This is a genomic window from Bacillus sp. FSL K6-3149 (assembly GCF_038630515.1).
Taxonomy (GTDB): Bacteria; Bacillota; Bacilli; order Bacillales; family Bacillaceae; genus Bacillus; species Bacillus pumilus.
This window is the reverse complement of record NZ_CP152034.1, coordinates 3053742-3168323: the sequence shown is the minus strand read 5'-3', so window position 1 is coordinate 3168323 and position 114582 is coordinate 3053742. Positions and strand designations below refer to the sequence as shown.

Annotated in this window: 132 protein-coding genes, 2 pseudogenes, 1 riboswitch and 1 other annotated feature (2 of these 136 running past the window's edge); of the genes and pseudogenes, 110 read left to right on the top strand and 24 right to left on the bottom strand. The window is 42.0% G+C overall.

The features are described from left to right. Positions 1-101 carry the final stretch of a patatin-like phospholipase family protein gene (locus tag MHB83_RS16065; RefSeq protein ID WP_003215585.1) on the top strand. The gene continues 775 nt to the left of window position 1, outside the view, so 101 of the gene's 876 nt are visible here — the last part of the coding sequence; its start codon lies off the left edge, out of view; its stop codon occupies positions 99-101. Here the strand turns inward: MHB83_RS16065 and MHB83_RS16060 are convergent. Beyond that, positions 98-493, bottom strand: coding sequence for an SA1362 family protein (locus MHB83_RS16060; RefSeq protein ID WP_003215754.1), 396 nt, complete (start codon positions 491-493; stop codon positions 98-100). The two genes, MHB83_RS16065 and MHB83_RS16060, sit on opposite strands and share 4 nt — an antisense overlap. A gap of 38 nt (positions 494-531) precedes the next feature. Beyond that, a complete protein-coding gene (locus tag MHB83_RS16055) occupies positions 532-1488 on the bottom strand; it encodes a DUF1385 domain-containing protein (RefSeq protein ID WP_012010545.1) in 957 nt (318 codons plus the stop codon). Between the two features lie 222 nt (positions 1489-1710). On the opposite strand from MHB83_RS16055, the gene MHB83_RS16050 reads away from it, so the two are divergent. The 29 genes from MHB83_RS16050 to MHB83_RS15910 all read left to right on the top strand — a co-directional run bounded on the left by MHB83_RS16050 (position 1711) and on the right by MHB83_RS15910 (position 27039). Continuing rightward, positions 1711-2238 (top strand): YqhR family membrane protein, encoded by a 528-nt coding sequence (locus tag MHB83_RS16050; protein WP_212045922.1) that lies wholly within the window; start codon positions 1711-1713, stop codon positions 2236-2238. 108 nt (positions 2239-2346) lie between these two features. After that, a complete protein-coding gene (aroQ, locus tag MHB83_RS16045) occupies positions 2347-2790 on the top strand; it encodes a type II 3-dehydroquinate dehydratase (protein WP_003215787.1) in 444 nt (147 codons plus the stop codon). After that, entirely contained in the window at positions 2784-3848 is a 1065-nt protein-coding gene (locus MHB83_RS16040; protein ID WP_342496847.1) for a Xaa-Pro peptidase family protein, read from the top strand. Before aroQ ends, MHB83_RS16040 begins: the two co-directional genes overlap by 7 nt. A gap of 25 nt (positions 3849-3873) precedes the next feature. Continuing rightward, positions 3874-4431, top strand: a complete 558-nt coding sequence (gene efp / locus MHB83_RS16035; RefSeq protein WP_003215497.1) for an elongation factor P — start codon at positions 3874-3876, stop codon at positions 4429-4431. A gap of 177 nt (positions 4432-4608) precedes the next feature. Further along, positions 4609-4890 carry a YqhV family protein gene (locus tag MHB83_RS16030; protein WP_050943774.1) on the top strand — a complete coding sequence of 94 codons (282 nt, stop codon included), beginning with the start codon at positions 4609-4611 and terminating at the stop codon, positions 4888-4890. Between the two features lie 66 nt (positions 4891-4956). Beyond that, positions 4957-5880: a stage III sporulation protein AA gene (gene spoIIIAA / locus MHB83_RS16025; RefSeq protein ID WP_342496471.1), complete on the top strand. Its 924-nt coding sequence runs from the start codon at positions 4957-4959 to the stop codon at positions 5878-5880. Then, positions 5874-6389: a stage III sporulation protein SpoIIIAB gene (gene spoIIIAB, locus MHB83_RS16020; protein ID WP_342496470.1), complete on the top strand. Its 516-nt coding sequence runs from the start codon at positions 5874-5876 to the stop codon at positions 6387-6389. The genes spoIIIAA and spoIIIAB overlap by 7 nt, the downstream gene beginning before the upstream one ends. A gap of 19 nt (positions 6390-6408) precedes the next feature. Then, positions 6409-6615, top strand: a complete 207-nt coding sequence (gene spoIIIAC / locus MHB83_RS16015; protein ID WP_003153142.1) for a stage III sporulation protein AC — start codon at positions 6409-6411, stop codon at positions 6613-6615. After that, positions 6612-7025, top strand: a complete 414-nt coding sequence (gene spoIIIAD / locus MHB83_RS16010) for a stage III sporulation protein AD (RefSeq protein ID WP_095117840.1) — start codon at positions 6612-6614, stop codon at positions 7023-7025. The genes spoIIIAC and spoIIIAD overlap by 4 nt, the downstream gene beginning before the upstream one ends. Before the next feature lie 19 nt (positions 7026-7044). Continuing rightward, entirely contained in the window at positions 7045-8238 is a 1194-nt protein-coding gene (gene spoIIIAE, locus MHB83_RS16005; protein ID WP_003215689.1) for a stage III sporulation protein AE, read from the top strand. Between the two features lie 14 nt (positions 8239-8252). Then, positions 8253-8885 (top strand): stage III sporulation protein AF, encoded by a 633-nt coding sequence (spoIIIAF, locus tag MHB83_RS16000; protein ID WP_106035387.1) that lies wholly within the window; start codon positions 8253-8255, stop codon positions 8883-8885. Beyond that, positions 8878-9549: a stage III sporulation protein AG gene (spoIIIAG, locus tag MHB83_RS15995; protein WP_003215656.1), complete on the top strand. Its 672-nt coding sequence runs from the start codon at positions 8878-8880 to the stop codon at positions 9547-9549. The genes spoIIIAF and spoIIIAG overlap by 8 nt, the downstream gene beginning before the upstream one ends. Beyond that, on the top strand, positions 9549-10181 hold the full coding sequence (locus MHB83_RS15990) for a SpoIIIAH-like family protein (RefSeq protein WP_003216063.1): 633 nt from the start codon (positions 9549-9551) through the stop codon (positions 10179-10181). Before spoIIIAG ends, MHB83_RS15990 begins: the two co-directional genes overlap by 1 nt. 196 nt (positions 10182-10377) lie before the next feature. Continuing rightward, positions 10378-10854, top strand: a complete 477-nt coding sequence (gene accB, locus MHB83_RS15985; RefSeq protein WP_003215926.1) for an acetyl-CoA carboxylase biotin carboxyl carrier protein — start codon at positions 10378-10380, stop codon at positions 10852-10854. Between the two features lie 11 nt (positions 10855-10865). Beyond that, complete coding sequence (gene accC / locus MHB83_RS15980) at positions 10866-12215, top strand: acetyl-CoA carboxylase biotin carboxylase subunit (protein ID WP_106039244.1); 1350 nt, start codon at positions 10866-10868, stop codon at positions 12213-12215. 25 nt (positions 12216-12240) lie between these two features. Beyond that, the gene (locus MHB83_RS15975) at positions 12241-12648 is read left to right on the top strand and encodes an Asp23/Gls24 family envelope stress response protein (RefSeq protein ID WP_034620383.1); all 408 of its coding nucleotides are present in this window, start codon (positions 12241-12243) and stop codon (positions 12646-12648) included. A gap of 211 nt (positions 12649-12859) precedes the next feature. Next, positions 12860-13255, top strand: coding sequence for a transcription antitermination factor NusB (gene nusB, locus MHB83_RS15970; protein ID WP_003216031.1), 396 nt, complete (start codon positions 12860-12862; stop codon positions 13253-13255). Positions 13256-13266: 11 nt separating this feature from the next. Next, entirely contained in the window at positions 13267-14118 is an 852-nt protein-coding gene (folD, locus tag MHB83_RS15965; protein ID WP_003215670.1) for a bifunctional methylenetetrahydrofolate dehydrogenase/methenyltetrahydrofolate cyclohydrolase FolD, read from the top strand. Between the two features lie 70 nt (positions 14119-14188). Then, complete coding sequence (gene xseA / locus MHB83_RS15960; RefSeq protein WP_003215822.1) at positions 14189-15535, top strand: exodeoxyribonuclease VII large subunit; 1347 nt, start codon at positions 14189-14191, stop codon at positions 15533-15535. After that, the gene (locus MHB83_RS15955; RefSeq protein WP_003215880.1) at positions 15532-15792 is read left to right on the top strand and encodes an exodeoxyribonuclease VII small subunit; all 261 of its coding nucleotides are present in this window, start codon (positions 15532-15534) and stop codon (positions 15790-15792) included. The genes xseA and MHB83_RS15955 overlap by 4 nt, the downstream gene beginning before the upstream one ends. Beyond that, on the top strand, positions 15782-16672 hold the full coding sequence (locus MHB83_RS15950; protein ID WP_003215768.1) for a polyprenyl synthetase family protein: 891 nt from the start codon (positions 15782-15784) through the stop codon (positions 16670-16672). The genes MHB83_RS15955 and MHB83_RS15950 overlap by 11 nt, the downstream gene beginning before the upstream one ends. A 150-nt stretch (positions 16673-16822) precedes the next feature. Further along, positions 16823-18724, top strand: a complete 1902-nt coding sequence (dxs, locus tag MHB83_RS15945) for a 1-deoxy-D-xylulose-5-phosphate synthase (RefSeq protein ID WP_106029158.1) — start codon at positions 16823-16825, stop codon at positions 18722-18724. Beyond that, the gene (locus tag MHB83_RS15940) at positions 18721-19575 is read left to right on the top strand and encodes a TlyA family RNA methyltransferase (RefSeq protein WP_050943777.1); all 855 of its coding nucleotides are present in this window, start codon (positions 18721-18723) and stop codon (positions 19573-19575) included. The genes dxs and MHB83_RS15940 overlap by 4 nt, the downstream gene beginning before the upstream one ends. 159 nt (positions 19576-19734) lie before the next feature. Continuing rightward, positions 19735-20184 (top strand): transcriptional regulator ArgR, encoded by a 450-nt coding sequence (argR, locus tag MHB83_RS15935; RefSeq protein WP_003215836.1) that lies wholly within the window; start codon positions 19735-19737, stop codon positions 20182-20184. A 33-nt stretch (positions 20185-20217) separates the two neighbouring features. Next, positions 20218-21954, top strand: coding sequence for a DNA repair protein RecN (gene recN, locus MHB83_RS15930; protein ID WP_137054990.1), 1737 nt, complete (start codon positions 20218-20220; stop codon positions 21952-21954). Positions 21955-22152: 198 nt separating this feature from the next. Beyond that, positions 22153-23430: a SpoIVB peptidase gene (gene spoIVB / locus MHB83_RS15925; RefSeq protein ID WP_106033130.1), complete on the top strand. Its 1278-nt coding sequence runs from the start codon at positions 22153-22155 to the stop codon at positions 23428-23430. 285 nt (positions 23431-23715) lie between these two features. Further along, complete coding sequence (spo0A, locus tag MHB83_RS15920; protein ID WP_003215740.1) at positions 23716-24519, top strand: sporulation transcription factor Spo0A; 804 nt, start codon at positions 23716-23718, stop codon at positions 24517-24519. Between the two features lie 456 nt (positions 24520-24975). Next, complete coding sequence (locus tag MHB83_RS15915; RefSeq protein ID WP_003215741.1) at positions 24976-26076, top strand: Rap family tetratricopeptide repeat protein; 1101 nt, start codon at positions 24976-24978, stop codon at positions 26074-26076. 225 nt (positions 26077-26301) lie between these two features. Then, positions 26302-27039, top strand: coding sequence for a glycerophosphodiester phosphodiesterase (locus tag MHB83_RS15910; RefSeq protein WP_137054993.1), 738 nt, complete (start codon positions 26302-26304; stop codon positions 27037-27039). A 34-nt stretch (positions 27040-27073) separates the two neighbouring features. On the opposite strand, the gene MHB83_RS15905 is transcribed toward MHB83_RS15910, so the two are convergent. After that, the gene (locus MHB83_RS15905) at positions 27074-27310 is read right to left on the bottom strand and encodes a DUF2627 domain-containing protein (RefSeq protein ID WP_050943781.1); all 237 of its coding nucleotides are present in this window, start codon (positions 27308-27310) and stop codon (positions 27074-27076) included. 149 nt (positions 27311-27459) lie between these two features. Here MHB83_RS15905 and MHB83_RS15900 point away from each other — a divergent pair, with 149 nt between their 5' ends. The 9 genes from MHB83_RS15900 (at position 27460) to MHB83_RS15860 (ending at position 37881) form a co-directional block, all read left to right on the top strand. Further along, positions 27460-29532 (top strand): sigma-54-dependent Fis family transcriptional regulator, encoded by a 2073-nt coding sequence (locus MHB83_RS15900; RefSeq protein ID WP_050943782.1) that lies wholly within the window; start codon positions 27460-27462, stop codon positions 29530-29532. A 126-nt stretch (positions 29533-29658) separates the two neighbouring features. Beyond that, on the top strand, positions 29659-30552 hold the full coding sequence (gene yqiS, locus MHB83_RS15895; protein WP_003215681.1) for a phosphate butyryltransferase: 894 nt from the start codon (positions 29659-29661) through the stop codon (positions 30550-30552). A gap of 25 nt (positions 30553-30577) precedes the next feature. Then, the gene (gene bcd / locus MHB83_RS15890) at positions 30578-31672 is read left to right on the top strand and encodes a branched-chain amino acid dehydrogenase (protein WP_003215658.1); all 1095 of its coding nucleotides are present in this window, start codon (positions 30578-30580) and stop codon (positions 31670-31672) included. Positions 31673-31699: 27 nt separating this feature from the next. Next, a complete protein-coding gene (gene buk, locus MHB83_RS15885) occupies positions 31700-32827 on the top strand; it encodes a butyrate kinase (RefSeq protein ID WP_253622444.1) in 1128 nt (375 codons plus the stop codon). Further along, positions 32817-34241: a dihydrolipoyl dehydrogenase gene (gene lpdA, locus MHB83_RS15880; protein WP_137054994.1), complete on the top strand. Its 1425-nt coding sequence runs from the start codon at positions 32817-32819 to the stop codon at positions 34239-34241. The genes buk and lpdA overlap by 11 nt, the downstream gene beginning before the upstream one ends. A gap of 17 nt (positions 34242-34258) precedes the next feature. Next, the gene (locus MHB83_RS15875) at positions 34259-35251 is read left to right on the top strand and encodes a thiamine pyrophosphate-dependent dehydrogenase E1 component subunit alpha (protein WP_137054995.1); all 993 of its coding nucleotides are present in this window, start codon (positions 34259-34261) and stop codon (positions 35249-35251) included. A gap of 12 nt (positions 35252-35263) precedes the next feature. Continuing rightward, positions 35264-36247 (top strand): alpha-ketoacid dehydrogenase subunit beta, encoded by a 984-nt coding sequence (locus MHB83_RS15870; RefSeq protein ID WP_003215848.1) that lies wholly within the window; start codon positions 35264-35266, stop codon positions 36245-36247. An 18-nt stretch (positions 36248-36265) separates the two neighbouring features. Then, positions 36266-37522 (top strand): dihydrolipoamide acetyltransferase family protein, encoded by a 1257-nt coding sequence (locus tag MHB83_RS15865; protein WP_342496469.1) that lies wholly within the window; start codon positions 36266-36268, stop codon positions 37520-37522. Positions 37523-37587: 65 nt separating this feature from the next. Then, a complete protein-coding gene (locus MHB83_RS15860) occupies positions 37588-37881 on the top strand; it encodes a YesK-like family protein (protein ID WP_050943788.1) in 294 nt (97 codons plus the stop codon). Positions 37882-37896: 15 nt separating this feature from the next. On the opposite strand, the gene MHB83_RS15855 is transcribed toward MHB83_RS15860, so the two are convergent. Next, the gene (locus MHB83_RS15855; RefSeq protein ID WP_342496468.1) at positions 37897-38790 is read right to left on the bottom strand and encodes a YegS/Rv2252/BmrU family lipid kinase; all 894 of its coding nucleotides are present in this window, start codon (positions 38788-38790) and stop codon (positions 37897-37899) included. Between the two features lie 170 nt (positions 38791-38960). Between MHB83_RS15855 and MHB83_RS15850 the strand changes: the two genes are divergently transcribed. From MHB83_RS15850 to MHB83_RS15825, 6 genes are all read left to right on the top strand, one after another. Beyond that, a complete protein-coding gene (locus MHB83_RS15850; RefSeq protein ID WP_003215907.1) occupies positions 38961-39398 on the top strand; it encodes a BrxA/BrxB family bacilliredoxin in 438 nt (145 codons plus the stop codon). 195 nt (positions 39399-39593) lie between these two features. Further along, positions 39594-40358: a transporter substrate-binding domain-containing protein gene (locus tag MHB83_RS15845; protein WP_012010505.1), complete on the top strand. Its 765-nt coding sequence runs from the start codon at positions 39594-39596 to the stop codon at positions 40356-40358. A gap of 126 nt (positions 40359-40484) precedes the next feature. Then, the gene (locus MHB83_RS15840) at positions 40485-41141 is read left to right on the top strand and encodes an amino acid ABC transporter permease (RefSeq protein WP_003215691.1); all 657 of its coding nucleotides are present in this window, start codon (positions 40485-40487) and stop codon (positions 41139-41141) included. Further along, positions 41134-41856, top strand: a complete 723-nt coding sequence (locus MHB83_RS15835) for an amino acid ABC transporter ATP-binding protein (protein ID WP_342496467.1) — start codon at positions 41134-41136, stop codon at positions 41854-41856. The genes MHB83_RS15840 and MHB83_RS15835 overlap by 8 nt, the downstream gene beginning before the upstream one ends. Before the next feature lie 120 nt (positions 41857-41976). Then, on the top strand, positions 41977-42930 hold the full coding sequence (locus MHB83_RS15830; protein WP_003216109.1) for an aromatic acid exporter family protein: 954 nt from the start codon (positions 41977-41979) through the stop codon (positions 42928-42930). Positions 42931-42982: 52 nt separating this feature from the next. After that, positions 42983-43492, top strand: coding sequence for a L,D-transpeptidase (locus MHB83_RS15825; protein WP_003215693.1), 510 nt, complete (start codon positions 42983-42985; stop codon positions 43490-43492). Between the two features lie 38 nt (positions 43493-43530). On the opposite strand, the gene MHB83_RS15820 is transcribed toward MHB83_RS15825, so the two are convergent. Beyond that, a complete protein-coding gene (locus MHB83_RS15820; RefSeq protein WP_229200406.1) occupies positions 43531-43587 on the bottom strand; it encodes a hypothetical protein in 57 nt (18 codons plus the stop codon). A 138-nt stretch (positions 43588-43725) separates the two neighbouring features. Here MHB83_RS15820 and mce point away from each other — a divergent pair, with 138 nt between their 5' ends. The 4 genes from mce to MHB83_RS15800 are packed head-to-tail and all read left to right on the top strand — an operon-like array spanning position 43726 to position 47221. After that, a complete protein-coding gene (gene mce / locus MHB83_RS15815) occupies positions 43726-44148 on the top strand; it encodes a methylmalonyl-CoA epimerase (RefSeq protein WP_050943791.1) in 423 nt (140 codons plus the stop codon). Beyond that, positions 44135-45604: an acyl-CoA carboxylase subunit beta gene (locus MHB83_RS15810; RefSeq protein ID WP_342496466.1), complete on the top strand. Its 1470-nt coding sequence runs from the start codon at positions 44135-44137 to the stop codon at positions 45602-45604. Before mce ends, MHB83_RS15810 begins: the two co-directional genes overlap by 14 nt. A 16-nt stretch (positions 45605-45620) precedes the next feature. Next, the gene (locus MHB83_RS15805) at positions 45621-46742 is read left to right on the top strand and encodes a M20/M25/M40 family metallo-hydrolase (protein ID WP_050943793.1); all 1122 of its coding nucleotides are present in this window, start codon (positions 45621-45623) and stop codon (positions 46740-46742) included. A 14-nt stretch (positions 46743-46756) separates the two neighbouring features. Further along, positions 46757-47221 (top strand): chemotaxis protein CheW, encoded by a 465-nt coding sequence (locus tag MHB83_RS15800; RefSeq protein WP_003215942.1) that lies wholly within the window; start codon positions 46757-46759, stop codon positions 47219-47221. Positions 47222-47257: 36 nt separating this feature from the next. Here MHB83_RS15800 and MHB83_RS15795 read toward each other — a convergent pair whose 3' ends face one another. Both MHB83_RS15795 and MHB83_RS15790 read right to left on the bottom strand, forming a co-directional pair. Continuing rightward, complete coding sequence (locus MHB83_RS15795) at positions 47258-48040, bottom strand: membrane protein insertase YidC (protein WP_249118275.1); 783 nt, start codon at positions 48038-48040, stop codon at positions 47258-47260. 66 nt (positions 48041-48106) lie between these two features. Beyond that, positions 48107-48388, bottom strand: a complete 282-nt coding sequence (locus tag MHB83_RS15790; RefSeq protein ID WP_003215677.1) for a hypothetical protein — start codon at positions 48386-48388, stop codon at positions 48107-48109. Between the two features lie 97 nt (positions 48389-48485). Between MHB83_RS15790 and MHB83_RS15785 the strand changes: the two genes are divergently transcribed. The 9 genes from MHB83_RS15785 (at position 48486) to MHB83_RS15745 (ending at position 57446) form a co-directional block, all read left to right on the top strand. Then, the gene (locus tag MHB83_RS15785; protein WP_342496465.1) at positions 48486-49742 is read left to right on the top strand and encodes a DNA polymerase IV; all 1257 of its coding nucleotides are present in this window, start codon (positions 48486-48488) and stop codon (positions 49740-49742) included. Positions 49743-49840: 98 nt separating this feature from the next. After that, a complete protein-coding gene (gndA, locus tag MHB83_RS15780) occupies positions 49841-51250 on the top strand; it encodes an NADP-dependent phosphogluconate dehydrogenase (protein WP_003215871.1) in 1410 nt (469 codons plus the stop codon). A 119-nt stretch (positions 51251-51369) separates the two neighbouring features. Next, complete coding sequence (locus MHB83_RS15775) at positions 51370-52218, top strand: GRP family sugar transporter (RefSeq protein WP_199852778.1); 849 nt, start codon at positions 51370-51372, stop codon at positions 52216-52218. A gap of 12 nt (positions 52219-52230) precedes the next feature. Continuing rightward, the gene (locus tag MHB83_RS15770; protein WP_003215568.1) at positions 52231-53016 is read left to right on the top strand and encodes an SDR family oxidoreductase; all 786 of its coding nucleotides are present in this window, start codon (positions 52231-52233) and stop codon (positions 53014-53016) included. Positions 53017-53160: 144 nt separating this feature from the next. Then, complete coding sequence (locus MHB83_RS15765; RefSeq protein ID WP_003215713.1) at positions 53161-53472, top strand: PTS sugar transporter subunit IIB; 312 nt, start codon at positions 53161-53163, stop codon at positions 53470-53472. 3 nt (positions 53473-53475) lie between these two features. Next, entirely contained in the window at positions 53476-53808 is a 333-nt protein-coding gene (locus MHB83_RS15760) for a PTS lactose/cellobiose transporter subunit IIA (RefSeq protein ID WP_012010488.1), read from the top strand. Positions 53809-53833: 25 nt separating this feature from the next. Beyond that, positions 53834-55180 (top strand): PTS cellobiose transporter subunit IIC, encoded by a 1347-nt coding sequence (celB, locus tag MHB83_RS15755; protein ID WP_050943798.1) that lies wholly within the window; start codon positions 53834-53836, stop codon positions 55178-55180. Next, on the top strand, positions 55170-56570 hold the full coding sequence (locus MHB83_RS15750) for a glycoside hydrolase family 1 protein (protein ID WP_310426644.1): 1401 nt from the start codon (positions 55170-55172) through the stop codon (positions 56568-56570). The genes celB and MHB83_RS15750 overlap by 11 nt, the downstream gene beginning before the upstream one ends. Positions 56571-56723: 153 nt before the next feature. Continuing rightward, the gene (locus MHB83_RS15745) at positions 56724-57446 is read left to right on the top strand and encodes a GntR family transcriptional regulator (RefSeq protein ID WP_137055001.1); all 723 of its coding nucleotides are present in this window, start codon (positions 56724-56726) and stop codon (positions 57444-57446) included. 46 nt (positions 57447-57492) lie between these two features. Here the strand turns inward: MHB83_RS15745 and zwf are convergent, their stop codons facing one another. Then, entirely contained in the window at positions 57493-58968 is a 1476-nt protein-coding gene (zwf, locus tag MHB83_RS15740) for a glucose-6-phosphate dehydrogenase (RefSeq protein WP_003216112.1), read from the bottom strand. Between the two features lie 221 nt (positions 58969-59189). Between zwf and rnz the strand changes: the two genes are divergently transcribed. Both rnz and MHB83_RS15730 read left to right on the top strand, forming a co-directional pair. Then, the gene (rnz, locus tag MHB83_RS15735) at positions 59190-60119 is read left to right on the top strand and encodes a ribonuclease Z (protein WP_003216125.1); all 930 of its coding nucleotides are present in this window, start codon (positions 59190-59192) and stop codon (positions 60117-60119) included. Between the two features lie 139 nt (positions 60120-60258). After that, positions 60259-61566, top strand: coding sequence for an aminotransferase class I/II-fold pyridoxal phosphate-dependent enzyme (locus MHB83_RS15730; protein WP_050943801.1), 1308 nt, complete (start codon positions 60259-60261; stop codon positions 61564-61566). Between the two features lie 44 nt (positions 61567-61610). Here MHB83_RS15730 and MHB83_RS15725 read toward each other — a convergent pair whose 3' ends face one another. Continuing rightward, positions 61611-62375: an alpha/beta hydrolase gene (locus tag MHB83_RS15725; protein WP_284907026.1), complete on the bottom strand. Its 765-nt coding sequence runs from the start codon at positions 62373-62375 to the stop codon at positions 61611-61613. Positions 62376-62494: 119 nt separating this feature from the next. Further along, the gene (gene namA, locus MHB83_RS15720; RefSeq protein ID WP_310024690.1) at positions 62495-63511 is read right to left on the bottom strand and encodes an NADPH dehydrogenase NamA; all 1017 of its coding nucleotides are present in this window, start codon (positions 63509-63511) and stop codon (positions 62495-62497) included. Positions 63512-63651: 140 nt separating this feature from the next. Here namA and MHB83_RS15715 point away from each other — a divergent pair, with 140 nt between their 5' ends. Beyond that, positions 63652-65265, top strand: coding sequence for a M20/M25/M40 family metallo-hydrolase (locus tag MHB83_RS15715; RefSeq protein WP_212045933.1), 1614 nt, complete (start codon positions 63652-63654; stop codon positions 65263-65265). A gap of 157 nt (positions 65266-65422) precedes the next feature. Here MHB83_RS15715 and MHB83_RS15710 read toward each other — a convergent pair whose 3' ends face one another. Next, positions 65423-65695, bottom strand: coding sequence for an antimicrobial peptide LCI (locus MHB83_RS15710; RefSeq protein WP_342496464.1), 273 nt, complete (start codon positions 65693-65695; stop codon positions 65423-65425). Between the two features lie 152 nt (positions 65696-65847). Further along, entirely contained in the window at positions 65848-66675 is an 828-nt protein-coding gene (gene proC / locus MHB83_RS15705) for a pyrroline-5-carboxylate reductase (RefSeq protein WP_058014745.1), read from the bottom strand. 41 nt (positions 66676-66716) lie between these two features. Continuing rightward, positions 66717-66928 (bottom strand) — a binding site (T-box leader). Positions 66929-67097: 169 nt separating this feature from the next. On the opposite strand from proC, the gene MHB83_RS15700 reads away from it, so the two are divergent. Continuing rightward, a complete protein-coding gene (locus MHB83_RS15700) occupies positions 67098-68048 on the top strand; it encodes an MBL fold metallo-hydrolase (protein WP_342496463.1) in 951 nt (316 codons plus the stop codon). A gap of 12 nt (positions 68049-68060) precedes the next feature. Beyond that, positions 68061-68837 carry an SDR family oxidoreductase gene (locus MHB83_RS15695; RefSeq protein WP_340866311.1) on the top strand — a complete coding sequence of 259 codons (777 nt, stop codon included), beginning with the start codon at positions 68061-68063 and terminating at the stop codon, positions 68835-68837. 65 nt (positions 68838-68902) lie between these two features. On the opposite strand, the gene MHB83_RS15690 is transcribed toward MHB83_RS15695, so the two are convergent. Further along, complete coding sequence (locus MHB83_RS15690; RefSeq protein ID WP_342496462.1) at positions 68903-70231, bottom strand: CoA-disulfide reductase; 1329 nt, start codon at positions 70229-70231, stop codon at positions 68903-68905. Between the two features lie 187 nt (positions 70232-70418). Here MHB83_RS15690 and coaA point away from each other — a divergent pair, with 187 nt between their 5' ends. After that, entirely contained in the window at positions 70419-71378 is a 960-nt protein-coding gene (gene coaA, locus MHB83_RS15685; RefSeq protein ID WP_034620396.1) for a type I pantothenate kinase, read from the top strand. 30 nt (positions 71379-71408) lie between these two features. On the opposite strand, the gene MHB83_RS15680 is transcribed toward coaA, so the two are convergent. The 4 genes from MHB83_RS15680 to MHB83_RS15665 all read right to left on the bottom strand — a co-directional run bounded on the left by MHB83_RS15680 (position 71409) and on the right by MHB83_RS15665 (position 75025). Beyond that, positions 71409-72644, bottom strand: a complete 1236-nt coding sequence (locus tag MHB83_RS15680) for an MFS transporter (RefSeq protein ID WP_003215590.1) — start codon at positions 72642-72644, stop codon at positions 71409-71411. A 188-nt stretch (positions 72645-72832) separates the two neighbouring features. Beyond that, complete coding sequence (locus tag MHB83_RS15675) at positions 72833-73177, bottom strand: YolD-like family protein (protein ID WP_003215746.1); 345 nt, start codon at positions 73175-73177, stop codon at positions 72833-72835. A 15-nt stretch (positions 73178-73192) separates the two neighbouring features. After that, positions 73193-74425: a DNA polymerase IV gene (locus MHB83_RS15670; RefSeq protein WP_050943809.1), complete on the bottom strand. Its 1233-nt coding sequence runs from the start codon at positions 74423-74425 to the stop codon at positions 73193-73195. A gap of 150 nt (positions 74426-74575) precedes the next feature. Then, positions 74576-75025 (bottom strand): YfmQ family protein, encoded by a 450-nt coding sequence (locus MHB83_RS15665; RefSeq protein ID WP_050943810.1) that lies wholly within the window; start codon positions 75023-75025, stop codon positions 74576-74578. Positions 75026-75302: 277 nt separating this feature from the next. On the opposite strand from MHB83_RS15665, the gene MHB83_RS15660 reads away from it, so the two are divergent. Next, positions 75303-75782: a GNAT family N-acetyltransferase gene (locus MHB83_RS15660; protein ID WP_034620502.1), complete on the top strand. Its 480-nt coding sequence runs from the start codon at positions 75303-75305 to the stop codon at positions 75780-75782. Next, entirely contained in the window at positions 75779-76753 is a 975-nt protein-coding gene (locus MHB83_RS15655) for a GNAT family N-acetyltransferase (protein WP_339205677.1), read from the top strand. Before MHB83_RS15660 ends, MHB83_RS15655 begins: the two co-directional genes overlap by 4 nt. 17 nt (positions 76754-76770) lie before the next feature. Here the strand turns inward: MHB83_RS15655 and MHB83_RS15650 are convergent, their stop codons facing one another. After that, positions 76771-77478, bottom strand: coding sequence for an expansin EXLX1 family cellulose-binding protein (locus MHB83_RS15650; RefSeq protein WP_310426156.1), 708 nt, complete (start codon positions 77476-77478; stop codon positions 76771-76773). Between the two features lie 212 nt (positions 77479-77690). On the opposite strand from MHB83_RS15650, the gene MHB83_RS15645 reads away from it, so the two are divergent. The 3 genes from MHB83_RS15645 (at position 77691) to MHB83_RS15635 (ending at position 79837) form a co-directional block, all read left to right on the top strand. Further along, a complete protein-coding gene (locus MHB83_RS15645; RefSeq protein WP_342496461.1) occupies positions 77691-78017 on the top strand; it encodes an iron-sulfur cluster biosynthesis family protein in 327 nt (108 codons plus the stop codon). 12 nt (positions 78018-78029) lie between these two features. Then, the gene (locus MHB83_RS15640) at positions 78030-78269 is read left to right on the top strand and encodes a YqkC family protein (RefSeq protein WP_003215790.1); all 240 of its coding nucleotides are present in this window, start codon (positions 78030-78032) and stop codon (positions 78267-78269) included. 305 nt (positions 78270-78574) lie between these two features. Next, a complete protein-coding gene (locus MHB83_RS15635; RefSeq protein WP_003215654.1) occupies positions 78575-79837 on the top strand; it encodes a tetratricopeptide repeat protein in 1263 nt (420 codons plus the stop codon). A gap of 26 nt (positions 79838-79863) precedes the next feature. On the opposite strand, the gene MHB83_RS15630 is transcribed toward MHB83_RS15635, so the two are convergent. Further along, positions 79864-80796 carry an alpha/beta hydrolase gene (locus MHB83_RS15630; protein WP_342496460.1) on the bottom strand — a complete coding sequence of 311 codons (933 nt, stop codon included), beginning with the start codon at positions 80794-80796 and terminating at the stop codon, positions 79864-79866. Positions 80797-80921: 125 nt separating this feature from the next. Here MHB83_RS15630 and MHB83_RS15625 point away from each other — a divergent pair, with 125 nt between their 5' ends. Together MHB83_RS15625 and MHB83_RS15620 are read left to right on the top strand one after the other, a co-directional pair. After that, positions 80922-81143 carry a YqkE family protein gene (locus MHB83_RS15625; protein WP_003215614.1) on the top strand — a complete coding sequence of 74 codons (222 nt, stop codon included), beginning with the start codon at positions 80922-80924 and terminating at the stop codon, positions 81141-81143. Then, positions 81106-81621 (top strand): antimicrobial peptide LCI, encoded by a 516-nt coding sequence (locus MHB83_RS15620; protein ID WP_342496459.1) that lies wholly within the window; start codon positions 81106-81108, stop codon positions 81619-81621. The genes MHB83_RS15625 and MHB83_RS15620 overlap by 38 nt, the downstream gene beginning before the upstream one ends. Before the next feature lie 80 nt (positions 81622-81701). Here the strand turns inward: MHB83_RS15620 and MHB83_RS15615 are convergent, their stop codons facing one another. After that, complete coding sequence (locus MHB83_RS15615; protein ID WP_342496458.1) at positions 81702-82625, bottom strand: aldo/keto reductase; 924 nt, start codon at positions 82623-82625, stop codon at positions 81702-81704. A gap of 167 nt (positions 82626-82792) precedes the next feature. Between MHB83_RS15615 and MHB83_RS15610 the strand changes: the two genes are divergently transcribed. The 23 genes from MHB83_RS15610 to lysA all read left to right on the top strand — a co-directional run bounded on the left by MHB83_RS15610 (position 82793) and on the right by lysA (position 100758). Continuing rightward, a complete protein-coding gene (locus MHB83_RS15610; protein WP_003215785.1) occupies positions 82793-83350 on the top strand; it encodes an NUDIX hydrolase in 558 nt (185 codons plus the stop codon). After that, complete coding sequence (locus MHB83_RS15605; protein ID WP_339160080.1) at positions 83347-84528, top strand: TIGR00375 family protein; 1182 nt, start codon at positions 83347-83349, stop codon at positions 84526-84528. Before MHB83_RS15610 ends, MHB83_RS15605 begins: the two co-directional genes overlap by 4 nt. Then, positions 84515-84967, top strand: a complete 453-nt coding sequence (locus MHB83_RS15600; RefSeq protein ID WP_106028737.1) for a GNAT family N-acetyltransferase — start codon at positions 84515-84517, stop codon at positions 84965-84967. Before MHB83_RS15605 ends, MHB83_RS15600 begins: the two co-directional genes overlap by 14 nt. A 68-nt stretch (positions 84968-85035) precedes the next feature. Beyond that, complete coding sequence (locus tag MHB83_RS15595; protein WP_003215884.1) at positions 85036-85257, top strand: hypothetical protein; 222 nt, start codon at positions 85036-85038, stop codon at positions 85255-85257. 109 nt (positions 85258-85366) lie between these two features. Continuing rightward, entirely contained in the window at positions 85367-86497 is a 1131-nt protein-coding gene (locus MHB83_RS15590) for a S8 family peptidase (RefSeq protein WP_137055020.1), read from the top strand. 116 nt (positions 86498-86613) lie between these two features. Beyond that, a complete protein-coding gene (gene spoIIM, locus MHB83_RS15585) occupies positions 86614-87261 on the top strand; it encodes a stage II sporulation protein M (RefSeq protein WP_034661156.1) in 648 nt (215 codons plus the stop codon). A gap of 118 nt (positions 87262-87379) precedes the next feature. Beyond that, a complete protein-coding gene (fur, locus tag MHB83_RS15580; RefSeq protein ID WP_003215577.1) occupies positions 87380-87832 on the top strand; it encodes a ferric iron uptake transcriptional regulator in 453 nt (150 codons plus the stop codon). Positions 87833-87950: 118 nt separating this feature from the next. After that, the gene (locus MHB83_RS15575; RefSeq protein ID WP_003215798.1) at positions 87951-88178 is read left to right on the top strand and encodes a YqzK family protein; all 228 of its coding nucleotides are present in this window, start codon (positions 87951-87953) and stop codon (positions 88176-88178) included. 6 nt (positions 88179-88184) lie between these two features. After that, positions 88185-89075: a site-specific tyrosine recombinase XerD gene (gene xerD, locus MHB83_RS15570; RefSeq protein ID WP_003215982.1), complete on the top strand. Its 891-nt coding sequence runs from the start codon at positions 88185-88187 to the stop codon at positions 89073-89075. A gap of 151 nt (positions 89076-89226) precedes the next feature. Further along, entirely contained in the window at positions 89227-90411 is a 1185-nt protein-coding gene (deoB, locus tag MHB83_RS15565; protein ID WP_003215717.1) for a phosphopentomutase, read from the top strand. A 13-nt stretch (positions 90412-90424) separates the two neighbouring features. Beyond that, positions 90425-91237, top strand: coding sequence for a purine-nucleoside phosphorylase (locus MHB83_RS15560; RefSeq protein ID WP_050943816.1), 813 nt, complete (start codon positions 90425-90427; stop codon positions 91235-91237). A 124-nt stretch (positions 91238-91361) separates the two neighbouring features. Beyond that, on the top strand, positions 91362-92549 hold the full coding sequence (locus MHB83_RS15555) for a D-alanyl-D-alanine carboxypeptidase family protein (protein ID WP_342496457.1): 1188 nt from the start codon (positions 91362-91364) through the stop codon (positions 92547-92549). A 162-nt stretch (positions 92550-92711) separates the two neighbouring features. Continuing rightward, a complete protein-coding gene (spoIIAA, locus tag MHB83_RS15550; RefSeq protein WP_044141066.1) occupies positions 92712-93065 on the top strand; it encodes an anti-sigma F factor antagonist in 354 nt (117 codons plus the stop codon). Further along, positions 93062-93502 carry an anti-sigma F factor gene (gene spoIIAB, locus MHB83_RS15545; RefSeq protein WP_012010447.1) on the top strand — a complete coding sequence of 147 codons (441 nt, stop codon included), beginning with the start codon at positions 93062-93064 and terminating at the stop codon, positions 93500-93502. Before spoIIAA ends, spoIIAB begins: the two co-directional genes overlap by 4 nt. 13 nt (positions 93503-93515) lie before the next feature. Next, the gene (sigF, locus tag MHB83_RS15540; protein WP_342496456.1) at positions 93516-94283 is read left to right on the top strand and encodes an RNA polymerase sporulation sigma factor SigF; all 768 of its coding nucleotides are present in this window, start codon (positions 93516-93518) and stop codon (positions 94281-94283) included. Between the two features lie 114 nt (positions 94284-94397). Continuing rightward, positions 94398-95018, top strand: a complete 621-nt coding sequence (locus MHB83_RS15535; protein ID WP_003215534.1) for a stage V sporulation protein AA — start codon at positions 94398-94400, stop codon at positions 95016-95018. Then, positions 95008-95424, top strand: coding sequence for a stage V sporulation protein AB (locus MHB83_RS15530; protein ID WP_044141069.1), 417 nt, complete (start codon positions 95008-95010; stop codon positions 95422-95424). Before MHB83_RS15535 ends, MHB83_RS15530 begins: the two co-directional genes overlap by 11 nt. Positions 95425-95443: 19 nt before the next feature. Then, a complete protein-coding gene (gene spoVAC, locus MHB83_RS15525; RefSeq protein WP_003215687.1) occupies positions 95444-95896 on the top strand; it encodes a stage V sporulation protein AC in 453 nt (150 codons plus the stop codon). Positions 95897-95908: 12 nt separating this feature from the next. Then, positions 95909-96925: a stage V sporulation protein AD gene (gene spoVAD / locus MHB83_RS15520; protein ID WP_003215736.1), complete on the top strand. Its 1017-nt coding sequence runs from the start codon at positions 95909-95911 to the stop codon at positions 96923-96925. Next, positions 96925-97275, top strand: a complete 351-nt coding sequence (gene spoVAE / locus MHB83_RS15515) for a stage V sporulation protein AE (RefSeq protein ID WP_003215479.1) — start codon at positions 96925-96927, stop codon at positions 97273-97275. The genes spoVAD and spoVAE overlap by 1 nt, the downstream gene beginning before the upstream one ends. Before the next feature lie 6 nt (positions 97276-97281). Next, on the top strand, positions 97282-97890 hold the full coding sequence (locus MHB83_RS15510) for a stage V sporulation protein AE (RefSeq protein WP_309216891.1): 609 nt from the start codon (positions 97282-97284) through the stop codon (positions 97888-97890). Then, positions 97835-99316, top strand: a complete 1482-nt coding sequence (locus MHB83_RS15505) for a spore germination protein (RefSeq protein ID WP_106918382.1) — start codon at positions 97835-97837, stop codon at positions 99314-99316. Before MHB83_RS15510 ends, MHB83_RS15505 begins: the two co-directional genes overlap by 56 nt. A gap of 116 nt (positions 99317-99432) precedes the next feature. Next, positions 99433-100758, top strand: coding sequence for a diaminopimelate decarboxylase (lysA, locus tag MHB83_RS15500; protein WP_268458455.1), 1326 nt, complete (start codon positions 99433-99435; stop codon positions 100756-100758). Positions 100759-100796: 38 nt separating this feature from the next. On the opposite strand, the gene MHB83_RS15495 is transcribed toward lysA, so the two are convergent. Then, the gene (locus tag MHB83_RS15495; RefSeq protein ID WP_003215933.1) at positions 100797-101681 is read right to left on the bottom strand and encodes a DUF1002 domain-containing protein; all 885 of its coding nucleotides are present in this window, start codon (positions 101679-101681) and stop codon (positions 100797-100799) included. A gap of 321 nt (positions 101682-102002) precedes the next feature. Here MHB83_RS15495 and MHB83_RS15490 point away from each other — a divergent pair, with 321 nt between their 5' ends. Continuing rightward, positions 102003-102440 carry a peptidylprolyl isomerase gene (locus MHB83_RS15490; RefSeq protein WP_003215505.1) on the top strand — a complete coding sequence of 146 codons (438 nt, stop codon included), beginning with the start codon at positions 102003-102005 and terminating at the stop codon, positions 102438-102440. Between the two features lie 36 nt (positions 102441-102476). On the opposite strand, the gene MHB83_RS15485 is transcribed toward MHB83_RS15490, so the two are convergent. After that, a complete protein-coding gene (locus MHB83_RS15485; RefSeq protein ID WP_342496455.1) occupies positions 102477-103733 on the bottom strand; it encodes an MFS transporter in 1257 nt (418 codons plus the stop codon). A 250-nt stretch (positions 103734-103983) separates the two neighbouring features. Here MHB83_RS15485 and MHB83_RS15480 point away from each other — a divergent pair, with 250 nt between their 5' ends. From MHB83_RS15480 to MHB83_RS15450, 7 genes and pseudogenes are all read left to right on the top strand, one after another. After that, a complete protein-coding gene (locus MHB83_RS15480; RefSeq protein WP_342496454.1) occupies positions 103984-104565 on the top strand; it encodes a TetR/AcrR family transcriptional regulator in 582 nt (193 codons plus the stop codon). Positions 104566-104774: 209 nt separating this feature from the next. Continuing rightward, on the top strand, positions 104775-105008 hold the full coding sequence (locus tag MHB83_RS15475; protein ID WP_003215556.1) for a DUF2164 domain-containing protein: 234 nt from the start codon (positions 104775-104777) through the stop codon (positions 105006-105008). 224 nt (positions 105009-105232) lie between these two features. Beyond that, positions 105233-105577 carry a hypothetical protein gene (locus MHB83_RS15470; protein ID WP_003215701.1) on the top strand — a complete coding sequence of 115 codons (345 nt, stop codon included), beginning with the start codon at positions 105233-105235 and terminating at the stop codon, positions 105575-105577. 105 nt (positions 105578-105682) lie between these two features. Then, a riboswitch (FMN riboswitch) is annotated at positions 105683-105824 on the top strand. A 254-nt stretch (positions 105825-106078) separates the two neighbouring features. Continuing rightward, a complete protein-coding gene (gene ribE, locus MHB83_RS15465; RefSeq protein WP_342496453.1) occupies positions 106079-106729 on the top strand; it encodes a riboflavin synthase in 651 nt (216 codons plus the stop codon). An 11-nt stretch (positions 106730-106740) separates the two neighbouring features. After that, positions 106741-107319 (top strand): annotated as a pseudogene (ribB, locus tag MHB83_RS15460) (3,4-dihydroxy-2-butanone-4-phosphate synthase); the annotation flags it as partial. 75 nt (positions 107320-107394) lie between these two features. Further along, entirely contained in the window at positions 107395-107859 is a 465-nt protein-coding gene (gene ribE, locus MHB83_RS15455; protein WP_012010433.1) for a 6,7-dimethyl-8-ribityllumazine synthase, read from the top strand. Positions 107860-107972: 113 nt separating this feature from the next. Continuing rightward, entirely contained in the window at positions 107973-108326 is a 354-nt protein-coding gene (locus tag MHB83_RS15450) for a GNAT family N-acetyltransferase (protein WP_106028745.1), read from the top strand. A 24-nt stretch (positions 108327-108350) separates the two neighbouring features. Here the strand turns inward: MHB83_RS15450 and MHB83_RS15445 are convergent, their stop codons facing one another. Both MHB83_RS15445 and MHB83_RS15440 read right to left on the bottom strand, forming a co-directional pair. After that, entirely contained in the window at positions 108351-108875 is a 525-nt protein-coding gene (locus MHB83_RS15445) for a DUF309 domain-containing protein (protein WP_342496452.1), read from the bottom strand. A gap of 87 nt (positions 108876-108962) precedes the next feature. Beyond that, positions 108963-109046, bottom strand: a pseudogene (locus MHB83_RS15440) (YjcZ family sporulation protein); the annotation flags it as partial. Between the two features lie 216 nt (positions 109047-109262). On the opposite strand from MHB83_RS15440, the gene MHB83_RS15435 reads away from it, so the two are divergent. The 8 genes from MHB83_RS15435 to MHB83_RS15400 form a co-directional block, all read left to right on the top strand. Next, on the top strand, positions 109263-110021 hold the full coding sequence (locus MHB83_RS15435; RefSeq protein WP_050943826.1) for a segregation/condensation protein A: 759 nt from the start codon (positions 109263-109265) through the stop codon (positions 110019-110021). Then, positions 110011-110604, top strand: coding sequence for an SMC-Scp complex subunit ScpB (gene scpB / locus MHB83_RS15430; RefSeq protein WP_034661126.1), 594 nt, complete (start codon positions 110011-110013; stop codon positions 110602-110604). Before MHB83_RS15435 ends, scpB begins: the two co-directional genes overlap by 11 nt. Before the next feature lie 113 nt (positions 110605-110717). Next, on the top strand, positions 110718-111197 hold the full coding sequence (locus tag MHB83_RS15425) for a YpuI family protein (RefSeq protein ID WP_003215803.1): 480 nt from the start codon (positions 110718-110720) through the stop codon (positions 111195-111197). A gap of 113 nt (positions 111198-111310) precedes the next feature. Next, positions 111311-112462 carry a D-alanyl-D-alanine carboxypeptidase family protein gene (locus MHB83_RS15420; protein WP_342496451.1) on the top strand — a complete coding sequence of 384 codons (1152 nt, stop codon included), beginning with the start codon at positions 111311-111313 and terminating at the stop codon, positions 112460-112462. Further along, positions 112450-113037 (top strand): nucleoside recognition domain-containing protein, encoded by a 588-nt coding sequence (locus MHB83_RS15415; RefSeq protein WP_003215919.1) that lies wholly within the window; start codon positions 112450-112452, stop codon positions 113035-113037. The genes MHB83_RS15420 and MHB83_RS15415 overlap by 13 nt, the downstream gene beginning before the upstream one ends. Before the next feature lie 4 nt (positions 113038-113041). Beyond that, positions 113042-113578, top strand: coding sequence for a spore maturation protein (locus MHB83_RS15410; RefSeq protein WP_003216139.1), 537 nt, complete (start codon positions 113042-113044; stop codon positions 113576-113578). A 137-nt stretch (positions 113579-113715) separates the two neighbouring features. Further along, on the top strand, positions 113716-114450 hold the full coding sequence (gene rluB, locus MHB83_RS15405) for a 23S rRNA pseudouridine(2605) synthase RluB (RefSeq protein ID WP_034620508.1): 735 nt from the start codon (positions 113716-113718) through the stop codon (positions 114448-114450). Positions 114451-114540: 90 nt separating this feature from the next. Then, a protein-coding gene (locus MHB83_RS15400) for a thiol-disulfide oxidoreductase ResA (RefSeq protein ID WP_003215793.1) crosses the window boundary here: on the top strand, positions 114541-114582 show its beginning. It continues 489 nt past the right edge of the window; only the first 42 of its 531 coding nucleotides appear in the window; the start codon lies at positions 114541-114543; its stop codon lies off the right edge, out of view.

The following is a 114582-nucleotide window of genomic DNA, read 5'->3' as shown; positions in this document are numbered from 1 at the left end:
TCATTGCCACTGATTTTCAGCTGATGACAGAAAAGAAAAAGGCGCTCGTCGATCTAGGCAGACAGAAGGCCGAGCAATTTTTAAAAAGCTGGACATTTTAAAACAAAGCGCGATTCTTCTTTTTGTTTTTCTTGCCTTCAATCACAGTTAACTGTGTTTGGCTTTTCTTTTTGAGAAGGACGGGCTTAGACTTGTGGTCAGTCGGCACGCTTCGCAAATGAGTGACCCGATTTTTCATCTGGCTTTTCGTTTTTGGTTTAGGCTGCTGGTAGCGACGTTTTGATTGTTTGACTGCTTTACGATAAAGATTGCCTTCTGTTCCAGTTCTTCGATTCATCAGCCATCTAAATAGGAAAAACATAACCGCTCCAATGATCACAACTGATAGCAGCATTGTAAAAAGTCTGCCTGGATTCGTTGTGAGTAAATACACAAATCCCAAAACACCTAAAGCGAAAATAATGGTAAAAGCAGGATGTACTCGGCGATTCATAACTGTCCACCTCCGAAGGAATTTACCGGATTTATAAGTTAGATCACTTGATGAGCAGAATCTGACGCTTGTTTCAGAGACGCTTCCTCTAAACGAAGAAGTTCATTAAAACTTGCAATGGCTACCTCGACTTGATCGTCAGAGGGTTCTTTTGTTGTGAGCAATTGCAGCCAAAGGCCAGGATAGCCAAGCACTTTCAGCACAGGCACTTCTCGGAGTTTGTTCGTAAGCTGAAGCACTTCAAATGAAATGCCGAGAACAACCGGAATGAGCGCCAAGCGATTCAGAACTCTCACCCATAAAGGATCTGTCGGTACGAGTAAATAGACGAACATTCCGACAATGACAGTGAATAAAATAAAGCTGCTACCGCATCGATAATGAAGTCGTGATTGTTTTTGGACATTTTCCACTGTGATGTCAAGATTCTGTTCATAGCAGTTTATGACTTTATGTTCTGCGCCATGATATTGAAATACCCTTTTAATTAAAGGGGTCATGGAAATAAAGTAAATATAGCCTAATAACAGGACCAGTTTAAAGAATGTTTCCACTGCGATTTGTGCGAAATTCCCTGAAAAGACAGGCCGCACAAGTTCAGCTAAAAAGACAGGTACTAGGGTAAAGACAAATTTACTAAAGAGAAGAGAGAGAACTCCGATCACAGCAATGCCGAAAATCATAGATAATTTCGAGCTTTTTTGTTCTTTTTCAAGAGTATGATCTTCTGAAGGATCTAAGTCATAGCGCTCGCTGGAGAAGTTCAAGTGCTTACTGCCATTTGCGCTTGCTTCAACAAGTGCAGCAACACCCCTGACAAAGGGGATTTTCTTGAGAAAGGCGGTTCGTTTATTGGAGGTCCGGGGAAGCTTTAAAAACTCAATGGACTGATCCTTACGCCGAATCGCTGTCACATAGTTCTTTTTACCTCCGAACATGACACCTTCGACAACTGCCTGCCCTCCATATGCTGGAGGTTTTGTTTGATTGGACATATTTCATCAACCTGCCTGTTTCCTGTAATTTACATGCATTTCCTTATACCTTTATTGTACAGGAAATGAGGGGAAATCACTAGCGCACAGGTCGATTATCTACTAGAATTCTATCTACCTCTTTTTAGCCAGTATACCCTGTTATAAAAATTTTACACTCACGGATGGAAATCCTTTTTTTTATGACATTTTGGACATACTACTTGCTGGAGGTGTTCACAAATGAAACGTGATGAAAAGAAAAACCAAGAAGAGAACAATCAGTCTGTACAAACGTCATCGCTATTGGCAAGAGCAGCTGCGACAGGCTTTGTTGGCGGTGTTTTTTGGGGCTTTATCGGGTTTCTGACCCATATGTTTCATTTCTCAGAGGTGAGTCCCAATATGCTCCTTCAGCCTTTTGTGCTCGGAGAGTGGAAAAAGGGCGGACTTGGTACTTTTATCAGCATTGTGCTTTTAGGGGTTTTATCGATCGGAGCAGCCTTTATTTATTATGGGCTTTTGAAACGGATCAAAGGCTATTGGATGGGGCTGATATATGGCGCGCTTTTATGGCTGCTCGTTTTTTACGTATTTAATCCCATTTTCCCAGATGTAAAGCAAGTCCAGGATTTGCAGCAAAGCACCATCGTCACGACATTTTGCCTATATATTTTATACGGTATGTTTGTCGGATACAGTATTTCGTTTGAATATAATGAATTAACGAGTCAAAAGCTTGCGAGGGCACTCGGGAAAAAGACAGAATAAAGTGTAAATCACCTATTCATATGATAAAATATTTTTGGAAACGAAAGGTTTCTAAGGAAAAAGAAACAGATCTCGATATAGATTGAATTAGGGTGAAGGAGTGGTTGTATGCCTCATTTTCTTGTACTGAATGGGCCCAATTTAAATAGGCTTGGCAAAAGAGAGCCGGCTGTTTACGGAAGTAAGACGCTGACAGATTTAGAGACAGATTTGTTCCAGTTTGCAGAAAGAGCCAATATCCAGTTAACGTTCTTTCAATCAAATCACGAAGGAGATTTGATTGATGCGCTCCACGAAGCAGAAGACCAGTACGATGGAGTCGTGTTTAACCCGGGGGCTTTTACACACTACAGCTATGCCCTGAGAGATGCCATTGCAAGTATTTCTTTATCCGTCGTTGAAGTACATATCTCAAACGTTCATAAGAGAGAGGAATTCCGCCATCATTCTGTACTTGCTCCAGTATGCCAAGGGCAAATCGTTGGTCTTGGTTTAGAAGGGTATAAATTGGCGATTCGTTATTTAGTGAGTGAAGGGGGAGCAGTATCATGAAACTCGAAAAGTTAAGAACACTTTTATCTGAATTAGAGATCGATGGTCTAGTCATTACGAGCAGCTTTAATTTACAGTACATGACCAGCTTTACTGGCTCAGCCGGTCTCGCCGTTGTTTCAAAGGACCGGGCAGCTTTTATCACGGATTTCCGTTATACAGAGCAAGCGAAGGACCAAGTAAAAGGCTTCGACATTATTGAACATAAAGGAAACAACGTAGAAACCGCAGCTCAAACGGCAAAGGAATTTGGGATCAAACGCCTTGGGTTTGAACAAAACCATATGACATTTGCCACTTACCAGCAGTATGCAGGTAAAGCAGGTGATATTGAGCTTGTTCCGGTCTCAGAATCAGTTGAAAAGTTGCGCTTGATTAAGTCTAGTGAAGAGATTAAGATATTAGAGGAAGCTGCGAAGATTGCAGATCACGCCTTTGATCATATTCTCACTTACATCAAGCCGGGCTTGACGGAAATTGCTGTCATGAACGAGCTTGAATTTTTCATGAGAAAAGAAGGCGCTGAAGGATCTTCATTCGATATGATTGTCGCCTCAGGTGTTCGTTCAAGCCTGCCGCACGGAAGAGCGAGTGAAAAGGTGATTGAATCTGGTGATTTAGTCACACTCGATTTCGGTGCTTACTATAAAGGGTATTGCTCTGATATGACAAGAACGATCGCTGTTGGCACACCGAGCGATAAGCTAAAGGAAATTTATCATATCGTATTAGAAGCAGAAAACGCTGGTGTGGATAGAATCAAGCCTGGCTTAACAGGAAAAGAAGCTGATCGCATCACACGTGACATCATTGAAAAGTATGGCTATGGTCAATACTTCGGGCATTCAACTGGCCACGGGCTAGGGATGGAAGTGCATGAAGCGCCAGGCCTTTCCTCACGATCAGAGGTCGTCTTAGAAAAAGGAATGGTCGTGACAGTTGAGCCGGGAATTTACTTACCGGATGTCGGCGGCGTGAGAATTGAGGATGATATTGTCCTGACAGCTGACGGCAATAAACGATTGACCCACTCACCGAAAGAACTTATCATATTATGATGGTGAAATGTAGGAGGATGACAAAATGATTTCAGTAAACGATTTTCGTACAGGCCTGACAATTGAAGTGGACGGCGGTATTTGGCGTGTAGTGGATTTCCAACACGTAAAGCCAGGGAAAGGCGCAGCGTTTGTTCGTTCGAAACTGCGTAACCTGCGTACTGGTGCCATTCAAGAAAAAACATTCCGTGCAGGCGAAAAAGTAGCGAAAGCTCAAATCGAAACAAAAACAATGCAATACTTGTATGCAAATGGCGACCAGCATGTCTTCATGGATACAAGTTCTTATGAGCAGCTTGAACTAAGTGAAACACAAATTAAAGATGAGCTGAAATATTTGCTAGAAAATATGTCGGTTCATATTGTGATGTACGGTGCTGAAACACTTGGAGTAGAACTTCCAAACACGGTAGAACTAGAAGTAGTAGAAACAGAGCCTGGTATTAAAGGCGACACAACATCAGGCGGATCAAAACCTGCAAAAACAGAAACTGGTTTAATCGTCAACGTTCCTTTCTTTGTGAACCAAGGAGATAAACTAGTCATTAATACATCAGACGGTTCATACGTGTCAAGAGCGTAATAAATGAAGAAAGACTGTAAACCTCGTGTTTACAGTCTTTTTTTATTGTAAAACATGTAAGACTCCCCAAAAGGCAGGCCTTCTCTCAATTCTCTCATTCATCTCTTTTCCTTCCTGAAAAACAAGACTACTTCCAGCTAGACAAGCATATAGTGTAAAAAAAGCTGGAGGTTCTATATGAAACAATTTCTCCCAGGTCTACATCCATCAGTCGCTGCGATGGCAGGCATGAGGTTTTTATCGGCAGCGATTGAACTGACGGCCGCCATCCTCATTTTAGTCACAAATGACGTTCGAAAAGCGGTTGTCATCAATAGTATATTGGCGATCATTGGGCCGCTCATTTTTATTATCACGATGACGATTGGAATCTATCAAATCGCAGGGCAGTTATCCTATGCCAAGCTCGTCTTTATTTTCATTGGTGTCGTATTTATTCTTGTTGGGATCTATAAGTAAAACGGCTTGGCATAATTAACGTCTCCCATCATACATTTTAGAGAAGAAAAAAAGGAGGGGAATTCGTTGCGGAGTTTGTTGGATATTCTCCCGCACTCGATTGGACAAGAACTTAGACTGCTAAAAGAAGCAGAATGGGATCAAATAGAAGAAATCCGCATTCGCACGGATCGTCCTATTGAATTAATGCAAAGAGGAAAACCGCGCTTTCTTTCTTATCACACAACAGGAGAAGATGCGTCTCAGCTATTAGGCAGGCTGAGCAATTATAGTATGTACACACTTGAAGAAGAGCTAAAGCAAGGCTACATCACCATTTCAGGCGGACACCGGGTGGGACTTGCAGGAAAGGTAGTCGTTGAAAACGGCATTGTCAAAGGATTAAGAGATATCTCTTCATTTAATATCCGCATCGCAAAAGAAAAAGTCGGGATTGCGCTTCCCTTTCTTCCCTATTTATATGACGAGCACTGGTGCAATACACTGATCATCGGTCCACCGCAAACAGGGAAAACGACATTGTTGCGGGATATAGCAAGACTGGCTAGTACAGGCACAAAAGCAATTCCTCCTAAAAAAACAGGCATTATAGATGAGCGTTCAGAAATCGCTGGGTGTATAAGAGGGGTGCCGCAGCACCAGTTTGGACACCGGGTTGACGTGCTCGATGCATGTCCAAAGGCTGAGGGCTTGATGATGATGATTCGGTCTATGAGTCCAGAGGTCATGATCGTCGATGAAATCGGAAAACGCGAGGATGTGCAGGCACTTTTAGAAGCGATTCATGCTGGGGTCACCATTATCGTTTCCGTTCATGGCTATTCACTTGAAAATGTGTATAAACGTCCATCATTGAAGCCGTTATGGGAGCTTCGAGTGTTTGAACGTTATGTTGAATTAAATCGCAAGGACGGTCCCGGCACGATCGGGCGGATATATGACCAAGGCGGACAAGAGATGAAATGGAGGCGGGGAGTGGACGTATGTTAAAGCTCATTGGCGCTATCTTGATTATCGCGGCTACGACTTGGGGAGGGTTCGAGTTTGCCAAAAGATATAGCGACCGGCCGAAACAAATTCGGCAGCTCCGGTTTGCGCTCCAGTCTCTTGAAGCTGAAATTATGTATGGTCAAACACCGCTAGCGCGTGCAGCAGAGCAAATTGCGTCGCAAGTAGGTCCTCCTGTGAATCGGTTATTTGAACAATTTGCAGAAAAGCTGAAAGTCGGAACCTTTTCCGCACGGCATGCATGGAATGAGAGTCTTGAGGATGTTTGGAAAAAAACCGTCTTAAAAAAAGGCGAATATGAGGCACTGAAGCACTTTGGAGAAACACTTGGCCAGCATGATGTCACGTCTCAGCAAAAATATATCAAGCTTGCTTTAGGTCATTTGGAATCGGAGGAGAAGGAAGCTGAAATCGCCCAAGCCAAAAATGAAAAAATGGTCAGAAGCCTCGGATTTTTAAGCGGATTACTACTGATTCTTTTATTGATGTGAGAGGAAGGGAGTCGAGAGCATGGGCGTTGATGTAAACGTCATTTTTCAAATTGCGGGAGTAGGCATCGTTGTGGCATTCCTCCATACGATTTTAGATCAAATGGGGAAAAAGGAGTACGCTCAGTGGGTCACGCTGCTTGGGTTTATCTACATTTTGTTTATGGTGGCAACCATTGTAGATGATTTGTTTAAAAAGATTAAAGCCGTATTTCTATTTCAAGGATAGGGGAGGGCTTACAAATCGACATCATACAAATTGTTGGACTTGGTTTAATCGCTACTTTTTTAGCATTAATCGTCAAAGAACAAAAGCCAACCTTCGCCTTTATGCTTGTTGTATTTACAGGGTGTGTGATCTTTCTTTATTTAATAGATCAAATCTATGCCATTATCTCGATGATAGAAAAAATTGCGGCAAGTGCCGGCGTCAATATGAAGTATGTTGAAACCATTTTAAAAATTATCGGCATTGCCTATATTGCGGAATTCGGCGCCCAGCTGACAAAAGATGCTGGACAAGGCGCCATTGCATCAAAAATAGAGCTTGGCGGCAAAATTCTCATCTTGGTCATGGCAGTCCCCATTTTAACAGTCATCATTGAGACCATCTTAGGTATGATCCCGTCCATGACTTAATTGAAAAGAGGTGATGACAATGAAACGGGTGACAGCTGTTATGGGACTGATGCTTTTCTTCTGGCTGTTCGCTCCGCACGCAGGTGCAGAAGAAAAAGAGCCGTTATCAAATGAAGCACCAGCAGCAGAAGAAGTGGCAACTGGACAGGCTGATGCACTTGAGCTTCATTCCATTAGTGACTTTTGGGAAACCATATTGGACGAGTATGGCGGCTTTCTGCCAGAAAGCCAAAAAGGAACAGTGAAGGAAATGATTGATGGTGATAAAGAGCTGTCTCCCCAGACATGGCTGAAAGCCTTTGTTCATTATCTTTTTCACGAGGTCATCGCAAACGGAAAGCTCCTTGGTACACTGATTTTACTCACCATCTTTTGTTCGCTTTTACAGCTTTTGCAGAATGCATTTGAACAAAGCACTGTCAGTAAAGTCGCATACGCACTTGTTTATATGGTGCTGATCATTATTGCACTCAACAGCTTTCATGTGGCGATTTCTTATGCAACAGAAGCGATTCAAACGATGACCAGTTTTATTCTTGCTCTTATTCCTCTGTTATTAGCACTGATTGCTTCATCAGGCGGGCTTGTCTCAGCCGGATTCTTTCATCCTGTTATTTTATTTTTAATGAATACGAGCGGCGTTTTTATTCAATATGTCGTTCTTCCGCTTATTTTTTTATCAGCGATATTGAGCATTGTCAGTACGCTGACTGAACAATACAAGGTTACCCAGCTTGCCCAGCTGTTAAGAAATGTGGCGATAGGCGGGTTAGCCGTTTTTTTAACTGTCTTTCTTGGCGTCATTTCTGTGCAAGGTGCATCTGCTGCGGTTACGGATGGTATCGCACTTCGTACAGCCAAATTTATTACCGGAAATTTCATCCCCGTCCTTGGCAGAATGTTTACAGATGCGACGGATACCGTCATCAGTGCCTCTGTATTACTTAAAAATACGGTCGGACTTGTTGGCGTTGCTATTCTCATTTCAATTGCCGCTTTCCCTGCGATCAAAGTGCTCTCCCTAGCCCTTATATATAAGCTTGCCGCAGCCATTCTTCAGCCATTAGGAGGCGGACCGATTATCAGCTGCCTTGATGTCATTTCAAAAAGTGTGCTTTATATCTTTGCTGCACTTGCTGTCGTGTCGCTCATGTTCTTTTTAAGCATTACCGTCATTATCACTGCTGGCAACCTGACCATGATGATGAAGTAAGGAGGGGACACCTTTTGAGTTTTCTCACGGAATGGATCACAAGTATTATTCTCTTTATCTTATTTGCGATTGTCATTGATCTGCTGCTTCCCAATTCAAGCATGCAAAAATATGCCAAAATGGTCGTCAGCCTCCTGTTGATTGTGGTGATGCTCAATCCGATTTTTGCTTTATTTCGGGCAGACCCTGACCAAATTTTCTCAGAATTGATGAAGGGGAAGGAAGAAGCACAGTCAGAAGAAATAAAAAATCAGATGAATTTAGAAAAAAAAGAAATACAAGCCTCTCAGCGTGCATATATTTTAAAGCAAATGGCTGTCCAACTAGAAAAAAGCGCAAAGGAGCCACTGGAGAAGGAGAGCTATGAAATGAAACACGTAGAAGTGCTGGCAGATGAAGAGCACCTGGATCAGAATATGGAGGCGGATCAATTTCGCATCAAAGCAGTTCTTTCCCCGCTCACAGGTGATGCTGTAGAAACGGTGGCAAAGGTGGACATTGATCTCTCCAGGCAAAAGGAGGAAAGCGCTGGATCTTCTAGCAAAGAGATCAAGAGGGTGAAAGAGACGCTTGCTGATGTTTGGAATACGAGTCCTGAGCACATTGCGCTGAACATTGAGGGAGGTGACGCAGCAGATCATGAATAACAAGGACTGGAAACAAAAGCTGAAATCATTCTTGCAGCCGCCTGAAAAAGGTGAAGGGAAACCAAAATTAACGAAGCACCATTACTTGCTGCTTGTATTCATCATCGGCGTATCTTTCATGTTAGTCAGTCAGATCTTGTCACCGCCATCAAGCAAAGAACAAGCTGCTGTTCCTACTTCTAAAAAAACAACCTCACAAGAGCAGGAGGTATTCAAGCCGGCATCGTCAAGTAAATCAAAGAATTCGATTGAAGATGTGGAGCAAGAATACGAAAATCAGCTGAAAGAAATTTTAGAGACCATTATTGGCGTTGAGGATGTATCGATTGTGGTCAATGTAGACGCCACTTCTTTAAAAGTGTTTGAAAAAAATAAATCCAATAAAAGCACAACGACCGAAGAAACAGATAAAGAAGGCGGCGTGCGAAGTGTCACCGATCAAACAAAAGAAGAAGAAATCGTCATCATCAAAAATGGCAATGAAGAAACGCCAGTCGTGGTGCAAACGAAAAAACCAGATATTCGAGGTGTTCTCGTTGTTGCTCAAGGAGTAGACAACGTTCAAATAAAGAAAACCATCATTGAAGCGGTTACACGAGTGCTTGATGTACCGAGCCATAGAGTGGCTGTTGCCCCTAAAAAAATCAAGGAGGATTCGGAATGATGTTAAAAAAACAAACGGTTTGGCTATTAACGATGCTAAGTTTAGTTGTCGTCTTAAGTGTGTACTATATCATGTCTCCACAAGGTGAAAATGCAGTGACAGTAGAAGAGATGAAATCAAAAGGAACGGAAGAGAAGAAGACTGAACCAGAAAAAGGGATGGACAAAGGAACGGAAAAAGGCGCTGATGAGAAGTCCACTGACAAAGAAACAAATGGTAAACAAGAGGATATCGAAACAAGCGGTGAAGAAGGAAAGGCTGTGTCAGAGCAAACAGACGATGAGCTTTTTACAACATACAGATTAGAGCTTGAAGATAAACGAAGCAAACAGCGTGAAGAGTTCAACGAAATCGTATCCAGTGATGATGCAACAGCACAAGAAAAAAGCGAAGCGTATGACCAAATGACAGCGCTTAGTGAAGCAGAAGGAACGGAGCGTCAGCTCGAAACCTTAATTAAAACAAAAGGTTATAAAGATGCGCTAGTGAGTGCAGAGGGAGATAAAGTGAGCATCACAGTTCGTTCTGACAAAAAGTCAAAGTCCCAAGCGGCCGATATTATTGATATGGTCACAAAAGAAATGAGAGGTCTTGATAACGTAGCGGTCACTTTTGAGCCCTCCAATGAATAAAAAATGAACAGGCGCCCTTTGCCGTAAAGGGCGTTTTTTGATGCGGTTTGGCGCCCTCTCCAAGGTGCTCTCGCAAAGCGCTTCGCCACAATAGTAGTTGAATTCAATGAAATCCTCCTGTAAGATGGTTATAGTATGTACTTTTAGTACTAGCCTATAAAGAAAAAGATAAATCCATACATAGGGGTGCAAATCCATGTTAAAAATTGAAGAAATTCATGAACTGATTAAATTAATTGACGAATCAACAATTGATGAATTTACGTACGAAAACGAAGGTGCAAAAATCAAACTGAAGAAAAATAAAGAAGTCGTTCAGCAAGTAGCGGCACCAGTGGCTCCTGTCCAAGCAGCTCCAGCTCAACAAGCTCCTAAAGCACAAGCTCCAGCTCAGACCGAAGCCCCTGCACAAGAGGCAGCTGCGTCTGAAAATCTGCATAAAATCACATCCCCAATGGTTGGCACATTTTATGCTTCATCTTCACCAGAAGCAGATCCATATGTGACATCAGGTTCTAAGGTGAAGGAAAACACAGTTGTGTGCATCGTAGAAGCGATGAAACTGTTTAATGAAATCGAAGCAGAAGTAAAAGGTGAAATCGTCGAAGTATTAGCTGAGAACGGTCAGCTTGTAGAATTCGGACAACCCCTCTTTCTAGTGAAAGCAGAGTAAGGAGTACGATCATGATTAAAAAGCTATTAATTGCAAACAGAGGAGAAATCGCAGTTAGAATTATCCGCGCTTGTAAAGAGCTTGGAATTGAAACAGTTGCGGTATTTTCTGAAGCGGATCGCGATGCGCTTCATGTTCAAATGGCTGATGAAGCATATTGCATCGGACCGACTGCTTCAAAAGATAGTTATTTAAATGTCACGAATATTGTTAGTGTAGCCAAATTAACAGGGACAGATGCCATCCATCCAGGATACGGCTTCCTTGCTGAAAATGCAGACTTCGCAGAGCTTTGCGAGGAATGCAATGTCATCTTTGTTGGGCCAACTGCGTCAGCGATTTCCAAAATGGGAACGAAAGATGTCGCAAGGGAAACAATGAAAGATGCTGGCGTTCCAATTGTTCCTGGTTCTCAAGGAATTGTAAAAGATCTTGATGATGCTGTTTCAACAGCAGCAAGTATTGGGTATCCTGTGATTATAAAAGCAACTGCCGGCGGCGGTGGTAAAGGAATCCGTGTAGCTCGTACCGAAGAAGAGCTTATTAACGGTGTCACCATCACGCAGCAGGAAGCAGCGCAAAACTTTGGTAACCCTGGCGTCTATTTAGAAAAGTTCATTGAAGACTTTAGACACGTGGAAATCCAAGTGCTTGCAGATCAGCATGGCCATACCATTCATTTAGGAGAGCGTGATTGCTCGATTCAAAGAAGAATGCAAAAGCTTCTTGAAGAAACGCCATCACCAGCGCTGAATGCAGACATCCGTGAGCAAATGGGTGAAGCAGCCGTAAAAGCTGCAGAAGCTGTTGAATACACTGGTGCTGGAACAGTCGAATTCATTTATGATTATAATGAAGAGAAGTTCTACTTCATGGAAATGAATACCCGTATTCAAGTAGAGCATCCTGTAACAGAAATGGTCACAGGTGTTGACTTGATCAAAGAACAAATTAAAGTCGCATCAGGTGAGAAGCTTTCTCTTACACAAGAGGATGTCGTATATGAAGGATGGGCAATCGAATGCCGTATTAATGCAGAGAACCCAGAGAAAAACTTCATGCCTTCAGCTGGTGAAATTAAAATGTATCTTCCGCCAGGCGGTCTAGGAGTACGTGTTGATTCTGCCGCTTATCCGGGCTATGTGATTCCGCCATATTACGATAGTATGATTGCAAAGGTGATCACATATGGTAAGACGAGAGAAGAAGCGATTGCGAGAATGAAACGCTCGCTTCAAGAATTCGTCATTGAAGGAGTCTACACAACGATCCCATTCCATCTAAGATTGCTTGAGCATGAAACATTTGTGAGTGGTAATTTTAATACGAAGTTTTTAGAAACATACCAAATCATGAAATAATCACAGCTTTCGGAGGTGAATGATCGTGTCAGAAAACAATTTGCTTGAAATGAACCTTGATGAAGATCAATTGGGAAAAGTGCAAATTGCACCAGAAGTGATTGAGGTCATTGCTGGGATCGCCGCTTCAGAAGTCGAAGGCATTGCCGAAATGCGCGGCAATTTCGCTGCTGATGTAGCAGAACGCTTTGGTAAGAAAAATCACCGTAAAGGTGTGAAAGTAGATGTCTCTGATGAAGGCATCACAATCGATGTATATTGTGTGGTTGAATTTGGCCTATCCATTCCAAAGGTATCCACTGCTGTACAAGAAAATATCCGTCAAACTCTTTTGAACATGACTGCTTTAACGATTAATGAAATCAATATTCATGTCGTTGGTATTCAATTTGATACTAAAGCATCTGAGGCTGAAGTAGATCAAGAAATGTAAAAAAAGAGTTCAAGTGAAACCAAGGAGGCATTGCCTCTTTGGTTTTTTAAAGCCCATTTTTGGGTCATTTCCGAATAATAAAGATCTCACACGTTGATTGATTCGTTTTTCGTCACAGCTCGCATGGATCTTGGTGCGACCACGGTCAAAATATGTTATGATCTCTGTATGGCTTAACGACAAGCGGATAAAGTGGTTAAAGGAGTAAATAATGAAAAGAAGAACTGCAAGAGAAAAGGCGCTACAAACATTATTTCAAATTGATGTGAGCAATATTGATCCGAAAGAGGCCATTACACATGCGCTGGATGAACAAGAATCAGATCCTTTTTTCGAGGAGCTGGTTTTCGGTGTGCTTGAACAAAAGGACAAGCTCGATGACATGATTTCACAGCATCTAGTGAATTGGAAACTCGATCGTATTGCAAACGTAGACAGAGCCATTTTAAGGCTGTCTGTGTACGAGATGGTGTATCAAGAAGATATCCCGGTTAGTGTCTCAATGAATGAAGCGATTGAACTGGCCAAATTATTCGGTGACGATAAAGCATCGAAATTTGTAAATGGAGTACTTTCAAACATTAAAAACGACCTAAAGCAGCAATAGGAGGAATCGACATGACAGCAACAATCATCGATGGGAAAGAAACAGCAAAAGAAAAGCGTGAGCAATTAGCAAAAGAAGTAGAAGAGCTAAAACAAAAAGGTGTCACACCTGGTCTTGCCGTTATTCTAATCGGTGATGATCCGGCTTCACTTTCTTACGTACGCGGGAAGAAAAAAGCAGCAGAAGCAATGGGGATGCATTTCCAGCTAGATCATTTAGATGCTTCTTTAACAGAAGAAGCATTGCTTCAGCTGATTGATCAGTACAATGCGAACGATCAATTCCACGGGATTCTTGTTCAGCTTCCACTGCCAAAACATATTTCTGAAAAAGCCGTGATTGAACGTATTTCACCTGAAAAAGATGTTGATGGTTTCCATCCATTGAATATCGGGAAAATGCTCCTTGGGGAAGACACATTCCTTCCATGCACACCAGCAGGCATTGTTGAATTACTAAATAAAACGGGCGTCAGTCTTTCTGGAAAAGAAGTCGTTGTTGTCGGACGTAGCAATATTGTCGGTAAACCAGTAGGACAATTACTGTTAAACGAAAACGCAACGGTTACTTATTGCCATTCAAGAACAGCGAATATTTCAGAACATACGTTGAAAGCGGATATTTTAGTTGTTGCCGTCGGTCGAGCAAACTTTATTAAAGCTGACCAAATTAAAGAAGGCGCTATTGTGATCGATGTAGGCGTCAATCGTTTGGATAATGGAAAGCTTGTTGGAGATGTTGATTTTGAAGAGGCAAAAGAAAAAGCTTCTTATATCACACCAGTCCCTGGCGGAGTCGGTCCAATGACGATTACGATGCTTGCACATAATACGGTTAAATCAGCAAAACGTACATTAGCATAAGCTTTATCCATTCATCCACCTGCATGCTGCTGGTGGATGAATGTGCGTTTTTGAAGAGGAGGAATACGTCATGAGTGAAAAAGCCTTTGTGACGGTCACAGCCCTTACAAAATACATAAAAAGAAAATTTGATGTTGATCCGCATTTAGAAGATATTTGGATCAAAGGTGAGCTATCCAATGTCAAGATTCATTCAAGAGGACATGTGTACTTCACCTTAAAAGACGAAAACGCACGCATGCAAGCTGTCATGTTTCAGCGCTCTGCGGCGAAGCTGCCTTTTTCACCTAAGAGTGGAATGAAGGTGTTTGTACGCGGCGGAATTCAAGTCTATGAACCAAGCGGCAACTATCAATTATATGCAAAAGAAATGCAGCCTGATGGTGTTGGTGCTCTTCATCTCGCTTATGAAGAGCTGAAGAAAAAGCTAGCAAGTGAAGGCTTATTTGATGCGCGCTATAAAAAGCCAATCCCTGAATATCCAGAGGTTGTTGGTGTCATTACGTCTCCAACAGGAGCGGCTGTTCGAGATGTCATTACGACCATTAATCGGCGCTATCAGCAGGCGAAAATCATTGTGCTTCCGGCGCTCGTTCAAGGTGAGCATGCGACCCGTTCCATCGTAGAGCGGATTAAGGAAGCGAATGAAAAACAGCTCTGTGATGTCTTGATTGTCGGAAGAGGAGGCGGTTCGATTGAAGAGCTTTGGGCTTTTAATGAAGAAGCTGTCGCAAGAGCCATCTTCGCATCAGACATTCCAATCATATCTGCAGTTGGACACGAAACAGACTTTACGATCAGTGATTTCACTGCAGATATGAGAGCACCCACACCAACAGGAGCAGCCGAACTTGCTGTTCCAAGCACGACCGATTTAATTGAACGAATCAAATCAATCGATATACGGCTAACAAGAGCGGTAAAGAATCGAACCTCACAAGCGAAGGATCGTCTTGTGGCGCTGCAATCCTCTTATGCCTTCCGTTTTCCAAAACGATTACAGGAGCAAAAAGAGCAGCAATTCGATTTGGTATTTGACCGTTTTCAAAAACAGCTATCGAGGCAAATTGAGCTAAAACGCAGTCAGCTAGACCGCCAGACATACAGGCTGAAGCCGCTTCACCCTAAAGAGCAGCTGCTTCAAGCGAAAAAACGCCACGCCAATGAAACAGAACAGCTCATTCGCAGTATGAATGTGCAAATGAAAACAATTCATTCGCAGTTCCAATCGGTTCTTGGTAAACTAAATGCATTAAATCCACTTCAAGTGATGGAAAGAGGCTATAGCTTAGCCTATAAAGAAGATGAACTAATAAAAAGTGTGAACCAAGTAGAGACGCAGGATCAGCTGACCATCACGATGAAGGATGGACGTCTGATTTGTGAGGTTATTGAGAAGGAGGGGCAATCAACATGACAGAATCCAATAAACAAAAAGAAGAACAAATGACATTTGAAGAGGCGATGAAAGGTCTTGAGGAGATTGTGGGAAAGCTCGAAGAAGGAGATGTACCACTTGAGCAGGCCATTCATTATTTCCAAGAAGGGATGACACTTTCGAAGCTTTGTCATGAAAAATTACAGCATGTTGAAAAGCAAATGGATTTCATTTTAAAAGAGGACGGTGAGCTAGCTCCCTTCTCAGTGAAGGAGGCCGATGCTGGTGACAAGTAATTTAAATGAATTTTTAACAACACGAAAACAGACCATTGAAGATTATTTATTTACATATGTTCAGGAATTGACGATTCCTGAAGACCTGAAATCTTCTATGCTCTATTCTCTTAAAGCGGGCGGGAAAAGGCTTCGACCTGTTCTCGTTCTTGCTCTTCTAAATGCCTACGGTAAAAACGAAGAAGACGGTATACCTGTCGGCTGTGCGGTTGAGATGATTCATACGTATTCATTGATACATGACGACCTTCCTTGCATGGACGACGATGACCTTCGCAGAGGAAAACCGACAAATCATAAAGTGTACGGAGAAGCAACAGCGGTTCTCGCAGGTGATGCCCTTTTAACAGAAAGCTTCCGCCTGATTACATCTCAGCTGTCTAGCAGCGTCTCTGCTGACAAAAAGCTCAGAATTGTGGATGAGCTTGTAAAGTCAGCAGGTGCTCTAGGAATGGTTGGCGGTCAATTTGACGACATGGAAGCAGAGCAAAAGCAAGTATCGCTTGCTGAACTAGAATCCATTCACGCCCGTAAAACAGGAAAACTCCTTACGTTCAGCGTCGCAGCAGGTGCAATGCTGGCAGGAGCATCAGATGACGATATCGAAAAGCTAAGGGAATTCAGCTATCATATTGGCATTGCGTTTCAAATCCGTGATGATATTTTAGATCTCGAAGGAAGCGAAGAAAAAATCGGAAAACGGGTCGGCTCTGATACAGCAAATGAAAAGTCGACATATCCTTCTTTATTAACGCTTTCAGGAGCAAAAGAAAAGCTGCATGAGCACATCACACGTGCAAAAGAAATTGTCTCAAATCTTCAATTAGAGCAGCAATTGTTGCATGATTTATGTGATCTAATTGCCTCAAGAGATCATTAAAAACAGCCTAGATTTGAGGGTCCTCGAGCAATTGTGGTAAACTGTAAACAGTTTATTATGATGAGACAACTCTTATTCCCTATTGGTTTTCAAAGGAATGAGGCATTATAGATGTATATAGAAATTTTGTTGAAAGCGAGTTGATCCTAATTGGATCTTTTATCAATAAAAAATCCAACGTTTCTAAAAGGAATGTCAAATGCAGAATTAGAGGAGCTTAGCGCTGACATTCGCATGTTTTTAATTGAGTCCTTAGCTAACTCTGGTGGGCATATCGGTCCGAACCTAGGAGTCGTTGAACTGACTGTTGCGCTCCATAAAGTATTTGACAGCCCAAAAGACAAATTCCTCTGGGATGTTGGACATCAGTCGTACGTTCATAAGCTGTTAACGGGAAGAGGTGCGGAGTTTGATACACTTCGTCAATATAAAGGGCTTTGCGGTTTTCCTAAACGAAATGAAAGCGAGCATGATGTGTGGGAGACGGGTCACAGTTCAACCTCGTTATCTGGCGCGATGGGTATGGCGGCAGCGCGTGATATCAAAGGGACAGATGAATATATCCTGCCGATTATCGGAGACGGTGCACTAACCGGAGGTATGGCGCTAGAAGCTTTGAATCATATCGGTGATGAAAAGAAAGATATGATTGTGATCTTAAATGACAATGAAATGAGTATTGCACCAAACGTCGGTGCGATTCACACAATGCTTGGCAGATTACGTACAGCTGGCAAATACCAATGGGTAAAAGACGAACTTGAATATTTATTCAAGCGCATTCCAGCTGTAGGTGGAAAGCTTGCTGCCACAGCAGAGCGTATCAAAGACAGCCTCAAATATCTACTTGTATCTGGCATGTTCTTTGAGGAAATGGGATTTACCTACTTAGGTCCTGTCGATGGACATTCGTATGAAGATCTTTTTGAAAATCTTGAATATGCAAAGAAAACAAAAGGTCCGGTTCTTCTGCATGTCATCACGAAAAAAGGAAAAGGCTATCAGCCGGCAGAATCCGATAAAATCGGGACTTGGCACGGTACAGGTCCATACAAAATTGATACAGGTGATTTTGTAAAACCGGCAGCAGCAGCTCCTTCTTGGAGTGGTCTCGTTAGTGAAACGGTCAGAAAGCTGGCGCGGGAAGATGAGCGGATTGTTGCGATCACGCCTGCGATGCCTGTTGGTTCAAAGCTTGAAGGCTTTGCGAAGGAATTTCCAGAGCGGATGTTTGATGTAGGAATTGCCGAGCAGCATGCAGCCACAATGGCAGCTGGGCTTGCGACGCAGGACATGAAGCCATTTTTAGCGATTTATTCAACGTTCCTGCAAAGAGCCTATGACCAAGTACTACACGATATTTGCCGTCAGAACCTTAATGTATTTATTGGCATTGACCGTGCGGGACTTGTCGGTGCAGATGGAGAAACCCATCAAGGTGTGTTTGATATTGCCTTTATGCGTCATATGCCGAATATGGTGCTCATGATGCCAAAAGATGAAAATGAAGGACAGCACATGGTCAATACAGCCATTCAGTATGATGACGGTCCTATTGCTATGCGCTTCCCGCGCGGTAATGGGCTAGGTGTCAAAATGGATGAACAGCTGAAAACCATTCCGATTGGGTCCTGGGAGGTTCTTCGTCCAGGGAAGGATGCTGTGATTTTAACATTTGGTACGACAATTAAAATGGCGCTCCAAGCTGCAGAAGAACTTCAAAAAGAAGGGAAATCGGTTCGTGTTGTCAATGCTCGTTTTATTAAGCCTCTTGATGAAGCGATGTTAAATGACATTTTTTCTGAAGGTATTCCAATTTTAACGATTGAAGAAGCTGTGCTCCAAGGCGGATTTGGCAGCAGCGTCTTAGAATATATACACGATAAGAAAGCATCTCATATAAAAGTAGAACGTATGGGCATTCCAGATGAATTTATTGAGCATGGAAGTGTTGATGCCCTGCTTGAAGAAATTGGTTTGACGAAAGCACAGGTTGCTGACACTTTACGTGACCTGCTTCCCGCAGCACCAAGAAAAGGAATTGGATCATGACATCAAAGAAAGAACGACTTGACGTTTTATTAGTCGAACAAGGACTAATGGAAACGAGAGAGAAAGCAAAGCGTGCCATTATGGCAGGGATCGTTTACTCAAATGAAAACCGTTTGGATAAACCAGGAGAGAAAATCGCTCGTGATACACCGCTCACTGTGAAAGGGAACCCTCTGAAATATGTGAGCCGCGGCGGATTAAAGCTGGAAAAAGCGCTAAAAGAATTCGACTTAACCGTTGAAGGGAAATTGCTAATTGATATTGGTTCATCAACAGGTGGATTTACAGATTGTGCGCTTCAAAATGGAGCAGTCAAATCATATGCTGTTGATGTTGGCTACAATCAGCTTGCGTGGAAATTAAGGCAGGATGACAGGGTAATCGTCATGGAGCGCACCAATTTCCGTCATTCCGTCCCAGCAGATTTTACTGAAGGATTGCCAGAAGTAGCGTCAATTGATGTCTCTTTTATTTCACTTAAACTCATCCTTCCGGCTTTAAAGCACATTCTTGTCCCGGGCGGAGACTGTATTGCACTCGTCAAGCCTCAATTTGAAGCAGGCAGAGAGCTTGTTGGGAAAAAAGGCATCGTGCGAGATCCATCGGTCCACCTTGGTGTACTCGAAGAGGTGAATGAATTTGCTGCACAAGAAGGCTATGATGTGAAGGATGTATCATTTTCGCCTATTACTGGCGGAGACGGGAATATTGAGTTCCTTCTCCATTTAGTGCTTCATCCCGATCAAGAAGAGAATGCGGCGCTTCAGGTTTCAGAGCTTGAAAAGATCGTCAAGGAAGCCCATTCTGTATTGAAAGAAAAGAAAAACAGTCCTGAGCCGGCTGACACATGAGATTGAAACAAAAGGAATAATAGCTCGCTATTATTCCTTTTTACATGGTCAAAAGATGAGAGTTGACCGTTTCTCACGTAACGCTTGTTTTTTGAACTGTGGTTCATATAACATAGAACGTAAAGACAAACTGAGATCAAACGCCTAGGGGGGTCAAAAATGAATAAAGGTCAAAGGCATATTAAGATTAGAGAAATCATCGCGAGCCAAGAGATTGAAACACAAGATGAACTAGTCGATATTTTAAAATCCGATGGATATAACATTACACAAGCGACCGTTTCAAGAGATATTAAAGAATTGCATTTAGTGAAAGTGCCAACGAACAATGGAACATATAAATACAGCCTTCCAGCGGATCAGCGGTTTAATCCGCTGTCTAAACTAAAGCGATCCTTAATGGATGCATTTATTAAAATGGATGCTGCCAGTCATTTAATCGTCCTCAAAACCATGCCGGGTAATGCACAGGCGATTGGGGCTTTAATGGATAATTTAGATTGGGAAGAAATCATGGGAACCATTTGCGGAGATGACACCATTTTGATCATTTGCCGCACTCCAGATGATACGGAAACAGTTTCAAGCAAAATTTTAGAGCTTCTATAAAGAATCAGGTTTACAAAAAGAGGTGTCAAATGAGTGTTAGCAGAACTAACCATTAAAAACTTTGCAATCATTGAAGAGTTAACAGTTTCATTTGAAAAAGGACTCACAGTCCTAACAGGGGAAACAGGTGCAGGGAAATCCATCATGATTGATGCTGTCTCACTTCTTGTGGGAGGTAGAGGGTCGTCTGAATTTGTTCGTTATGGTGAGAAAAAGGCTGAGCTGGAGGGGCTTTTTCTTGTGCCAGCAGCTGACCACCCTGTATTTGCTTTATGCGAAGAGCATGGAATTGACGCAACGGATGAAATGATGATTCTTCGCCGTGATATGAACAATAACGGGAAAAGCATATGCCGCATCAATGGCAAGCTCGTTACAATCTCACTTTTACGCGAAGTAGGACGCCTTTTGCTCGATATACATGGACAGCACGATAACCAGTTATTGATGGAGGATGAAAATCATCTGCATTTACTCGATCAATTTGGAGCAGAAGAAATTGCACCTGCTCTGTCACAATATCAAGAAGCATATGAGCAATATACAAAGACAGCCCAAAAGCTAAAACAGCTCTCTGAGAATGAGCAGGAAATGGTGCACCGGTTAGATTTACTGCAATTTCAGCTAGAAGAGATTGAAGCGGCACAATTAGAGCCGGGAGAAGATGAGAAGCTTCAAGAAGAGCGCCATCAGATCAGCAACTACGAAAAAATCTTTTCCTCACTCCAAAACGCCTATAACGCCTTGCGCAATGAGCAGGGGGGACTTGATTGGGTTGGCATGTCATCAAGCGAGCTCGAGCAGGTTTCTGAGATCAACGACGATCTGAAAAAGCTATCAGAACAAGTGTCGAACTCTTACTATTTATTAGAGGATTCGACGTTCCAAATGCGAAGCATGCTGGATCAATTAGAGTTCGACCCAGCACGTCTTGATTTTATTGAGTCTAGGCTGAATGAAATGAAGCAGTTAAAACGAAAGTACGGGACAACGGTTGAGGAAATTTTGGAGTATGCGGCGAAGATTGAAGAAGAAATCGATCAAATTCAAAATCGAGACAGTCACCTGCAGACGCTTAAAAACAAACTGGATGCAATGAGCCGTGACGCCCTGCTTGAAGCACTTAACGTTTCGGAGCTTCGTAAAAAATGGGCCAAAAAGCTAGCGAAGCAAATTCAAACAGAACTAAAGGATTTGTATATGGAAAAATCAACGTTTGATACATCCTTTTCCATTCGGTATGCGCCTTTTAGCAGCACGGATAATCCGCTGCTAGATGGAAAGCCCGTCCAGCTTGGAAAAAACGGAATCGACCAAGCTCAATTTGTGATTTCTACTAATCCTGGCGAACCGATGAAATCTTTATCAAAAGTTGCCTCGGGTGGAGAAATTTCACGTGTTATGCTCGCCGTGAAAAGTATCTTCTCGGCCAAACAAGAAGTCACTTCCATTATTTTCGATGAGGTCGATACGGGCGTAAGCGGCAGAGTTGCACAGGCGATTGCCGAAAAAATTTACAAAGTGGCGGCTGGCTCACAAGTGCTCTGCATTACGCACCTCCCGCAAGTAGCAGCAATGGCTGACACGCACCTCTTCATTTCTAAACGCTCTAAAGCAGGCAGAACACTGACAAGCGTCAAACCATTAAGTCATGAAGAAAAAGTGAGTGAAATTGGCAGGATGATTGCGGGTGTGGAAGTCACTGAACTGACAAAACAGCACGCAAAAGAATTGCTGCATCAAGCAAATGATGTCAAAACAACAGGGTAGCTGAAAAACCAGCTGCCTTTTTTATATTGTGTCAAAATCGCTGTATATACCCACGAAATCGTCTTTTTCTTTTATCAATTTATCCAATCATTTTCTATAGCTGCCGGTTATAAATCAAAGCGAAGAAGGCAAAAGTAAAGATGTAGCCAAAACATGAGTGTTCTGGTGTGGGTAAGGAGCGAGGAGAGTGAAAAATGAATGCCCGAAAAGATGAGAAAAGCCATTGGTGTAATTCTCCTTGTTTCTTTAATAAGTACAGGGTTTATGAGCATAGTGAAGGAATACATCAGCATTCCAACAAATGTTGCTGTATTTGAAAAACAGAAGCACTCAATTGACACATCAATAGAAGCGTCAGCCAATGCTTCTTCACAAGCCTTTAGTCTTTCAGAGAAAAAGAATCAGCTTGAAGTAACAGGACAAAAGGCGGGAAAAGCCGAAATTGTTTATGATTTTAAAGGATTTCCTATTAAGAAAACAAAAGTCGACGTTCTCCCTGAATTAAAAGTCGTTCCTGGAGGACAATCCATTGGCGTCAAGCTCCACTCTGTAGGAGTTCTCGTTGTAGGTTTTCATCAAATCACAACAGCAGACGGCAAAAAATCACCAGGCGAAGCCGCAGGCATTCAATCAGGGGATATGATCATTGAAATCAATGGTCAAAAGATGGAGAAAATGAATGACCTCACCCCATTTATCCAAAAAGCAGGGAAAACAGGTGAAACGCTTCGTTTACTCATAAAAAGAGACCATAAAACCTTTCAAACAACATTAACACCCGCAAAAGATGCAAGTGAAGGCACCTATCGAATTGGTCTTTACATTCGAGATTCCGCAGCAGGGATCGGCACGATGACCTTCTTTGAACCATCTTCTAAAAAATATGGTGCCCTAGGGCATGTCATTTCTGACATGGATACAAAAAAACCAATTGTTGTCGACAATGGTGAAATTGTCAGATCAACCGTAACATCGATTGAAAAAGGCACAGGAGGCAATCCTGGAGAAAAATTGGCAAGATTCTCTTCCGAACGAAAAACGATAGGGGATATATCCCGCAACAGCCCATTTGGTATCTTTGGTACGTTAACCGAAAAGCTTGAAAATCATGTATCAGACAAACCGCTTCCAGTCGCTTTATCAAATGAAGTAAAAGAAGGTCCAGCAGAAATTTTAACCGTTGTGGATCATGATAAAGTGGAGAAGTTTAATATTAAAATCGTCAGCACGACTCCGCAGAAATTCCCGGCAACAAAAGGGATGGTATTGAAGGTAACAGATGAGCGTCTTTTAAGTAAAACGGGTGGTATCGTCCAAGGTATGAGCGGAAGCCCTATCATCCAAAACGGAAAAGTCATCGGGGCAGTCACACACGTTTTCGTCAATGACCCGACAAGTGGCTACGGCGTACACATTGAATGGATGTTGTCAGAAGCAGGCATCGATCTTTATCAAAAAAACAAAAAAGCAAGCTGATCATCAAACTGCCGCGAATCTTCCGGCAGTTTTTTTCTTCCCTTTCTTTCTCTGCCATCATGTTATAAAATAAGGAAAAAGAGATTTTTCGACAAAATGGAAAATGGTATGTTGTCAAATTGCAATAATCGTCGATTCGTTAAGAAAAACGTAGAAAAAGCTAGATAATGCTCTATTATTCGGAAAATTAAAGTTTTTTAAAGGGGATAGCATGCTTTTGTCGAATTGAACACTCAGAAGAGAAATGCAAAAGACTAAAGGAATCGACATTGGGGAGGAAAGAACGTGGAGAAAATTAAAGTGTGTGTAGCTGATGACAATCGAGAGCTTGTTGGCCTTTTGACAGAGTATATTGAGGGACAGGAAGATATGGAAGTACTTGGCGTGGCGTATAATGGTCAGGAATGTCTAACATTATTTAAAGATAAAGAGCCCGACGTTCTCCTCTTAGATATTATCATGCCTCATTTAGACGGTCTTGCTGTACTGGAACGCCTCCGTGAAAACAATGACATGACCAAACAGCCAAGTGTGATTATGCTAACGGCGTTTGGACAAGAAGATGTCACGAAAAAAGCAGTTGATCTAGGCGCATCTTATTTCATCTTAAAGCCATTTGATATGGAAAACCTAGTCGGTCATATTCGTCAAGTCAGTGGAAACGGCACACAAGTCACCCATCGATCTTCATCTATCCAAAACAGTGTCCTTCGAAACAAACCTGAACCGAAACGCAGAAACTTAGATGCGAGCATTACAACGATTATTCATGAGATTGGCGTCCCGGCTCATATTAAAGGTTACTTATACTTAAGAGAAGCCATTTCGATGGTGTACAATGACATCGAGCTTCTCGGAAGCATCACAAAAGTGTTGTATCCAGACATCGCGAAGAAATTTAACACGACCGCGAGCAGAGTAGAACGAGCGATTCGTCATGCGATTGAAGTGGCTTGGAGCAGAGGAAACATTGATTCCATTTCCTCACTCTTTGGTTATACAGTCAGCATGTCTAAAGCAAAACCAACCAATTCTGAATTTATCGCAATGGTGGCTGATCGTCTGCGCTTAGAGCATAGAGCAAGCTAGTTCATTTTCATAAAAAAACGTTTCTTCAAAGAGACGTTTTTTTATTTTGAAAAATATTGTCAAAAATTGGTTGTATTGATACAATCATCTTATTGTCTCCTTTAAACAACTCAGCTTGATTTATTTTCAGAATAAAATGAACAATAAAGCATGAAAGAAATGGGTATGACATAAATTAGTGGTAATCAGCTACGCCAATCAATTGTTTGGTCTTCAAAATAGAAGAAGGAAACGCTCATTCTTAAGAAAAAGGATGAGAGGAAAAGGTCTGATGAATTTGGTAAATAAAGCAAATGAGATCGAAAGTTCTATTTCTATTGACCTGATTGGTTGGCGTTTTAAAGTCACTGGCTTCTTAGAGATTGTGCCATTTGAACTGAATATTCCCATTGTCGAATTTAATAATTTTCACATTCTTTTACTATGCTATAATAATGAAAAGAAGAGGGTGAGGTTATGGGAAAGCTGAAAATCCACTCTGCTGAGGTAGCGAACGAAATTAGCAAGTGGACGAGGGTCATTTCTCAAAATGACCTAGAAAAATCTGCTATCTATAAAGAGAAAATTCAGAATTTGCTAAAAAATACAGATGAAGACCGCGAAGTTCTCCTGTATTATCAGCTTGTGAATGGCCGACATGAAATGTTACTTGGAAATATTGAAAAAGCCAATCACATTATGAAGAGTGTCGGAACGCTTGATGAGAAAGCAGATGACATTATTAATTTTTATTTTTACTTTTACAAAGGCCAATATGCTGCATATGTGAAAAAGTATGATGAAGCCATCAGCTTTTACAAAATTGCAGAACAGCGTCTAAAGCGTGTGAATGAGGACCTTGAAGTAGGGACTTTTCACCATAAGGTTGCTTCAATCTATTACGAACTGAAACAAAATTTCATATCCATTAATCATATTAAAAAAGCCATCGATACGTTCAAAGCGCATGAAGAATATACAGCGCAGGCGATTGACAGCTTGATTTTACATGCAAGTAATTGTATCGATTTGATCCAATTTGACGAAGCGGAGGAAAAATACCAAGAAGCACTTGAGAAAAGTAAACGCATTAACAATGAAGTGCTGATTGGGAAATGCTATCATAATTTAGCCGTTCTTTATTATGCGAAGCATGATTACGAAAAAAGCGCACAATATGCCAAAAAAGGGATGGGCATTCAAATGCACCGTGACAATAGCCATTATTACATCCAATCTTTATACGTTCTCGCAAATGCCCTGGTTCATCTAGGAGATCAAGTGGCGAAAGAATATATTAAAGAGGGCATTCAGTATAGCTGTGATATCCAAAATAATGAATATATAGTAAAATTTGAAATTTTAGATTTAATGTGCGAAAATAGTGGAGCAGCAGACGTATTCTCTGAAAAATTAGACTACATAGAAAAAAATAGATTATATGTGGAGCTTGAGGATTTGTCTGAACAAATATCGAAATACTTCAAGGAACGAAATGACTATCAAAACGCCATTCGTTTTCTTGAAAAGAAATTCGATGCACAAATACTTCAAAAGAAAGTGGAGGTTATCTTATGAAAAAGTTGTTGTTAGGTTTAACCGTCGTTACAGCAGTCGCAGTTGTTTCTTCCCTTTTTGCTCTTGACGCAGAGACGACAGAGCAAGCCATCAGAGCGATTACGTGATCGAATTTATACAGAACCTCTTCGTACGAATCAGAAGAGGTTTTTTTATGTGCTTAAACTGGAAAAACAAAAAGAGACACGTCATAATGAAAGGAAGCATCATACTTAGAGGTGACCTATGACGAAAATTTTTGCACACAGAGGTTTTAAAGGAATCTACCCTGAAAATACCATGATAGCCTTTGAGCATGCACTCCATTCTGGAGCTGACGGAATTGAGCTGGATGTTCAGCTGACGAAAGATGGCAGGCTTGCTGTCATTCACGATGAGAAGCTGAACAGAACAACGAATATGAAAGGCTTAGTGAAAGACTATACATATGAAGAGTTAAAAGCAGGAGATGCGAGTCATTCTTTTTATGAAGAAACCGGTGCTGTATCCATTCCTCTTTTGGAGGAAGTATTGGAGCTCGTGACGCAGCAATCATCACTCATCATCAATATTGAACTGAAAAACTCTATTTATCGATATCCTGGTATTGAAGAGAAGGTAAAGGAGCAAATTGAACACTTTCAAATAGAAGATCGTGTACTTGTCTCATCGTTTCATCACGGCAGTTTAGCTCTTTTTCACAAGCTGATGCCGCACGTTGAGCTTGCTGTTCTCACAATGGATGTCATTCATCAGCCAGAGATGTACATAAAAACAGTACCTGCAAGAGGTTATCACCCGAATATAAAGGGCGCAGGGGTAACAAAAGAAGTCGTATCGGCTCTCCATGCCGCCCAGCAAGTGATCAGACCATTTACAGTAAACAGTGAAAAGCAAATGAAAAGCATGTTTTCCTTAGGTGTCGACGGAATTTTCACTGATTTCCCTGATAGAGCCGTCAAAATAAGAGAAGAAATGAAATAAAGACCTGCGATCAACAGCGGGTCTTTTTTCATGTTTATCTCTGTTTAAAGCGGGTGGTCACTTTATTTCGTTTGCGGTCTCTGTATAAAATAAAGCCAGCGACTACGTAAAGACCTCCCCCTAAAAAAAACAACCCTGCAATTCCTTGCAGCCATAAAAATGGAAATGGTGCAATGATGATACCGAAAACAGTGTCACGCAAAAGCTTAATTCCAAGTGCAGCAAGCGCCCCAGGTATTAAAATAATCACTAATGCAAGTATTCTCCCCATCAAATGTCCCCTTAAACGTCATTTACTTCCATTGTCTAATTCAAAAAATATTTTGTCAAGAAAGGAAAACGTGGTAATATAAGAGTTGTGCAATTTTTTGCAACGGAAAAATATGGTGTGCAAATTTTTTCATATAAAGGGGTAACGGGATGCAGAGAGTCTTGATTGTCGGTGCAGGACAGGGTGGATCAGCTTTGCTTGAAACATTGCTGAAAACAAATATGATTCAAATCGTTGCAATCGCCGACCTTGATCTTGAGGCACCGGGGATGGTAGAAGCGAAAAAGAATGGAATTGATACGACAACGGATTGGAAAGAATACATAAAAGATGACATTGATATCATCATTGAAACAACGGGCAGTTCAGCTGTGCTGAAAGAACTGATGGAAGAAAAAGCAGAGCAGTCTGTCATTGTTCCAAGTTCGATGGCATACGTCATATCAGAATTAATGTCAGAAAAGCATCAGCTTATACAAATATTAAAGGAACAAACCTATAAACATGACCGCATTTTTAATGCAACGAACGATGGCATGATTTTTATTAATATGGATGAAGAAGTCGTTCTGTTTAATCGATCGGCTGCCAAAATGGTTGGACGTTCGCAAAAAGATGCGATTGGCCGGCACATACGTGAAGTGATCCCAAATACAAAACTCCCCGATATTTTAAGGTCGAGGGAGCCAGAATTTCATCAAAAACAATTTCTGAATCAGCAAATACAAATTGTCACAACGCGTTTACCGATTATTGATGACGCAGGAAGAATGCTAGGCGCTCTATCCATTTTTAAAGATATTACAGATGCAGTGGAGCTTGCGGAAGAAGTCACAAACCTGAAAGAAGTGCGCACAATGCTTGAGGCCATCATTCAATCATCAGATGAAGCGATATCCGTCGTAGATGAGCAAGGGAAAGGAATTTTAATCAACCGAGCTTACACGAAAATGACGGGGTTAACAGACAAAGAGGTTGTGGGCAAACCAGCAGGTGCGGATATTTCTGAAGGGGAAAGCATGCATTTGAAGGTGCTTGAAACAAGAAGGCCGGTTCGAGGCGTCAGAATGAAAGTCGGACCTAATAAGAAGGATGTGATCGTCAACGTAGCGCCAGTGATCGTTGATGGTATTTTAAAAGGCAGCGTCGGCGTCATTCATGACGTATCAGAAATTCAATCACTCACGAATGAATTAAATAAAGCAAGACAGCTCATACGGACACTTGAAGCAAAGTACACTTTTGAAGACATTATTGGAGAAAGTGAGCAAATGCTTGTGGCGCTTGAGCAGGCAAAGCTAGGGGCTAAAACCCCAGCCACCATTTTACTTAGGGGAGAATCAGGTACTGGGAAAGAGCTATTTGCACACGCTATACACAATGAAAGTGACCGGAAATATAATCGCTTTGTAAGAGTCAACTGTGCTGCCTTATCAGAAACTCTTTTAGAGTCAGAGCTTTTTGGCTATGAGGAAGGCGCATTTTCTGGTGCGAGGCGCGGCGGGAAGAAAGGGCTGTTTGAAGAAGCGAATCACGGCAGCATCTTTTTAGATGAAATTGGTGAAATGACGCCAAGTACACAAGCGAAATTATTACGCGTGATGCAGGAGAAAGAAATTGTTAGAGTAGGCGGAACAAAAGCGATACCAGTTGATGTGCGTGTGATTACCGCAACAAATGTCAATATTGAAAAAGCGATGGCAGAAGGGAAGTTCAGAGAGGACTTATATTATCGGATGAACAGATATCCGATTTCGATTCCGCCACTAAGGCAGCGACTTGAAGATATTGACTCCTTAAGTAAACGCCTTATTCAGAAAATCAATTTAGACTATGGTCGAAATGTGAGCGGCTTAACGGAAGGGGCGCTCGATAGACTTCGATCCTACAGCTGGCCTGGGAACGTAAGAGAACTGGAAAATGTCCTTGGACGAGCCATGATCTTTTTGAATCCGCAAGAAGAATGGATCGATGAAGATCATATTTCCTTCATGGAATCAGAAGAGCAGGAAGAAAAAGAGCAGCAGGAACTGGCTGTCAGTCAATTTGAGGGAGAGACCCTTTCGGATGCTGTTGAAGCGTTTGAAGCGCAGCTCATTAAACAAACCCTTGAAAAGCATCAATTCAACCGCACGAAAACAGCGAAAACGTTAGGGATTAGCATTCGGAATCTTTACTATAAAATGGATAAATATCAACTTGCAAAAGATAGCATGCAATAAAATGCACGTTACCTGCAAAAAGCTGCATGTATTTCATGCGAAATGCCTTATTTCGCTGCGTTTCAAGCTGGCATAGAACTTGCATATAAAAACCATGAACCCGAGCATAAGGAAAGGTGGGCATATATGAAGCTTGACGATCTGATTATGAAAGCCGCCCAGTTGCAGAATAAAACTGCTGCTGTGGCTCATGCAGAAGACGAAGAAGTGCTTCATGCCATCAAGATGGCAATTGAACGAAAGGTCGCTCGCTTCCTGCTGGTTGGGAACAAGCGCAACCTGAAGGAGCTGGTGAAACAGCATGAGATCAATGAAGACTGGATAGATATTATTCATTCGGATTCTCCTGAAGAATCAGCCAAAATTGCCGTGCAGGCAGTGAGTGAGAAGCATGCAGATATATTGATGAAGGGGCATGTCACGACAGCCGTTCTATTAAAAGCGGTGCTGAATAAAGAGTACGGGCTGCGGACGGCGAGTGTACTATCACATGTCGCGGCATTCGAAGTGCCGGGCTTTGATCGGTTTATTTATGTCACAGATTCTGGGATGAACATCGCGCCCGATTTAAACATGTTCAAAGAGATTACGATCAATGCTGTTCAAGTAGCGCAAGCTGTTGGAAATGACATGCCAAAGGTGGCCGTGTTATCTGCGGTAGAGGTCGTGAACCCGGCAATGGATTCCACTTTGACAGCGGCAAGCCTGGCGCAAATGAATAAGCGAGGTCAAATTTCTGGCTGCCTCATTGACGGGCCTCTGGCATTAGACAATGCCATTTCTCAAACAGCAGCTTCTCATAAAAATATTACGAGTGATGTCGCCGGTCATGCAGATATTTTGCTTGTGCCAACGATTGAAGCAGGGAACATTCTTTATAAATCTCTCATCTACTTTGCACATGCAAAGGTGGGAGCTGTGGTGGCAGGAGCGAAGGCACCGATTGCTTTAACAAGCCGGTCGGATACAGCCGAAAGTAAGCTTTATTCAATTGCACTTGCCATCTGTACATCAAATTAAGCGAAAGTTATAGGAGGAATAAACAATGGAACTTTTTAAATATATGGAACGATACGATTATGAGCAGCTTGTATTTTGTCAGGATGAACAATCTGGCTTAAAAGCGATTATTGCCATTCATGATACAACACTTGGCCCAGCACTAGGCGGGACAAGAATGTGGACGTATGAAAACGAAGAAGCAGCAATCGAAGATGCACTTCGTCTAGCAAGAGGCATGACTTATAAAAACGCAGCAGCAGGCCTGAATCTTGGCGGCGGGAAAACAGTCATCATCGGTGACCCGAGAAAAGATAAAAATGAAGAAATGTTCCGTGCGTTTGGACGCTACATACAAGGATTAAATGGCCGCTATATCACAGCGGAGGATGTCGGTACAACGGTAGAAGACATGGATCTGATTCATGAAGAAACAGACTTTGTGACAGGTATTTCTCCTGCATTTGGTTCATCCGGAAACCCGTCTCCTGTTACGGCTTACGGTGTATATAAAGGGATGAAAGCTGCTGCCAAAGCTGCATTTGGAACCGACTCACTAGAAGGAAAAACGATTGCAGTCCAAGGTGTTGGGAATGTCGCCTACAATTTGTGTAAACATCTGCACGAAGAAGGCGCACAGCTAATTGTCACAGATATCAACAAAGACTCTGTAAAACGAGCTGTAGAAGACTTTGGCGCAAAAGCTGTAGACCCTGACGATATTTATGATCAAGCATGTGATATTTATGCCCCTTGTGCACTTGGTGCAACGATTAATGATGTAACGATTCCTAAGCTGAAAGCAAAGGTCATCGCAGGTGCAGCGAATAACCAGCTGAGAGAAACGCATCACGGCGATCTGATTCATGAAATGGGTATTGTGTATGCACCTGATTATGTGATCAATGCAGGCGGTGTGATTAACGTTGCTGATGAGCTTTATGGCTATAATGCAGATCGTGCGATGAAAAAGGTAGAAGGTATTTACCAAAATATTGAACGCGTGATTGAAATTTCAAACCGTGATGCCATTCCAACTTATAAAGCGGCAGACCGATTGGCGGAGGAGCGAATTGAAAGAATGCGCAAATCAAGAAGTCAATTCCTGCAAAATGGCCAACATATTTTAAGTCGTCGCTAATTTGAAGAATGAGTTGAAACGGAGGTTTTGTTTTTGCTGACAAAAGAATGGCGTATTCTCACAATTAATCCTGGCTCTACTTCAACAAAAATTGGTGTGTTTCACAATGAACGATCTATTTTTGAAACGACACTCAGACATACAGATGAGGAATTAAAGCAATTCACTCATATCATTGATCAGTTTTCATTTCGTCAAGAAACAATCCTGAAGACGCTGCATGAACAAGGAATGAACATCTCAAAGTTTGATGCAGTTTGTGCGCGCGGCGGTCTTCTTCGTCCGATTGAAGGTGGCACATATGAAGTCAATGAGCAAATGGTGCAAGACTTGAAAGAAGGATATGCTGGCCAGCATGCATCAAATCTGGGCGGTATCATTGCACGAGAAATTGCACTTGGTTTGAACATCCCAGCTTTTATTGTCGATCCAGTTGTAGTGGATGAGCTAAAACCAATTGCTCGTATTTCAGGGCTGCCAACGATTGAAAGAAAAAGCATCTTCCATGCATTAAATCAAAAAGCAGTCGCAAGAAAAACAGCTGCATCCTTTGGGAAGCGCTATGAAGATTTGAATATGATTATTACACATATGGGCGGCGGCATCACCATTGGTGTCCATGAAAAAGGTAAAGTCATTGATGTCAATAACGGACTGCATGGCGAAGGACCTTTTAGCCCAGAGCGAGCGGGGACCCTGCCAACAGGTGACCTCGTCAATCTTTGCTTTTCTGGTCAGTACAGCCAAGAGGAAATGCTGAAACGCATTATTGGTGAAGGTGGTCTTGCGGGCTACCTTGGTACGACAGATGCTGTGAAAGTTGAGCGCATGATTGAAGCAGGCGATGAACGGGCGGCGCTGATTTATGAAGCGATGTGCTATCAAATTGCCAAGGAAATCGGTGCGGCTAGTGCTGTCTTAAAAGGCGCAGTTGACGTTATTGTGTTAACAGGCGGACTTGCGTACAGCAAACAAATTACATCAAGTATTAGAGGTCACATTGACTGGATTTCAGATGTTGTCGTGTATCCAGGCGAAAATGAACTGCAATCCTTAGCAGAAGGTGCACTTCGTATTTTAAAAGAAGAAGAATCTCCGAAAGAATACCCAAATGATCAACGGATGAAGAAAGGAGTGACTAGTCATGGCAACTGAATATGACCTCGTCATTCTTGGTGGGGGCACAGGCGGCTATGTAGCGGCCATTCGTGCCTCACAGCTTGGATTGAAAACAGCAGTTGTAGAAAAAGAAAAGCTTGGCGGAACATGTCTGCATAAAGGATGCATTCCGTCTAAAGCGCTGCTTAGAAGTGCTGAAGTCTATCAAACCGTCCAACGTGCTGCTGATTTTGGCGTTGAGGCAAATGGCATCGCCTTGCAGTTTGCCAATGTACAGAAAAGAAAAGCAGAGATTGTAGAGAAACTAGCAGGCGGCGTCAAACATTTAATGAAACAAGGGAAAATTGATGTTTATGAAGGGATCGGCCGTATTCTTGGCCCATCTATCTTTTCGCCAATGCCAGGAACCATCTCCGTAGAAATGGCAAATGGAGATGAAAATGAAATGCTTATTCCAAAGCAGGTCATCATTGCGACAGGTTCAAGACCGCGTGTGCTGCCTGGACTTGAAGCAGATGGGACGCATATTCTTACATCAGATGATGCACTTGAACTGCCAGAGCTTCCGCAGTCGATGCTCATTGTCGGCGGCGGGGTGATCGGAATCGAGTGGGCTTCCATGCTCAATGATTTCGGTGTGAAAGTGACTGTGATTGAATTTGCAGACCGCATATTGCCAACAGAGGATCATGACATTTCTAAAGAAATGGAAAAGCTTTTATCTAAAAAAGGCATCACCTTTGTGACAAATGCGAAAGTACTGCCAGATACCGTTAAAAAGCTGGAGAATCTCGTGACGATTCAAGCAGAAAAGGATGGAGACATTCAGACGTTTGAAGCGGAAAAACTTCTTCTATCAGTCGGCAGAGTACCAAATATTGAAGGCATTGGTCTTGAAAACACGGAGATCCAAACAGAAAAACAAGGCATTGTCGTGAATGAACATTATCAAACGAAAGAATCGCATATTTATGCAATAGGAGATGTCATTGGTGGGCTTCAGCTGGCACATGTGGCTTCACACGAAGGCATGATTGCTGTGGAGCATATGGCTGGTCAAGATCCAAAGCCGCTCGATGAAACGCTCGTTTCTAAATGTGTATACTCTCACCCGGAAACCGCGAGTGTTGGACTCACTGAACAGGCGGCAAAAGAGCAAGGCTTCGAGGTCAAAATGGGGAAATTCCCATTTATGGCGATCGGGAAAGCACTTGTGTACGGGGAGTCAGATGGATTCGTCAAAATCATTGCTGATCAAAAGACAGATGATATTTTAGGGATTCATATGATTGGTCCTCATGTCACAGATATGATATCTGAAGCTGGATTAGCCAAAGTACTTGATGCAACGCCGTGGGAAGTCGGGCAAACAATTCACCCGCACCCAACCTTATCAGAGGCGATTGGCGAGGCTGCCCTTGCTGTTGACGGGAAAGCGATCCATTTTTAATCAAGGAGGGAAATAAGATGAGTAACATGCGTCATCATGAATTAGGATTATCTGATGAACAAGCAATTGAAATATATAGAACAATGCTTCTAGCAAGAAAAATTGATGAACGGATGTGGCTTTTAAACCGTTCAGGTAAAATTCCATTCGTCATTTCTTGTCAAGGGCAGGAAGCGCAGCAAGTCGGTGCTGCTTTCGCTCTCAATAGAGAAGAGGATTACGTCTTACCTTACTACCGTGATATGGGGGTTGTCCTCGCATTTGGAATGACAGCAAAAGATTTAATGATGTCAGGTTTCGCAAAACAAGACGATCCAAACTCAGGCGGAAGACAGATGCCAGGGCATTTTGGACAGAAATCAAATCGAATTGTGACAGGATCTTCACCTGTTACAACGCAGGTTCCTCATGCAGTGGGGATTGCACTTGCTGGACGACTAGATCAGAAAAACTTTGTCAGCTTTGTCACGTTCGGTGAGGGCTCTTCAAACCAAGGTGATTTCCACGAAGGCGCTAACTTTGCTGCTGTGCATAAGCTGCCTGTTATTTTCATGTGTGAAAACAATAAGTACGCGATTTCCGTGCCGTATGACAAACAAGTAGCATGTGAACGCATTTCAGATCGTGCGATTGGGTACGGAATGCCTGGTGTAACCGTTGATGGCAATGATCCGCTTGAAGTATATGCCGCTGTCAAAGAAGCGAGAGACCGTGCAGCAAGAGGCGAAGGACCAACGTTGATTGAAACGATCTCTTACCGTTTAACTGCGCATTCAAGTGATGACGATGATTCAAGCTATCGAGAAAAAGAAGAAGTGCTCGAAGCGAGAAAGAAAGATCCGCTCATCCAATATGAAACGTATTTAACCGAAGGAAACGTCATGACTTCAGAAATGAAAGAAGAGATGACAAAAGAAATCATGCAAATCGTAAACGAAGCTACTGATGAAGCGGAAAACGCTGCTTATGCTGATGCTGAAAGCGCACTTCGTTACGTGTATGCGGAGTAAGGGGGAAGAAAAATGCCTGTTATGTCATATATAGACGCCATTACACTGGCGATGAAAGAAGAAATGGAGCGAGATCCGAAAGTGTTTGTGCTCGGAGAGGATGTCGGGAAAAAGGGCGGCGTATTTAAAGCGACAGCGGGTCTCTATGAGCAATTCGGAGAAGCGCGCGTCATGGATACACCTCTTGCAGAATCAGCTATTGCTGGTGTAGGGATTGGAGCAGCGATGTATGGAATGCGCCCAATTGCTGAGATGCAATTTGCGGATTTTATCATGCCTGCTATTAACCAAATCATTTCAGAGGCTGCGAAAATTAGATACCGCTCAAATAACGATTGGAGCTGTCCAATGGTCATCCGCGCACCTTATGGGGGCGGAGTTCACGGGGCGCTTTATCATTCACAATCAGTTGAAGCGATTTTTGCCAACCAGCCTGGTTTGAAGATTGTCATGCCTTCTACGCCTTATGATGTAAAAGGTCTTTTAAAAGCTGCGGTGCGTGATCCAGATCCTGTATTGTTCTTTGAACACAAACGTGCCTACCGTCTCATTAAAGGAGAAGTACCTGAAGAGGATTACACACTCCCTATTGGAAAAGCAGATGTGAAACGTGAAGGTGATGATATCACGGTCATTACATATGGCCTCTGCGTCCATTTTGCATTGCAAGCAGCAGACCGCCTTGCAAAAGACGGCATTTCTGCGCATATTCTCGATTTGAGAACAGTGTACCCGCTTGATCAGGAAGCCATTATTGAAGCGGCATCAAAAACAGGCAAAGTGCTTCTTTTAACGGAAGATACAAAAGAGGGCAGCATCATGAGTGAGGTAGCGGCGATCATATCAGAGCATTGCTTATTTGATTTAGACGCACCAATCAAACGTCTAGCCGGACCAGAAATCCCGGCAATGCCTTATGCACCGACGATGGAAAAATTCTTCATGGTCAACCCAGATAAGGTTGAAGCTGAAATGAGAGAGCTAGCGGCGTTTTAAGAAAGAGGAGGGTTTCAAGTGGCAATTGAACAAATGAAAATGCCTCAGTTAGGTGAAAGTGTAACAGAAGGAACCATCAGCAAATGGCTCGTTTCACCTGGCGATCATGTGAATAAATACGATCCTATTGCGGAAGTTATGACGGATAAAGTGAACGCAGAAGTCCCGTCATCTTTTACAGGAACGATTACAAAGCTATCGGCTGAAGAAGGCGATACACTGCAAGTAGGAGAAGTGTTCTGTGAAATTGAAGTAGAAGGTAGCTCACAGCAGAGTGCGAAAGAAGAAGCGGCACCTGAGCAAAGTGAAGCACCTGAAGCAGATCAAACAAGAGAGAATCAAAGTCAAAAGAAACGCTACTCTCCAGCAGTCCTTCGGTTAGCAGATGAGCACAGCATTGATTTAGCGGCAGTGCAAGGAACGGGAGCAGGCGGACGAATCACAAGAAAAGATTTACTTCAGCTCATTGAAAACGGCGGCATGCAAGAGAAGACAGCACCTGGCAATGAACAGGCGGTCAAGCCAGAGCCTGTGCAGCCATCAAAACCAAAAGCGGCGCCTTCCATCTCTACAATGCCTGGTGATGTTGAAGTGCCAGTCACGCCAATCAGACAGGCGATTGCGGCAAATATGCTGAGAAGCAAACATGAAATTCCGCATGCATGGACGATGATGGAAGTTGATGTGACAAACCTTGTGACTAGAAGAAATCAGCTCAAGGACCAATTTAAAGCAAAAGAAGGCTTTAATTTGACGTTCTTTGCGTTCTTTGTCAAAGCAGTGGCTCAGGGCTTAAAGGAATTCCCAGAAATGAACAGCATGTGGGCTGGAGATAAAATTGTGCAAAAGAAAGCGATCAATGTCTCGATTGCTGTTGCGACTGATGACGCTCTTTTTGTTCCAGTGATTAAGGATGCAGATGAAAAAACGATTAAAGGCATCGCCAAGGAAATTCATGAGCTTGCTTCCAAGGTGAGACAAGGTACGCTGAAGCAAAGTGACATGGAAGGCGGCACCTTTACTGTAAACAACACGGGATCATTTGGTTCTGTACAATCTATGGGAATCATCAATTATCCGCAAGCGGCGATTTTACAAGTAGAATCGATCGTGAAGCGTCCGGTGATTGTAAATGGTATGATTGCAGCAAGAGACATGGTCAACCTTTGTCTCTCATTAGATCACAGAGTTCTTGATGGTCTTGTATGCGGCAGATTCCTTCAACGGATTAAACAAATCCTTGAAGGCATTGATGAGCAAACATCTGTTTACTAAAACAAGAATGTCCCCCTCCCGCTAAGGAGAGGGGGATTTCCACATGATGAGAAAGGAGCGATGGTATGTCTGGACTAGACTTTTTTGCGTTTTTAACGATTGGACTCATGTTTATCACGGCAATTGCGTTTGCTTTTCTTCGATATATTTCTAAATCACGCAATCATCCTGAAAGATTACTACTGATCATATCAATCGTTTCAATTATTCAAGTTTTGTATTGCTTGCTGATTGTCGGTGGATTTAAAGGAGCAGCGAATAGCCTCTTAGGAATTTCTCTTCTTGCCGGGACGCTGCTTGGCTATGCACTTGAATATTTATACAGACGCTATATCAAAAAAACGCCCGAAAAAGAATGATCTCGGGCGTTTTCTTTATTCTGCTGGAACAATAAAGGTCAAATGTTGTTTTAACACTTCTAAAAAAGCAGGGGCTGTCATGTACACTTCGCCATCTGTATCAGCATCCATTTCCTCTTTTGTGTGAATCTGAATATTGGATGCTTGAATGAGAGACAGATCGCCGGTGAAATCCTCCAGCTCTTCCCGGTTCATAGAAAAGATTTCTTTTAGAGCAGAGAAGCTCGTATTTCTGCAAATTAAGATTTCTGCTTTACCATCATCAATCGCTGCACTCGGCAAATCAATTTTATTTGTCCCGATGAAATGTCCATTCATGACAAGAACGATGACAGCGTCCTCTTCCCAGCTTTCCTCCTCTGTTTCAATTCGTACGTGAAAAGGATCTGTTTGCTGTAAGGTGCGCAGGGCACTTGTGAAGTAGCTAATTTTGCCGAGTACAGCTTTTTCCTTGTCATTAATATTGTTGGATGTGTCTGCAATCAGCCCGATGCCCCAAAAGTTTAACAAGTATCGATCTCCTGCCTTGATTAAGTCGACCTTTTTTTCTACGCCGTTTACAATCATTTGAGCGGCTTTCTGCATTTGTTGCGGAATACCAAGCGTTCTAGAAAAGTCATTGCATGTCCCGCCTGGTAAAATCGCTACAGCTGGCCTTTTTTCTAAACCACCGATGCCATTCATACATTCATGCACAGTTCCATCTCCACCTAATATGATAAGCAATTCTATCGTCTCATCAATTGTACGACAGAATTCATAAGCATCATTTGCCTGCTTTGTTGGTTTAAGAATGAGTTCATCAATATGTAGAGAAAGAAGAGGTACTGTTTGTCCGAGAACTTTTTCCATGTTTTTTTGTCCAGCATTTCCATTATAAATGAGCATCGCTTTTTTGAATTGTGCCATCACGCAGTTCTCCCTTTCATCTCTTTATCATCACTTTTCCCCAATTTCGCGGCGTATAAACGATGTTCAGAAAAAGTGGGGAATGAGAAGACAACACATTTGCCCGCAGGCGTTTTCCTTGATATGATGTTGTTAAAATGGTTTTGGCATGCTAAAGGAGTGGACGGACAATGAATATTGATTTTAATTTATTTATGAATGATATTGTGAAACAAGCGAGAGAAGAGATCAAACAGGCTGGCTATAATGAGCTTACATCAGCTGAAGAAGTGGATGAAGCCCTGTCTAAAGAAGGCACGGCACTTGTGATGGTGAATTCAGTATGCGGATGTGCTGGCGGTATTGCAAGACCAGCTGCAGGCTATTCTGTTCATTACGATAAGCGACCAGATCAATTGCTGACAGTGTTTGCTGGACAAGACAAAGAGGCAACCGCAAGAGCCCGTGAATATTTTGAAGGCTTCCCGCCATCTTCACCATCCTTTGCATTATTAAAAGATGGAAAGATCATTAAAATGGTCGAACGTCATGAAATTGAAGGGCACGAACCAATGGAAGTCGTGTCAAAGCTTCAAGCTGCATTCGATGAGCATTGCAAAGAAATTTAACATGTGACGTTTGAATGATGACATATAAAGCAGTCCGGTCTTTAGATCGGTCTGCTTTTTGTTATATAAGACCATTGAATCAAAATAATTTTAGCGAAATACTATTGCATCTTAAAAAGAAAGTGTTTAAAATACATTATAGTGAATAAATATTCAAAACAATACATGATTTTAAATACTAGGAGGCACTATCTTATGAAAAAATGGTTATTATTACTTATGACAGCTGGTCTTGCAGCTGCACTCGCAGCTTGCGGAACTTCTTCTAATAATTCAAACGCATCAGGAGATGACAAAACACTCGTTATGGCGACATCAGCAGATTATCCGCCATTTGAATCAAAAGACGGAGATAAAATTGTCGGTTTTGATGTTGATCTTGCAACAGCACTAGCGAAAAAGAACGGCTACAAGCTAGAAATTCAAGATATGGATTTCGCAAGCCTTGTATCCGCCCTTAAAACAAACAAAGCTGATATTGTCCTAGCAGGCATGACCCCTACAGAAAAACGCAAAAAACAATTAGATTTCTCTGATGTTTATTACAATGCAAAAAACTTAGTTGTCTCAAAGAAATCTAGCGGAATGAAAACAGAGAAAGACTTAAAAGATAAAACAGTCGGCGTTCAATTAGGTTCAATCCAGCAGGATGAAGCAAACGGTTTGCAAAAGAAATATAACTTAAAAGTGGAAGACCGTAATAAAATCTCAGATATCATTCAAGAAATCAAAGCAGGTCGTTTTGATGCAGCCATTATTGAAGATAAAGTAGCTGCTGGTTATTTGAAAAAAGAAAAAGACTTCCAAGCATTTGGATTGAATAGTTCAAATGAAGGTTCAGCCATTGCATTCAAGAAAAATAGCGACTTAACAGCTAAATTTAATAAATCATTAAAAGAAATGCAAGACAATGGCGAACTTGATAAATTAATTAAAAAATGGTTTGCTGATGAAAAATAAGTCAGGAAAAGGATCAGCGTCATTCACGAAAATTCAGTAGAAAGCGCTGAAAAGTTCAACTCATGTTGAACTTTTTTCCTGTTTTATTTTTTGATTTCGTATGAAGGCATAAAAAAGGAGACTGTCATGTTAGATTTTAAAGATGTAATACCTCAGATGCCCTTTATTTTAGAAGGGCTTAAGGTCACACTTTCTATTGTAGTGGTATCACTTTTTCTTGGATTTATTTTAGGGATTTTATTAACGCTTTGCAAAATTAGTGTATTTAAGCCGCTCATTTGGCTTGCAGATTTTTATACATCCATCTTCCGAGGCACACCGCTTGTGCTTCAATTGCTCATTATTTATTTCGGTCTGCCTCAGCTTCTTGGGTTTCAAATCGATCAATACTGGGCTGCTGTAGCGGCATTTTCACTAAACTCTGCGGCTTACGTATCTGAAATTATTCGCGCTGGTATTAATGCCATTGATAAAGGTCAAAAAGAAGCAGCCGTTGCTTTAGGCATCCCTTATGCTAAAATGATGAAGGACTTATTGCTTCCGCAGGCATTTAAAAATATTTCACCTGCACTTGTGAACGAAACGATTACACTGACAAAAGAATCTGCTATTGTGACAGTCATTGGACTGGGAGATGTCATGAGACGAGCCTATCAAGCAGGTGCCGTCACGTATAATTATCTTGAACCGCTTATTTTTGCGGGTCTCATCTATTATGTCATCGTGCTTGTTCTCACCTTTGTCGGCAAATCGGTGGAAAGGAAGTTAAAATCAAATGATTAAAATAGAGAAACTCACAAAATCTTTTGGAAAAAATGAAGTATTAAAAGGGATCGACACCACCATTAAAGAAGGGGAAGTTGTCGCAGTCATTGGACCATCTGGTTCAGGAAAATCGACGTTTCTTCGCTGCATCAACTTACTCGAAAAGCCGACTTCTGGTGTCATTACGATTCAGGATACCGAAATCACAAACCCAAAAACCAATGCACTCAAAGTGCGTGAGAACATCGGAATGGTGTTTCAGCATTTTCACCTGTTCCCGCATAAAACGGTGCTGGAAAATATCACATATGCGCCAATGAATGTGAAGAATCAATCGAAGGAAGACAGCATCAAACAAGCTGAAGATCTGCTGAAAAAGGTAGGACTTTTAGAGAAAAAAGATGATTTTCCGAACCGCTTGTCAGGTGGTCAAAAGCAGCGTGTCGCAATTGCACGTGCGCTTGCAATGACACCAGACATCATGCTGTTTGACGAGCCAACGTCTGCACTAGATCCAGAAATGGTCAAGGAAGTGCTAGAGGTCATGAAAGAGCTGGCTCAATCTGGTATGACACTTGTGATCGTCACACATGAAATGGGCTTTGCAAAAGAAGTGGCTGACCGCGTGATCTTTATGGACGATGGGAAAATTGTAGAGGATGCAAACCCTGTGCAATTCTTTGAATCACCGTCATCACAGCGCGCGAAAGACTTCTTACAAAAAATATTATAAAGAAAAAAGAGAGGGAGACTTAACATCTCCTTCTTTTTTTGATTATAATGGGGAAAGTAAAAAAGTTCATCATTTCACAATAAGTGAATAGAAACAAGACAGAAAAGAGTGACTCATATCATGTTTAAAATCGGCTACCGAACGCTGAAAACAGCATTAGGAACAGCGATCGCCATTTATATTGCGCAACTGCTTGGCCTTCAAAATTATTCCGCTGCCGGGATTATTACGATTCTGTGTATTCAGGTGACAAAGAAACGGTCGCTTCTTGCATCAGGCGCCCGCTTTGCCGCATGCAGTCTTGCCATTTTATTTTCTTATCTATTTTTCGATCTGATTGGGTATCATCCTTTTGTGATTGGTCTGATGCTGCTTGTCTTTATTCCGACAACCGTATTGCTCCGCATTAAAGAAGGAATTGTCACAAGTTCAGTCATCATCCTCCATTTATACATGTCGGGCGGGATTACCCTTCACCTCATCTGGAATGAGCTGCTGCTGATTACGATTGGTGTTGGCGTGGCACTTATCATGAACCTGTATATGCCAAGTGTCGATAAAAAGCTCAAACGCTACAGCGAACAGATTGAAGACAACTTTGCAAAAATTTTTGAAGAAATCGAGCAATACTTAATGACAGGGAAACAAGACTGGACAGGCAAAGAAATACCAGAGACACATCAATTGATTAAAGAAGCGAAAGCTCTCGCATATCGTGATGTTGAAAACCATGTCTTAAGACATGAAAACCTGTATTATCATTATTTCAATATGAGGCAAAAGCAGTTCGAAATCATCGAGCGTGTGCTTCCGAAGATCACGTCCATTTCCATTACAACAGAGCATGGACAAATCATTGCAGAATACATTAGAGACTTACGCGAACATATTCACCCAGGGAACACGGCGCATAAGTTTTTAAGACGCCTCATTGATATGAAAGAAGAGTTCGATAAGCTACCGCTGCCGCAAACAAGAGAAGAGTTTGAGGCAAGAGCTGCACTGTTTCATTTCCTCGGAGAAATGGAACAATATTTAGTATTGAAAAGCTATTTTAAAGGGATGAAAGAATAGAGACGCATGAGTTCCTCCTTCATTGGTCAATCTAATGAAAAAGGAGGAGCCTATGCGTCTTTTATTTTACACCGTATTGACCATGTCCCTTTCACCTATCTGGCCGCTCGGACAAAACCCGCTTCCAGGAGACCCTTATGTCATTATTAATAAACAAACAAATGAACTTGCCTATATTGATCAAGGACAAATCCAAAAAATATATCCTGCTTCTACAGGGAAAACGTCCGATTTAACGCCAGAAGGGGAATTTACCATTATGATCAAAGCGAAAGATCCCTATTACAGAAAAAAGAATATCGAAGGCGGTGCGAAGAATAACCCTCTTGGCAGAAGATGGATTGGATTTGATGCACGAGGAACAGATGGTAGAACATACGGAATTCATGGGACGAGTGACGAAACATCGATAGGGAAATTTATCACGGCAGGCTGTGTGAGACTGCATAATCAAGATGTAGAGCTTCTATTTGACCAGCTTCCGGTTGGGACAAAAGTGTGGATTACAACATCAACCGATTCATTTGAAAAGCTTGCCAAAGACAAACAGGCCATTCGTTGATTGAACGAATCACCTGCTTGTCTGCTTTTATTGAAACCTTATAAAAAGGTTGCGGCTCCTGCTAAAAGTGAAGATATTAGCAGCAGGCTAATCATGAGCAATACCATGAATTTCATCATTTTCTGAGACATATCGCACCCCTATAACCGAAGATTTTTTGCGACGAACGCACCTTTCTTTATTCTAGCTCGTTTTTTCAAATGCGACAAGTGATCAACAAAGGAAGTGAACGGATGAATCAAATCGACCATATTGCCATTGCGGTCTTTTCTATAAAAAACACATCTCGAATTCTTCAACAGCTGTTTAACTGGCATTTTTCAGACATACAAGAGATTCCTGAGCAGGAGATTAAAGCGTCCTTCGCTTCACTTGATCATGTGCACATTGAATTAATTGAACCGATGTCCGGTAGCAGCAAACTACATACCTTTTTAACAAAAAGAGGAGAGGGACTCCATCATATTGCGCTAAAGTCAGGTGACATACAGGCGGACCTTAACTGTCTTGATCATCTTGGCGTGGAGCTTCTCCAACAATCAGCACAGATAGGCGCGAGCGGGAAGCGGATTGCTTTTATTTCACCGAAAGAAACGTCCGGTGTGTTATTCGAATTGTGCGAGCCCTTGAAAGGAGAGGAACATGGCAATGAATGAATCGTTCAATGACTTGGCTAAATGGCGCGAAAAAGCATTCATGGGCGGCGGCGTGAAACGTGCAGCTGCGCACCGGAACAAAGGAAAACTAACGGTTCGTCAGCGGCTGCATGAACTTCTTGACGGGGGCAGTTTCATGGAAATTCAAGGATTTGCAACAGGCCGCATGTCAGAGCATGTCGGTGATGGCGTCGTCACTGGAACTGGACTCATTCATGGAAAGCCGGTATGTGTTTATGCACAAGATGCAACAGTGCATGGAGGGTCTTTAGGCGAAATACATGCCAAAAAAATTGCTTCTCTAATGGATCTCGCAGCTAAAAATCAGATGCCGGTCATCGGTCTAAAAGACTCAGGTGGTGCGAGAATTCAAGAGGGTGTGGTATCATTAGAAGGATACGGACAGATTTTTAAACGGAATGTGCTGTACTCAGGTCAAATCCCGCAAATATCCGTTATTTTAGGCTCTTGTGCTGGAGGAGCAGTCTATTCTCCTGCCTTGACTGATTTTGTGTTCATGACAGAACAGACAGCTCATATGTTTTTAACAGGTCCGAAAGTCATAGAAAAGGCAACAGGAGAAACGGTCTGTCCTGACCGTCTTGGCGGTGCAAGTGTTCAGCATCAGACAAGCGGGAATGTGCACTATACTGGCAAAGATGAGAAAGACGTGTTAAAAGCGGTTCGAACACTTTTAACGTACATACCAACGAAACAACAGACTGTCATGGACGCTGAAACGAGTAAGCAAGACGCAGCTGATCCAGGCAACATCTTGCCGAAGGATCCATCACACACCTATGATGTCAAACAAGTGGTGACAGCGATCATCGATTCAGGCTCATTCTTTGAGACACAACCTTGTTTCTCAAAAAATATCGTCACAGGGTTTGCCAGATTACAAGGGGCTTCAATTGGTATAGTTGCCAATCAGCCAAAGGTGCTGGCAGGAAGCCTTGACCTTGATGCTGCCGATAAAGCGGCCAGGTTTATTCGATTTTGCGATGCGTTTCATATTCCGCTCTTAACACTTGTAGACGTCCCCGGCTTTTTACCAGGTGAGAAAGCCGAGCATGCGGGAATTATCCGTCACGGCGCAAAGCTTTTATATGCGTACGCTGAAGCGACCGTTCCAAAAATCACGGTGATTTTAAGAAAGGCGTATGGCGGTGCGTATGTCGCAATGAATAGCAAGGGATTAGGCGCTGACTTTGTTTATGCATGGCCAGCGGCAGAAATTGATGTCATGGGGAAAACGTTCGCTGACGAAATCGTTCATCCTGCTTCGCGCAAGGTTGAAACGGAGCCAAGTGTATTCAAAGCGGCTCAGGCAGGGCTGATAGACGATATTTTCATGCCGTCTGAAACGAGAGAACGATTGATTCGCTCATTTGATTTGCTTCGCAGGAAGGAAGAAGATAGACCGTTAAAAAAGCATGGCAACATGCCGCTATAAGAGGAGGAGCATCATCATGATCAATGAAAAACGTTTACTAGACGAATTTTTAGAACTAGTTCAGATTGATTCGGAAACAAAACACGAAGAGAAAATTGTGGAAGTCTTAAAAGAAAAATTCTCGCAGCTTGGACTAAAAGTGGTGGAAGACGACTCAAAAGCGAAAACAGGCCACGGTGCAGGCAACCTCATCTGTACACTGGAAGGCACTCAAGAGGCTGATACCATCTATTTCACGTCTCATATGGACACAGTTGTTCCGGGCAATGGCGTAAAACCAGTCATTGAAGACGGCTATGTGAAAACAGATGGAACAACCATTCTTGGTGCTGACGATAAGACAGGACTTGCGGCAATGTTTGAAGCGATCCGTGTGCTGAAAGAGAAGAATTTACCGCATGGAACGATTGAATTTGTCATCACAGCAGGTGAGGAATCAGGACTTGTCGGAGCAAAAGCGTTAGATCCGAAGTTGATGACAGCGGCATACGGCTATGCCCTTGATTCAGATGGCAAGGTCGGAACCATTATCGTTGCAGCGCCAACACAGGCAAAAGTACGCGCAACCATTTACGGGAAAACAGCTCATGCAGGTGTCGCGCCTGAAAAAGGTGTGTCTGCGATTACCATTGCATCAAAAGCCATTGCCAGTATGCCGCTTGGCCGAATTGATGAAGAAACAACGGCGAATATCGGTCGTTTTGAAGGCGGAACGCAAACGAATATTGTGTGCGATCAAGTCGATATCCTTGCGGAAGCACGCTCTTTAGAACCTGCAAAAATGGAAGCCCAAGTAGCGAAGATGAAAGAAGCCTTTGAAAAAACCGCTAAAGAAATGGGCGGAAGTGCCGATGTACACATTGACATCATGTATCCAGGCTTCAAATTCTCTCACGGCGATCAAGTCGTAGAAGTGGCGAAAAAAGCGGCTGCGAAAATTGGCCGTCCATCAGAACTACAGACGAGCGGCGGAGGCAGTGATGCAAACGTCATTGCAGGAAACGGCGTCCCAACTGTCAACCTAGCTGTTGGATATGAAGATATTCATACGAAAAATGAGAAAATGCCGATTGAAGAATTAGTCAAAACAGCTGAAATGGTTCTCGCCATTATCGAAGAAACGACAAATCCATCGTAAAGGCAGGAGACTCTGTGAGCACGCAAAAAATCATTATTTTCCAAGTGGGGCAAGAGGATTTTGGCATCAGTGTAGAGCATATTCGTTCGATTGAGAAGGTCCCTTATTTACAAGAAGTATCGAACCTTCCTAAAGAAATAAAAGGACTCATGTCTTTAAGAGGAGAGGTCATTCCTGTCAGTGACACAGGCGTGATGCTTCACGGAAAGCCTCTTGATGTGAACGAACAATCCAAGGTGTTGCTATTTGAATTAAACGGACAAATGGTAGGCTGTCTTGTCTCGGATGCAAAAGATATTATTGATATCGAGCTAAGCGAGATCAAGCCATTTCATATGAACACGAAAGCCTCTGAATATTTTTTCGGCGTTGTGGAGAGAGAGAACAAGATGATTTTACAAGTGGACCCGAATAAGTTCCTTGGGAGAATTGAGGACCTCGATCAACTTCCAGAACGGTTAAAAGAAGAATTGGCATAAAGATAATCCCCTTATCAAATGATAAGGGGATTATTTTTATTCAGCAGCTGGGCTAGCTTGGTCGTTTGCCTCAGCTTTTTTTGATTTTGATTTTTGGTACATGACATTTAAAATAATCGTTTGGATTGTGAGTAATAATCCGCTTGTCATCCAGTATAAAGGAAGGGCAGCGGGTGCATTGATTGAAATAAACAGCATCATGATTGGGAAAATCATGCCCATCACTTTGGCTTGCTTCAGCGCAGCCTCTGTCTGGGTGCCTGATTGCTTCGCAAACCTTTGCGTAACATAAAATTGCAAGAAATACATAGCGCCTGCAAAGATCGCGACCAATAGATCGGTTTGTCCTAAGTTAAACCATAGGAACGAATGTGTTGCGATCTCAGGTGTTGAGCGGATCGCTGAGTAAAAGCCAAGAACAATTGGAATTTGAATCAGCATAGGCAGACAGCCCATTGCCAGCGGGTTCACATTGTTCTCTTTGTATACTTTCATCATTTCCATTTGTAGTTCTTTTTGTTTTTCAGGTTCTTTCGTTTTCTTCAATTTGCTTTGAATTTCGTCAATTTGAGGCTTCACTAGTGCCATTTTCTCCTGCATGACTCTTTGCTTCTTAAATTGGTTCGCAAAAAGAGGGAAAATTAGCAGACGGACGATCAAGGTCACGAACATAATCGATAAACCATAATCATCATGGAAGAAGTTCGCAAGCCAAATGATCAGCTCAGAAAAAGGCTGGACAAAATAATGATGGAAAAACCCATCAGAGCTCGTATTCGTTTGCCCACTCGCTGCAAAAGCAGGTGAGGCAATCATCATTAAACATAAAGTCGTACAAATCGTTAATAAACGTTTCAATTCGTTTCCTCCTCATTTTTAAAAAAATTAATTAGAGAGAGGAAGCGAATGGTCTTCATCATCGTTTGATGATCGTTTCATTCGAATGACTTTACTAATCCAAGTTGTAATGCGATCATATATGATAAACAGAAAGTCTGTTCGATTCAATAAAGATGCGTCCAACTCTTCCAAACGATGTCCACCGAGGTGTTCGTTCATACGGCAGTCTTTTAATAAAAAAGCAATGCCGATGGCCGTCAGCGCTGGAAGAATAATCGTAAAGAATTCAACAAGGAAAAAGACTTCATTGAATGTATCAATAATCATGATTATCACATCCATTTCATTACTCACAGTGTACTATACACCATATGAAATGTCTATTGGAACAAACATCAAGTCGATAGATTTAGGAGGCAGGCAAATGGCTGATTCTCAAAGGAAGGGTCGAATCATTTTTCATATTGATATGAATAGTTTTTATGCATCAGTCGAGATGGCGTATGATCCTTCTTTGAGAGGGAAACCATTAGCCATTAGCGGAAATGCGAAAGAGCGTAAAGGGATTGTGGTCACGTGCAGCTACGAGGCAAGAGCGCTAGGTGTAAAGCCCCCGATGCCGTTATGGGAAGCGAAGCGGCTTTGTCCGGGGCTGATTGTCCGTACACCAAACTTTGACCGGTACCGAAGCTCCTCACAAGAGATGTTTACGATACTAAGAGAATACAGCGATTTAGTCGAACCCGTATCCATTGACGAGGGCTATATTGATTTAACGCATACGCCATATGCCGAGCATGCGGTGAAAACGGCTCATGATATTCAAACGAGGCTTGTAGAGGAGCTCATGCTTCCTTCAAGTATTGGCATTGCACCGAATAAATTTTTAGCGAAAATGGCGTCTAATTGGAAAAAACCAATGGGCATCACCATTTTGCGTAAACGAGATGTACCCCAAATGCTATGGCCGCTGCCAGCGGGTGACATGCACGGAGTTGGACAAAAAACGGCTGATAAATTGAAAACGATTGGCATTCATACCATTAAAGACTTAGCGAAAGCAAATGAGTATACACTAAAGGAATTACTGGGTATCAATGGACCGAGATTAAAGCAAAAGGCGAATGGTGAACATGACGGCATCGTGGACCCAGAAAGGATATACGAATTTAAATCCGTCGGTAATTCATCAACCCTTCCTCATGATTCTGACGATCCAGATGAACTTGTCGCGTTAATTGATAAGCTGTCACAATCTGTGAGTGCAAGGTTAAGGAGAAAAGAAGTGATGGCCAATCGGCTGCTCATCATGATTCGGTACGCAAGCTGGAAAAATATCACGCGAAGTGTCACCCTCACGAATCCGACCGATCGGAAGGAAGACTTATTTGAGGCAGCAAGGCAGTTATTCCTTAAACATTGGAATGATCAGCCTGTGAGACTCTTAGGTGTGACGGGGACAGACCTTGTAGAACGAAAAGCAGCCATTAAACAGCTTGATTTATTTTCCTATACAGAAGATGCAAAAGAAGAGCCTCTTCAAACCGTTTTAGAAGGACTGAAAGAAAAGTATGGAAAATCACTCGTTCAAAGAGGGATGACCATCAAGGAAAAAGAGAGCAAAACAAGTGGAACAAGTTTTAATAAAGACTTTTTTCAGGACGAAAAAGGAAATGACTAGCCTGAAAACTTGATAAAAGAGGTGGTGTTGTGGTAATTTCAAAGGGTACATCATTTCAGCAGTAATCAATATAGTGTGTTAGAAGGGACGTCAGAATTATGTCAAAACAACAAATCGGTGTGGTTGGACTAGCCGTTATGGGGAAAAACCTTGCCCTTAATATTGAAAGCCGCGGGTTCTCCGTGTCCGTTTATAACAGATCTAGCAGCAAAACGGAAGAATTTCTTCAAGAATCAAAAGGGAAAAACGTTGTAGGCACATACAGCATCGAAGAATTTGTTCAGTCGCTTGAAACACCGCGTAAAATTCTTTTAATGGTAAAAGCTGGTGCAGCAACGGATGCAACCATTCAATCATTACTTCCTCACCTAGAAAAAGGTGACATCTTAATTGATGGTGGAAATACATATTACAAGGATACGCAAAGACGTAATCAAGAGCTTGCGGAAAGTGGTATCCACTTCATTGGTACAGGTGTTTCTGGCGGTGAAGAAGGTGCACTAAAAGGTCCATCGATCATGCCAGGCGGTCAAAAAGAAGCGCATGAGCTAGTGAAACCAATTTTAGAAGCGATCTCTGCGAAAGTAGATGGCGAGCCATGTACAACGTATATCGGCCCAGATGGAGCAGGACATTATGTCAAAATGGTCCATAACGGCATCGAGTACGGAGACATGCAATTGATTTCTGAATCATACTTTATCTTGAAGCATGTGGCTGGATTGTCAGCAGAGGAGCTTCATGAAGTATTCTCAGAATGGAATAAAGGCGAGCTTGATAGCTATTTAATCGAAATTACAGCTGATATTTTCACAAAAGTGGATGAAGAAACAAACCAGCCGCTTGTGGATGTCATCTTAGATAAAGCTGGGCAAAAAGGAACTGGAAAATGGACGAGCCAAAGTTCTCTTGATCTAGGTGTTCCGCTTCCAATCATTACTGAGTCTGTTTTCGCGCGCTACATTTCAGCAATGAAAGATGAGCGTGTTGAAGCAAGCCAATTAATTGAAGGTCCTAAGCCAGCGCAATCAGCAGAGAATAAACAAGAGCTGATCGAAGCGGTTAGAAAAGCCCTATTCATGAGTAAAATCTGCTCATATGCACAAGGTTTTGCGCAAATGAAAGCAGCATCTGATGAGTATAACTGGGATTTAAAATACGGTGAAATTGCAATGATCTTCCGTGGTGGATGTATCATTCGTGCAGCCTTCTTACAACAAATTAAAGAAGCATATGACCGTAACCCAGAACTGAAAAACCTATTGCTTGATCCTTACTTTAAGGATATTGCTCAAAGCTATCAATCATCTCTTCGTAAAGTCATTTCACTTGCAGTGGAGCAAGGAGTTCCTGTTCCTTCATTGTCAAGTGCACTTGCTTACTTCGATAGCTATCGCACAGCCGTCCTGCCAGCGAACTTAATTCAAGCGCAGCGTGACTATTTCGGTGCACATACGTATGAGCGCACAGATAAAGAAGGCATCTTCCATACAGAATGGATGAAATAAATATAGAACGACTGAAAAACCTTACCCTTTGGTAAGGTTTTTTTGTGTTTACATCTTTTCGGCTAAAAATGCGAAAAAGAGGGATGCTATGTAAAAAAGAAAAGAAAGTAGGGGTCGAAGTGGGCATTTTATATGCACTTCTCCCAGCGATATTTTGGGGAAGTATTGTTCTCATCAGTGTCAAACTTGGCGGGAATGCATACCAGCAAACCCTCGGTATAACGCTTGGCGCATTTCTCTTTTCAATTGCAGCCTTCTTTATCAAAATGCCAGAGCTGACACCGCTTATTTTTGCGGTTTCTGTCATTTCAGGCATCTTTTGGAGCATTGGACAAATGAATCAGCTTTCAAGTGTTGCGTTTCTCGGAGTCTCGAAGGCGGTTCCTTTATCAACGGGCATGCAGCTTGTGAGCACTACTTTATTTGGCGTCTTAGTCTTCAAAGAATGGCAAACGATGACGGTCATACTCATTGGTTCTTGTGCCATTTTACTGATTATTGCAGGTGTTGTGCTGACATCGCTCGGTCAAAAAAAGAATGGCGGCGGGAACGGTGGAGGCAATTTCAAAAAAGGAATCATGATTCTGCTCATCTCAACCGTTGGCTATGTCGGATATGTTGTTATTTTGAGATGGTTTCATATTGATGGCTGGTCTGCCCTCGTTCCGCAATCGGTCGGCATGCTGCTTTCATCCTTGGCGATTAGTCTCAAGCAGCACCCGTTTAGTAAATATACGTTTAGAAATATCATTGCCGGCCTTGTTTGGTCGACAGGAAATCTCGGACTTCTTTTGGCTATTCCGCTCATTGGTGTCGCCGTAAGTTTTTCGATGTCGCAGACAGGGATCGTTATCTCGACATTAGGCGGCATTTACTTATTAAAAGAGAAAGCATCCAGAACAAGCTTTGTCATTGCAGGCTGCTTGATGATCATTGCAGGCGGCGTGCTGCTAGGTTTTACAAAATAGGAGGGTAAACGAATGTATCCAGATTTAGAAGGGAAAACAGTCCTGATTACAGGAGCTGGTACAGGAATAGGTCAAGCGATGGCGCGCCGGTTTGGACAAGAAAAAGCCAATGTGGTGATCAATTATTTCTCAGATCAAGAAAGTCCAGATGAGACCATTGCGGATATTCAAAAAAATGGCGGACAGGCTGTGAAAATCAAGGGAGATGTCTCAAAGGAAGAGGATATGCAGGCGATGATTGATAAAGCCGTTGATACATTTGGCAGTCTTGATGTCATGATCAATAACGCAGGCATTGAAAATGAAGTGCCTTCTACCGAAATGACGCTAGATAATTGGAACAAAGTCATGTCGACCAATTTAACAGGTATGTTTCTCGGCTGCCGCGATGCACTGAAGTATATGACAGATCACGGAATAGAAGGATCAATCATCAATATGTCGTCTGTTCACCAGCAAATCCCTTGGCCTCATTTCGTGCATTATGCAGCAAGTAAAGGGGGCGCCAAGCTGCTGACAGAAACACTGGCACTAGAATATGCCCCTAAAAAAATTCGTGTAAACAGTATTGCACCAGGCGCCATCGATACCCCGATCAATGCGGAAAAATTCGATGATCCCGCATTGAAAAAAGGTGTGATCGAGCTGATCCCCATTGGTTATATTGGAAAGCCTGAAGAAGTGGCAGCATGTGCTGTCTGGCTGGCGTCAAAAGAGGCAAGCTACGTCACAGGCTTGACACTCTATGTGGACGGCGGCATGACAAAATATCCTGGCTTCCAAGCAGGAAAAGGATAAGAAGAAACAAAAAGAGCGTACACACACATACGCTCTTTTTTTATATAAAATACAGACAAATAGATCTAAATGTCTAGACATTTAAAAATAAAAATATATAATATTAACTGGAAGCGCTTTTATTACAACAATGGGGTGAGAGAAATGAAACGTATTTTATTAGCATGCAGTTCAGGAATGTCTACGAGTTTACTAGTTACAAAGATGAAGGCTCATGCCGACTCAATAGGGGACGAGGCAGAAATTTGGGCAGTTGGGCAAGATCAAGCGAGAAAAGAAATGGCGAATGCGGATGTTGTGTTAATTGGACCGCAAATGAGCTTTTTAAAAGGGGATCTTCAAAAAGAAGCAACAAAATACGGGATTGCAGTAGAGGTCATCGATATGCAGGCGTACGGGCTTGCCGATGGACAAAAAGCGTATGAACAAGCCGTTACATTGATGGAGGAATCGTAAAGAATGGAAAAGAAAACACTTGAAGGGCTCACGGAGGAACAAGTCAGTTTTCAATTGATCTTACACAGCGGTAATGCACGCAGCAAATTGCTTCAATCTCTTAAACAATTTCGAGAAGGTCAAGAAGATGAGGCATTTGGTCTTATGAAAGAAGCAGAAGAAGATTTACGTCATGCACATGGCATCCATTTTCAACTCGTGCAGCAAGAGGCAGGCGGGGAGAAAACGCCTTTCTCCTTATTGCTCATGCATGCCGAAGACCACTTAATGTCGACTATGACGATCAAGGAGCTTGTGGGAGAGCTCCTGCCGATTTTCCAATCACTTAAACAATAAAGGGTGTAAACAAGGGGGGAAACCAATGTTTGATAAAATAAGTGCTATTTTGGTTCCAATTGCTGGGAGACTGAACAACAACCGCTATTTAGGTGTATTACGGGATGCCTTTATGCTTGCGTTCCCGCTTACTATTTTTGGTTCCATTATGGTTGTGCTAATGAATTTGCCATTTTTAGATAAAATCATGAGTCAAACCGCACTGGAAGGCGTCCAGTCTGCACTGAATATCGCGCCAAGTGCGACCATCAGCATTATGAGTGTGTTTGTTGTATTTGGGATTGGCTACTATTTATCGAAAAGCTATGATGTGGAAGCAGTATTTGGCGGAGTGATTGCTTTAGCCTCTTTCCTACTTCTGACACCATTTTTACTAGAACAAGAAGGCGGTGCATCTATTGCAGGCGTGATTCCAGTCGATCGTTTAGGAGCAAAGGGGATGTTCCTTGGCATGATCACAGGCTTTTTGTCTGCTGAAATTTATCGTTATTTTGTCCAAAAGAAATTTGTCATCAATATGCCGCAGGGGGTTCCGCCAGCTGTTGCTAAGTCTTTTGCTGCACTGATCCCGGCTACTTTGACACTCACAACCTTTTTACTGATCAATATCATCATTACACAAGGCTTCAAAACAAATATGCATGACCTGATTTATCATGCGATTCAGGCACCGCTTGTCGGACTTGGAAGCGGTATCATTCCGACCTTGATCGCTGTTTTCTTTATACAAATTCTTTGGTTCTTTGGGCTTCACGGCCAAATTATTATCAACTCTGTCATGGACCCCATTTGGAATACGTTGTCCATTCAAAACCTAGAGAGCTATACAAAAACTGGTGAGGTTCCAAATATCATCAGCAAGCAGTTTATCGAAATTTATACGGTTGGCATGGGCGGAACCGGTATGACGCTAGCAGTTGTGTTTACGATTTTAATTTTCCTGAAAAGTAAGCAATTAAAACAGGTAGCAAAGCTCGGCCTAGGACCAGGATTATTTAACGTCAATGAACCGATTATCTTCGGTTTACCGATTGTCATGAACCCGCTTATTCTCATTCCATGGATTTTGGCGCCAATGGTTATTACATGTATTTCTTATTTTGCGATGGCATCAGGCATTGTACCACCGCCGACTGGCGTGAATATTCCCTGGACCGTTCCGATCTTTATAAGCGGAATCATGGCAACCAATTCACTGGCGGGTGGTCTGCTTCAGCTGTTTAATCTGATGATCGTGTTTGTCATTTGGTTCCCGTTCCTGAAGTTTATTGACCGTATGAATGTGAAAAATGAAAAAATAACCACAACGGAAAAAACGAAGACAACCAACATCAAAGGTGAAGGAGACTCAATACATGTCGATGGAAAATAACAAGCAATCATATACATTCCCAGAAGGTTTCTGGTGGGGATCTTCTGCCTCTGCCACGCAAACAGAAGGCAGCGTCCCTGGTGATGGAAAAGGACCGAATATTTGGGATCATTGGTTTGAGCAAGAGCCGACTCGTTTTTTTGATGGCGTAGGACCGAACGTGACATCTCAATTTTACCGAAAATATAAAGAGGATATTCGTCTGATGAAAGAAATTGGGCACAATTCATTCCGGTTGTCCATTTCATGGTCACGTCTTTTGCCTGAAGGGACAGGTGCGGTCAATGAAGAAGCAGTATCTTTTTACAATGATGTGATCAATGAACTGATTGCACATGATATTGAGCCGTTTGTGAACCTGTACCATTTCGATATGCCAATGGCGCTGCAGGAAAAAGGCGGCTGGGTCAACAGACAGGTAGTAGATGATTATGTGAGCTATGCAGAATTGTGCTTTCAATTATTTGGCGACCGGGTGAAAAAATGGTTTACCCATAATGAACCGATCGTGCCTGTAGAGGGCGGGTATATGTATAGCTTCCATTATCCAAACGAAGTCGATTTCCAAAAGGCTGTGCAGGTCGGTTATCATGAACTTCTATCAAATGCAAAGGCGATTGCGGCTTATAAAAAGCTGAAGCAAGGCGGTAAGATTGGCATCATCCTCAATCTTACCCCATCTTATCCGAGAAGCCAGAATCCGCGCGATGTAGAAGCAGCTGAGATGGCGGATGCTTTCTTTAACCGGTCATTCCTAGATCCTGCGGTGAAGGGACATTTCCCAGAGAAACTAGTAGAGGTCTTAAAGAAAGAAGGCTTTATGCCGAGTATGGAAGAAGGAGACCTTGAACTCATTCGAGAGAATACCGTCGACCTCCTTGGAATCAACTATTATCAGCCAAGAAGAGTGAAGGCGAAAGAGCATATGCCGCATCCAAATGCCCCATTTATGCCAAATCATTATTTTGATGCGTTTGACATGCCGGGAAGAAAAATGAATGTGTATCGCGGGTGGGAAATCTATGAAAAAGGCATTTATGATATATTGAAAAAAGTCCAAACAGACTATGATAATATTGAATGCTTTATTTCTGAAAATGGAATGGGTGTCGAGGGAGAAGAGCGGTTTAAGGATGAAGAAGGAATGATTCATGACGATTACCGCATTGACTTTATCTCTGAGCATCTTAAATGGGTGCATCAAGCCATTCAAGAAGGAAGTAATGTAAAAGGCTATCATCTGTGGACGTTTATGGATAACTGGTCATGGTCGAATGCCTATAAGAATCGCTATGGATTTGTCTCAGTTGATCTTCAAGAAGACGGAAAACGTACAATTAAGAAAAGCGGATACTGGTTTCAATCGGTATCAGAAAATAACGGTTTTTAATCAAGATACTTGCTCTTTCCTTGAAAAGGGCAAGTATTTTTCTTATGTGATGGTAAGTGGATGAAACAAAAATGGCTGGTACCTTTTAAGCTCACTAGGCTTAGTGTAGAATGAGAGGAAGCTATGAAAAAACAAGTCAGTTGGTGGTGTGAGATGAAAAAGTACGAACTCATTTCAGAAGAAATCAGAAAACGAATAGGAACAGCATATTATCCAGAAGATCAACCCATTCCAGATGAAAACTCGCTTGCCGCTGAATTTCAATGCAGCCGAATGACGATGAAGCGTGCGCTCGATCTTCTCGTAGCAGAAGGTCTGCTCTTTAGAAAAAGAGGTCACGGTACATTTATTGTGAAGGCAGCGCTCAATCAAGGGGCTATTAATGTATCAGGACATGAAAATAAAGGGTTCACAAAAGTCATGGCGGATAAAAACGTCACGACTCAAATCATTCACTTTGATGTCCATTTTCCAAGCAAAGAGGTGGCAGCCCACCTATCCATAGACTCCACCACACCCATTTATGACATCATCCGTCTCCGTCTTGTGGACGAGGAGCCATACGTATTAGAAAAAACGTTTATGCCCGTCAATCTTATTAAGGGAATAGATGAAGAGGTTCTATTGGGATCAATCTATGGCTACATATCAAATGATTTGAATTTAAAAGTGGCAGGAGCGCATAAGAAAATTAGAGCGGCTAAATCAGATGAGCTTGACCAGCAATATTTAGGCTGTGACCCAACGGATCCTGTGCTAGAGGTCGAACAGGTTGCTTATTTAAACACAGGCCGGCCGTTTGAGTACTCCTTTAGTCATCACCGCTATGATAAGTTCGACTTTTCAACAGTTGAACTTACGAAAACAGGACGTTAAAAAAAGAGCAGAACCCCCAAGGGAGACTGCTCTTTTTTATATCATTTTATATATTCCACCAATGATACCCATCTTTTTCTAGAAGCTGATCGGCTTCTTTCGGTCCCATAGAACCAGCAGGATAATTTGGTTTTAATGTTTTGTTTTCTGCCCATTTCTCAGAAATCGGATCCACAAAGTTCCAAGAAAGCGCCACTTCATCCCAGTGAGCAAAGTTCGTAGCATCGCCTAGCAAGCAGTCATGAATCAGCTTTTCATAGGCTTCTGGTGTGTTCATGATGTCGTTATAGTTTGTTTGGTAGTCGAGCTTAATCGGCTTTGCAAATGTACCGCCATCAAGCTTGCGAGCGTTCAGGTGAAGGGTAATGCCTTCATCTGGTTGAATGTGAATGACGAGTAAGTTTGGATGCATGGAATTTCCGTTACCATAGTACAGGTTCATTGGAATGTCTTTAAATTGAACAACAATTTGAGTAGATTTCTTTTCTAAACGTTTTCCAGTACGAATGTAAAATGGCACGCCGGCCCATCTAAAGTTATCAATGAGCAGCTTCCCTGCAACGAATGTTTCCGTGTTTGAGTTCGGGTCAACATTTTGCTCTTCAAGATACGAAGGAACCATGCCGCCATCAACCGTACCAGCATCATACTGTCCGCGGACAAAGAATTGATCGACCTCATCTTTAGAGAAAGGACGAAGAGCGCGTAATGCTTTCCGTTTTTCACTGCGGATTTCCTCGGTATTCAGCTTAATTGGCGGCTCCATTGCTAAAAGTGCAACCATTTGAAGCATATGGTTTTGGACCATGTCTCTTAGTGCACCTGAACTTTCGTAATAGCGGGCCCGGTCTTCAACCCCTAATGATTCACTAGATGTAATTTGAATGTTTGAGATATATCGGTTTGTCCAAAGTGGTTCAAAGATGGCATTTGCAAAACGGATAACCTCAATGTTTTGAACCATTTGTTTACCGAGATAGTGGTCAATACGATAAATTTGATCTTCAGAGAATGCATCTCGAATTTCTTCATTTAACTTTTTCGCACTTGGCAAGTCATGGCCAAATGGTTTTTCGATGACAAGTCTTGACCAGCCAGTTGTTTTTGATACACCTTCACTTTTTAGGAACTTTGCAATCGTTCCGAAGAATTCCGGTGCCATCGCTAAATAGAACATCCGGTTGTTTGGGATACTGTACGTATCTTCAAGGCCTGCTAGAAGTGTGTTAAGCGATTGATAGGAAGCAGGGCTTGATACGTCAAAGTCGTGATAATAAAAATGTGAACTGAATTCCTCTATTTTCGCTTCTGCATCATCAGAAGAAACAGATTCTTTCACCACAGCTCTTAGATCCTCATGAGACCACGGACGGCGTCCAACACCGACCACGGCGAATTGATCGCCAAGTTTTCCGCTATGATAAAGTCTATGTATAGAAGGGTAGAGCTTGCGTTTGGCAAGATCTCCTGTTGCGCCAAAAATGACAATGACTGCTTTTGGATTGTTAGTTTCTGTATTCACGAAAAGTACCTCACTTTATTCGTAGCATTGTTGTAATAACCGAGAATGTATGTACATTTTCTTTATTTTAAAGGTTCATTGTTCGTAAAGCAAACATTTGATTCGACTTTTTCTGCTCTCGTTTGACTTTTTTCGAAAATTCCGCTGAATTCACATTTACCTTGTCTTCATGTATTCTATATGAATGAAGATATTGTATACCGGCTTTAGGAGGAAAAGTAATGGAACTGCTCTTTTTAGGAACTGGTGCAGGCATTCCTGCGAAAACTAGAAACGTCACTTGCACTGCGCTAAAGCTTTTAGAAGAAAGAAAAGCAGTGTGGCTTTTTGATTGCGGAGAAGCGACGCAGCATCAAATATTACATACAACGATTAAACCGAGAAAAATTGAGAAAATATTTATCACTCATATGCATGGTGATCATGTATACGGTCTCCCAGGACTGCTCGGCAGCAGATCCTTCCAAGGCGGAGAGGATGAACTAACGATCTATGGACCAAAGGGTATCAAAGCGTTTGTGAGCGCAGCACTTTCAGCTACACAAACGCATTTGACATATCCGCTGCATATTATAGAGATAGATGAAGGGATCGTATTTGAAGATGATACCTTTCAAGTAGAAGCAAGACGAGTATCTCACGGTATTCCAGCTTACGGCTATCGGGTAGTGGAAAAAGATGTACCAGGTGCATTAAAAGCCGAAGACCTAAAAGAAATCGGTGTAAAACCTGGACCTTTGTATCAGAAGTTAAAAAATGGGGAAACCGTGACACTCGAAGATGGAAGAATCATTGATGGAACCGATTATTTGGAACCCCCTAAAAAAGGGAGAATCGTTGCATTTTCAGGAGATACCCGTTTATGCGAGAATATAACAAGGCTTGCCAAGGATGCGGATGTGTTAGTCCATGAAGCAACATTCGGTAAAGAAGATGCTGATCTAGCCTACAATTATTATCACAGCACAACAGAACAAGCAGCGAAAACAGCGCAGGAAGCAGGCGCAAAAAGATTAATTTTGACCCATATTAGTGCACGTTACCAAGGAGAAGAGGCACTAAAACAACTATTGAAAGAGGCCCGCGATATATTCCCGCTGACAGAAGCTGCGCAGGATTTCTCTTCTTTTTCCATTGACCGCACCCTGTAAAAATTGGATGAATCGTCAAAAAAAGTTGTGTGATTTTTTTGATATTTATAATGACTCTCTTTTTCAGGTAGTGGTAAAATGGTGAAGAAAAAACAAATGACGAATGAAACTATGAAGAATACGGGAGGCACAATCAAAGATGAGCGGTTTTACAGCGTTAAGTGAAGCAGAATTAAATGACCTATATGCAGCACTACAAAATGAATACGAAACGTATAAAAGTAAAAACTTACACTTAGACATGTCAAGAGGAAAACCTTCACCAAAACAGCTCGATTTGTCTATGGGCATGCTCGATGTTGTGACATCAAAGGATGCGATGACGGCTGAAGATGGCACAGATGTGCGTAACTATGGCGGTTTGACAGGGCTTCCTGAAACGAAGACATTTTTTGCAGATGTACTCAATCTGAAGCCAGAACAAATCATCATCGGCGGTAATTCCAGCCTTAATATGATGCATGATACCATTGCCCGTGCCATGACCCACGGCGTATATGACAGCAAAACACCTTGGGGAAAGCTGCCAAAGGTAAAATTCCTTGCACCAAGCCCAGGATATGACCGTCACTTTTCCATTTGTGAGCTATTTAACATAGAGATGATCACGGTAGATATGAAGGCTGATGGACCTGATATGGATCAGGTCGAAAAATTGGTCGCAGAAGATGAAGCGATTAAAGGCATTTGGTGTGTACCAAAATATAGCAACCCAGATGGCATTACGTATTCAGATGAGGTGGTTGACCGCCTTGCTTCGATGAAAACAAAAGCAGACGACTTCCGCATTTTTTGGGATGATGCATACGCAGTTCATCACCTAACTGATACGCCTGATACGTTAAAAGATATTTTTCAAGCAGTAGAGGAAGCAGGGCACCCAAATCGTGTGTTTATGTTTGCGTCTACTTCTAAAATTACATTCCCAGGCTCAGGTATTGCACTCATGGCATCTAGCCCGGATAATGTGAGCTTTACTCAAAAACAATTATCGATTCAAACGATTGGACCAGACAAAATCAATCAATTAAGACACCTTCGTTTCTTCAAGAATCCAGAAGGCTTGAAGGAACATATGAGAAAACATGCTGCGATCATTAAGCCAAAGTTTGACCTCGTTCTTTCCATTCTTGATGAAACACTTGGCGGGAAGGACATTGCAGAATGGCACAAGCCAAATGGCGGATATTTTATTAGTTTAAATACGCTTGATCATTGTGCAAAAGCTGTTGTGCAAAAGGCAAAAGAAGCTGGTGTGACCATGACAGGTGCAGGCGCGACTTATCCTTATGGAAAAGACCCGCTTGATCGTAACATTCGCATTGCGCCAACGTTCCCATCACTTGAAGAACTAGAGCAAGCGATTGACATCTTTACATTATGTGTTCAGCTTGTCAGCATTGAAAAGCTGCTGTCTAAAAAAAGCCAGTCAGCCCCAACGGCATAAAGAAAAAACTCCTTGACGCAAAACTAGTCAAGGAGTTTTTGTTTTTAATTGGCTGTTTGATAATAGGAAACAGGTTGTTTGGCTGCGCACCATACATCATAGATTGCAAGCTGCACAATATGCGGTTCATCATGATGAATATAGTGCGAGCTGTTCTGCGCTTGAATCCATCCGCTTTGGGATGACAACGACAGCATCCGTTTATGAAGTCTGAGCCAAGCCTCGTGCGCTGGATGAAACAGCCGGCTCTTACCTGATGAAATGACAAGAAGCGGCATCATCCCATAATGGGTTTGTTCCTCTTTTATTGTGCTGAGCATTTGCTGAAAGTCCTCATGCGTACATTCTGCTGTAAATTGCGCCATATATGAAGAGCGTTCTTCCTTTGATAAAAGCGGCAGGATGACCTGTTCTTGCTCCTCACTTGCCGGGTCTAACAGCACCATGCCAATGACCTCATCTCCTCTGCGGCTTGCCCATAACCGGCTGACAAGAGAGCCAAATGAGTGAGCCACAATGAGAAAGGGCGGCTGAATATTGGCTTCTTCTAGCAGTGCATCTAAATCATCTGCAAGATCATGCAATGTTCTTCCTTCACTACTGTCACTGCTTTTTCCATTTCCTAATCGATCATATAAGAAAACCCCAAGCTCAGGATCAATATCACGGGCCATATTCGACCACGTATCACCCGAAATGCCGTAGCCTGCTTCAAAGATAATGGTGGCTTGCCTTTTGCCTTGACGATGTTTTGTATAAAAATGATGTCCATCTATATGATACATTCTTTCAATCATTGCCGAATTCATTCTTCCATCTCCTCTAAGTGGTTCTTTAGCTAAAAGACGGCACAAAAGGCAGATATGTTTCTCTTAAAAACAAAAAAGATGCCTATTTCAAAAAATAGACACCTTTTTCCTATGCATTTTTACCAAGCGCGGTCATATTGACGCGGGCCTTCGATGGATGTACGAAGCTCTTGGGCAGCTGTTTTTGGAAAGTATGGATCCCGTAAAAATTCTCTGCCTATAAAAATTAAGTCTGCACGCTGATTTCGTAAAATCTCCTCTGCCTGTACACCAGATGTGATCAGACCGACAGCACCTGTTTGGATACCGGCACCTGCTTTGATTTTTTCTGCGAAGGTGACTTGGTAGCCAGGGAATGTGCTGATTTTTGCCTGTACGACAGCGCCTGAGCTGACATCGATTAAGTCGACACCTTGTTCCTTCAGCCATGTAGCAATGCCAATGTAATCGGCAATATCAAGTCCTTTTGTCGTGTAGTCAGAGGCAGACACACGGACAAATAATGGTCCGTTCCATACTTCATTGACTGCATCGACGACTTCTCTTAAGAAACGATAACGGTTCTCTGGTGAACCGCCATAATCATCTGTTCGGTGATTTGCCAGCGGTGAAAGAAATTCATTAATCAAATAGCCATGCGCCCCATGAATTTCAATGATGTCAAAGCCGGCTTTTTTTGCCCGGACAGCTGCATCCTGAAACGCCTGAACGGTATCTTTGATTTGATCGACAGACATCTGGGTAGGGATTTTAGACTGTTCATCAAATGGAAGGCTAGATGGTGCCAGGATGTCACCATCTAGTTCAGCTTTACGTCCTGCATGAGCCAGCTGGATGGCTGTCTTGGTTCCGTATGCTTTGATTTGTTCGTTTAATGAAGCGAAGCCTTCAATGTGCTCATCACTCCAAATCCCGAGGTCTTGATCACTGATTCTTCCCTCGGGGGAAACGGCACTTGCCTCCACCATGATCAGGCCAGCTTGACCTTGGGCACGGGAAATATAATGTGTAAAGTGGAAAGGCTGTAATTTCCCATCACGATCATAGGATGAATACATACACATCGGGGACATTACGATGCGGTTTTTCAGCGTAACACCTTTTAATGTCCAAGGTGAAAAGAGCTTTGTTTCCAAATACCTTCGCCTCCTCATAGAATTGTATAGCCGATTATAACAGCCATTCAAACTTTCGTCATAAAAGGTGCTCAAAGAATATAGCTTTTATACACGTTTTTGTATAATGGAGAAATAGAGAAAGCAAAGGGGGAGAACGAATGAAATGGCAAACAGAGAGTGAACGAAAGGAACTGCTCACAGCTCTTATGCAGTATGAAAGCATATCGGGTACAACTGGGGAAGTGGCGTTAGCTGAATATTTATATTATTTACTGAGGGAGCGGCCTTATTACAAGCAGAACCCTGATCATTTGGCTTTGCATCCGATGAAAGATGGCCGGTATTATTTAACGGCGCTTGTAAAGCGCAGTTCGCTTTCTCGTACCGTTTTGCTGCTTAGTCATTTCGATGTCGTCGATACAGAAGATTACGGTGAATTTCAAAACATGGCATGCAAGCCAGAGGAGTTAATGGCGTCATTTTCTCAAAAAAGTGCGCTTCTCCCAAAAAGAGCAAGAGAAGATCTAGCTTCAGGTGACTGGTTATTTGGAAGAGGTGCCATGGATATGAAGGCAGGTCTTACTGTACAGCTGTCCATGCTGGAAAGAGCGATGGCAGAGACATTTGATGGAAATGTCCTACTCGTCACAGTCCCGGATGAAGAAGTGAATTCTCAAGGAATGCTTGAAGCTGTTCCAAAACTAAAGGAGCTTAAGGAAAAGCATGACCTTGACTATACCGCGTGCTTAAACAGTGAGCCTATGTTTGAAAAGTATCCAGGTGATGAACATTATTATATGTATACAGGCAGTATAGGGAAGGTGCTGGCCGGATTTTTCTGCAAAGGAATTGAAACGCATGTAGGAGAGCCGTTCTCAGGCTTAAATGCGAATTTTATGGTATCTGCATTAAATCGGCTGTTAGAGCTGAATAGTGATTATTGTGAGGAAGTAGATGGTGAAGTCACGCCGCCCCCAACCAACTTAATGCAAAAAGATCTAAAAGAAGCCTATTCCGTTCAAACACCTCACACAGCTGTTTCTTTATTTAATGTGCTGATGATGAATCGTTCAAGTGAAGAACTGCACGGACTTCTTTATGACACGGCGAAACAAGCAGCAGACCAAATCGAAGCTGATATTAAACAAAAAACAGCAGAATTTCAGCGCTTTAAACCTTTTACACCGATTGATACGAGGATTACCGTTCTCACGTATCATGAGCTGTATCAAAAAGCTGCTGAACGCTCAGGTAAACAGGAGGTTGAACGCATTGTAAACTATGCGTTCGCCAATCGAGGTGAGCTTGGAGATCGTGATTTTTCAACCAAAATCGTCTCTGAGCTGACGACGCTTTGTAAGGAAGATGGGCCGCTCATTGTTCTATTTTATAGTCCACCATTTTATCCAGCGGTTTCCTCAACGGAAGATCCGCATATCCAAGCAACCTTAAAGAGGATTCAAATAGAGGCAAAGAAGAGTTATGGACTTGAAATAGAAGAAGTGAAATATTTCCCGGGATTATCTGATTTAAGTTACTTACAGCTCGAAAAACAGGAAGTAGGTCATTACACGACCAATATGCCGCTTTACCAAAAAGGCTATTCTTTACCAGAAGGAGAAAAGGGAGCACTTTACGTTCCAGTTATTAACGTGGGTCCATTAGGAAAGGACCCGCACAAATGGACAGAGCGGCTGCACATCCCGTTCTCATTCGGCATTTTGCCAGAATTACTAGAATCAGCGATTCATGCTTTGTTAGAGAAAAAGTAAGTCTTGTTTATGTATGAGATCTCTAGAGCCTTTGAAAGCTTATGTGCTTTTGAGTCGAGGATGTAGAGTAAATGAAGGTTAATGAGGAAAGAAGAAGTGGAGAGAATGTTTCATTACTTTAAAATAGATAAAGGGAGCCATAGGCTCCCAATTAGGATTATACTCGTCTACCCTCATAATGAGCTGTCCAAGTTCCATCAGAATTTTTAGTGATGCCTTTTAGATACCATTTAATCCCATCTTGTTCGAACGAATTGGCAAAAATACCAGTATTGTTGGTAATATCCCATGTGTAAAGTTGAGCTTTAAAATCACTTGTAACGTTGACATCCTCTGCGTTAGAATGTGCACTTGTAGCAAATGCAGGTGCTGCGGAAAAAAGTAAAGCGAGTGACAATGCGGATCCAGTAAGAACCTTAACTAATTTCATTTAAAACACTCCTCTTCCTCATTTTGTGGTACATATAAGTAATTCTACATAAGGTAATATATTCCTTGTTAATATTTGTTAATTATTTGTGAAAAATCACTCATTAGATAAAAATAAAAAGCACCTGTCATCAAAACAGGTACTTTTCTCTATCATTTATACGTGCTTGCTGAAAACATTTCGTTTAATTCTGCTGCACGTTTTGTTGCGGTTTTGACACAATCGACAACGGCTTCTTCAAATTGATAGGCAGCAAGTGTGTTCAGGCCGGCTTCTGTCGTTCCGCCTTCACTTGTGATTTCTTTGCGCAGTTCAGCAGGTTCTTTACCGCTGCTTTGAAGCATGTTTGCGGCGCCCGCAATCATTTGGCAGATGAGCAGCTTCGCTGTTGCTTGGTCCATCCCAAGTTCCGAAGCGCCTCGCTCCATTCCTTCAATCAAATGATAAATGAAGGCTGGACCGCTTCCTGCAATAGCTGTAACAGCATTTAGCTGTGATTCATCTAATACCGTCACATGACCGATCGTTTCAAACAGCTCGATTGCTTTATTCTTTTGATCCTCTGTCACTTCTTGACTGACAGAAATGCCTGTTGCTGATTGCTGAATGGCGGCTGATGTATTTGGCATCGCGCGAACCACCGCAGTCTTCTCGCCAGCATAGTGTTGGATCGTTTCAATTGAGATGCCTGCTAAAATCGAAATGATCAGCTGCCCTTGTAAATGAGGCCGAACTTCAGATATCCCGCTTTCAGCATCTTTCGGTTTTAAAGCAAATACGAGAATATCCGCTTCTTCATAAATAAAAGAACGAGAGAAATCCGTTTTGACCCCATAACGCACCTTTAATTCTTCTAGACGTTTTTCATTCGTTTTGTTTGTGACAATAATATCTTCGTTTGACATGATGCCGCTTTTTAATAAACCTTTCATCATCGACTCTGCCATTGAGCCTGCACCAATAAATCCAATTTTACTCATAAGCCGCTCCTCCTTGTAGAAAATGAAAAAACCTCTCGCCTGAAAAGGACGAAAGGTTTTTCGCGGTACCACCCTCAATTAGCATGCAAATATGCATACTCAGCTCTAGTCCCTTAACGCGGGAAACGTTTAGGTTTGCCTAACAGCTCAAAGGGCAGGTTCAGCAAATAAGAGGATGGTGAGGTCTTACAGCCGGTGGACCTCACTCTCTTGCATCATTATTTTGCTTACTAATCCTTGTCATCACGCATTTTATATTTGTTGTTCATTATGCAACGATGGACAAGTTTGTGTCAATAGGGACAGATAAAAAAATTGACCGCCTAAACCGCATGACAGTCTGCCCTTTGCAGGATACAATGAATAAAGAAGACGAAGTGACAATGAATCATGAGTCAAAAAGCAGGAGATGACATAAAAAAGTGAAAGAAGACATCATTCAATTATCTATCCCGACCCCTTTTGCTGTTGGGGATGTACATGCATATATTTTAAAAGGAGAAGCTGTGACTTTAGTGGACTGCGGGCCGATGACAGAAGAGGCGGAGCACGCCTTTGTCACGCAATTACATGAGCATCGTTTATCAATTGACGATATTGATCAAGTGGTGTTGACCCATCATCATGCAGATCATGTCGGTCTTTTAAATCTGATGAAACCTCATGTCCGTGTGATCGGACATGAGTTAAATGAGCCGTATATTAGCCAGGACCCTGTGTTTAAAGAGCATCAAATTGCTTTTACGAAACACCTTTTTCAGCAGTTAGGTGTGCCGCTTCGCCCTGATGAGTGTGAAAGAATCGTGAAGCAATCTTATACATATTCTTGTACTGCACATGTAGATGACGTCATCAAAGAAGGCGATCGATTGAAAGGGCATGAACACTTCTTTGTGATGGAAACACCGGGACATGCACAATCTCATCTTTCCTTTCTAGATGAAACAACGGGCCACTTCATTGGTGGAGACCTTCTTTTAACGACTATTTCCTCAAACCCGTTAATGGAAGCGCCGTATGAAGGGGAGGAACGCCAAAAATCGCTGCTTCAATATAAAGCATCACTCAATCGATTACTTCATCTGCCGATCAAGACGATTTATCCAGGACACGGGCTGCTCATCACGTCTCATCATGAATTAATCAAAGAAAGATTTAAGAAACAAGAAAAACGGGCAAATACGATGTATCAGCTACTCAAACGAAAAGAAATGACTGCCTTTCATCTTTGCCGCAAGCTATTTCCAGTGCTGTACGAAGAGGCCTTATTTTTAACGATGTCAGAGACAGTAGGGCAGCTGGATGTCCTCTTAGAAGCTGGACAAATTGAAGAAGTGCAAAAAGATGGAATTCTCTATTACAGGGCAAACTAAGGAGTGAAACGCATGGGGCGATTAACGGGAAAGAGAATATGGATTACAGGTGCATCTGGCGGCATTGGTGAAAAAATGGCGTACTTGGCAGCAGCAGAAGGCGCAGAGATCATGATTTCAGCAAGACGAATTGAAAAGCTGGCGGGTGTAAAAGAAAAGATTATGAGTGCTGGCGGGGTGTGTCACATCGTGGAGCTAGATGTCAGTCACCTTGAGGACATTGATCGCGCATATGAAGAAGTGGGGGCTGTTGATATTTTGGTGAACAATGCCGGTTTTGGTGCGTTTGATCTCGTTGAAGATGCGTCCATTGAGGAAATGGTGTCGATGTTTGAAGTAAACGTGTTTGGTTTAATCGCTTGCACGAAAAAGGTCATTCCAGAGATGAAACAAAGAGGACATGGACATATTATCAATATTGCCTCTCAGGCAGGAAAGATTGCCACCCCGAAATCAGCCATTTATTCCGCATCCAAGCATGCCGTCCTTGGCTTTTCAAACAGCCTCAGAATGGAGCTGTCAGACATCGGCATTCACGTCACCACAGTGAATCCAGGCCCGATTGCCACTGACTTCTTTACCATCGCCGATCGCAGCGGTGAATATGTGAAGAATGTGGAATTCATGATGCTTAGTGCGGACAAGGTGGCTGGGAAGGTCGTATCCGCTATGATGACGAAAAAAAGAGAGATTAATCTGCCTGGATGGATGAACGCTGGCAGTAAATTGTATCAATTATTCCCATTTTTATTTGAAAAAGTAGCACGCAAAGCGATGATGAAAAAATAACAAAAAAGAAACCGGTTGTGAACTGGTTTCTTTTTTTGAAGTAAGCTGCCATTGTGACCGTTTTTTTATCTCCGCCTTGCTGCTTGCTGAAGCGGGTCCCACACACTGTTAAAAGGCGGTGCATAGCTAATATCTAAATCTTCAAGATCTGTTATGGTTAGCTGTTGGTAAAGAGCAGTTGCCATCACATCGATCCGTTTATCTACACCGTTTCTTCCGATGATTTGGGCACCGAGCAAGGTGCAGTCATCACTTCTGTAAATCAGTTTGATTTTCATTTTCTGCGCATCTGGATAATATCCAGCGTGATCCGTACTGTCAATGGTGATGGTGGAAAAAGGAATGTCAGCTGCTTGTGCTTCTTTTTCAGATAAGCCCGTTCGTCCCGCTGTCATGCTCATAAATTTCATCACTGCTGTTCCAGTCACGCCTTGAAACGCCCGGTTTGTTCCCGTCATATGAAAACCAGCGATTCTTCCTTGTTTATTCGCCGTTGTGCCGAGCGGGATATAATCGAGTGATTGTTTGATGCGGTGATAAGTGGCTGCGCAATCCCCGGCAGCATAGATGTCTTTTACATTGGTTTGCATGTATTCATTTACAACAATGGCGCCATTTGAAAGCCGTTTGATTTCTGTTTTGTCTAAAAAGGATGTTTGCGGGGTGACGCCGATGGCCATGATGACCATATCTGTTTTTATGGTTTGTTTGTCTGTTTGAACAGCTGTGACATGTGATTCGCCCTCTAATGTCTGCACGGTTTCCCCGAGTGTCACGTGAATGCCTTGGGCACCCGCCTCTTCTTTCAGGTGCTTTGCCATATCGGGGTCAAAGCCCGGACCAAGTGTTGAACCCCGCTGAATGATATGTACCTTTTTTCCCAGCGCTTTTAAATTTTCAGCCATCTCTAAGCCGATATATCCACCGCCAATGATCGTGACATGTGTGATATCTTGTTTTAAGTGGTCTAAAATGGACAGCGCATGCGGAATGGTTTTTAATACGTGTACGCCTTCTAGCGGCTGATTGTTTAAATCCAGTTTAACAGGGCTTGCTCCTGTCGCAATTAAGAGGCGGTCATAGCTTTCGGTAAAGGGTTCTTTTGTTTTCGTATGATGACCTGACACCGTTTTTTGTTTTGGATCAATGGAGGTCACTCCGTGTAAGCATCGAGCATCAATTCCGTATTTGTCGCGAAATGTTTCAGCGCTGCGTGCAATCAGCTTGCTGTGGTGATCAATGAGACCGCCGATCAAGTAGGGGAGGCCGCACTGTCCATATGAGAAAATCTCTCCTTTTTCAAAAGCGACAATATGTGCATCTGGATCCTCTCGATATATTTGCATAGCACAGCTCATTCCTGCTGCATCTCCGCCAATGATCACATATTTCATTTGGTGTGCTCCCTTCTATCTATCGAACTGAATACTCTTATTTACCCTCATTTTCCTTTTTTTAATGCTTTTTTTCGCAAAAGAAGCAAACTTTAGTGGAAAAATAAAGACAGCGCCTTCATTTTAAGCTACAATCGGATTATCGTCTTTTTGGTTACGAGTTTAGTGAAGATTGGTGGGAAAGACTTTGAGTGACACGCGACTAGATTTTAATACTTTATATACACGTCATACAAGAGAGGCTTGGTCTGCTCTTGGAGAATATATGCCGGTATCTGTTTCAGAAGAGGAAGCAAGAGCACTTCAAGGATTAAATGACTATTTATCGCTTGAAGAAGTTCAGGATATTTACATACCACTTATTCGTTTTCTGACATTGCATGTCTTTGCAGAAAAACAAAAAAATCAGCATGTGAATGCCTTTTTAAACTACCCACATCATGCGAAAATTCCTTTTCTCATTGGGATTGCTGGAAGTGTGGCTGTCGGGAAAAGCACAACGGCCCGTATCATCGAAACGCTTTTATCGAGGCTTGGAGATGGACTGAAAGTGAGTCTTGTGACAACAGATGGCTTTTTGTATCCTCAAAAAGAATTAAAGGATCGAGGACTCATGGAAAAGAAAGGCTTCCCAGAAAGCTACGATGTCAAAGCCTTGTTGTCTTTTTTAAACGAATTAAAATCAGGTAAACAAACTGTGCATGCCCCGGTATATTCGCATCTGACCTATGACCGGCTTGATGGTGTGTATGAAACGGTGGAGGATGCCGATATTGTTATTATTGAAGGAATCAATGTGCTGCAATCCCCAGCGCTGGATGATCTGAAGGATGAACCGCGTGTGTTTGTATCAGATTTCTTTGATTTTTCGATTTATGTAGATGCTGCTGAAACGCAAATTCAATCATGGTATAAAGAACGGTTCCGTTTGCTGAGGGAAACAGCTTTCCAAGATCCTGAATCCTTCTTTCATCAATACAAAGATTTGACGGATGAAGAGGCAGATCACATGGCAAGCACAATTTGGAATACCGTCAATCGCCCTAATTTATATCAAAATATTTTACCGACAAAATATCGAGCTGATCTCATTTTGAAAAAAGGTGATCAGCATAAGGTGGAAGAGATTGCTATCCGCCGAGTATAAAGAAAAACCGCTCAAACGTGAGCGGTTTTTTTAATGATCTCCACTGACTTTCACAGCGATGGCAGCTGCGGATCGCTTTTTCAGGCGGTAGTATCCAATGAGTAGGAACGGAACACCTGCGATGGTGATGATCGACAAGACTGAAAAAATGGAGAAGGGATGGGCTGCGCCAAAATAGTCAATGCACAGTCCGCCGACAAATGGTCCGATGACGCTGCCGAGCTGAGAAAATCCCATCGCGCCAAAGTACGACCCCTTTACTTCTGGCTTTGCCACATTGTCTACAAATAGATCCATCATCGCAAACAGCAGAACCTCCCCAATTGTAAACACGACAATGATGAAAGCAAGCATGCCGAGACTCTGTGAAAAAGCAATGGCAAACAAACTGCCCGCAAGAAGAATATTCCCAGTAGTGAGCGACAAAATGGTGGAGTAGCGTTTGGCGATCATGATGAGCGGATATTGTACGACAATGACAACAACTGCATTTAAAGATAAAAGGTATCCAAACAGTTTCGGACCATCCTCAATCATAGGCGAAGCGGATAAATATTGAGGCAGCGTTGAGCTCAAATGCGAATACCCGAACGAACATAAGGTAACGCCGATGAGGATAATGCTAAAGACCGTATCTTTTTGGATAATGGAAAGGGCTTTTTTGACCCCAATTTGTTTCGTGTTTTCTGGAGCAGCAACTGGATGTTTCTGAAATTGCCAGGCCAGCGTTAATCCGTATAACAAATAAATGAAGGCAGCGACGAGAAATGGAAAGGTTGTTTTCGATGACCCGAGATATAAGCCAAGCAGCGGACCGAAGATGACCCCTATGTTAATGGCTGTATAACGTAAATTAAACACAAACAACCGAATACTTGACGGGGTGACATCAGATAAGAGCGCCTTAGATGTTGGTTCAAACAGTGCCCGGCACAGTCCGTTTAAAGCGTTCATGATAAAGAAGACCCAAATGGCATCTGCAAATGCAAAACCAACAAAGACAAGTGTCCAACCGAAGATTGATAGAAGCATGACCTTTTTTCTTCCGATACGATCAGAAATATATCCACCGTAAAAACTCGCAACGATCCCAATCAGAGAGCTAACGGCAATGATTAATCCAGCAGAAGAAGCTGAGGCGCCTTTGACTTGTGTTAAATAAACGGCCAAAAAAGGAATGCTCATGGACGTCGCCATTCGGCCAAATATGGTGCCGATGATGATCGTCCAACTAAGCGGATGTAGCGTACGTAAGTTATTTTTCATGCTGTTTCTCCCCTGAGTTTGTAAGATGTTCCAATCATACATGAAAAATTGTGCAAATTAAATACACAATTTGATGGAGGGGACATCCGCCATATGGCAGAGAAGTTTGATTGGCTCGTATTTGGAGACGCGTGCTTTTTTCTGCTGGTGCTTTTATGCCACTGATTCGCGCGGTCATTTGACCCCATTTAATCAAGGTCGATCGCGACGATTTGCTGCAAGGACAGGTTGAGAACATCTTCATCATTGACGATTTTTATGCGCTGCGTTTCATAATGAATGGCTTTGACCCAGCCCCAAAACTGCTCTTTTCTACCTGCTGCGGCATATGTCACGCAAATCGCTTGATCCTCAGTAATCGACTGTGTGATCAAAAAATTCATTTCTTCCAGTTGATCGGTGCTCAGCGGGGGAGGGGTGTATTTTTTTTTCTGCCGTTTTTGAGCAAGCAGCTGCTCCCGGTGCTCTGGAAGCATCATTCGGCTTGATTCCCACATGAGGTTGTATCCAGGTGTTAATTTATTGGGATTCATGGCTGTTCGCCTCCGTTATTTGTAATGTCCGCCAATTTTTTCGGCGCGGTGATACGCCTGCCCTGCGCTTGTCAGTGACGAAGCGTGCAGCAGGGCAGCAGGTCCATACTTTATGTGGATCGCATCAAATACTTTGCTGAGTTTGTCTTTTTGAACATGATGATCAAATAAAGTTAGCTGATACTGGCTGTCAGACTGCAGCTGTGAGAGAGTAATACCGACACTGCGAATGGGCTGACCATCCCAGTGCTGCTGGCATAGCTGAATGGCTGCCTCTGCAATATCTGTCCCGTACTGTGTAGGTGAATGAAGCTTGATTTGTCTATGAAATCCGGTCGGGTGAGAAAAATCAGCGCCTCTCACGCCAACAGACACTGTTTGCCCAAGATAATGCTTAAAGCGTGCACGTCTTGCCACCTCTTCGCTCAATTCAAGAAGAGCGACTTTGATATCCTCAAAAGACGCATAATCATGGGGGAGAGTCATATGATGTCCCACCGCTTTTTGCTCATTATGTGTGTGAACGGTGACCGGAGAGGGATCATGTCCTAAAGCTGTTCGCTGCAAAAGCTCTCCGTTGATTCCCCAGCGTTTTTTAAGCCGGTCTAACGGATAAGCAGCAAGCGTCCCAATGGTACTGATACCCATTCGTTTTAAATGGCGCTCCATTCGTTTACCAACGCCAAATAATTTTCCAATCGGAAGCGGCCATAAATCAGCCGCAACACTGTCTGCGCGAAGTTCATAGATGCCAGATGTGTTTTTTTTAGCAAAATGGTCACAGGCCATTTTAGCGAGCACTTTATTAGGACCGATGCCAACACGTGCGTAAATACCCGTCTGATTCATAATGGTTGTTTGTATATTTTGAGCGATCTCACGGGGAGAACCGAGTAGTGTCAGGCTGCCTGTAATATCGAGAAATTGTTCATCAATTGAATATGGTTCGACAAGATCTGTGTATTGTTCAAGCAGCTCTGTGATCATGACAGAGATATCAAGATAGCGCTGCATACGAGGGCGTACGACGACAGCTTCAGGGCATTTCTCCTGTGCTTCCCATAATCTGGATGCATTTTGGACGCCCCGTTTTTTAGCGAGCGGGCAGGCGGCAAGTACGACTCCGCTCCGCCGCTCAGGATCTCCAGAGACGATGAGCGGCACATCCTTCAAGTGGGGAGCCTCCACTTTTTCGACTGACGCATAAAACGATTGCATATCCACAAGCAGAATGGCTCGTTCATTCATTATTTTCACCTCTTAGAACGTATGTTCTGTTTCTATTTTAACCGTCAGGAGGCGAAATTGATACTGGTAAATCATTCAAAGAAAAGAGTATAAATCCATACAAAAACAGACGAAGTGGAAGACACTTCGTCTCATTTGATGCAACATATTTTAAGCATGTGCCAAGTTGTGGGATGTTTGGAGCGGCTCAGAACGCAAACGATAGGCCATCAGTTTTTTCTTAGGCTTATGTGTAAACTGCCGCACCACATCCACGTGGTCATCGTAATGATACAGATAAAGGGTCACATCATGCTTGCCAAGCTTTGTTTGCATGGTAAGAGGCGCCGGCCCTTCCTGCGGATGAAGAAAGCGCTCTTCATCACCAGGATAAATATAATAGCGTTCAATAAAGATCGCATCATTAAAATGTTGAATAATTTCAGATGTTTGTTGATCATTGAGCGGACGATCTTCAAACATGATCGTTGTTTGATCACTTGTTACTTTTGCATGCACTGCATAACGACTAAAAAGGCGTTCCACAACACCAGAAGGCAGCGAAGTGACAAGAAGCTTTAAAAGACTAAACACAACAAGTGAAGTAACAATCCAAACCAATATCATCATCTCCAATAAACATTTGTTACATTTCCTATATGAACCATCTTAACATACCAAAAGAATGAAACTTTCGCACAAAAAGTGAACTTTTTGAAATAAGTGTGAAGATTTACAAGGAGATGACGGCGAAAGAACGAAATCAACAAAGCTGAAAGGAAAAAAGGCTGCCACGTAATCTTTACAAACAATTAATCGGACAGGTAGACTATTGAAACAACAGTTTTTTGTAAAAAAAGAGAGCGGTAAGCCAAAAATGAAAAGGGGCGAGGTCATCATGATACGTCAAGTGAAGCCGTCAGATTTTTACGCCGTCACATCCGTCATCCAAAGCTGGTGGGGAGGTAAAGATTTGCGCGCAACATTGCCGAAGCTATTTTTTGAACATTTTCAGCAAACAAGTTTTGTCGTCGTTGAAAAAGGTGAACTGATTGGCTTTTTAGTCGGTTTTTTATCGCAATCTCGTTCAGATGAAGCGTATATTCACTTTGTTGGGGTACATCCAGATCACCGGAAATTAAAGATCGGAAAAATGCTGTATCAAGCCTTTTATGATGTGGCAAAACAGGAAGGAAGAACAACCATTAAAGTGGTAACAGCACCTGTAAATAAAGTATCAATTGCCTATCATGCAAAATTGGGCTTTCAAATTGAAAAAGGGGATAAAACTGTAGAAGGAATCTCCGTGTTTTCAGAATATGAAGGAATAAATGAAGACCGTGTTTTATTTGTGAAAAAGTTAGAGGCGATGTCATGATTGTCAATTTAGATCAAACAATAGGAGATGTAGCAAAGCAGATCTTACATATTCAACTAGCTGCATACCAACAAGAAGCTGAACAAATTGGCTATGCCGATCTTCCGCCATTAAAAGAGACCATTCAAGATGTAATGAAAGCAAAAGAGCAATTTATTGGTTTTGAGCAAAAGGGAATCTTACTAGGTGTTGCCTCTTATGAAGAGCAGAAAGATTATTTGATCATTAGTCGATTGGCTGTACATCCAAAAGCGCTAAAGCAGGGTATTGGAACAAGACTTATGTCTACAATTATGGAGAAAAATGTCCCTATAGAACTGACCACTGGGCAAAAAAACACCCCTGCAAAAAGGCTATACGAAAAGTTAGGATTTGTTGAAACAAATGTGATTCATGTTGCAAAAGAGCTCACCTTATCAAAAATGAAATGGACACCGAGGCGAAAGGTTGCGGTTGTCGAATTCAAAAAAGAATGGCATGAAGAATTCCATCAAGAAAAGCAGCGACTCAAGCAAATCATTCAAAAGAGCTGGATAGAAGGACATCATATTGGTAGTACGTCAGTTGAAGGACTTGTTGCCAAACCCATTATTGATATCTTAATAGAAGTAAGTCATATAAAAGAGATCGATAGAAAAAGAGAGAGCTTTGAACATCTTGGATATCAAGCGCTCGGTGAAAATGGCATAAAAGGGAGACGTTTTTTTCAAAAGGGTGGCTTGAATCGTACGCATCATGTCCATATTTATGAGAGAAATCATCCTGATGTGAAAAGGCATTTATTGTTTCGAGATTACTTAAGGGCCCATCCAGAACGAGCTGTAGCGTATGCGTCTGTCAAGGAACAATTAGCAAATCAGTATCGGGAAGATATACAAAGCTATATGGCAGGAAAGAATGAAATCATAAAAGTAATAGAAAATGAGGCATATCGCTGGGATAGAGAAGGAGGAGAGGAAGCTCTTAAATAAGCTACCTCTTTTCCTCGTTAATTAGGAAGCTGAACATTGCCTTTTACAGTATAGGCCTGTGAAGCAGCAGTAGATGGAAGAGCGGGTAATTTATCCTTTACGATGACCCCGCGGATATCTGTGATTCGAACAGGAAGAGATTTAGACCCCATATTAAATCCAAGGAAATGGTTGTAGTCTGTCTTTTCCATGTTCACCCATTGTCCATCTTTGTAATATTCCATTTTCATAATCGGATATTTATGATTGCGCACTTGAATCGCAGCCCACCACTTACTGCTACCTTCTTTTATTCTGTAAACTACATTTCCGCTAATCGGTGCTTTTACAATTTTCCAACTAATTGGGATTTTCCCATCTGCCATATTGCCAATTTTGGCAAAGGCATTATGAGAAAGATCAAGAGCTCCTTTCGCTCCTTCTGGATATTTATCGGTTACATACACAACGGTTTTTCCTTTTGGACCCTTTACTTCAAGGTAAGCCCCTGCAAGTGCCGCACTTATCCCTTTATAGTTATAGTCATGGGGATTTAAAGCCGTAATTTTCATGTCAGATGGAATAGGATCTAATAATGCGGCGCCCCCTGAGTAACCAGATCCCGTATAAGTTGCATAGCTTTCTCGTACTTCATCAAGGACAGATGCCGCTTTCATGTTTGGCACAGCGAAACTCAACATCAATATCAGTGCCCCGATGAAGCAGAGAGATAATCTTTTTTTCACGATCTAAAACCTCCTGTTTATTCTTTAAAAATTGGTAGCGTCATAAGTATAATTCTAAAAAACAAGAAGCAAAAAGAGCCAATAGATAGATATAATCATAGTGAGAAGAGCGTGTATTTCAAAGAATATGACTTTCGGATTTAGTCGTGTGTCATGTTTTATGGTGTTTTATGTGTTACAATGTAAGCATCAATTTAAAAAGGATGTTCGCCATGTATATTCACATCACAGAAAAGGCTAAAACATATATAGAAAAACAGCAAACAGGAAACGAAACTAAGGAATTACTGCTTCGCTACGATTCAGAAGGTTGTGGCTGTGCAGTGAGTGGCGTACCAATGCTTTGGTTAACAAGTGAAAGAACAGGTGAATGGGAACAACTTAAAAATAGCCAACATTTAAAACTATATATACACATTGCACAGAAGGTATTTTTTGATGAGGAAATGACCATCGATTTTAATGAAAAAGCCAATACATTGATGCTGAAAAGTCCTCAGCAAATACTCAGTCCAAGAATGGGCATACTTGTAAAGTAAGGTGGAAACGTAGTGGATCAGAAGCTTAGAGTGATACAAAACACGGCACAAAATAAAACATGGGTGTCGTTTTTAAATAACAATCATCCCTATACCCTTTTGCACTGGTCAATAGGTGGAATGGATTCGGTGAAAAAGGATGTTTGGCTTCTTCAGGATGAAGTCACATTTGAAACGGAAGAATTCCCAACGCTCGAATTAGCTGTCAATTGGATCAAAGAGAATATGGAACAGGTAACAGATGTATTATAAAAGCCCTTTTTGACAAAAGGGTTTTTTTCGTGCCTTCATCATCTCACCAAGCAGCTGGGAACGTCTAATCTGAAAAATGATCTTTTGCAACGCAAAAAAACTGTTTTATAACAACCAATTCGACAAAACAAGAAAAATAGACATGAAAAAATCGTGGATATAAATGCCGAAAAATAGGCAATGGAAGCGGTTATTGCGGGATACCGAAAACTTTGCGAAAAATGACATTTCATATTTCTTCCATTCGAGGAAATATGATAGAATACAACATGTATCGTATATGAGAAGGGAGGTGCTAAAGTGAATTGAAGCTCAAGCTGTCATCGCCTCAGGTTGGAATTAAAATAAACGAATGGTATAGGCAGATTTGCGGATTTCATGTCATGAAAGCAGAGAAGCTGAAGGCCGAGATCGAGCAGGAAATTCTGGAGATGGAGCAAGATCAAAACCTGTTGCTGTTTTACCAGCTGATGGATTTTCGCCATAAGGTGATGCTTGAATATTTTGAACCGGCAAAGAAAGCCTCAAATGATGAAGAAATTAAAAACCTGCTAGAAACGATCGAACATTCGCAAACGAAATTAACGGACATGCTTGAATACTATGTTCATTTTTTCACAGGAATGTTTGAGTTTGAACAGCAAAACTATTTAAGTGCCATTGCCTATTACCGTTCAGCAGAAAAAAAGCTCAATCTCATATCAGATGATATAGAAAGAGCAGAATTTTACTTTAAATTAGCTGAAATATACTACCACATGAAACAAACCCACTTTTCGATGCACTATGCCTTGCAAGCGTTAAATACGTACTCTGCCTACAGAACGTACACGCTGAGAATCATCCACTGTGAATTTGTCATCGGTGCAAACTATGATGATTTGAAATGCTATGAACATGCATTGCCCTACTTTAAAAATGCTCTAAATCGAGCACGATCGATTGGAAACCCTCGAGTCATAGGTTCGGCCCTTTTCAACTTAGGTAACTGTTATTACCAAATGAACGATCTTGCGGAAGCAAGCCGTTATCTGAAAGACTCTCTTGAAGTGTTTGAAAAGGAGAATTTAACCCATCTTAATCGCTCTCTAGACCCACTATTTATGCTCACCCAAATCCTGTTTAAACAAAAACAAATAGAAGAGTCGTTAACCCTCTATCAAAAAGGTATTATGAAAGCCTGTGAATTAGAAGATGAAATTTACATCTGCAAATTTCAGTTCTTAAAAGCATTATACGTTGATGCAGAAATAACGATCATAGACGATACATTAGACCTGCTCGAGGACAAGCGCTTATACCCAGACATTGAGGAATTGGCACTTGATGCGGCTCATTATTACAATGAGCTTGGACTGTATGAAGCATCGACACGGTTTTACGAACGGAAGATTCAAGCCATATCAAAAATTCAAAATGGGGGTCATTTATATGAAAACGAGTTTGATAGTTCTTTTATTGGCAGCAACTGCAGGATTATCGGTCATGAGTCAGCAGCAATCGGAAGAGAGTCATATGGAACTGGCGGGCAGACACCATACAACAGTAGTGACTATCGCATAAGTTAGCTCAAAAAGAGGAGACGAACCACTGTTCATTCTCCTCTTTTATCTTCATTTGATTCAAATGGTTGAAGGAATACTTGAACTTCTTGTTCGTAAGCTTCTTTATTTTCACTAAAAGACATCGCGTGTGCCCCGTGCGGCGCTATAAATAGCTGTTTATCACCTTTTTTTCGAGCATATAGCTGCTGACTCTGCTCGCATGGAATATAGTCATCATGAAGACTATGGATAAAAAGCACAGGTTCTCTCACCTGATCGATCACATCAAGCGGTGACACTTGCCGAATGCTGTATCCATCCCGCCATTTTAACACTTGATCACTTAGTGGAAGAATCCATTGACCTGAAAGACGAAAATCTGTTTTTAATCGATAGAGAAGCTGATCCTCAAAAGAAGCAAAAGGACAGTCAGCTATGTAAAAATTGGCGCTTGCTTCCGGCTTTGCGGCATATAACAAAGTCGTGACTGCCCCCATAGATTCTCCATGTATACCGATAATGGCATTTTCCCCAAGTTTTTGTCTAAGACACTTCATGACCTTCGCTAAATCTTCTTTTTCGTAGTATCCATAACTCGTGGTTTTCCCGCCGCTCATTCCATGTCGTCTATGATCATAAAGCATCACATTCCATCCAAGCTTTTGGAATAATTTCATATACTTAACGGAATTTATTAAACTGACTGTGACGCCATGACAAAGTACAATGGTGCGTGTTGTATGAGAATGCGGATGCGGCACAAAATAGCCATGAAGCTCATAACCAAATGCTGAAGGAATACACACTTTCTCTTTGTTAAGCTGTTGAAACTCTTCATGATGATAATGCCCTTCATCTGATTCTCGTTTGATGAGCTCTTCATCTGTTAATTTTCGAATATACATCATTTTGTTGGTGAAAAAAATGCCGATTGCAACGAGCGGACATAATATGAAGGCAAGTATAGCGATCCATTTTTTCATCTAGCTGATTCTTCCTTTCCGAGGTTTTTCCTATGACGATCATACCACATGTTGGGAGATTGGCGTGACTCTTGCTCAGGAAATAAAACGGATGATACACTTAGAGGCAAAAGGAGAGAGGCACAATGAAAAAGAACAATGATCAAGCGAAATTAAAGGACGGCATAAACGAAAATCTCAAACAGCAGCTCCTTCAAATGAAGCAGAATCTGGCCGCCGAGACAGAAAAAAGAGAAGAACAAAAACGACAAGACCTCCTTCGGCAGCAGAAAGAAAAAGAAAAAAACAAAAGCTTCTCCGAGCTGCTAGATGAAAGTCATTTGGACTGGAGAAAATATAAAAGCTAAAAAAGGGAGCACTGATGCTTCTTTTTTTATGTCATCATTGAGGTTGATCAACACGCAAGTGCTTCCGGTTCCTTCGATTCCTCCTTCATTTAAATTCCTTTTTATAACAAATATAGTATTTAAGACCCTTTTGATAGAAGGTCGTACTACTTATAATGAAGGTGTATTACAATATTTGGGAACGGAGATGATTTACATGAAAATGAGAAAAACAATGGCTGGAGTCGCTTTATCTTTAGGATTGCTTTTACCTGTTTCGGGACAAGCTCTTGCTACAAATGAATTACCGAATGCGGATTTGCGTACAAAGGCTACTTCAATTGTAGATTGTTCTGTAACTCCTTTTAAAGGCGCAAGTAATCGATTATGTATGTATTCGGATAATGGTTCTTTTGCAAATAGTTTCAGTCGTTTTGGTACGACATTTTATCTTAAAGGCAAATCTGGAAATTATGCATATTACGAAAGTGCAAGATAAGACAACGGGGCCTTTAGCCCCTCCTTGCTTTTGTCTGTCGAATATGAAAAAGAGATCACATCAGATGATCTCTTTTTATCTCATTTAAACCGGTGCGCGTCGTACACAGATGATTTTGTATAGTAAGTCAATGCTTTTACTTCTTGGTCACTTAAAGAACGTGCATTGGCCGCTGCCGCATTTTCTTTTAATTGTTCCACCGAGCTTGCGCCAAATACAACGGAACTGACCGCAGAATGCTGAAGCAAATATTGAATGGAGAGCTCTGTGAGTGATAGGTCATAAGCGACTTTCTTTAAAGAAGGAATAACCTGCTGTAGCTCGTCAAATGAATATTGAAGATAGCCGTTTTTTTGAATTGATGGACTTGCTTGTGAAAGTGGTTTTTCAGTTAAAAGCCCTTTTGCTAAAGGTCCTCTTGCCACAACACTAATGCCTTGTTCTTCAAGAAGAGAGAACCATTCCTCTGGACGGCGGTCGAGTAAACTATATTGCATCATGACGCTGACGATGTTTGATTTTTTGGCGTATTCTTTAATGACGTTTGGACGGATAGAAGAGATGCCATAATAGCGAATGACGCCTTCTTCCACTAATTCTTCAAAAGCCTCAATCGTCTCATCGATAGGGGCATCGATCGTGCCTCCGTGCAGTTGGTATAAATCAATATAATCTGTTTGCAGCCGCTTGAGGCTTTGTTTTACGGCTTCTTTTATGTATGCCTTTGAAGGGTCCCAGTCCCAGCCAGATTTGCCTTTTTCAAAGCGGTTGCCGCCTTTTGTGGCCAAAATTAAATCTTGCCGCCTGTTTTTAATCGCTTCCCCGACAATTTCCTCATTTGTCCCAAAATCATATAAATCGGCTGTATCCAAATAGTTAATTCCAAGATCAATGGCTTCATCTAATAAAGAGAGCGCTTTTCCTTTTTCTGTTCCTAGGGACATACATCCTAGAGCCGCTTCGCTCACCAAAAGATCCGTTGTACCAATTCGTCTTTTTTTCAATTCCATCACACTCCTATTCCTTCACATTAAGTGAAAAAAATCTGGAATTCAAGCTAGGTGACTTCAAGTGGCGCATTGAAGCAAGCGTCCGCATTTCGCTTCTCTTAAATCATCTATGTTAAAATGAATGAAGTAAAAAGTGAAAGTAGAACGAGGAGCTGACAAAATTGAAGGACTTTGAAGAAAAAACATTATCGACTAAAGAATTATACAACGGAAAAATCATTGATTTGGTTCTTGAAGATGTACAATTGCCAAATGGAAAACAAGGCAAACGCGAAATCATCAAACATCCTGGTGCAGTAGCCGTCATTGCTCGGACAGACGAAAATAAAATCATCTTGGTCAAGCAATACCGTAAAGCACTAGAGAGAGCCATCGTTGAAATTCCGGCTGGTAAATTAGAGCCAGGGGAAGAGCCGGCACATACAGCACTACGAGAATTAGAAGAAGAAACAGGATACACCACTCAGAAGCTTCAAAAGCTGACAGCCTTTTATACATCACCAGGTTTTGCAGATGAAATCGTCCACATGTATCTTGCAGATCAGCTAGTTCAGCTTGAAGAAAAAAGAGAGCTGGATGAAGATGAATTTGTTGAAGTGATGGAAGTTTCATTAGAAGAAGCCTTGCACCTCATTGAAAAGCAGCATATTTATGATGCAAAAACAGCCTATGCCATACAGTACTTACAACTGCAAGAGGTACTTAAGTCAACAAAATGAGGGAGTTTTTTGCAGACATCCATATTCATATCGGCAGAACAAGAACAGGCAGAGCTGTTAAAATTACAGGTGCAAGGTCACTGACAATTGACCAAATTTTCATTGAAGCAACGCAAAGTAAAGGGATGGGGATGATTGGTGTGATTGATGCACAATCTCCAGAAGTCCTAGAAGAATTAATAGAGGGTGTAGAAGAAGGCAAGTACACTGAACTAAGTGATGGCGGTCTATCATTTGAACAGACCGTGCTGCTTTTAGGCAGTGAATTAGAAATTAACGATAACCAATCAAAAGGTCCGATTCACGTGCTTGCATTTATGCCCACACTGCGCAAAATGACTGAGTTCTCCGCATGGCTCGCGCTTCATATGAAAAATGTGCATTTAAGTTCACAGCGCCTCTATGTGGATGGGAAAACACTTCAGCATAAGGTCAAGGAGCTAGGAGGCTTATTTATTCCTGCTCATATTTTCACTCCTCATAAAAGCTTATTTGGCAAAGGAGTCAGCACGTCTTTAACGGAAGTATTCGATCCGGACCTCATTGATGCTGTTGAACTAGGACTTAGCTGCGATACGTCAATGGCATCCCAGTTAAGCGAACTGAACCGTTATCCCTTTTTAACGAATTCAGACGCTCATTCTTTAGGGAAAATCGCGCGAGAATATACAAAAATCCGCATGGACCATGCATCTTTTGCCGAATTCAAACTAGCCCTTGAAGGGAAAGAAGGGAGAGCCATCACAGGAAATTATGGGCTCGCCCCGCGTCTTGGGAAGTACTATCATACAACCTGCGAGAAGTGCGGAGTAAGACCTCGCGCGCTAGATCAAGAAAAGTGCCAAGCATGCGGACATACCCGGATGACAAAAGGAGTGAGCGAGCGTTTAAAGGAGCTTGCTGACCAAGAAAGTGACAATGGAACAAGACCTCCTTATGTTCATCAGCTTCCACTTCAATTTATTCCGGGTGTTGGAGCCAAAACGCTGGAGAAGCTAAAAGCCGTGTTTCACACAGAGATGAATATCCTTCATCAAGCAACAGAACAAGAACTAAAAGCTGTCCTGCCAGAAAAAACAGCCAATTACATCATCAAAGCAAGAAAAGGTGAAGTCGAACTGATCGCTGGCGGGGGTGGAGTATACGGTAAGGTGGATATCAATCATGAATCAAGTTAACTGGACATGTGAAACGTTTGAACAATTGACAAAAGAGGATCTTTACCTGATTTTAATGGAAAGAGTCAATGTGTTTGTTGTTGAACAAACATGCCCTTACCCTGAAATTGATCACCGGGACCAAGAAGCGCTTCATCTGATGGCAAAAGAGAACGGCACGATTGTGGCTTATTGCCGAATTTTTCAAAGCGGAATCATGTACGAAGAGGCATCCATTGGCCGCGTTCTTGTGACAGAGGCAGGCCGAAAAAAAGGCTATGGAAAAATGCTACTTAGCAAGGCTTTGGAAAAGCTGAGTGAATTAGGTGAAACAAGTGTCAAAATTCAGGCGCAGGCCTACCTGAAGTCGTTTTACGAATCCTTTGGTTTTAAGGCCGTTTCAGATTGTTATGATGAAGATGGAATTCCCCATCTTGATATGGTGAAAACAGAAAGATAGGCGTGTATACGTCTATCTTTTTTATGTCACATCGTGTATCATAACGTCAACGAAAGGGGTTTTGCCAAATGGGAAAAAGCAATGCAAAGAAAAAACGAGAACATATTGAAAGGCAGCACAGTCGAAACCCGGAACTGTCGAGAGGAAACATGCCGCACTTTAGTACACATGAAAGAAAAACAAAAACAAAACAAGAAGCCTTGCAGCACATGATGAAAAAACATAAAAGAAGGAATGCTTATGATCACTATCAAGAGGATCATAAGCATTTTTATTTTGCTTTTTTGTGACAACTAATTCAAATAAATGGAAAAATTTTAAAAAATAGGACAAACGGTCGTTTCTTTTTGTCTAAAAATGTAGTTAAATGACAAAAAGATGAAAGGGAGAGTGAGTATTGTGAACGTCAAGTCAATTGGAGCAGGGCTTTGTATGGCAAGTATGATGTTGGCATCGGTCACGTTCGGCGCCTCACATATTTCTGCAAAGGAGCAAGCGAAAAAAGAGTACATGATCGGCTTTTCTTCTTCCGTTCAAGATCATACACAAAAACAGCTTGTTGAAGAAGCTGGTGGGCATGTAAAAGAATCCATAGAGCAGATAGATATGATGAAAGTTTCCTTGAATGAGGCATCGAAAAAGAAACTAAATCAGGCAAAAGAAGTGACCTTCATTGAGGAGGACCAAAAGGCAAAAACAAGCGGTCAAACGATCCCATATGGCATCAAAAGCATCAAAGCACAAAAGGTACATAAACGGGGATACGCTGGACAAAATGTCAAAGTAGCTGTTCTTGACAGCGGCATTGATGGCAAACATGAAGATCTACATGTCACCGGGGGAGTCAGCTTTGTTCCAACAGAGTCAGATCCGCTTGTTGACCCGCATGAACACGGGACGCATGTGGCGGGCACAATTGCAGCGTTAGATAATAAGGTAGGTGTCGTTGGTGTTGCGCCAAAAGCTTCAATCTATGCGGTCAAGGTGGCAGATGAAAATGGTGATGGCTACTATAGCTGGATCATTAAAGGAATTGAATGGGCCATTGAGAATGACATAGATGTCATCAATATTAGTATGGGAGGAGCAAGTGAATCTGAAGCGCTGAAAGAAGCGGTAGATCGAGCATATGACAAGGGTATTCTCATTGTGGCTTCTGCTGGGAATGAAGGAAGTTATGGCTCTCTCAACACGGTTGACTATCCAGCTAAATACAGCTCAGTGATAGCGGTTGCTTCTGTTGACCAAAGAAAACAAAGAGCTTTTGATTCATCTGTAGGCGAAGAAGTGGAAGTTTCAGCACCAGGCGTTTCAACGCTCAGTACCATTCCTCATAATGAATATGGCTACAAGAGCGGGACATCCATGGCATCACCGCATGTAGCAGGAGCTGCGGCTGTCATTCTATCAAAACATCCGAATCTGACAAACGATGAAGTGCGCGAGAGACTTTCAAAAACGGCTACACAGCTTGGAGATCCTTTTTACTATGGTGCCGGGCTTGTGAACGTACAAAAAGCGGCACGATAAATGAGAAGAGAGAGCAGTGTTTAGGCTGCTTTCTCTTTTTTCTTTCAATAAAACTGTCATGTTTCGTAATCTCTCTCATAGAATCTAGTAACCTTTACTATTTGGGAGGAAGACGCATGCGGAAAAAGTCTTGGAAGGAACATCTTCTTCAGCACGTAAAAGACCATCTATCGATTTATTTGTTTGTCTCTGTACTCTTTTTAATGGGCGTGATTTTTGGGGCCATCATCGTCAATAGTATGACAATTAGTCAGAAAGAGGATTTATTCTATTATTTAAATCAATTTTTTGGTCAGCTGACAAATGAGAAAGCAGCAGAGTCAAAAGAAATGTTTTTGCAAAGCTTTTTGCATCATATGAAATATTTAGGTCTTATGTGGATACTAGGGATATCTATCATTGGCCTGCCGCTCATCTTTCTCATGATCTTTTTAAAGGGAATTGTCGTTGGGTTTACAGTTGGTTTTCTAGTAAATCAAATGGGGCTGAGTGGTTTTTTCCTTTCGTTCGTATCGGTTCTTCCGCAAAACATATTACTTATTCCAGCCTATTTAGTGATTGGGACATGTGCGATTGCGTTTTCCATCCGTCTCATTGGGCAGCTGTTCATGAAAAAAACCATCAGTCAAGCACCTGTGCAGTGGTTCGCCCGGTATGCATCTGTTCTACTGATGATTTTAGCACTTGCTGCTCTTTCGTCCTTTTTTGAATCGTACGTCTCCTTCATGCTCATGAAAAAGCTGGCAGGTGTTCTTTTCTCATGATTTTATAATTGTTATTAAATAATAATCAATTTATTTATCAATTTAAAATGATTATAGTTGGCTCCCAGCACATCATTTGATATAATGATCAAGTAATGTGGCGTAGGAGGGAAAGTCAATGGAAAATCGGATTGATCGAATTAAGAAACAGCTTCATTCTTCCAGCTATAAGCTCACGCCACAGCGTGAAGCAACAGTAAGAGTACTGCTTGAGAATGAAGAAGACCATTTAAGTGCAGAAGATGTATACCTCCTCGTAAAAGAGAAGTCTCCTGAAATTGGTCTTGCTACTGTTTATCGAACGTTAGAATTGCTAACTGAACTGAAAGTTGTTGATAAAATTAACTTTGGAGACGGCGTTTCGCGATATGATCTTCGCAAAGAAGGAGCCGCTCACTTCCATCATCATCTTGTCTGCATGGAATGCGGGACAGTCGATGAGATAGAAGATGATTTATTAGAAGACGTTGAAGAGATTATTGAACGTGACTGGAAATTTAAAATTAAGGATCATAGATTGACATTCCATGGTATTTGCCACCGATGTCATGATGATGAATCCGGCAAATAATCCGAATTGGAACCTTTTCATTTAAGATGAAGAGGTTTTTTGCATTTTCGCTGTATATTCCTTGTCCCACCTGGCATATGCTGAAGTAATGAGAAGCTCGAGAAAGGACATGAGAATCATGCGAAAATGGCTCAAAACAACAGGTGAAGTGATGAAGGTATTTATCTTGTTCACTGGTTTTACCGTCCTGTTCTATTATGCTATGATATGGATAAATTCAGAATATGAAAGCTACCATCGTTATGATAAACCAGAGGGTGCAGCAATTAAAGTGATGGAAATGGATCAGCCGAATCAAGACAACTGGCAAGACCGATTGATTTATTTTTATCAAAACGGGGAGTAGAAATCATTGAACGATCAATTATCCGACTTTATTCATTTTATGACAGTAGAGAGAGGACTCTCTGAAAATACCATTGTTTCTTATAAACGAGATTTACAGAACTACTTGTCTTTTTTAATGACACATGAGCAGCTGACGGATATAAAAGATGTCACACGCCTGCATATCATTCATTATTTAAAAAAGCTAAAAGAGGAAGGGAAATCGAGCAAAACGTCAGTGCGGCATCTCTCCTCGATCCGGTCCTTCCACCAATTTCTGCTCCGGGAAAAAGTGACAACAGATGATCCGTCATGGAACATTGAAACGCAAAAAACAGAGCGGAAATTACCGAAAGTTCTCTCACTAGGGGAAGTTGAAAAGCTGCTTGATACACCAAATCAGCACACTCCATTTGACTACCGTGACAAAGCAATGCTCGAGCTCTTATATGCGACAGGCATTCGCGTCAGTGAAATGCTGGATCTGACCCTTGCCGATGTTCACCTCACAATGGGCTTTATCCGTTGTTTCGGTAAAGGAAGAAAAGAGCGGATTGTGCCAATTGGTGAAGCAGCTGCAAGTGCGATTGAAGAATATCTCGAAAAGGGAAGAAGCAAGCTGTTAAAAAAACAGCCGGCAGATGCCTTATTTCTCAATCATCACGGGAAAAAAATGTCGCGGCAAGGTTTCTGGAAGAATCTGAAAAAAAGAGCTCTCGAAGCAGGGATTCAAAAGGAACTCACACCCCATACACTCAGGCATTCATTTGCCACGCATCTGCTTGAAAACGGTGCAGACCTAAGAGCTGTGCAGGAGATGCTCGGACATGCCGATATCTCGACAACACAAATTTATACACATGTGACGAAAACAAGACTGAAAGATGTGTATCACAAATTCCATCCAAGGGCATAAGTAAAGCATGACACGGTGAACGTGTGTCATGCTTTTTCATGTTTGCACCGTTTATGGTTGTCAACCGGCTTGTAAACGGTTTATACTTGAGATGTCAGACCTCTCTTTTTGAAAGGTTAAAAGACAAGAATATTGAAGGAGGCGCTTTTTAATGCCTGATTATCAGTATAAACGCATTTTCCTCGTCGTAATGGATTCAGTAGGAATTGGGGAAGCACCTGATGCTGCTGAATTTAATGATGTAGGTGCAGATACACTAGGACATATTGCTGAAAAAATGAACGGGCTTCATATGCCGAATATGGCGAAGCTTGGGCTGAGTCATATTAAAGAAATAAAAGGAATTCCAGCGGATGAGAAGCCGCTTGCGTATTATGGAAAAATGCAAGAGGCATCAAATGGTAAAGATACAATGACAGGACACTGGGAAATCATGGGTCTTTACATAGACACACCGTTCAGAGTTTTTCCAGACGGATTCCCAGATGAACTATTAAATGAACTAAAAGAAAAAACAGGCAGAGGCATTATTGGAAATAAACCTGCGTCTGGTACTGAAATTTTAGACGAGCTTGGCGAAGAGCACATGAAAACAGGCGATCTAATCGTTTATACATCTGCGGATTCTGTGCTGCAAATTGCTGCGCACGAAGAAGTGGTGCCATTAGATGAACTTTACCGTATTTGTGAAATTGCACGTGAGCTCACATTAGATGAAAAATACATGGTTGGCCGCATTATCGCCCGTCCATTTGTCGGGGAGCCTGGCGCATTTGTCAGAACACCGAACCGTCATGACTATGCTTTAAAACCATTTGACCGAACAGTGATGAATGAGCTGAAAGATGATGGGCTTGATGTGATTGCGATTGGCAAAATCTCTGATATTTATGATGGAGAAGGAATCACCTCTTCTCTCAGAACAAAATCGAACATGGACGGAATGGACAAGCTGGTTGATACACTTAAAACAGACTTTACGGGACTCAGCTTTTTAAACCTTGTTGATTTTGACGCCCTTTACGGACATAGAAGAGATCCAGAGGGTTACGGAAAAGCACTAGAGGAATTTGACGCCCGTCTTCCTGAAGTGTTTGATCTGTTAAAAGAGGATGATCTTTTAGTGATTACAGCAGATCATGGAAATGACCCGGTTCATCACGGAACAGATCATACAAGAGAATACGTTCCGCTCATTGCTTACAGCAAAAAGCATCAAGGAGCAAATGAACTGCCAACTCCAAAAACCTTTGCTGATCTTGGAGCAACGGTCGCAGACAATTTCAAGACAACGATGCCAAAATACGGCACAAGCTTTTTATCTAAACTCAAATAGGGGGGGAAATCTCGTGGGAGCACAGTTTTCAGAAGCGGCGGCATACATTAAACAAGCATCGACATACGTACCAACAGTTGGATTGATCTTAGGTTCAGGGCTTGGCATTTTAGCAGATGAGATTGAAAATCCAATCAAATTGAAATATGAAGATATTCCTGGATTCCCTGTGTCAACAGTAGAGGGTCATGCAGGACAGCTCGTCATCGGGACGCTGAAAGGCACTGTCGTATGTGCGATGCAAGGACGTTTTCACTTCTATGAAGGATATGATATGAAGCAAGTGACGTTTCCAGTCCGTGTGATGAAAGAAATTGGCATTGAGACATGCATCGTGACAAATGCAGCCGGCGGTGTGAATACTTCATTCCATCCAGGCGATCTCATGCTGATTACAGATCATATCAATATGATGGGGACCAATCCATTAATTGGTCCAAATGACAGTCAAGGCGTTCGTTTCCCTGATATGTCTGCCCCATACGATAAAGATTTGCTGGCACTTGCAGAAGAAACAGCTCAGCGGTTAGGCATATCTGTACAGCAGGGTGTTTATGCAGGGATGACAGGTCCTTCATATGAAACACCGGCTGAAGTTCGTTTCCTTAGAACACTTGGCGCAGATGCTGTAGGCATGTCGACGGTCCCAGAGGTGATTGTTGCGCGTCATGCAGGAATCAAAGTGCTAGGTATTTCATGCATTTCTAATGCGGCATCAGGTATTTTAGATCAGCCGCTGTCTCATGATGAAGTCATTGAAGTAACCGAAAAAGTGAAAGCGAGTTTCCTTGATTTAGTAAAAGACATTGTCAAACAACTCTCATAGCATGTTTTAAGAAGCCTTCTGTTTATCGACAGAAGGCTTTTTTTATGGCAATCATACGATCTCTGAATAAAACAGCCTCAATGAGGAAAAAATAGAAAGGATTACGATAATGGAGGTCTGCCACTTGAAACGTCATATATGTGCATTGTTTATTTTAATGATCATTATCTCAATGGTTTCACCATCAGCGATAGCAAAAGAAAAGATTGAAAAACCAGAAGAAAAACAAACATCAGAATTGGTGCACGAAGCCAAATCAGCCATCTTAATAGAACGTGACACGGGAAAAGTGCTTTACAACAAAAACAGCGATGAAAAGCTGGCACCCGCAAGTATGACCAAAATCATGACGATGCTTCTCATCATGGAAGCCATTGATCAAGGAAAGCTGAAAATGACTGACAAGGTAAGAACAAGCGACTATGCAGCTTCAATGGGAGGGTCACAAATCTTCCTTGAACCTGGAGAAGAAATGACCGTGAAAGAAATGCTGAAAGGCATTGCGATTGCGTCTGGAAATGATGCTTCAGTTGCCATGGCAGAGCATATTGCAGGATCTGAAGAACAGTTTGTGAAGCAAATGAACAAAAAGGCAAAAGAACTCGGCCTCACCTCTACGGTCTTTCAAAACCCAACAGGACTTCCTGAAAAAGACCATTACAGTTCAGCTCATGATATGGCAAAAATGGCAAAAGAGCTGTTGAAATATGAACAAATCACCAAATTCACAGGGGTCTACGAAGACTATCTCCGTCAAAACACCGATAAAAAATTCTGGCTTGTGAATACGAACCGATTGATTAAATTTTATCCAGGTGTCGATGGGTTGAAAACAGGTTTTACAGGCGAAGCCAAATACTGTTTGACCGCAACCGCTAAAAAAGGAAACATGCGCGTCATTGCAGTTGTCTTCGGCGCAAGTACACCGAAAGACAGAAACGCTCAAATGGTCAAAATGTTAGACTATGCATTTAGTCAATACACCACACACCCGCTTTACAAACGAGGACAAGATGTAGCTGAAATCAAGGTAAGCAAAGGGACAAAGAAAAAAATTCAGCTTGTCACCTCTGAACCAATCTCCCTTTTAACGAAAAAAGGCGAAAATGTGGATCAGATTAAAAAAGAAATCAAATTGTCTCAGGATGTTACGGCTCCATTCTCAAAAGGAACGGAACTTGGAACCATTGTCTTGAAAAAAGACGGAAAAGTGCTGCATGAAAGCCCTGTACAAGCCAAAGAAGGAATGGAAAAAGCGGGCGTTTGGACGTTCTTCAAACGAGCGATGGCTGAATTTGTGAAATGGAAATAAAATGTGAAAGACTGCTGAAACAGGCAGTCTTTTTGCTATGAGGAAGAAGAAAAGAACATCTAAATGTGACGAATGGTCACTAGTTTTGTCATGGTGAAGGATTTACTTGATAAAAAAGAGAAACAATCTTTATCCGAAATTAGAGCAAGGAGGAATAAAAAGATGAGCCTTGATATTCATTTTCAAGTAAAAGAGAGCGTACTTTGCATTCGATTAACAGGAGAGCTCGATCATCACTCCGCAGAAACATTGAGACAAAAGGTGACGAATTATTTGGAAACAGAGGACATTCGCCACATTGTGCTGAATTTGGCTGATTTAACGTTTATGGACAGCTCAGGTCTCGGAGTGATTTTAGGAAGATATAAAGAAATTAAACAGCTTGGCGGAGAAATGGTCGTCTGTGCTATTTCGCCAGCAGTGAACCGGTTATTTGATATGTCTGGCTTATTTAAAATCATCCGTATGGAGCCTTCAGAGCAAACGGCATTGCAAACATTGGGGGTGGCATCATGAGGAATGAAATGAACCTGACCTTCTCTGCTTTAAGTCAAAATGAATCCTTTGCGAGGGTGACAGTCGCGGCGTTTATCGCCCAGCTTGATCCGACATTAGATGAATTAACAGAAATCAAAACCGTTGTGTCAGAGGCGGTGACAAACTCCATTATCCATGGCTATGATGGGAATCCAGATGGCAAGGTGCATATCGAAGTCACACTTGATGACCATGTTGTGTACCTCACCATCCGTGACGAAGGGATGGGCATTACAGATCTTGAGGAAGCAAGACAGCCGCTTTTCACGACAAAACCAGACTTAGAACGCTCTGGAATGGGCTTTACCATTATGGAGAATTTTATGGATGATGTCATGATAGACTCATCTCCAGAAATGGGCACAACCATCCGTTTAACAAAGCATCTATCAAAAAGCAAAGCGCTTTGTAATTAAAGGAGCTGCTCATATGGATGTGGAGGTAAAAAAGCAAGCAAAAAAAACCCAGCTGTCAAATGATGAAGTCAAAGAGCTCATCAAAAAAAGCCAAGACGGTGATCAGCAAGCAAGAGACCTCCTCGTAGAAAAAAACATGCGTCTTGTTTGGTCCGTTGTTCAGCGCTTTTTAAATAGAGGATATGAACCAGATGATTTGTTTCAAATTGGCTGTATTGGACTGCTAAAATCTGTTGATAAATTTGATTTGTCATATGATGTGAAGTTTTCGACCTATGCTGTCCCAATGATCATTGGTGAAATCCAGCGATTCATTCGGGATGATGGAACAGTCAAAGTCAGCCGGTCACTAAAGGAACTTGGAAATAAAATCCGGCGGGCAAGAGATGAATTGTCTAAGTCTCACGGAAGAATGCCGACCGTCCAGGAAATAGCCGAATATCTTGATATCACACCAGAGGATGTCGTCCTCGCCCAAGAAGCGGTCCGAACGCCGTCGTCGATTCATGAAACGGTGTATGAAAATGACGGGGATCCGATTACATTACTTGATCAAATTGCCGATCATTCAGAAGAAAGATGGTTTGATAAAATCGCGCTGAAAGAAGCGATCAAGGAATTAGAAGAACGAGAAAAACTCATTGTGTACTTAAGATATTATAAAGACCAAACACAATCTGAGGTAGCGGAGAGACTCGGCATTTCACAAGTACAAGTCTCGCGGCTCGAAAAGAAAATTTTAAAACAAATCCAAATGCAAATGGATCAAAAAGAGAGCTAGCCAATTCGGCTGGCTTTTTTCGTGTGGTAATTACCGGTAAATCAAGTTCTCTCGGTATGAGAACCATTTTTCACCACATACTATTTTTAACCCATCGTATAGGAAGTGACTTGGATGGACGGACAAATCTTTCTTCGGCTGCGCCATCGCATTAAGACCGGTAATGATCAGCTCATTTATTTAGAAGATATCGCCCAAATCACTGGTGATGAGTTTGCTGTACAAAAGCTTAGCAAGATGCCGATATATCATGTCAGTAAAAAGGATCGTCACATCGCCGTTCTTGATATCATGCATGTGGTCAAAACGATCAAAAAAACATGGCCAGACATCGACATTCAAACCGTCGGAGGCGCTGAAGCCATTGTTGAAATTGATACAGGCAAACGCCAGCTTTCTCCGATTTTATTTGTGTTCGTGTGGCTCCTATTATTTGTCGGAGCGGCGCTTGCCATTATGAATTTCCACGAGGATGTCAGTATGCGGCTCGTTCATATCCGCCTATATGAAATGATCACAGGAAAAACGGTTGAGCATCCTTATTTATTGCAAATTCCATACAGCTTTGGACTAGGCTTTGGCATGATTTTATTTTTCAATCATGTATTTAAAAAGCGTTTAAATGAAGAACCAAGCCCGCTCGAAGTGGAGATGTTTAAATATCAGCTCGATCTCGATCATTATGTCGCCCTTAAAGAAAATAAAGAGACAATGAAAGATATCCATGATCGGTAAGTGGCTTTTTGTCGCGTTAGTTGGACTTGGCGGCGGTTTAACGGTAGGAGCAGGGTTTGTGGCATTTCTCACAGTGCTTGGCATCATCCCTCGTTTAATGCAATTAACGAAAACGCAGCGCTTCATACAAGGATACGAGGCAGCTGTCATCACCGGGGCGGTCGTTGGCGGCTGGGCAACCTTGAGCGAGGTGCATTTGCATTTATCCAAATGGCTGGCGCTCCCGATCGGTCTTTTAGCAGGCATTTTCGTCGGCATGCTTGCAGCTGCGCTGACTGAAGTATTAAATGTACTTCCTATATTAACGAAAAGAATTGGAATGGACGGGAAAATTGTTTTGCTTCTCATGGCCATTGTCTTAGGCAAAGTATTTGGTTCACTATTCCATTGGCTGATTTATATTTAAAAATTTGGAGGGAACAACCGTGTCGAGTTTAAAAGAGAACTATCCATCTAAGGTGAAAACGTATCAGCCTAAACCTCCTTATGTCCTCAACTGCATCAAGGCTTTTCTTGTTGGTGGATTGATCTGTGCCATAGGCGAGGGGCTGCAACATTTCTATATTCACTTTTTTGATTTTAATGAAAAAACAGCAGGGAACCCAACAGTGGCGACCCTCATTTTAATTTCTTCTATATTAACTGGTATCGGTATTTACGATAGAATCGGCCAGTTTGCCGGAGCGGGATCGGCTGTTCCGGTGACAGGATTTGCAAACAGTATGACAAGTGCTGCCCTTGAGCATAGAAGTGAAGGGCTTGTTTTAGGGGTTGCCACAAATATGTTTAAGCTCGCTGGGAACGTCATTGTATTTGGTGTCGTCTCGGCATATGTCGTAGGGATCATTCGATACGTCTTGGAAAAGATGTTTTCGTAGGAGGAATGAAACGTGAAACTAACAGGTAAACAATCTTGGGTTTTTGAGCACAAGCTTTACGTCAATGCAGAGGGAACAGCTGCAGGGCCGAAAGAAAAAGAAGGACCGATTGGTCATTTAATTGATAAAACGTATGACGAAATGCATTGTGATCAAAAGAACTGGGAAATGGCTGAAAGAAAACTGATGGAAGATGCAATATCCAGTGCTTTATCAAAAGCAAATTTGCAAAAAAGCGATATTGATCTATTGCTGGCAGGAGATTTACTTAATCAAAACGTCACAGCAAACTATGTGGCGAGAGAACTAAAAATCCCGTTTCTATGTTTGTTTGGGGCATGCTCAACCTCAATGGAATCGGTCGCCATTGCGTCAGCACTCATTGATGGCGGTTTTGCCAATAGAGCCATTGCAGCGACAAGCAGTCATAATGCAACGGCAGAACGCCAATTTCGTAATCCAACAGAATACGGCGGACAAAAGCCAGATACAGCCACAAGTACCGTCACTGGGAGCGGGGCCGTTATTATTAGCCAGGAGACCTCTCCAATTCAAATTACAAGCGCTACAGTAGGCAGGGTGATGGATCTTGGAATTACAGATCCATTTGACATGGGATCGGCCATGGCTCCGGCAGCGGCAGATACCATCAAGCAGCATTTAGAAGACCTCGGAAGAACGGTGGACGATTACGATCTGATTTTAACAGGTGATTTATCTGGTATTGGTTCACCAATCTTAAAGGATCTTCTGAAGGAAGAAGGCATTCAGCTTGGGAGAAAGCATGATGATTGCGGTTTAATCATCTATACACCCGATCAAAATGTATTCGCTGGTGGGAGCGGCTGTGCTTGTTCAGCTGTTGTGACATTTAGTCACATTTTTCAAGAAATGAAAGCAGGAAATCTGCAAAGAGTACTCGTTGTGGCAACCGGAGCGCTTCTAAGTCCAATGATGGTCCAGCAAAAAGAGACCATTCCAACCATTGCGCACGGTGTCGTATTTGAGCGTGCAGGAGGAGAGAGCTAATGGATTATCTTATCGCTTTTGTTGCAGGCGGACTTATTTGCGTCATTGGCCAGCTTTTACTAGACATACTCAAACTTACGCCTGCACATGTCATGACCACCTTTGTTGTGGCGGGCACCATCTTAGACGGATTCGGTATTTATGATAAATTTATTGAATTTGCGGGTGCGGGCGCAACCGTACCAATCGTCAGCTTTGGTCATAGCTTGCTTCATGGAGCGATGCATCAGGCAGATGTACACGGGTTCATCGGAATCGGGATCGGTATTTTTGAATTAACTTCTGCTGGAATTTCAGCTGCGATTTTATTCTCATTTATTATCGCTCTTATCTTTAAACCGAAAGGATAACCTAATATGGGGCAAAGACGAAAAGTCATTTTAGTGACAGACGGAGATATATATGCTGCCAAAACCATTGAGCTTGCTGCTAAAAATGTCGGTGGGCGATGTATTTCCAGCTCAAAAGGAAATCCAAGCAAACGAACAGGACCTGAACTTGTGCAGATGATTTTAAAAACGCCGAATGATCCAGTGTTTGTCATGTTTGATGATTCTGGCCTGACAGGTGAAGGAACAGGGGAGATAGCGATGAAGCATGTGGCGCGTCATCCTAAAATTGAAGTCATTGGGGCGATCGCCGTTGCATCCAAAACGCATCAAGCTGAATGGACAAAGGTTCATGTTTCCATTGACCGGGAGGGTGAACTGACAGAATACGGTGTCGACAAGCATGGTCTTCCCGAAATGGAGCCTCATAAAATGAGCGGAGATACCGTGTATTGTCTTGACTCGCTCGATCTGCCGTTTGTTGTTGGAATTGGAGATATTGGCAAAATGGGACGGAAAGATGATCTGAGCAAAGGATCTCCGATCACAATGAAAGCAGTTGAATTAATTTTAGAAAGGAGTGGTTTCCATGAAGAAAGACAAGGTAAACGTGTACCGAGATCCGAAGAAAAATGAAGATTACTTTAAAGAAAATGTCGGAATGGGTCTCAGCTTTGACCTTGGCGTGCGGAAAATTTATATACACGATCAGGAAATCCAACTTTACTATGTAAATGGACTGTGTGATACACAGTATGTCATCTACTTATTAAAAGAGCTAGTTGAAATCAATGACAACGAACCTGAATCAGATGACATGGCCCGTGTGATTGAGAATCGTCTTGTCAATCAGCAGGTCTCAAAGGTTGAAACACTTGATGAAGCGGTAGACCAAGTGCTGTCGGGCCTTGTGGCAGTTGTAGTTGAAGGTGAAAACTACGCATTTATCATTGATGTTAGAAGCTATCCTGGCAGAATGCCTGAGGAGCCGGATACAGAAAAGGTTGTCCGGGGAGCAAGGGACGGCTTTGTTGAAAACATTATTGTGAATACAGCGCTGATTCGAAGAAGAGTACGGGATGAAAAGCTGCGATACAAAATGCTCAAAGTAGGCGAACGTTCAAAAGCGGATGTCTGTGTTTGCTATATTGAAGATATTGCAGACCCGGATCTTGTAGATATTATAGAAAAAGAAGTATCAGGAATCAAAGTCGATGGGCTGACGATGTCTGATAAAACGATTGAAGAATTCATTATTAAACAAGGATACAATCCCTTTCCCCTTGTACGTTACACCGAGCGTCCAGATGTCGCCGCTAACCATATACTAGAAGGGCATGTCATCATTATTACGGATACATCTCCTAGTGTCATCATTACGCCAACCACCATTTTTCACCACGTTCAACATGCAGAAGAATACCGCCAAGCACCTGCAGTTGGTACGTTCCTAAGATGGGTACGCTTTTTAGGCATTTTATGTTCAACGTTTCTTTTACCAATTTGGTTTCTGTTTATCCTTGAACCAAGTCTTCTGCCAGATAATTTAAGCTATATTGGCTTTAACAAACCATCCCATATCCCAGTGATTTTACAAGTATTTCTAGCTGATTTTGGGGTAGAATTTTTAAGGATGGCTGCAATTCATACGCCAACTGCATTGTCGACCGCCATGGGGCTGATTGCGGCTGTTTTAATTGGGCAAATTGCCATTGATGTCGGTTTATTTACACCAGAGGTCATTTTATACGTCTCACTAGCGGCAATCGGTACATTTACAACCCCAAGCTATGAGCTGAGTGTCGCCAATAAGATTGTACGACTCATCATATTAGCGCTCGTGGCGATCTTTAAGCTGAATGGACTCATCATTGGTTTTACGTTGTTACTCATCTACTTAACATCCATTCGTTCATTGCAGACGCCTTATATGTGGCCATTTCTTCCTTTTAACGGGAAGGCTTTATGGCAAGTGCTGATTCGGACGTCTGTTCCTGGCTCAAAAGTAAGGCCAAGCATTGTTCACCCTCAAAACAGATCAAAAATTCCGCCAAATTCTTAACGCTCATTGAAAGTGGCTGAAGATTGTGATATTGTATTTTTAACTTTGAGAAACGGCAAAAAGGCAGCTCACGCAGCTGTCTTTTTTCAGCCGAGGCGGAGAAAGAGGGAATGACATTGTATTTACACGGCACTTGCAGACAAAATGAACTCGGTCATTTAGAAATTGGTGGTGTTGATGCCGTTTCTTTAGCTGAAACGTATGGGACACCACTTTATGTATATGATGTGGCTTTAATACGGGAGCGTGCAAAAAGCTTTCAAAAAGCATTTATAGAAGAAGAGTTAAAAGCGCAGGTAGCATATGCGAGTAAAGCATTTTCCTCCATCGCGATGTTTCAGCTTGCCAAGGAAGAAGGATTATCTCTTGATGTCGTATCAGGCGGGGAGCTTCACACAGCCATTTGCGCTGGGTTTCCGGTAGAAAAAATTCATTTCCATGGCAACAATAAAAGTAGAGATGAATTAAAAATGGCGTTAGAGCACGAGATCGGCTGTATCGTTGTAGATAATTTCTACGAAATGAAGCTCATTGAAGAGCTTGGTCAAGAGCTGTCAAAACAGGTGAAAGTGCTGCTCCGTATCACACCAGGTGTCGAAGCGCATACGCATGATTACATTACAACAGGCCAAGAGGATTCCAAATTTGGCTTTGACCTTCACAATGGACAAGCAGATGAAGCGGTGAAACAAGTGCTTGGATCAGAAGTGATCGAACTGTTAGGCGTTCATTGCCATATCGGATCACAAATATTTGATACAGCTGGTTTTGTCCTTGCAGCAGACAAGATCTTTTTGAAGCTGGAAGAATGGAGAGAATCATTTGGTTTTATTTCGACCGTGTTAAACTTAGGCGGCGGCTTTGGCATCCGTTATACAGAAGAAGATGAACCACTTCCTGCGACAGAATATGTCGAGAAAATTATCCAAGCTGTAAAAGAGAACGTGACACGCTATGAGTTTGATATACCGGAGATTTGGATTGAGCCAGGCCGCTCTCTTGTTGGTGACGCAGGAACAACGCTTTATACGATCGGCTCATCAAAACACGTACCTGGCATTCGCGATTATGTTGCGGTAGATGGGGGAATGAGTGACAACATTCGTCCAGCATTATATCAAGCGAAATATGAAGCGGCAAGTGCCAACAAAATGAGCCAATCGCACAATCAAACAGTTTCTATTGCAGGGAAATGCTGTGAAAGCGGAGATATGCTTATTTGGGATATCGATCTGCCAGAGTTATCACAAGGAGATTTATTAGCTGTCTTTTGTACCGGAGCTTACGGCTACAGTATGTCAAATAACTATAACCGCATCCCGCGTCCGGCTGTTGTATTTGTAGAAGACGGGGAAGCGCAGCTTGTGGTTGAACGTGAAACATATGCGGACATTGTCAAACTTGATTTACCTTATCAATCAAAAGTGAAATCATCTACGTAAAAAAGCTGCCTGTACATCAGGCAGCTTTTTATAATGACTTATTTACCTCCAGTAAATACAGAGACGATCGCGTTCCAAATGGAGACAAAGAAATCCCAAATCTTTTGAAGTAGGTTTTTCCCTTCATCTGATTCTATGAATTTCGTAATCTTGTCTTTTGCTTTATCGATTTGAGATCCTACCTGGTTCCAATCGATATTGATGTTCTTCATTTTATCGAATAGAGAAATAAGCTGATCCTTTTGATCTTGCGTTAGATTTAAGTTTAAATCAGAAGCAGCCTGATCCACTTTTTCTTCTACTTCTTTTGTTGTTTTAGGGACACCATTTTTCGCAATGTCATCCTTGATTTTTGCAATAAGGGCAGAAGCATTGTCTTTCCCGATGGAGTCACCCAATTTAGACGTTGTCACAAGCTCTTCGTTTGCTACCTGCTTCACATCTTCTGGAATGGCTTTGTCGCTAGACACTTCATAGGCCTTTAATAAACCCGTCAGTGCGGCTGTACCAGAAACTTCAAACGGTGCAGTCACAACAACCTTGGCATCCTTGACACCGGCTGTCATTAAAGCATTTAAATACATCTCATCTGTAATGGTCTTGATGTTATGTGTATCCACAGTCAGACCAGTACCTGATTTTTCAATGGTGATAGATGAAGATGATAATGCTCTCGTCCCGATAGAAGAACGGGGGATATACTTTCCTAAATATTCATGCTCTTCTTTATTGGTTACTTCAATTTTTGTCGCATTTTCAGGTGGATTCAACTCGTCAAGCACCTTTTGGCGATCAGCCGGAGTTAAGTCTTGCCCAAGTGTGACGATGACATCGCCGACAGCTGCATCCGCTAAGCTGACTTTTGGCGCACCAATGAGGAAAAGGAGCGCTGCCATCATACTAAGCATTGATTTTTTAAACATGTTGACCTCCTTCAAGTCGAAAGGGTTCCTCTTTCAAGAGAAACTCATCTTTTGAGTACACGTAAAGAAATGTACTCCATCATATAGACGTAACAAATCGATTCGACGTTTCAATTTTCTTTTTAAGATGTTTTCCTTTTCCAATAAATAAAGACCTGTTGCTCATTCTGTTATCAATTTAATAGGAAAAAAGGATCAAGCTCTTCTATTGTATCAATCCTAAGAAAAGAGGTAAATCACAATCAAAGAGCAGGGGATGTTTAACATGACCGAAAATGTGCTATAATGAGCGTTGTTTAACCTGAAAGGAGAATGTGAAAAATGGCAAAAAAAGGATACATACAACTAACGAATGGTAAGAAACTTGAGTTTGAACTATACCCAGAGGCTGCTCCAGGTACAGTAGCAAACTTTGAAAAATTAGCGAATGAAGGCTTCTACGATGGATTGAAATTCCACCGCGTCATCCCAGGCTTCGTAAGCCAAGGTGGCGATCCAAACGGTAATGGAACAGGCGGTCCTGGTTACACAATTAAATGTGAAACAGAAGGGAATCCACATCAACACGAAAGAGGTTCATTATCAATGGCGCATGCTGGAAAAGACACGGGCGGCAGCCAATTCTTTATCGTCCATGACCCGCAGCCGCACTTAAACGGTGTTCACACTGTTTTTGGCAAAGTAACATCTGGTATCGAGGCTGTTCTAGATATGGAACAAGGCCAAGGAATGGAAAAAGTCGAAGTTTTCGATGCTTAATCCAAAACACCGCTTAAACGCGGTGTTTTTTTATTATCAATCTGATTTTACGGTTATTTGTTCCGTGAGGCGGTAGGTGATGAACCAATATAAAAGGGCAATAGCGCTAACAGAGGCGCCAAATAAACATACTCCGCTCCAGCCATTGTTTGCGTATATGCTAGTGGAAGCAATGGAACCAGTCGCACTGCCGATGGAGTAAAAAATCATATAAGCAGCAGTGAGCCGGCTTCTCGCCTCAGGCAGCACTGTGAAAATCATACTTTGGTTGGTCACATGTACGGCCTGCACAGATAGGTCAAGAATAATAATACCTATGATTAATAAAATGAGTGAATATTCAGTGAAAAAAATAAAAAACCATGAAACGAATAATAGGACAAGGGCTATACAAGTTGTTAATTGTCCTAAGCCTCGATCAGCAAGGCTTCCAGCCCGAGTAGCGCCTAATGCTCCGGCAACTCCAGCAAGACCAAATGCACCGATCGCCGTATGTGAAAGATTGTGTGGCGAGCTGCTGAGAGGCAGCACGAGCGAAGTCCACAACGTACCAAACACGATAAAGATCAGAAAACCCAGTATGCCTCGGATGCGCAGAATTTGTTCTTGTCTGAACAATGTAAACATTGAAGCAAGCAGCTTCATATAGGATATTGACGCTCTCTCGCTATCAGCCCGCGGGAGATACCGGTATAACACGGAGGTTATGATGAGCATCATAACGGCAGACACGAGATAGACTGACCTCCAGCCGGCGAGATCGGTTAGTACACCAGCAAACGTTCGTGCGAGAAGAATACCAATCACAATGCCACTTTGAACCAAGCCCACGATACGGCCTCGTTCTTCAGGAGCAGCCCATGTCGCTGCGAACGCTACGAGTACCTGAGTGACCACAGCAAGCATACCGACGGAAGCCAGCCCTATAAACAGGACGGTTGCAGTAGGGGCGATGCCGACTAGAATCAGAGATAACACGGATACTAGCATCTGAGCCATGATGAGCCGCCTTTGATTGAACAGGTCACCAAGTGGTACGATCAGTAGCAGTCCTAGTGCATAACAAAGCTGAGTAATCGTAATGACAATGCCAATGGATGAATAGGTGATGCCAAACTCGGATGCGAGGGAGTCTAATAACGGTTGTGCAAAGTATATGTTTGCAACTGCCATCCCGCAGGCTGACGCAAAAAGCAGAGCCATATAGTGAGTCATCGCTTGCTTCGGTTTGTTTTGTAAATGAGCCGTTTCCAAATCAAGATGTTCTATGGAAATGATTTTTTCTTTCACCATGCATGTCTTCGTCTCCTTTTGTACTAAAAAGTATAATATACTGATCGGTATATTATGATTCCTGTTAAGGATAACCAATAAAACATTTTAAAGTCAATACTTTCATCTTGAAAGAGGAAGGAAATTTGACAATCATACGTCGATAAAATAAAATTATAATGTACCGATTGGTAATCAAATAGACAATAATATCAAAAAATAGATACCTGACTTTGTGAAGAAATTTTAATGTTGAAAAGAGGAATTGCTGATGGTTCGACAACGGGAATTTGACAAGGAAAAAGCGTTGGATGAGGCAATGGTGCTTTTTTGGGAAAAGGGGTATAGGGCCACTACATTAAGCGATTTGACTGAAAAAATGGGAATACAGCGGCCAAGTTTATACTCAGCGTTTGGAGATAAAGAGGAATTATTTGAGGCCGCATTACGCAAATACACAAAGCAGCATGCTGCCCATATTCGAACAAAACTTCAAAACAAACTTTCTGTCAAGGAAGCATTTCATGCATTATTTGTAGATTTAGTAGAAGAGGAATATAGAGATGGTCCGAGTAAAGGGTGTTTTTGCATCAATACAATAGTGGAACTTGCGCCACACGAAGAGAAATTTGAAATTCTGACAAGAGAGCATCAGATGTATCTTTCCGTCATTTTCGAAGAAAGAATTGTTCAAGGTATTCGCTCGAGTGAGCTCAAAAGTAGCCTGAATGCGAAAGCTTTAGCACAAACACTGGTCGTTTCTTTCATAGGACTGACCGTCCTCATGAAATCTCGTCCAGAACGTTCATTTGTAGATCATTCTGTAGCGACGATACTTTCCATATTAAAATAATGACAACATGCTATGGTATCCTCCTTCAATAAGAGTGATAGCGTATTTTGAACTAAATATCAAAATACGCTTTTTCTTTTAGGACAGTTGTGGACAAAATTCGATTTTGTGATATGATAAGAGAACAAACATTCGTATTTGTGGGTGTCGCCACATTGTCAGTACAAATCTAAAAAGCGTGGTCAGGCCGAAAGAAAGCAGGAGATAATTTGAAACCATTAACAAAAGAAGAAAAAAATCAAATGATGATTGCCATTCAGCGTTACTTTGCCGAAGAACGAGAAGAAGAAATTGGTGAATTAGCAGCCATCAATATACTAGAATTTATCACAAAAAACCTTGGAAGCTACTATTATAATCAAGGGGTTCGTGACAGCCGGAACATCGCTGTTCAGAGATCGCAATTGTTAGAGGAAGATTTATTTGCACTCGAAAAAAGATGATCATCAATAATGTGCGCCTTGCTAACTGATAAAGAGGAAAGAGACCCCCTTAATAAAGAACGCATATTCGTATCATATGTAATGATGAAAAGGTGGAACCAAAGGTCCATCTCAATCGTTATATAAGTAACCATTAATGGAAATCAGCTTTTTTAGTTTTATTTCATCAAAAGAAGGAATAAAGCATACAAATAGGCGAAGTGCAGATGATGGAGGTTCTAAATATGGGGAAAATTAAATTGAAAATGGCCATCTTATTTGTTTTACTGCTTTGTTTAGGCGCAGGTTATTTATACATGAATGGCATGAAAATTGAAGATGTGCCAACAGCCATTGGTGAAAGCTTAACAAATAATGATAAAGATTATACCATCTATGAATATACCATTACGAAAATTGACGGAGATGAATATTACGGTCAAGCAAAAAACGGCACAAAAATCATTTTTAGTGGAAAGAAGTTCGAAGATGATGTGGCCGACTTGAAGAAAGGTGATCGTATTAAAGCCTACTTTAGTAATGAAAAGAGAATAGATGGTCTTATAAAAGTAGTAAAAGTCGTTAATTAACAAGTCTCCTTTCCTATAAGGAGGCTTTTTTTGTGAGAAATCTTGATTGTTGCATTTGACAACAAGGATCGCTATAATAGCCCCTAAGGACAGCTAAATATCGATTGTATCCTTCGGGGCAGGGTGAAAATCCCGACCGACGGTAATAAAGCAAATGCTTTACAGCCCGTGACCCGTTAATTTATTAACGGTTGATTCAGTGAAAAGCTGAAGCCGACAGTGAAAGTCTGGATGGGAGAAGGATAAAGAAAGCTATGAACGAAAAATATTTATCGATCATAGTTTTATTTCTGATGCAAAAAAGCCACAGCCCCGGAATTTTTTCCGGGGCTTTCTGTATGTTCATGTAGTGAATAGACCGGCATGCAGTGTTTATTAGGTGATCCCTCATCTACCTTGTATGGACCATAAAAAGCGACGAAGGTGCTCAATCGATCACATGTCCCTAACATCGCTTTTTTAAAAAGTGAGAAATACAAATGAAAAGAAAGGGAGGATCACATGTTTACGGGGATAATTGAAGAAGTAGGCGCAGTTCAGTCATTAAGGAAAAAGTCAGCAGATGCCATAGAAATTGTCATTCAGTGCAGCCGTGTGCTAGAAGATGTTCACCTCGGAGACAGTATTGCGATCAATGGTGTATGTCTTACAGTCACAAGCTTTACAAAAGCACAGTTCGCAGCAGATGTGATGCCAGAAACGGTCAAAGCGACATCACTGGATCAGCTGACATCAGGCAGTCCAGTGAATTTAGAGCGGGCCATGTCCTCGAATGGACGATTCGGCGGTCATTTTGTCTCAGGCCATGTTGACGGGACGGCAGTCATTACCCGAATAGAAAAGAAAAGTAATGCCATTTACTATGATTTAGAGATGGACAAGACCCTCACAGATATGCTCACGCAAAAGGGTTCGATCGCAATAGATGGTGTCAGCTTAACCATTTTCGATTTGCAAGATTCACACGTCACAGTCTCTATTATTCCTCATACGCTTGAAGGAACTATTTTCCCGACTAAATCTATGGGAGAGATCGTGAATATAGAGTGTGACATGATCGGTAAATACATCTATCGCTTTTTAACAAAAGAACAAGGTGAAAAGCAGCCATCCCGATTGACCCCATCATTTTTAAAAGAGCACGGATTCTAGGAGGCGATTGTATGTATCATTTAGTAGAAGAAGCAGTAAACGCTCTGAAAGAAGGAGAAATCATTATCGTAGTGGATGATGAAGACAGAGAAAACGAAGGAGATTTTGTGGCACTTGCTGAGCATGCCACGCCTGAAGTGATTAACTTTATGGCTTTACATGGAAGAGGTCTCATTTGTACACCGGTCCATGCGTCGATTGCCAAACACCTGAACCTGCATCCAATGGTAGAACAAAATACAGATGCACACCATACAGCTTTTACAGTGAGCATCGATCATGTGACAACGACGACTGGTATTAGTGCTTTTGAGCGCTCTACGACCATGCTTGCCATGTTAAATAAAGACGCAACTCCAGAAGAATTTGCCCGCCCAGGTCATGTATTTCCGCTCATTGCAAAAGAAGGCGGCGTACTAGAAAGACCAGGTCATACAGAGGCGGCGGTAGATCTTGCGAAACTGGCAGGTTCAGAGCCAGCGGGTGTCATTTGTGAAATCATGAATGTAGATGGCTCAATGGCGCGTGTTCCAGAACTAAAAGAAATCCAAAAACAGCACGGTTTAAAGATGCTGACAATAGAAGCATTGCAAACCTATTTAAATAATAAAGAAACAGCAGCTATCGAAACAAAATAAAAAATCACAAAAAAGGATGATCAACATATGAATACAATACAAGGGCATGTAGTAGCAGAAGGACTAAAATTTGCAATTGTCGTCGCGAGATTTAATGACTTTATTACAAGTAAACTGCTTGACGGAGCAGAAGATACATTGCTCAGACACGGAGCAAACGGTGACGATATTGATGTCGTGTGGGTACCGGGTGCTTTTGAAATTCCGTACATGGCAAAAAAACTAGCTGAAACAGAGAAATATGATGCTGTCATTACACTTGGAACTGTAATCAGGGGCGCAACAACTCACTACGATTATGTTTGTAATGAAGCCGCTAAAGGAATTGCTCAAAGTGCCATGTCAACAGGGGTACCTATTATCTTTGGTGTACTAACAACAGAATCCATTGAACAAGCTATCGAAAGAGCCGGTACAAAAGCTGGAAATAAAGGCAGCGAATCGGCTGCAGCTGCCATTGAAATGGCGAATCTCAACCGTACCTTTCGTTAATTTAGTGAAAAAGAGTTTAAAAACGGTATAAAAATGTTTATAATGTGTGATGAGCAAATGATTCGTGAGACATTTGCTGGACATAAGGATAATTTGAATATTGAGGGGTATATATGTTAATTCGTTATAAGAGGTCTTTTGAAAAAATTGCCATGGGGCTACTCTCCTTCATGCCAGGTGAGAAAGACGTCAAACAGCTTCAGCAGACGATGAAGTCATATGAAATGGATGAAAATCGGCAGCTGTTCCTTTGGAAAGATGGCGAGGATATCGTAGGTGCTATTGGTGTGTTGAAAACAGACGACCAAGTACAAATCGAGCATATTAGTGTGAATCCATCCCATCGAGATCAAGGAATCGGCAAGGAAATGGTTTTAGCCGTGGAAGAGGTATTCAAAACCAAAACACTCATTCCAAATGAATTAACGCAAGGCTTCTTTCATAGGTGTCACAGTGAAACAAATTAAATATCACACATGTAAAAGCAGAGGCTACAGTCCTCTGCTTTTTTTACGTTCGATTTGCTTTTTTCGTTCAAGCAATACATCTGTCCGGTCACGCAGTCTATGTTTTTCGATCAAAAATGTGTGGGATAAGTTGCTCTCCTGGCCAAAGATCAGTCCGTCTTTTTGAGCCATTTCTTGGCATAGAGACAGGAGCGCTTCATCTTTAATCGGGAGCATCACACTTTCGTAGGGCATGTCTTCAGCCATTTTCTTCTTCAGCGTTCTCAGAAGTTTGAGAAACGCCTCATCATCCAGACCGAGGTTCGATAATACGGGCCGGTTTGCTTCCAGCAAGTGGAGGCTATTTGAAATGAGCCGTTTTGCACCTTTTCCATTTCCCCGTCTTTGATGATACAAAGCAACGGCAAGCTGAATGAAGCCAACCCAATATTCTTTGCGCTGCTCATGCGGGTCTTCCTTCCAATATTCCTCAAGAATTTCATGACACTCAAAATAATCTCTTGTCGTATGAAATTCATGTAAAAAAGCCACGTACGCTTCAGGATACACAGTGGTCATCTCCTTTTCCACTCTCAGTCTAACATATTGAAAAGAAAAGAAGAAAGAGCGCCCTTCGTGAAAGGACGCCCTGTTTCTTTAATAAACCCAAGCCGCGCCAACGATGATCAGCAAGATGAAAAGCACGACAATAAGCGCGAAACCTCCACCAAAGTTATAGCCATCTCCCATAATGATACGGCCTCCTTTTTCATAGTTCTGTTTACAATGGTATTCTATGTATAAATGCCCTGAGTGGTATGGGCGAAACCACTGTTTTTCTTATTTTGCCTAGGACATCATGGTCGAAATTATATTGGACGAGAGCTTTATCCTGTCTTATACTAAAGGTTAGCCGGTGAAACGGTACTTAGAAGACAGTAGAAATGGTGAGAAAAAATGCTGGAATATCAGGTGAAAATAGATTCGTTTGAAGGTCCATTGGACTTACTTTTACATTTAATCAACCGGTTGGAAATTGATATTTATGATATTCCCGTTGCTAAAATTACGGAGCAGTATTTATTATATGTCCATACCATGAGGGAGCTTGAACTTGATGTGGCAAGTGAATATTTGGTGATGGCTGCAACCCTCCTGAGTATTAAAAGCAGAATGCTCCTTCCGAAACAAGAGGAAGAGCTATTTGATGAAGACCTGCTTGAAGAGGAAGAGGACCCTCGAGAAGAGCTGATTGGCAAACTGATTGAATACCGAAAGTATAAAGATGCAGCACAAGAACTAAAAGAACGCGAGGAAGAAAGGCAAAATGCCTTTACAAAACCTCCGAGTGATTTAAGCGAATTTGCAAAAGAATCGGAAGCGAAGGACACAAACCTGCATGTCACGGTGTATGATATGTTAGGTGCGTTCCAAAAGGTATTGAACCGAAAGAAAATAACGAAACCAGCACCATCTAGGATTACAAGACAAGAAATCCCGATTGAAGACAAAATGAATGAGATTATGAACCATTTAAGAAAAACGAAAAAGCGGACCAATTTCATGACTCTATTTCAACATGATCAAAAGGAGCACCTTGTCGTGACGTTTCTTGCTGTTCTTGAATTGATGAAAGGTCATCAAATCATGTTAGAGCAGGAAGGAAACTTTGAAGACATTTATATTATAGGGAGTGAAACGATTCATGACGCTTGATATCGTGAATTGGAAAGCCATCATAGAAGCGCTGCTTTATGCAGCAGGTGACGAAGGCTTAACAAAAAAACAGCTCATGTCTGTTCTTGAAGTAGAAGAGGCAGCGTTACTCGATATGATGTCTGCCGTAAAGGAAGAGTATCAAAAACAAGAACGAGGAATTGAGCTCATTGAATATGCAGATTCATATATGCTGCTGACGAAAAAGGAATACAGCATTTATTTGAAAAAATTAGTCGAGACCCCATCCAAAGGTTTGTCTCAGGCAGCGCTTGAAGTACTCGCAATCGTTTCTTATAAACAGCCGATCACACGCAGTGAGGTAGAAGAAATCAGAGGAGTCAAATCAGAGCGGGTGCTTCATAGTTTAGTAGCCAAAGCGCTGCTCTGTGAAGTTGGACGTGCCGATGGCCCTGGGCGAGCAATTCTTTATGGGACAACACCTACCTTTTTAGAGCAGTTTGGCTTAAAGGCATTGGATGAATTACCGCCACTTCCAGAGAATGTGGAAGCAGATGGTGTACAAGAAGAAGCTGATCTATTTTTTGAAAACTTCAATCAAACATTTGAAGAGATAAAATAGTTCAAAAGAATGAAAAATGTATGATAAAATATAAAAAAGATTTTAGGTCTAACATCTATTGATGTCAGATAAAATGGTCATAAAGCCATGAGGGGAAGGTAAACACAAAACAAATGGCACATATGAATGTAAAGGCTCAAGTTGATCAAGCAGGCGTCTTTTTATCAAAGGTTGCAACTGAAATGAATGGTTTTCTGAACGAAGCTACCTTATCAAGTATGAAACGATTAAACCCTGAAGCGGAAGCCTATTATTGTGACATATTGAATACATTACGGAAGCTTGCAGTGTACAGCGAGGATGCAGCGGCAGTTTGCAGGAAAATCAGCCAGCAGCAGACATTCCCGCAGCAAGCCGCGCAGCAGACGCTTCACCGTATTTATCATCAATGTATTGAAGAGTTTTTCACGCCGAAAAAGGATACATGGTATGAAGACAGCCGTTCCGCATATACAGGAAAGAGCAGCATTGTTTTCCACCATGAAGTATCCGCTGAGATCAAACGATTATTTTCTTCATTAGAAAAAGATTTTTTAGCGATGAGAGAAGAGCTAGAATATACGACATCTCATCAGCAAATGAAAATGGTATAAGCAAGAGGAAGGAGCGTCTCTACATATAGAGACGCTTTTTTTTATGGACGAGGCATCATAACTTTTTCAGCCGCGCATACACTTGTACAAAACGGACAAGGACGTGAATGAACATGCCCTATTTAAAAATTGGAACAGCAGTCCTTCTTCTATTTACACTCTTACTGCCCTTTTCCTCACATGCCAAAGCAGATATGTCATTATCAGTGAGTGCAAGAAGCGCCATTTTAATAGATGGACAGTCAGGCAGAGTCCTATTTGGAAAGGACGAGCATGAAAAAAGAAGAATCGCCAGTATTACGAAAATTATGACGGCAGTATTAGCCATTGAATCAGGAAAAATGAAAGACACCGTCAAAGTATCAAAGCGCGCGATTCAAGCAGAGGGCTCATCGATTTATTTAAAAGAAGGGCAAAAGGTGAGCCTAGAAGACTTGACATACGGGCTTATGCTGCGTTCTGGAAATGATGCAGCTGTTGCCATTGCAGAGCATGTGGGCGGTAGCTTAGAAGGATTTATTTTTATGATGAATCAAAAAGCATCTGAACTAGGAATGGAGAATACGAATTTTCAAAATCCGCATGGACTCGATGATCATAAACATCATTATTCATCAGCCTATGACATGGCTATCTTAACAAAATACGCCACGGGGCATAAACAATATCAAAAAATTGCGGGAACGACTTTCTATAAAGCAAAAACGATGGAGGGCTATTGGAAAAATAAAAACAAGCTCCTTACTGGTTTATATCAATATTCTACTGGAGGGAAAACGGGATATACGAAGCTTGCAAAACGCACACTTGTCTCTACAGCTGCCAAAGGGGATGCGGCACTGATCGCTGTGACCATTAATGCGCCAGATGATTGGAAGGATCATATCTCTATGTTTGAATATGCATTTGATCATTATAAAACGTACGTACTTGCTGAAAAAGGAAGACTCGCTTCATTAAAAGGAACCTTTTACGAAAAAAAAGCATTTATCAAACGTGATGTGGACTATTTTTTAAATGAAGATGAGAAAAAGCTAGTAGAAATTGAAACGGAAATGCTTACTCCTCAAAAGAAGTGGAAAAAAAACGCCGAGGCCATCCCTGATGTTGTAGGGAAAATGACGTTTTTATTAGATGGACAGGTGATCGAGCAAGTACCGATTTTTTATGAAAATAAACGAAATCGAATGCCTCAAAAAAGCTTCCAAGAAATGTTTAAGTCTGTCTTTCAGACATCTATAGGCGGATCTTCATGGTCAATCTAATTTGGGTATTCCTCACTGTCATCGGTCTTGTGTACGCGATGTTCAACGGAACGATGGAGGAAGTAAACGAAGCTGTATTTAAGGGATCAAAGGAAGCAGTGACCATTTCAATTGGTCTGATTAGTGTCCTCGTTTTTTGGCTCGGGCTGATGAAGATTGCAGAAGAGGCAGGCTTGTTACATTTCTTTAGTAAATTGTGCCGTCCCTTTATTTCAAAGCTATTTCCGGATATTCCGCCTAACCATCCTGCGATGGGATATATTTTGTCCAATCTGATGGCGAATTTCTTTGGTCTCGGGAATGCCGCTACACCGCTTGGGATTAAGGCAATGGAGCAGATGAAAGCATTAAACGGCGGGAAAAATGAAGCAAGCCGGTCCATGATTACATTTTTAGCGGTCAACACATCCTCTATCACACTCGTGCCAACAACCGTCATTGCAATTAGAATGACCTATGGTGCAGATCAGCCAACAGACATTGTAGGGCCAACCATTTTGGCGACACTCATTTCAGGCATTGGTGCCATTCTCATTGATCGCTATTTCCACTATCGCAGAAGCAGGCGGGGGTGATCTCGTGTCATTTATTAACTGGCTGTCACTTGCTTTGATTCCACTGATCATCGCAGGAATTTTAATTGCGGGAACCATTAAAAAGGTACCGACCTATGAAACATTTGTCGAGGGCGGGAAAGAAGGTATTCAAATTGCCTTTTCAATCATTCCTTATTTAGTCGGCATGCTCGTGGCCATTACGATATTCCGCGCGTCTGGTGCGCTTGATTTTGTCATGGGACTGTTAAAACCCGTGTTTACAGCGATCGGCTTCCCGGCAGAAGTGGTGCCGCTTGCGTTTATTCGTCCGATATCTGGCACAGCTGCACTCGGGATGACATCAGACCTCATTGCGACATATGGACCAGATTCATTTATCGGACAGCTCGCAGCTGTCATGCAAGGGTCAACTGATACCACTCTCTACATTTTAACGGTCTATTTTGGGGCAGTCGGTATAAAAAAAATGGGAGATGCGCTGAAAGTAGGTCTGTTAGCGGACCTCATTGGCATCATTGCATCTGTCATCATCGTCAGTTTGTTATTTAGCGGCGCCTAATGAGGCGCTTTTTTGTCTTTCAATGGATGGAAAATTGCTTTTTAGCTGAAATTAAACAGACGAATCGCTTATTTTTCCACGAATGCTTGTTTGTTTTAAGTCAAGCAAGTAAGATAGTACATGAGGTGAAAGACAAAATGGAACGTTTACAGAAAGTAATTGCACATGCCGGCGTCGCTTCTAGACGAAAGGCAGAAGAATTAATTAAAGAAGGACGAGTTACCGTTAATGGTCAAACAGTGACAGAGCTCGGAGTAAAAGTGGGCTCTTCAGATAAAATTGAAGTCAACGGATTAAAGCTTGAAAGAGAAGAACCGGTTTACTTTATGCTTTATAAACCGCGCGGCGTCATTTCAGCTGCCGAGGATGATAAAGGACGTAAGGTTGTCACAGATTTCTTTGATGACGTCCCGCAGCGCCTTTATCCAATCGGCCGCTTAGATTATGATACGAGCGGTTTGATTTTAATTACAAATGACGGGGAATTTGCCCATAAGCTCATGCATCCGAAATACGAAATTGATAAAACATATGCAGCGAAGCTAAAAGGCATCCCATCAAAGGAATTGCTTAGAAAGCTAGAAAAAGGGATTATGTTAGATCATAAAAAGACTGCACGTGCTCGTGCCAAGATGCTTTCTATCGATAAACGAAAGCAGACATCTATCGTTCAATTAACCATTCATGAAGGCAGAAACAGACAAGTGCGCCGCATGTTTGAAGCGATCGGTCATGATGTGTTAAAGCTAAAAAGAGAGCAATATGCGTTCCTTCATATTGAAGGCATGAGACCAGGAGACCGCAGAGAATTAACACCGCATGAAGTAAAGCGCCTGAGAGCAATTGCAGATCACGGGAAAAGCGCTTTTTAATTTTCACATAAACTTCAAAAAATGAAGAAGCATCAAAAGAAGGAGAATGCTATAATTTACCTGAATGTCTATGGGGAAGGGGTACTTCAGATGAAAAAAAGACGGTTTTTCATACGGACGGGCATTCTCCTC

Coding starts and splice junctions, on each gene's coding strand:
- MHB83_RS16060 (WP_003215754.1), bottom strand. CDS start 493: ATGAATCGCCGAGTACATCCTGCTTTTACCATTATTTTCGCTTTAGGT.
- MHB83_RS16055 (WP_012010545.1), bottom strand. CDS start 1,488: ATGTCCAATCAAACAAAACCTCCAGCATATGGAGGGCAGGCAGTTGTC.
- MHB83_RS16050 (WP_212045922.1), top strand. CDS start 1,711: ATGAAACGTGATGAAAAGAAAAACCAAGAAGAGAACAATCAGTCTGTA.
- aroQ (WP_003215787.1), top strand. CDS start 2,347: ATGCCTCATTTTCTTGTACTGAATGGGCCCAATTTAAATAGGCTTGGC.
- efp (WP_003215497.1), top strand. CDS start 3,874: ATGATTTCAGTAAACGATTTTCGTACAGGCCTGACAATTGAAGTGGAC.
- MHB83_RS16030 (WP_050943774.1), top strand. CDS start 4,609: ATGAAACAATTTCTCCCAGGTCTACATCCATCAGTCGCTGCGATGGCA.
- spoIIIAB (WP_342496470.1), top strand. CDS start 5,874: ATGTTAAAGCTCATTGGCGCTATCTTGATTATCGCGGCTACGACTTGG.
- spoIIIAC (WP_003153142.1), top strand. CDS start 6,409: ATGGGCGTTGATGTAAACGTCATTTTTCAAATTGCGGGAGTAGGCATC.
- spoIIIAE (WP_003215689.1), top strand. CDS start 7,045: ATGAAACGGGTGACAGCTGTTATGGGACTGATGCTTTTCTTCTGGCTG.
- spoIIIAG (WP_003215656.1), top strand. CDS start 8,878: ATGAATAACAAGGACTGGAAACAAAAGCTGAAATCATTCTTGCAGCCG.
- MHB83_RS15990 (WP_003216063.1), top strand. CDS start 9,549: ATGTTAAAAAAACAAACGGTTTGGCTATTAACGATGCTAAGTTTAGTT.
- accB (WP_003215926.1), top strand. CDS start 10,378: ATGTTAAAAATTGAAGAAATTCATGAACTGATTAAATTAATTGACGAA.
- accC (WP_106039244.1), top strand. CDS start 10,866: ATGATTAAAAAGCTATTAATTGCAAACAGAGGAGAAATCGCAGTTAGA.
- nusB (WP_003216031.1), top strand. CDS start 12,860: ATGAAAAGAAGAACTGCAAGAGAAAAGGCGCTACAAACATTATTTCAA.
- folD (WP_003215670.1), top strand. CDS start 13,267: ATGACAGCAACAATCATCGATGGGAAAGAAACAGCAAAAGAAAAGCGT.
- xseA (WP_003215822.1), top strand. CDS start 14,189: ATGAGTGAAAAAGCCTTTGTGACGGTCACAGCCCTTACAAAATACATA.
- MHB83_RS15955 (WP_003215880.1), top strand. CDS start 15,532: ATGACAGAATCCAATAAACAAAAAGAAGAACAAATGACATTTGAAGAG.
- MHB83_RS15940 (WP_050943777.1), top strand. CDS start 18,721: ATGACATCAAAGAAAGAACGACTTGACGTTTTATTAGTCGAACAAGGA.
- argR (WP_003215836.1), top strand. CDS start 19,735: ATGAATAAAGGTCAAAGGCATATTAAGATTAGAGAAATCATCGCGAGC.
- spoIVB (WP_106033130.1), top strand. CDS start 22,153: ATGCCCGAAAAGATGAGAAAAGCCATTGGTGTAATTCTCCTTGTTTCT.
- MHB83_RS15915 (WP_003215741.1), top strand. CDS start 24,976: ATGGGAAAGCTGAAAATCCACTCTGCTGAGGTAGCGAACGAAATTAGC.
- MHB83_RS15910 (WP_137054993.1), top strand. CDS start 26,302: ATGACGAAAATTTTTGCACACAGAGGTTTTAAAGGAATCTACCCTGAA.
- MHB83_RS15905 (WP_050943781.1), bottom strand. CDS start 27,310: ATGGGGAGAATACTTGCATTAGTGATTATTTTAATACCTGGGGCGCTT.
- MHB83_RS15900 (WP_050943782.1), top strand. CDS start 27,460: ATGCAGAGAGTCTTGATTGTCGGTGCAGGACAGGGTGGATCAGCTTTG.
- yqiS (WP_003215681.1), top strand. CDS start 29,659: ATGAAGCTTGACGATCTGATTATGAAAGCCGCCCAGTTGCAGAATAAA.
- bcd (WP_003215658.1), top strand. CDS start 30,578: ATGGAACTTTTTAAATATATGGAACGATACGATTATGAGCAGCTTGTA.
- lpdA (WP_137054994.1), top strand. CDS start 32,817: ATGGCAACTGAATATGACCTCGTCATTCTTGGTGGGGGCACAGGCGGC.
- MHB83_RS15875 (WP_137054995.1), top strand. CDS start 34,259: ATGAGTAACATGCGTCATCATGAATTAGGATTATCTGATGAACAAGCA.
- MHB83_RS15870 (WP_003215848.1), top strand. CDS start 35,264: ATGCCTGTTATGTCATATATAGACGCCATTACACTGGCGATGAAAGAA.
- MHB83_RS15860 (WP_050943788.1), top strand. CDS start 37,588: ATGTCTGGACTAGACTTTTTTGCGTTTTTAACGATTGGACTCATGTTT.
- MHB83_RS15855 (WP_342496468.1), bottom strand. CDS start 38,790: ATGGCACAATTCAAAAAAGCGATGCTCATTTATAATGGAAATGCTGGA.
- MHB83_RS15850 (WP_003215907.1), top strand. CDS start 38,961: ATGAATATTGATTTTAATTTATTTATGAATGATATTGTGAAACAAGCG.
- MHB83_RS15845 (WP_012010505.1), top strand. CDS start 39,594: ATGAAAAAATGGTTATTATTACTTATGACAGCTGGTCTTGCAGCTGCA.
- MHB83_RS15840 (WP_003215691.1), top strand. CDS start 40,485: ATGTTAGATTTTAAAGATGTAATACCTCAGATGCCCTTTATTTTAGAA.
- MHB83_RS15835 (WP_342496467.1), top strand. CDS start 41,134: ATGATTAAAATAGAGAAACTCACAAAATCTTTTGGAAAAAATGAAGTA.
- MHB83_RS15830 (WP_003216109.1), top strand. CDS start 41,977: ATGTTTAAAATCGGCTACCGAACGCTGAAAACAGCATTAGGAACAGCG.
- MHB83_RS15825 (WP_003215693.1), top strand. CDS start 42,983: ATGCGTCTTTTATTTTACACCGTATTGACCATGTCCCTTTCACCTATC.
- mce (WP_050943791.1), top strand. CDS start 43,726: ATGAATCAAATCGACCATATTGCCATTGCGGTCTTTTCTATAAAAAAC.
- MHB83_RS15810 (WP_342496466.1), top strand. CDS start 44,135: ATGGCAATGAATGAATCGTTCAATGACTTGGCTAAATGGCGCGAAAAA.
- MHB83_RS15805 (WP_050943793.1), top strand. CDS start 45,621: ATGATCAATGAAAAACGTTTACTAGACGAATTTTTAGAACTAGTTCAG.
- MHB83_RS15795 (WP_249118275.1), bottom strand. CDS start 48,040: ATGATGATTGCCTCACCTGCTTTTGCAGCGAGTGGGCAAACGAATACG.
- MHB83_RS15790 (WP_003215677.1), bottom strand. CDS start 48,388: ATGATTATTGATACATTCAATGAAGTCTTTTTCCTTGTTGAATTCTTT.
- MHB83_RS15785 (WP_342496465.1), top strand. CDS start 48,486: ATGGCTGATTCTCAAAGGAAGGGTCGAATCATTTTTCATATTGATATG.
- gndA (WP_003215871.1), top strand. CDS start 49,841: ATGTCAAAACAACAAATCGGTGTGGTTGGACTAGCCGTTATGGGGAAA.
- MHB83_RS15770 (WP_003215568.1), top strand. CDS start 52,231: ATGTATCCAGATTTAGAAGGGAAAACAGTCCTGATTACAGGAGCTGGT.
- MHB83_RS15765 (WP_003215713.1), top strand. CDS start 53,161: ATGAAACGTATTTTATTAGCATGCAGTTCAGGAATGTCTACGAGTTTA.
- MHB83_RS15760 (WP_012010488.1), top strand. CDS start 53,476: ATGGAAAAGAAAACACTTGAAGGGCTCACGGAGGAACAAGTCAGTTTT.
- celB (WP_050943798.1), top strand. CDS start 53,834: ATGTTTGATAAAATAAGTGCTATTTTGGTTCCAATTGCTGGGAGACTG.
- MHB83_RS15750 (WP_310426644.1), top strand. CDS start 55,170: ATGGAAAATAACAAGCAATCATATACATTCCCAGAAGGTTTCTGGTGG.
- MHB83_RS15745 (WP_137055001.1), top strand. CDS start 56,724: ATGAAAAAGTACGAACTCATTTCAGAAGAAATCAGAAAACGAATAGGA.
- rnz (WP_003216125.1), top strand. CDS start 59,190: ATGGAACTGCTCTTTTTAGGAACTGGTGCAGGCATTCCTGCGAAAACT.
- MHB83_RS15730 (WP_050943801.1), top strand. CDS start 60,259: ATGAGCGGTTTTACAGCGTTAAGTGAAGCAGAATTAAATGACCTATAT.
- MHB83_RS15725 (WP_284907026.1), bottom strand. CDS start 62,375: ATGAATTCGGCAATGATTGAAAGAATGTATCATATAGATGGACATCAT.
- MHB83_RS15715 (WP_212045933.1), top strand. CDS start 63,652: ATGAAATGGCAAACAGAGAGTGAACGAAAGGAACTGCTCACAGCTCTT.
- MHB83_RS15710 (WP_342496464.1), bottom strand. CDS start 65,695: ATGAAATTAGTTAAGGTTCTTACTGGATCCGCATTGTCACTCGCTTTA.
- proC (WP_058014745.1), bottom strand. CDS start 66,675: ATGAGTAAAATTGGATTTATTGGTGCAGGCTCAATGGCAGAGTCGATG.
- MHB83_RS15695 (WP_340866311.1), top strand. CDS start 68,061: ATGGGGCGATTAACGGGAAAGAGAATATGGATTACAGGTGCATCTGGC.
- MHB83_RS15690 (WP_342496462.1), bottom strand. CDS start 70,231: ATGAAATATGTGATCATTGGCGGAGATGCAGCAGGAATGAGCTGTGCT.
- MHB83_RS15680 (WP_003215590.1), bottom strand. CDS start 72,644: ATGAAAAATAACTTACGTACGCTACATCCGCTTAGTTGGACGATCATC.
- MHB83_RS15675 (WP_003215746.1), bottom strand. CDS start 73,177: ATGAATCCCAATAAATTAACACCTGGATACAACCTCATGTGGGAATCA.
- MHB83_RS15670 (WP_050943809.1), bottom strand. CDS start 74,425: ATGAATGAACGAGCCATTCTGCTTGTGGATATGCAATCGTTTTATGCG.
- MHB83_RS15660 (WP_034620502.1), top strand. CDS start 75,303: ATGATACGTCAAGTGAAGCCGTCAGATTTTTACGCCGTCACATCCGTC.
- MHB83_RS15655 (WP_339205677.1), top strand. CDS start 75,779: ATGATTGTCAATTTAGATCAAACAATAGGAGATGTAGCAAAGCAGATC.
- MHB83_RS15645 (WP_342496461.1), top strand. CDS start 77,691: ATGTATATTCACATCACAGAAAAGGCTAAAACATATATAGAAAAACAG.
- MHB83_RS15630 (WP_342496460.1), bottom strand. CDS start 80,796: ATGAAAAAATGGATCGCTATACTTGCCTTCATATTATGTCCGCTCGTT.
- MHB83_RS15625 (WP_003215614.1), top strand. CDS start 80,922: ATGAAAAAGAACAATGATCAAGCGAAATTAAAGGACGGCATAAACGAA.
- MHB83_RS15620 (WP_342496459.1), top strand. CDS start 81,106: ATGAAAGTCATTTGGACTGGAGAAAATATAAAAGCTAAAAAAGGGAGC.
- MHB83_RS15605 (WP_339160080.1), top strand. CDS start 83,347: ATGAGGGAGTTTTTTGCAGACATCCATATTCATATCGGCAGAACAAGA.
- MHB83_RS15600 (WP_106028737.1), top strand. CDS start 84,515: ATGAATCAAGTTAACTGGACATGTGAAACGTTTGAACAATTGACAAAA.
- MHB83_RS15595 (WP_003215884.1), top strand. CDS start 85,036: ATGGGAAAAAGCAATGCAAAGAAAAAACGAGAACATATTGAAAGGCAG.
- spoIIM (WP_034661156.1), top strand. CDS start 86,614: ATGCGGAAAAAGTCTTGGAAGGAACATCTTCTTCAGCACGTAAAAGAC.
- fur (WP_003215577.1), top strand. CDS start 87,380: ATGGAAAATCGGATTGATCGAATTAAGAAACAGCTTCATTCTTCCAGC.
- MHB83_RS15575 (WP_003215798.1), top strand. CDS start 87,951: ATGCGAAAATGGCTCAAAACAACAGGTGAAGTGATGAAGGTATTTATC.
- deoB (WP_003215717.1), top strand. CDS start 89,227: ATGCCTGATTATCAGTATAAACGCATTTTCCTCGTCGTAATGGATTCA.
- spoIIAA (WP_044141066.1), top strand. CDS start 92,712: ATGAGCCTTGATATTCATTTTCAAGTAAAAGAGAGCGTACTTTGCATT.
- spoIIAB (WP_012010447.1), top strand. CDS start 93,062: ATGAGGAATGAAATGAACCTGACCTTCTCTGCTTTAAGTCAAAATGAA.
- sigF (WP_342496456.1), top strand. CDS start 93,516: ATGGATGTGGAGGTAAAAAAGCAAGCAAAAAAAACCCAGCTGTCAAAT.
- MHB83_RS15535 (WP_003215534.1), top strand. CDS start 94,398: ATGGACGGACAAATCTTTCTTCGGCTGCGCCATCGCATTAAGACCGGT.
- MHB83_RS15530 (WP_044141069.1), top strand. CDS start 95,008: ATGATCGGTAAGTGGCTTTTTGTCGCGTTAGTTGGACTTGGCGGCGGT.
- spoVAE (WP_003215479.1), top strand. CDS start 96,925: ATGGATTATCTTATCGCTTTTGTTGCAGGCGGACTTATTTGCGTCATT.
- MHB83_RS15510 (WP_309216891.1), top strand. CDS start 97,282: ATGGGGCAAAGACGAAAAGTCATTTTAGTGACAGACGGAGATATATAT.
- MHB83_RS15495 (WP_003215933.1), bottom strand. CDS start 101,681: ATGTTTAAAAAATCAATGCTTAGTATGATGGCAGCGCTCCTTTTCCTC.
- MHB83_RS15490 (WP_003215505.1), top strand. CDS start 102,003: ATGGCAAAAAAAGGATACATACAACTAACGAATGGTAAGAAACTTGAG.
- MHB83_RS15485 (WP_342496455.1), bottom strand. CDS start 103,733: ATGGTGAAAGAAAAAATCATTTCCATAGAACATCTTGATTTGGAAACG.
- MHB83_RS15480 (WP_342496454.1), top strand. CDS start 103,984: ATGGTTCGACAACGGGAATTTGACAAGGAAAAAGCGTTGGATGAGGCA.
- MHB83_RS15470 (WP_003215701.1), top strand. CDS start 105,233: ATGGGGAAAATTAAATTGAAAATGGCCATCTTATTTGTTTTACTGCTT.
- ribE (WP_342496453.1), top strand. CDS start 106,079: ATGTTTACGGGGATAATTGAAGAAGTAGGCGCAGTTCAGTCATTAAGG.
- ribE (WP_012010433.1), top strand. CDS start 107,395: ATGAATACAATACAAGGGCATGTAGTAGCAGAAGGACTAAAATTTGCA.
- MHB83_RS15450 (WP_106028745.1), top strand. CDS start 107,973: ATGTTAATTCGTTATAAGAGGTCTTTTGAAAAAATTGCCATGGGGCTA.
- MHB83_RS15435 (WP_050943826.1), top strand. CDS start 109,263: ATGCTGGAATATCAGGTGAAAATAGATTCGTTTGAAGGTCCATTGGAC.
- scpB (WP_034661126.1), top strand. CDS start 110,011: ATGACGCTTGATATCGTGAATTGGAAAGCCATCATAGAAGCGCTGCTT.
- MHB83_RS15425 (WP_003215803.1), top strand. CDS start 110,718: ATGGCACATATGAATGTAAAGGCTCAAGTTGATCAAGCAGGCGTCTTT.
- MHB83_RS15420 (WP_342496451.1), top strand. CDS start 111,311: ATGCCCTATTTAAAAATTGGAACAGCAGTCCTTCTTCTATTTACACTC.
- MHB83_RS15415 (WP_003215919.1), top strand. CDS start 112,450: ATGGTCAATCTAATTTGGGTATTCCTCACTGTCATCGGTCTTGTGTAC.
- rluB (WP_034620508.1), top strand. CDS start 113,716: ATGGAACGTTTACAGAAAGTAATTGCACATGCCGGCGTCGCTTCTAGA.